The organism is Actinomycetota bacterium (assembly GCA_030017835.1).
Taxonomy (GTDB): domain Bacteria; phylum Actinomycetota; class Aquicultoria; order UBA3085; family Oleimmundimicrobiaceae; genus Yes70-04.
Map to the genome: position 1 here is coordinate 1 of JASEGU010000001.1, position 115,343 is coordinate 115,343.

Here is a 115,343-nt window from a genome sequence, read left to right on the forward strand (position 1 = left end):
AGAACTTTTAACTGTCGAGTACTATATAAAAGAAGGAGTAGAACGCACAAAAGGAAATGTTGATGCAGAGTTAGTTTTGTATGCGATGATTGAATATCCGAACTACGACAAAGCAATTATTGTCTCTGGTGATGGTGATTTCCATTGTTTGATTGAGTACTTAGAGAAGAAAGGAAAACTCTTGCATCTCCTTATTCCAAATCCTAAAAAGTATTCAGCTCTTTTGAGGAAATTTCACAAGTATTTTATTTACATTAATCAATTGGAGAAAAAATTGGGTAAAAAAAAGAGAGGGAGTAACCTTCGGACGGAACCTTAGGTGTGCCCTCTCATCGTGATGACAAAATAATAACATATTATTGACAAATTATTGACAAAATCTAACAAATTATCGACAAAATCTAAAAATATTTTGTAAATTCTTTTCAACGCTAAGGAGAGGTTTTGGATAGAGACTCAGCAAAAAGGTTGATTCAAAGCACTCTTGAAAGTTCTTTCAACAAGAAGCGTTTTGTCAGCCTAGTCAAAAACATTTTAAACAAATATGATGAGGCGCACTTGATTTACCGGGGCAACCTGATCTTCGATGATTTTACCGGCTCGATAAGCAGCTTGGAGCGGATCGGTAAATATAAGGGTCCAGACGACAAGCTTCTCGATATCCTCATCATCCGCCTTGGAAAAGAGACATCGCTTGAGCGGGCCAGGACTCGGCAGCGGAACTACGCGGCCAAGTACCTCAAAAGCCGGGGCGGCGTGCTCAAAGACGGCGCGCTGGTGGCTTTTGTGGCTCCCGATGGTAAAGACTGGCGCCTCTCTCTTATCAAGATGGAATATAAATTCAACGAAGAGCGCAAAGTCCAAGAGGAGTTCACCCCCGCTCGCCGCTATTCCTTCTTGGTTGGCGTACACGAGAACAGCCACACCGCCCAGAGCCGTCTTCTGCCTCTGCTTCTAAATGATGAAACCCAGCCCACCTTGGTAGACCTGGAAAATACCTGGGGCATCGAGAGGGTTACCAAGGAATTCTTCGAGAAATATCGAGATCTCTTCTACCTGCTCGATGAGAGCCTGGCGGCGATCTTGGCCGCCTCTCCAGTCATCGCCAAGGATTTTGAAGGCAAAGCTATCGACGGGGCCGATTTTGCCAAAAAACTCCTCGGCCAGATAGTCTTTCTCTATTTCTTGCAGAAGAAGGGCTGGTTCGGCGTAAAAAAAGATGAGCCTTGGGGCAGCGGCTCCAAAAGTTTCTTGCGCGAGCTCTTTGAAGGAAAGCACGGCAGCTACGACAATTTTTTCAATGATATTTTAGAGCCCCTCTTCTATGAGGCCCTGCGCCTCGAGCGCACGGATGATTATTACAGCCGCTTCGACTCACGCATCCCCTTTCTAAATGGCGGTCTCTTCGATCCGATAGGCGGCTACGATTGGGTTAATGACGATATCCTCTTGCCGAGCGAAATCTTTTCCAACGATAAGAGGACAAAAGAGGGCGATATCGGAACCGGCATCTTGGATATCTTCGACCGCTACAATTTCACCGTCAAAGAGGACGAACCGCTCGAAAAAGAGGTGGCTGTAGATCCCGAGATGCTTGGCAAGGTCTTTGAGAACCTTCTGGAGGTAAAAGACCGCAAATCGAAAGGTACCTACTATACCCCCCGCGAGATAGTCCACTACATGTGCGAAGAGAGCTTAGTCAATTACTTGGCGGGCGAGCTTGAGGGCGAGGTGAGCAAAGAAGAGATTGAGACGCTCATCAAATATGGCGAAACGGCTGTCGAGCATGACAGCCGGGTGGCAAGCGCGGGGCGCGAAACGAAAGCGTACGCTTTTAAGCTGCCGGAAACCATCCGCAATAATGCCGAGCTCATCGATGAAAAGCTGGCCTCAGCGCGCATCTGCGATCCGGCCGTCGGCTCGGGCGCCTTTATCGTGGGGATGATGAATGAGATTGTCAGGGCCAGAGGCGCTCTCAACGCTTACATTGCCCTGGGCGGCGGGCGTGCGCCTTATCACTTTAAACGCCATGCTATAGAGAACTCTCTTTACGGGGTGGATATCGACCAGGGGGCGGTAGAGATCGCCAAGCTTAGGCTGTGGCTCTCCCTTGTGGTCGATGAAGAGACGCGGGGGACGGTTGCGCCCCTGCCTAACTTGGATTACAAAATAACCCGCGGTAATTCTCTCCTTGGCGTTGAAAAGAATCTTTTCAATCATGCTCTATTTACTGAACTCGAAAGATTGAAACCTCTCTACTTCAACGAGACAGGTGCTGGTAAAAAGCAGGAATACACGAAAGAGATTGACGAGCTCATCAGTCAAATCACCGATGGCCATAAGGATTTCGATTTCGAGGTCTACTTCTCCGAAGTCTTTCACGAAAAAGGCGGCTTCGATGTCGCTATCGGCAATCCGCCGTATGTGCAGCTTCAGAAGCTTAAAGGCAATCCACTTCAGCAGGCTTACAAAAATGGGAGATACCAGGTCTATGACTCCAATGGCGATATCTACTGCCTCTTTTACGAGAAGGGGATGAACATCCTCAACGCGGGGGGCCACCTCTGCTATATCACCAGTAATAAGTGGATGCGGGCGGCTTACGGCGAGAAACTCAGAAGATATTTTCTTGAAGCTAACCCCAAAATCCTGATCGACCTTGGCCCGGCCGTCTTTGAGAGTGCCACGGTCGATACCAACATCCTCATCATCCAGAAAGTGCCTAATGAGCGGGGTCTTTTGGGAGTCACCCTGGGCCGGGCCGAAAATATTTCAGAATTCATCCGGGCCAACGGGGTTTTGCTGACCAATCTTGATAAGGGGGCCTGGTTTATCGGCTCAGTCGCCCAGCAGAGGCTAAAGGAGAAGATAGAGAGACTGGGCAGACCGCTCAAGGACTGGGATGTCAATATCAATTATGGTATTAAGACTGGACTGAACGAAGCCTTCATCATCGACACGGCCACCAAGGAGCGTCTCTGCAAGGAAGACCCAAAAAGCGCCGAAATCTTAAAACCGATCCTGCGCGGTCGTGATATCAAGAGGTATGGTTATGACTGGGCCGGATTGTGGATTATTGCAACATTTCCCGTCTTAAAGTTGGATATTGACGATTATCCCGCAATTAAAAAGTATTTATTGGATTTTGGAAAGGACCGCTTAAAGCAAGAAGGGAACAAGCTGCCAGATGGCTCGACCTCTCGCAAAAAAACCGGTAATAAATGGTTCGAAACGCAAGACCAGATTGCCTACTACCCCGAATTTGAGAAGGAGAAGGTGGTGTGGATTGAACTGGTGGATGATGGCAGGTTCTCTTACGTCGAGCCCAATATATTTGTTGAAGCTACAACTTTTTTGATGACCTTTACGAACCCGAAATATTTAGTAGGTATTTTAAATTCCAAAGCTATTAACTGGTTCTTTGATACCATTTGCGCCTCCTCAGGTGTTAGCACCAACAGATGGAAAAAGATCTATGTTGAGCTGCTTCCCATTCCGCCCATCACCCCATTTAACAAAGACTTGGTTGAGCAGATAGAAGCCCTCGTCAACCAAATCCTCGCTGCCAAAAAGAAAGACCCAAGTGCCGACACCTCCCACATTGAAAAGAAAATCGACCAGTTGGTTTACAAGCTCTACGACCTCACCCCAGAGGAAATAGCAATCGTGGAGGGGAAAAATGAATCCAAAAAATGAAGAAAAAACGGATGGCATTGACGAACCTTTAACGTGTTCACCTCCCACCACCACTCCAAACTAACTACTCCGAGCTTCCTTCCCTGTGCTAAAATTATCCCAAAAGCCAGTCCAAAGGAGCGAAAGCCTTGTCCACCGATGAGCGCATAAAGAGCGATTTTGTCGACGATCTCTTCGAAGCTATACTCCTTTTGAAGGATGTTGAAGAGTGCTACCGCTTCTTTGAAGATGTCTGCACGGTCGGGGAGATTAAGTCGATCGCTCAGAGATTTGCTGTTGCCAAGAAACTGGATAGTGGCGAGATCTACAGCGATATCGCAAAAGAGACGGGGGCCAGCACGGCCACCATCAGCCGGGTCAAGCGCTGTCTGAACTACGGGGCCGACGGCTACAAGTTACTCATCGAGAGATTAAATAAGAAGCGGGGCTAAGAATTTCGCTTCTTTCTAAGAATAAACGGCTGAGTGGCCGCCGGAGGAATACTTAATGCATGACTTTGTCCATCTACATACCCACTCTGAGTACTCTCTTCTTGACGGGGCCGCAAGGATCGTCGATCTGGTGGAGGGAGCAAAGAAGCTCGGCATGAAGGCCCTGGCCCTGACGGATCACGGCGTAATGTATGGGGCGATCGAATTCTACGAAAAGGCTTTGGAGGCCGGGATAAAGCCAATAATCGGCTGCGAACTCTACCTAGCCCCAAGGAGCAGGTTCGATAAGACCTTCAAGAAGGATGACAACTCCTACCATCTGGTCCTTTTGGCTGAGAACAATCAGGGCTATACCAACTTGATGAAGCTGGTCTCGGCTGGCTTTCTAGAAGGCTTCTATTACAAACCCAGAATAGATAAGGAGATACTCGCCGCCCACAAGGACGGCCTCATTGCCCTCTCTGCTTGCATTGGCGGCGAGATACCTCAACTCATACTGGAGGGTAGGACTGATGAGGCCAAGGTGGTCGCAAAGGAGCTTTACGAACTCTTTGGTGAGGGCAACTTCTTTCTTGAGATTCAGGACCAGGGACTTAAAGAGGAGAAGATTGTCAACGAAGGCCTCATCGAAATATCCAAAGAGCTCTCCGTCCCCTTAGTTGCCACCAACGATATCCATTACGTAAAGAAAGAGGACCACACCGCCCACGATGTTCTGCTCTGCATCCAGACCGGCTCCTGTCTGGACGATGAAGATCGCTTGAGATTCGAGAGTGAAGAGTTCTACATGAAGGATGCTCACGAGATGAAAAAGCTCTTCTCTCACGTGCCAGATGCTCTTGAGAATACGGTCAAGATTGCAGAGAGATGCAACGTAAAGTTGGATCTGGGCCAGATACTCCTTCCCGATTATGAGGTTCCGGACGGCTACACGCTCGAGACCTATCTTGAGGAGCTTGCGAGAGAGGGCGCCCTGGAGAGATACGGCGAGCCTTTGACCGAAGAGGTATCTGAGCGTCTTGCTCACGAGCTCGGCGTCATCAAAGAGATGGGTTTTGCTGGTTATTTTCTGGTTGTCTGGGACTTTGTGAAATTTGCCAAAGATAACGGGATAAAAGTCGGCCCGGGCCGCGGCTCGGCGGCCGGCAGTATCGTATCATACGTCCTTGGCATTACCGATATCGACCCCTTAAAACACGGGCTCCTCTTCGAGCGCTTCCTAAATCCCGAGCGGACAAGTATGCCCGACATCGACATCGACTTCTGCATCGACCGCCGCGGTGAGGTTATCGAATACGTCTCTAACAAGTACGGCAAAGAGAATGTAGCCCAGATAATCACCTTCGGTACTATGGCCGCCCGGGCCGCCATTCGCGACGCGGGTAGGGTCTTCGGCTACCCTTACGGTATGGTTGACCGGATAGCCAAGCTGATACCGGAGATTCCCGGTATCTCGATCGAAAAATCGATGGAGCTCTCGCCCGAACTTGCCGATGAGGTCAAGGTCAATGAGGATACGAGACGGATAATCGATACGGCCAAGGCCTTAGAGGGTCTGGCCAGGCAGGATTCGATCCACGCGGCTGGCGTCGTCATCTCCAAAGGACCGCTGACCGATCACACCCCAATCCAGAAGAAGGGGGACGCCGAGACGGTAACCGAATATCCGATGGGAGCCATCGGCAAGATCGGTCTTCTCAAGATGGATTTTCTGGGTCTTCGGACCCTAACCGTTATCGCAAACGCGCTCAAAATTATCAAGCGGACCAGAGGTTTGGATATCGATATCAATAAGATACCTCTGGATGATGAGGCGACCTACAAGATGCTCGAAAGGGGCGAATCGATCGGAGTCTTCCAGTTGGAGAGCAGCGGTATGCGGGCGCTCCTCAGGGATCTTAAGCCGACGCTCTTCGACGATATCGTAGGTATCCTTGCCCTCTATCGCCCAGGGCCGCTTGGCAGCGGTATGGTCAAGGACTTCGTCGACCGCAAGCACGGGCGCTCCAAGGTTACCTACCCCCATCCAATCGTGGCCGATATCCTCAAAGAGACCTACGGCATCATCGTCTATCAAGAGCAGGTCATGCGGATAGCCAACGTCATGGGCGGTTTTAGTCTGGCCGAGGCCGACATCATGCGTGGGGCGATGAGCAAGAAGAAGCCGGAGGTTCTAACCAGGCTTCGCGATAAATTCATCGGCGGGGCGGCCGCAAAGGAGATCGGCAGCAAGACGGCCGGCGAGGTCTTCGATCTCGTCCTTCATTTCGCCGGCTACGGCTTCAATAAATCTCATAGCACGGCTTACGCTGTCATCGCCTATCAGACTGCATATCTCAAGGCTAACTATCCGGTCGAGTTCATGGCGGCCCTTCTCTCCAGCGTTATGGGGACCAAAGATAAGGTCCCCTTCTATATAAACGAATGCCGCGGTCTTGGCATCGAGGTTCTACCGCCCGATGTCAACGAGAGTTTTTCCGATTTTACGGTGGTCGGCGGCTCGATAAGGTTTGGGCTAAGCGCAGTAAGGAACGTTGGTCAGGGACCGGTTGCGGCCATTGTGTCGGCCAGAAAAGAGGGCGGACCCTTCAAGTCTTTGCGGGACTTCTGTGAACGCGTCGATCTTGGGGTGATCAATAAGAAGTGTTTGGAGGGATTAATCAAAGGGGGAGCCTTCGATTTTACGGACGTCTCTAGGCGCGGCCTCATGGAGACGATGGAGTTTCTGGTCGAAGCCGGACATAAGAAACAGAAGGACCAAGAGACGGGTCAGTTCAGCCTCTTCGAGATGGAAGGAAACGAGATAGATACCGGCTGCGGCCCGGACGGCTCCGATATCGAAGAATATCCCAAGGAAGATCTCCTCGCGTTTGAGAAGGAGATGCTCGGGCTTTACGTCAGCGACCATCCTCTTTTGGGCGTCAAGGAACTTCTGGCAAATCAGGTCGATGCCACCCTGGTCGATCTGAATGAAGTCGACGATGGAAGCGTTCTCTGGGTCGGCGGCCTGATCGCCAAGATTAAGAGGATAAACACCAAAAAGGGCGAGATAATGCTCTTTGTTACGATTGAGGACTTAGATGGCGAAGTCGAAGTGATCGTCTTTCCCACCATCTATCAGAAATTTCGCGATCTCATAATCGAGGATAACGTCGTTCGCATCAAGGGCAGGGTTGATAAAAAAGAGGCCGGTGCCTTGAAGCTGATTGCTCTGGAACTCGAGACCCTGAAGTCGGAATTTATCGAGGGCGGCGACGCATCATCGGTCTTCATAAAAGTGGCCGCAGATAAGTTCACCAAAGGAGTCTTCGATAAACTAAAATCCATCCTGACCGCTCACAGTGGGGGTTCTTCACCCGTCTTTCTCCTCATCCAGGATGGGACCAAGACCACCAAAATGCGTCTTGGCAAGGATAACGGCGTTCATATTGGGGGCCGTTTTTTTGCTGAAGTCAAAGATCTTTTAGGTCCGCAGTCCGTCTTTGTCCGTCACGGCGAAAAGACCAATGGAGTTGGCGCAATCAAGAGTTGACGACAAGGGACGCCTCTGTTATCATTTCCATTTGTTAATAGTTTAATACTTTAATTAGCTAAAGAAAGAGGTCTTTTCATGGAGTCTACCAGGTCTTTCAGCTCAGTTCCGGCCGGGCTCAGAGACATATTACCGGCCGAAGCCGAAGAGAGAAGGGCCATCGAAGCCGAACTGCGGCAGGTCTTCGAGAGTTGGGGTTATCGCGAGATTATGACGCCCACCTTCGAGTATTTCGATAGCCTCGCAATAGAGGCTGGGAACACGATTCAAAGCGAGATCTTCAGGTTCTTTGATGTAGACGGCAGCCTCTTGGGGCTCAGGCCCGAGATGACGACGCCCATCGCAAGGGTCGTGTCCAAGAGAGGCGGTCCTCAAGGCTCGATCGACCGCCTCTACTATGCGGCGAGCGTATTTAGGCAGGAGCCTCCTCAAAGGGGCCAGCGGCGCGAGTTCTCTCAGGTCGGTCTGGAGCTAATCGGATCGACTGGGCCTGCGGCCGACGCCGAAGTAGTCCTGGTTTTAATCGAATCCCTACTAAAGAGCAAGCTGAAGGACTTCAAGATCGCCATCGGCAGGGTCGATTTCTTGACCGCATCACTTACCGGGCTTGGTGCTCAAAAAGAACTCATCCAGAGGGTTCAGAGCCTGCTCACCGACAAGGACTTGGTCGAAGCCAAGAGGGCCATCACGGCGAGCTCACTTCCTCAAGGGGCGAAGGATGATGTCTTGGGACTATTCTCACTAAAAGGAGATATCTCCGCCCTGAGCCGGGCCGAAAGATACGCTAAGGACGAGGCGTCCGTAAAGATTCTATCGGAACTCAAATCGTTGGCCGAGAAGATCTCCTTATATGGTCTAGAGGACTTCGTGGCCTTCGATTTTGGGATGGTCAAGGATTTTGATTACTATACCGGGATCGTCTTTGAAGCCTATTCGCCCAACTTGGGATTTCCCATCGGCTCTGGCGGCCGGTATGACAATTTGATAAGCGAGTTCTCATCAGCTCGTCCGGCTTGCGGTTTTGCTTTGGGACTGGAGAGACTACACATAGCCCTCTCGGAAGCCAAGCTTCTGAAGCGAAACGGTGAGGCGAGGGTTCTGGTGGTTCCCTTCAATGATGCCGAGGCTACCTTCCTCATCTCAAAGGAGTCGAGGGCCGCCGGTTTTAAGACAGAGATAGCTCCCTTGGGCAGAAGCCTGGATGATTGCAGGGAGCTTTTTGAGGGGACTAATTTCAAGTTCATCATATGGCCCGCCTCTTCTAATGGGGAGATCGAAATACTCGACATAAAAGAGGACAAGACCACCAAAGCGAAGCTTGGCGGAATAAAGGGGGTGCTGACTTGAGCTATCTAAAAGTGGTCCTCTCCAAAGGAGCCGTCTTCGATGATACTATTAATATTTTAGAGAAGGCTGGCTTTGAGGTTGCGCCACTTAGGGAGGAGACTCGCAAGCTCGAGATACTCAGCGAAAAGGACGGTATCGAATATATCCTTTCTCGCCCCTTCGACACCCCGACCTTTGTCGAGCAGGGTGCGGCCGATCTTGGAGTCGTTGGTAAGGATGTCCTCATGGAAATGGGGAAAAAGGTCTTTGAGCTCCTTGATTTGGGGTACGGACAATGCCGTTTCGTTAGGGCGGCCTTGGCTGGGACGGAGAGCGAAAGGGCTGAGAGTTATCGCTATCTTGGTCAAATCAGGGTGGCTACAAAATACGTTCGGGTCACCGAGGATTACTTCTCTGCAAGGGGCATCCAGGCCGAGATCATAAAACTACACGGTTCGGTGGAGCTCGCCCCTTTAACTGGGCTCGCCGATGAGATAATCGATCTCGCCTCGACCGGACGGACCTTGAAGGAGAATGATCTGGTTGTCATCGACGAGGTAGCAACCTCCTCAGCCAGGCTCATCGCCAACCAAGTCAGTTACCGCTCAAGTTACGAAAGGGCCCTGGATTTCTCAAACAGGCTCGAAGGGGTGCTGAGTAAATGATTGAGATTGAGGAGCTTGCTCCCGATATAAGCGAAGAAGAGATGGCGGTCACGCTTCCCAAGCGGTCTCTGGATGAGTCCAAAACCGAACTCGTTCAAAGGATCATAGATAAGGTTAGGTCGAAGGGTGACTCGGCTTTAAGGGGTTTTGCTGCTCAATTCGATGGGGCCGACCTAAAAGGGATCCCACTTGCCATTCAAGCCGAGGAGTTCAGAGAGGCCAGAGGCATGGCCGGCAAGGACTTTGTCCAAGCAATCAATCTTGCCAAGGAAAGAATTTGGCGATATCACGAAAAGCAGATTCAAGAGTCCTGGTTCGACAAGAGCGAGGCGGGGGTGCTTCTAGGCCAGAAGGTCTCTCCGATCGGCCGGGTTGGGATATACGTTCCTGGCGGAACGGCCGCCTATCCCTCTTCAGTTTTGATGAACGCGCTGCCGGCCCAGGTAGCCGGGGTTAATGAGATAGCCATGTGCGTTCCTTGCGATGAGAATGGCCGGGTCAATCCCTATACTTTGACCGCCGCAGCCGAGATTGGTGTTAAGGAAGTCTATAGGGTCGGCGGAGCCGGAGCCATAGCCGCACTAGCCTATGGGACCGAGAGCATCAAGCGAGTGGACAAGATAACCGGCCCCGGCAATATCTACGTGACCCTCGCCAAAAAACTTGTCTTTGGAGTTGTCGATATCGACATGCTGGCCGGTCCGAGCGAGATCGTCATAATCGCCGATGAGGGCTCAAACGCCAAATATATTGCAGCCGACATGCTCGGTCAGGCCGAACATGACCAAGATGCCATGGCCGTCCTCATAACCACCTCGAGGAAACTTGCCGAGGATGTCCTCGCCGAGCTTGAGCTTCAACTTGAAAGCCTTGCCAGAGGTGATGTCGCAAAAGAAGCTTTGAAGAGGTGGGCGAGGATATTTCTGGTCAAAAGACTTGATGAGGCTCTTCGAATGGCCAACCTGATAGCTCCGGAGCACTTAGAGATAATGACGGCCAAGCCGGAAGCACTTCTGGCCGATGTTAGAAATGCCGGAGCCGTATTCTTGGGAGAGTATACGCCGGAGGCTCTTGGCGATTATGCGGCCGGCAGCAATCACATACTGCCCACCATGGGTACGGCGGCTTTCTCTTCACCCCTTGGAGTCCATGACTTCGTCAAGCGGACCAGCGTATTATCATTTGATCAGAAGGAGTTCAAACGACTCGCCCCCGCCGTTGAGATCTTGGCCGAGGCGGAAGGCTTAAGCGCCCACTCAAAATCGATATCAGTTAGGATGATGGATGTTGAATGAGATCGTCTCTCCAAGAAATGAGCTCTCCGCTTTGAGGGCCTATACTCCCGCTACCGAGGAGGCGGCGGTAATCCTCTCAGCCAATGAGAGTCCATTCAACCTGCCAAAAGAACTGGTGGAGAAGATAAAGGCCGAGCTCGACGATTTCAGATTCAATCGCTATCCTGATCCCGGCGGTCGCAAGCTTATCGGTCAAATATCCCAGGCCTATGGCTTGGAGGTCGAAAGCGTGATTCTTGGCAACGGTTCCGATGAGCTCATCGAGTATCTTGCCATCGCCTATGGAGGACGGGGCCGCTCATCACTCACCTTCGATCCAACCTTCAGCATGTATGAAATAATATCGGTGGCAAACGGTCTCTTTATGAAAAACCTCAAGAGGACGGCCTCTTTCGATATCGATATCGGAGAAGCGCTGGATGAGATAGACAAGCTTGAGCCGACCCTGATATTCATCTGTAATCCCAATAATCCGACCGGAAATTTTATCGGCCTAGGTGACATAGAACGTATAGTCGAAAGGGCGAGCGGTCTTGTGGTGGTGGACGAGGCTTACGGCGAATTCTCCGACTATAGCGCAGCCTCTTTGATGAGAGGTTACAAAAACCTGGTGGTCCTAAGGACATTTTCCAAGGCCTTCTCCTTGGCTTCGCTTAGGATAGGCTATATGCTGGCCTCAAAAGAGGTGGCCGAAAATATCCAAAAGGTCAGACTTCCCTTCAATACCGACGCCTTCTCTCAACTTGTGGCAAGGATGGTCTTTGAGAACAGGGATCTCTTCAAGGATAGGATTGATGAGATAAAACGCTCAAGAGATGAGCTCTTTGTCGAGCTGAATAAGATCCCTTCGGTTAGACCCTTTCCCTCGAAAGCTAACTTCATCCTGTTTGAGGTGGAGGGGGCAGCCAAGGTTTACCGAGCTCTAGTAGAGCGGGGGATCCTGGTGCGCGATTTCGGATCCGATTCCCTCTTAAAGGACTTCTTAAGAGTGACCGTTGGAAGCTCGGCTGAAAATTGGGCTTTCTTGGAGGCGCTCTTTGAGGCGACTTCGGAGAACGCCTATGTTTGAAGGCTACGAGCAGCTGGCCGACGGCCTCTTCGCCACCCCTGCCGCTGCCGGGCTCATCGGAAGGCTCGACACCATCATCTTGGATATCGATGGCGTCATACTAAACGTTACGGCCTCATTTAGGCGGGCCATCTGTCTGACCACCCAGTTCTACTTCGAAGAGTACCTTAAGTGGCCGGCCGGTCCCACCCTGATAGAGCCCAAGGAGACGCAAGCCTTCAAGTTGGCTGGCGGTTTCAATAACGATTGGGAGTTGACATACGCTGTTATCCTATTCTATTTGGCGAGATCTCAAGTGACGGGCTCGAAGGATCTGGCCATCTTGCGAGGGGACGGCCGGCCACTCATCGACTTTACCAAAGAACTCAAGAGGCTGGGCGGCGGCCTTAAGACGGCGAATAGACTTATTGCAGGCACTTTTGCCGCTTCAGAAAGGATAAATGAGCTCTGGAATCGAAGTATTATCAAACAAATCTTTCAAGAGATATATGCTGGCACGGACCACTGTAAGGAGATATACGGCTTCGATCCGGCCTTCATCTTCGGAAAAGGCCTTTTAAACGAGGAAAAAGTTCTGATAGACAGGAGCCTGGTTGCTTCATTCTCACCCAAAGTTGGGGTGATAACGGGCAGGACCACGAAAGAGGCTGAGCTTGCACTAGAGAGGGCCGCCCTTTCGGAGTTGGTCAAAAAAGGTGGGGTCATCGCCGATGATGGAGGCAGAAGGAAGCCCGATCCCACTCTGATCGTGGAGCTTTCAGAATTTTTCGAGACGCAGCTCGGAGTCTATATTGGCGATACCTTAGACGATCTCTTGACGGTCAATAACTTCAAGGCTCTTGATAGGAGCGAGACCTTTCTGTCCTGCATAGTATCAAGTGACCCCAAAGAGGCTGCGTGGTTCACTCAGAAAGGGGTCGATATCTTGACCGATTCGGCCGACAGGCTACTATTAGAGGCGAAGGCTAGGGCAAAAAATAAAAGGGAGCGTGATTGATGAATCGTAAGGGGAGCATTTCCAGAAAGACCAAAGAGACCGATATCGAGATTAATTTGGTCCTAGACGGTGAGGGCAAGGGAGACATATCCACCAAGCTGCCCTTCTTTGACCATATGCTCGACCTCTTCACCAAGCATGGTCTCTTTGACATCAAACTTTTAGCCGAAGGAGACCTTGAGATCGACGCCCATCACACCGTCGAGGACGTCGGCATCTGTTTGGGCCAGGTATTTCGCAAAGCTTTGGGCGATAAAAGGGGTATCAGGAGGTATGGTCATTCGATTATTCCGATGGATGAGGCTCTTGTGATGGTGGTGGTCGATATAAGCGGAAGGCCTCATCTCTTCTTCGATGTAGACATCGAGGCCGAATTCATCGGAGACTTCGAGACCGGTCTGATACTCGAGTTCTTTCACGCCTTCGTCAATCACTTCGCCATAACGCTTCACATCAAGCTCCTTGAGGGCAAGAATGCTCACCACTGTATTGAGGCCATCTTCAAGGGGTTGGCCAGAGCGCTCGATAAGGCCACTCAGGTCGATAGCAGGCTTTCCGACGTTCCATCGACCAAGGGCGTTATTTAGGGGAGATAATATTTGATAGCGATTGTCGATTACGGAGCCGGAAACCTGCGTAGTGTCCAGAAGGGGTTTGAAAAGGTCGGGTTCTCAGCCTCAGTAACTTCAGACATCGAGAAGATAGCCGCATCAAGAGCCGTCGTCCTTCCCGGGGTTGGCGCCTTCAAAGATGCCGTAGAACTGCTCTCAAAGTCGGGTCTTGGCGATGCGGTCATCGAGTCAATAGATAAAGGCAAGCCATTCCTCGGAATTTGCCTCGGGCTACATCTCCTCTTCTCCCAGAGTGAAGAGCACGGCATAACCGAAGGTCTTGGCGTCATCGAAGGCAGGGTGGTAAGGTTTCCCAAAGGGCGCAAGATACCGCATATTGGCTGGAACCGGATAAAGAAGGTCAAGGAGTCAGCTATTTTATCTGATGTGCCAGACGGCTCTTACCTATATTTCGTCCACTCCTATCACGCCGTACCGAATGATAAGGAGGTCATCTCGACGACGACCGATTATGGAATAGAGTTTGTCTCGAGCATAGCCAAGGGCAATCTATATGCCACCCAGTTTCATCCGGAAAAGAGCAGCGAGCTCGGACTCGCCATACTTAGAAGATTTGGAGAGATTGCAACTTGATAATCTATCCAGCCATAGATTTAAAATCTGGCAAATGCGTCCGCCTTTGTCAGGGAAAGATGGACGAGGTTACCGTCTACTCTGACGATCCCAAAGAGGTAGCTAAGCGGTGGCAGAGGGAGGGGGCCGAGTACATCCACGTCGTCGACTTGGACGGAGCCGTTACGGGAGCGCCCAAAAATTTAAGCCTCCTTGGCGAGATAGTAATGGCCACCAAGGTTCCGGTCCAATTCGGAGGGGGACTTCGAAGTCTTGACGTAATCGATAAGGTCTTTGAGATGGGCGTCAGCCGGGCTGTGGTCGGCACAGCCCTGATAAAGGATGAGGCCATGCTCAAAGGGGCCTGCTCGATTTATCCGGGAAGGATTGCGGTCGGCCTTGATGTTCGCTTTGGATATGTGGCCGTAAGCGGATGGGAGGAAGAGACCAAAGTTCTTGCGGTGGATCTGATAGGAAGATTGGAGGAACTCGGGGTAGCAAGGATAATATATACCGATATAATGGTGGACGGCACCTTGAAAGGGCCAAATCTTGCCGCCATTGAGAGCGTTGCCAAATCGACTAATGTACCGATTATAGCCTCGGGTGGGGTAGCTAGCTTGCAAGATCTGGCCGATCTGGCCGGCTTGAGTCCACTTGGCGTGGAGGGAGCGATAGTTGGCAAAGCCCTCTATGCGGGAGCTTTCACGCTCAAAGAGGCCCTAGAGGCGGTCAAATAGATGCTGGCAAAGAGGATAATCCCCTGTCTGGATATAAAAGAGGGAAGGGTTGTTAAGGGAGTAAATTTTGTCAATCTAATCGATGCCGGCGACCCGGTTGAGCTTGCCGCCGCCTATGACCAAGCTGGGGCGGATGAACTCGTTTTTCTGGATATAACCGCCTCCCATGAAGACAGGGAAATCGTCATAGACGTGGCTAGGAGGACTTCTGAGAAGGTCTTTATGCCCTTTACCATCGGCGGCGGCATAGGATCGGCGGCCGATTTCAGAAAGATGCTAGAGAGCGGAGCGGACAAGGTGTCGATCAATACCGCCGCCGTCAAGAACCCCGCCCTGATAAGGGAGGCCGCGATGAGATTTGGCAGTCAGTGCGTGGTCGTGGCCATAGATGCCAGAAGAGTCGGATCAAATCGCTGGGAGGTTTTTACTCATGGAGGGCGTAATAAGACGGGAATGGACGCCGCCCTCTGGGCGAAGCGGGCCGAGAGGCTCGGGGCCGGCGAGATACTTCTTACCAGCATGGATAGAGACGGCACGAAGGACGGCTACGATGTCCCATTGACCAGGGCGATAACAGCTAATGTAAATATCCCGGTCATCGCCTCGGGAGGAGCGGGAAAACTGGAGGACTTCCTGGAGGTTATAGTGGAGGCCGATGCCGATGCAGTTCTGGCCGCCTCCCTATTTCACTTTGGCGAGTTATCTATCAAAGAAGTCAAATACTATCTTGATAAAAATGGGGTCTTTGTGCGAATATAGGTTATGTTAAGGCGGGTATGTGGGCAGGAAATAGGAATCTTCTGCCCATTGAATTAATTCGAGCGAGAGGAGGGAAGATTTTATGGGCTCAAAAGAAGCAGAGGTTATTGCCAGGGTAGCTTTTACGATACTGGGAGTAGGTTTTTTTATCGGCATCACCCTGACGATTCAGTATTTGATATCTCACTTCAGCGGATCGTCGCATCACTAATCTTGCCGTCCAACCTTTTAAGTTGGAGCAAAAATAAAAGGAGGTAAATTAGTTGGATAGCAGAGTAGGTACACTCGTTTCTTTCTTCGCCATCGCTCTTGCAGCAATTTTTGGGGCTCGCTACATCTTCATGGTGATGATGGAGAAGGGTGCCAAAAAGGATGCTCAAAAAGACGAAGCAACCAAGGAATAACTGATTAATGATCGATTTTGAATTGAAATTTGATGAGAGCGGCCTGATTCCGGCCATAGTTCAGGATGCTTCAACGGGCGAGGTCTTGATGCTCGCCCATATGGATAAAGAGGCATTTAAGAGAACGCTTGAGACGGGCCGCTCTTGGTTTTGGAGCCGCAGCCGAAACGAGTACTGGCAAAAGGGCGAGACCTCGGGAAACTTTCAATACGTAAAAGAGATCAGATATGATTGCGATCAAGACTCCCTTCTCTTACTCGTTGAACCGGTCGGCCCCGCTTGCCATACCGGCCAAAGGTCCTGCTTCTACCGTAAGGTTGAGGGGCTTAAAATCGAGGACTTAAGCCTCGATCTCAAAGGGAGAGACGGGGGCCTCTCAGGCGAGTTAGATGAGTTATATCGCATAATAGCCCAGAGGAAGAGATCTCCAAGTCCATCCTCCTATACGGCCAGTCTCTTTGCGGCGGGAGAGAAGAAGATCTTGGGAAAGATCGAGGAGGAAGCGGATGAGGTAATCGACGCCGCTTTGAATAAGGACGACTCTGAGGTCGTCTGGGAGGTGGCTGACCTCCTCTATCATCTCCTCGTCCTCTTGGCGGCAAGGGGCATCGAGCTTTCAAGAGTAAAAGAGGAGCTTTCAGGCAGAAAGAAATAGCCCGTCCATCTTTTGGTCTCGTTCGTCAAGCTCTTAAATTACTTCGATAATTTTAAGCAACCAACCGTAAATAATCAATCACTTGGAAACCATCGGCCCCACTAGAGGGGCATCATTCTTAGCATCTCGTTAAGCGGATTAAAAATTATCTTCTTTTTCCGAGGGCTTTTGGATTATGGAAGAGACCGGCTATAAGCTAAAATTGGCAAAAAGTGAAAGTGATTTTGAGGCGGCCAGGCGCCTCTTTCTGGAGTATGCCGACTACATTGGGATGGATCTCTCCTTTCAAAACTTCGACGACGAGCTTCGAGTGATTGCTGGCCACTACTCTAAGCACTTAGGAGGGATCATCCTTTTAATTGATGCAGCAAAAGACGATGCCGTAGGCTGCGTCGCCCTCAGAAGGTTTGAGGGTGGTGTGGCCGAACTCAAAAGAATGTACATCAAAGAGTCTTACCGTGGAAGGGGCCCTGGGGACCGGTTGATGGAGCGGGCGATTGCTCTTGCAAGAGAGTTCGGCTACCAAAAGATCCGCTTGGATAGTATCGAAGAGATGACAGAAGCCCTCTCTCTGTATAAGAAATTCGGCTTCAAAGAGATGGAAGCGTATCGGTACAATCCTTTGGCGGGGGCAGTATTTCTGGAATTAGATCTTTGAGTTTATAATGGTCGTAAAGATCTTCAGGTCAAGAGATTCGGATGTTGATTATGACTGAGACGCTAAAGCTGCTAAGTGAGGTATTCGAGGCCGTCCTTGGCTTTATGCCCAAACTCACGGTGGGCATATTCGTCCTTGTCATCTTCTGGCTTGCCGGTTCGATATTTTTGAGGATTTCGCATACTTTGAGCCACAAGGTCAACCTTCCCAAGGATATTAGGATTCTCATCGGGCAGGTTACAAAGGCGGCCTTCTTGCTCGCCGGGCTGCTGACGGCCCTGGCCTTTATGGGCATAAAGCTCTCATCTCTCATCACCGCTCTTGGCCTGACCGGCTTTGCTCTCGGGGTTGCCCTAAAGGACGTCTTGGCCAACCTCTTATCCGGTCTGGTCATCCTGCTTAATCGTCCCTTCAAGATAAAGGATCGCATTGGCATATTGGAATTTGAGGGCCGGGTGGTCGATATCAACTTGAGGTACACGGTAGTAGAGACTCAAGAGGGGCCTATATTCATTCCAAACCAGGTCATCTTTGCCAATCCCCTTCGTGTCCTGAATGATTGAGTCTATAGCGTTTAACGGGTCTTATCGTCCGCCCATCGAGAGCGGACATTTTAAGGAGCGACTCTTGAAAGTTACCCTGGCCCAATTAAATCCGGTAGTTGGAGACATTGAGGGCAATCTGGCAAAACTTAAGGAAGCTACGAAGGTGGCGGTTGCCGATGGCTCCAGCCTATTGATACTTCCTGAACTCTTTCTGACCGGCTATCCGCCAAAGGATCTTCTAGAGAAGGATTGGTTCATCAAAAGGTGCGAGAAGGGTATCGAAGAGGTCCTCAAGCTATCTTGCCAGAATCCCGGCCTCGGCACAATATTGGGAGTCCCCATTCGGACAGGAAGCGGGGCGGGAAGGGGGCTCTATAACGCCGCCCTTCTTTTTAAGGGCGGCAGGATCGTCTTTAGCCAGGCCAAGTCGCTGCTTCCAGCCTACGATGTCTTTGACGAAGCGAGATATTTCGATTCCGCAAAAGAGGTGTCTACGCACGACCTTGATGGCAAGAGGCTTGCCATCACCATCTGCGAGGACGGCTGGAGCAACCCTGACTCTTCGAAGAGGAGGCCCTACAACGAGGATCCGATTGGTTTTCAGGCAAGCGAGCTGAAAGCCGAGCTTCTCATAAACATCTCTGCCTCCCCCTTCGAAGTCGGCAAAGAAGCGGAGCGTTTTTCCATATTTCAAAGTCACTCCAAGGCCCATCATCTTCCCCTCGTCTTTGTAAATCAGATCGGCGGCAATGATGAGCTCATCTTCGACGGGGCAAGTTTTGCCCTCGACACGCGGGGCAATCCGATTGAAATCCTCCCATCTTTCACCGAGGCCGTAAAGACGATAGACTTGATCGAAAGCGGCGACATGAACAGGCGAAGCCCGTTGAGCCGCATGGAGGAGGTCCATCGGGCCATCATCCTCGGGGTGAGCGATTACTTCAGAAAGACCGGCTTTACCGGGGCCGTGATAGGTCTTTCCGGGGGAATAGATTCGGCCGTTACCTGCGCTCTGGCAGCCCAGGCGCTTGGAGCAAAAAACGTCATGGGCGTATCCATGCCGGGGCCATTCTCCTCAAAGGGTAGCTTGAGGGATGCAAAGGGGCTTGCCAAGAATCTCTCGATAGAATACAGGGTCATTCCAATAGACTCCATAAATTCGGCCTATCTGGAGTCGCTCAAACCAGAATTTGAGGGACTTGCGCCCAATGAGGCCGAAGAGAATATTCAGGCGAGAATCCGGGGAAACATCCTGATGGCTTTGTCTAACAAGTTCGGTCACTTGGTTCTTGCGACTGGCAACAAGAGCGAGATGGCCGTTGGTTATTCCACTCTATATGGTGACATGAGCGGTGGACTGGCCGTGATTGCGGATCTGCCCAAGACGGCCGTCTATGAATTGGCCGCCTATCTCAATCGAGAAGCTGAGATAATTCCCCCCTCCACCATCGAAAAGGTGCCTTCGGCCGAACTCAGGGCCGACCAGAGGGATCAGGATACTCTGCCGCCCTATGAGATCTTGGATGCGATTCTTGAGCTCTATGTGGACGAGGGGCTCTCGATCAGCCAGATTGTCGAAAAGGGGTTTGATTTTACCACGGTCGGCTGGGTCGCCCGGGCCGTAAATCTTGCGGAACATAAGAGGCGCCAAGCTCCTCCCGGCCTCAAGTTGACCAGCAAATCTTTTGGGAGCGGGCGCCGCATGCCCATAGCTGCCAAATATAACCCGAGCTGATGGCCAATTAGAACTTCTTTCTGGCGAGGTATTTAAAGGTATTCAAGGAAGCTATGCAGCCTTGACCCGCCGCAACGATTATCTGCTTCTCGGGAACATCGGTCACGTCGCCGGCCGCAAACATGCCCCCTAGGTCAAGATCTCTAATCTTTCCGGTCTCATCTTCAACCGAGAGTCCGGTGACGAATCTTTCACCAAATATCCTCTTGCTCTTGGTGGAATTGAGTATCTCGACGTTATCGGCTACTTCGAGCTTTGAGATCATCACTTCGTCACCGTTAAGCTTATCATTTACGTTTATGATATGGACGGAGCTTGCTATCTTGGCCAGGCTTAAGGCGGCGTCAAGGGTAGAATTGCCGCCGGGCCTTCAAGATAATCTTCGTCAGCAATCTCGTCCCGGTCAAAGGGGTCAAATTTTTGATTGCCGCCCTCAGTGAGCTGGCAAAGGAGCACGATGATATTTTTTTGATGATTTCTGTTTTCCATATTGCTAGAATTATAAAATGGAAGCAGGCAGGTATTGTTTAATAAAAGATGGAAAGGGCTTTAGCTTAGTCGAGCTGGTGATCGTGATCTCGATTTTAGGGTTTCTGCTCGCGGTGGCCATACCGGTTTGGAATAGTTTCGTATCGAGCAGCAACCACAAAGCAGCCATCAGACAGGTGGCAACCGATATTCGTGAAACGCAGAGTAAGGCGATGGCTGAGTTAAAATACTATGGGATAGAGTTTGATGAGGGCGGAAGCTCTTACTCAATTTACTCTCACGAAACCGCAAACAATGCCGCACTCTTTGTTGCCGCCAATCTCGAGCAAGAAGTTTCGCTAAGCGACCTTAACGGCGTCTCTTTCAGCAGCATAACCTTCAACAATAGCTATGGGCCCGATAGGGTGATTTATAAAAAAGACGGCTCAATATCGGGGGTTGCCGGCTCAGTTTATCTTACCAACGGCAGCAAATTCCAGCAACTGAGCGTGGTTACAACCGGCAAGTTAACGATCAAATAGCGCTCAGCGCTTACGGTTGGCACAAACTTTTGCCATCAGCGGAAAGGCATTAATTGGTCTTCGCCAAAAAAGATTGTAAATGCTATCAAAATACTCTCTAATTGCCTCGGGGCGACGCATACAAGAACCTATAGATGTTAGCGCCTCATTTCCAGGTATCAGCTTAAAGTAGGTCTTGCGTAAAGGCCGAACGCTGCTCTTCCTGGAACCGGTATCTGTCGGATGATAGCCAATCCTCGTATCCAAAATCAGTCAGATTCGTTAATTATATATATCTTTTTGTCGATTAACTTAAATAAGGCTGCGTGCTGGTTCACGAGTGATTTTTCCCACCTTAAGTGTTATAATTTAAAAATGAAAAAAAACGCATGGGCGCCAAAAAAAACCGAAAAGGGCTTTAGTTTAGTCGAATTCATGCTCGTCATAGTCATCTTGGGTTTGCTTGTGGCCGTGGCCGTGCCGGTATGGGATGCCTTCGTCTCCGGCAGCAATCTGAAGGCGGCCGTAAGGCAAGTTGCAACCGATATAAGGGACATTCAAGGCGAGGCCATGGCCGAGCTTAAATATTATGGGATAGTATTTGATGAGGGTCTAAATACGTATCATATATATTCCTCCACAGACAAGGCAACACTTTTTACCGCCGCAGCTCCTGTGGGTAAGACCCTATCAGATGGGGCAACCTTCTCAAGAAGTGGCGGAGATCCGGTTACGTTCCTTAATAATCGTCTGATATTCAACAAAGATGGTTCCGCCGATGTTGTAAATCCCGAAGAGAGCATATATCTCCAAAACGATAAGGGTAGAGAGCGTTTCATAACGGTTGCCGCAACGGGCAAGGCAACGGTCAATTGATTTGCAGGAGTCCTTAAATGATAAAAAGGGAAGACGGCATATCGATAGTTGAGATAATGATTGCGGCAATGATAATGGCCATAGCATTGCTCGCCATGATGTATATGTTTCAGTTCAGCATAACTCACACCTCAGACTCTGGAGGTAAAACGGTCGCCGTTCAATTGGCTGTAGAGAAGCTGGAAGAGATTAGGAATATGGGCTATTCAAGCATAGACGATGCGTATTACCAGGCCGATGGATCCGACCCAGGCTCAGAGCCCGACTTCAAAACTCCGGCCGAGACGGTAAGCGGTCTAAGCGGGGGCACCCGCCAGGTAAGGATCTGCTATCAAGAAAATAATCTCAACAGCTATACGACACCGATAAATGTTATCGATGATCCGCCAAGGAGACTACTGAAGGTGTGGGTCAGGGTTAGCTGGACGGCCAATACCGGGCCTCGCTATCACGAGGAGGCGACCTTGATATATGGCGGTTAACAGAGAGGCTCCCCGTAGCGAAAGGGGGTTTACCTTGGCAGAAGTGATGGTCTACTCATTTCTTCTCGTCCTTATTCTAGCCGGTCTTTATACGCTTCTTGGTGGGGCGCTAAGATCTTGGCAGGCTGAGGATGACCTGGTCGAGGTTCAGCAAAATGCTAGGCTGGCCGTGGATAGGGTAGTATCTGAGATAAGGGGCGCAAAAAGCGTGGTCGATGATGCAACCTATGATTCCACCCCAAACGCGATATATTTGTGGGTGGATGAAGACGTTGATGGAGTAGTGGACGGGGGGGAGACTAGACTTTTTAGCTATGATTCAGGGAACAAGCGCCTACGTTATGGCTTAGGAGGCAATTCTCAATTGGCCGACTACGTGGAACCGATTCCTCCGGCCACCGGCAGCATTTTTACTTACTATCAAGGCGCAACGTCCATTGCGGTTGATGAGGAGAGGGCCAATCGGATAGCGATCGAATTTAGGATCGTCAAGGGCGATTTTAGCAAGAATTACAAGTCAAGCGTGCAGCTTAGAAATAAAAATCTGTAATGGTTTCAAGGGGGCGCAATGAAAATGATGAGGCTTAGGAGAGAGAAGGGCATGGCCATGGTCACGGCCATCATGCTGGTTTTAGCCTTTGCGGTTTTGGGAGGGGCTGCCATCATTGCGACCACTGGCGACGTTAGGATGAGCAAGAACTTAGAGGACTCCAATCAGGCCCTGGCCATCGCCGAGGCCGGGGCGAATTATGCAACTGTCAATCTGAAGGCCAACTGGGATTTTTTCTCAATAGCAAATCCCGCGGACACTATAGATGACTCAAAAAACTTCCCCAATCCGGCCGATAGCAACGCCAAGTTCGAGCTCAGGGTAACGGCCCCCGCCACAAATACGAGGGTCATCAACTCGACGGGCATAGGAGGCGACGCCAAGCGGATCGTTGAGGTTAAATTGAGCAGAATCAACATGGGTTACGCTTTCAGCCAGGTTTTACTGGCTAATCTGAACATAGGCTTTCGGGGGACGCTTCCCAAAACGGTTATGACTACGACCGGCAAAGCGCGCCTAAATGATTTTAATATCGTAGGCAAAGAGATTGATACGGAGCTTCGGGTTACCTCGGCTACCACCGGCAGCCCTCTGCCCCAGGTAAGCTTCGCGGGCGGCCCTGTAACCTATGGCCCGGGGGAATTGGTTACCACAGACTGGACTGCGCCGTCCATCTTCTCAGAGAGCGAGTCGAATATTTTAATCCCCTTCTTGACGTGGGACAAAGAGAAGGGCGGCTGGGATTACTTCGTCAGCAAAGATTATAGCAACACCGACCCTTGGCGGTCGACTACCCCCACGCCGGCCGTCTACTTCTTTTATAGCGATCCAGCCGGAAAAGGCGATGATGGCAGCGAATGGGATAAATGGGATGTGGTGGGGGCCGCAAGTGTAGAATTTAAGGTAAAAGGGAACGTCGCTACCGCTTACCCCGATGGCATAGTTAATTATCAAGTGAACAAAGGGCCGAGTCAAACGCTTAATAAAGGAGGGCTACAGCTTCCCGAAAACGCGATCATCGTGGTCAGAACGGTAAATCCAGCAAGCTCCACCAGAGAGATCACCGGCTATGCCCAGGTCTCTGGAGATGGCGCCTTCAAACATACCCTCATTTCTGATGGCCGGATAGAGATTATCGATGACGGTGCTCCAAATAACCTCTTATTTGATCCCAGCCCCATCAGATTGGCCTTGGCCGCCCCCATCATCGAGGTCACCGCTAACAGCGCTAACACGAGCCGCTCCATCCGCTTTGGCGAGAGCGGCAAAGGGGTTCTCGTCTATGCAAGCAGTGAGTTCTCGGCCCTTCCCTCGGCCAATGGCGGCCGCATACAGATGGATCTCTACGGCTCGCTGCTCTCTTTCGGCTCTATCGGTTTGGGCCAAAACGCAGTCAGCGGCATCCCTTCGGGTAACAACGGTCTCCATCTCTTTAGTTTGGAAAGTGATGTCAGTTATGTTAACAATCTATATAGTATGTTTAACACAAGCGGCGACAAGATATTCCAGCTCTTCAAGGGGCCCAAAGGCACTGATGGAGATGATGATCAGCCTGGCTGGACAAGACGTTGGACGGATTATATAAAATTTGGGGAATTTTCAAATAATTTTAGCGCATACGAAGACATTGACTTCAGCGGCGATGTTATAGTCGTCAATTCTTGGAAGGATATCCGCTAATGAAATTACTTCAAAATGGCGATAAAAGTGGTTAATATACCCTCAAAATATTGACACTTGCTCCACTTTTGGGGTATTTTTATTCAAATTTATTAATTTTTGGATTAAATGTTAAAAACTCATAAAAAACCCGCCCAAGGTTTGTCACATTCAGTTCTGTCCTCTTGCAAAAAGGGATGGTGGTTTTAAGTTACGCCCCCTTTAAGTCGATTTCCCAAAAGAGATATTTGGCTTTAAAATTGATAATGTTTACAACGATAAGCTTGCTCTGTCATGATGGACTCTTTGGGCTTTGCTTAAGTATAAGCTTAAATTGGAGTAGTTAATTGGGCCTCTTTGGGATCAAAGCTTCAAAAAAACCGGTCGGTCTGGATATCGGAAGCAAACACATACGGGTGGTTGAGATGGGCCGCTCTCATGGCAGGCCCGCCATATCTCGCTATGGAATGATAGACATACCTCCCGGCGTGATGGTTGAGGGCGAAATAACCGACGTCAATGCCATGGCAGAACTTTTAAAAGAGCTCTGGAAGAAGGCCAAGATCTCTCAGAGCGAAGTCCACCTTGGGGTGGCCAATCAGAAGGTGATCGCAAGGCTCATCGAATTTCCGCTTATGACTCGAGATGAGCTTGAGGGGGCGATTGAGTTTCAGGCCCAAGAGTTTATTCCGATACCCTTGGAAGAGGCAGTCCTCGACTTCGAGATCTTAGGCGAGGTCACCACCGAAGAGGGCGAACGTAAAGTCGAGATTCTTCTGGTCGCGGCTCAAAAAGACATGGTCTACCGTCATGTGGAGGCTCTGGAGAAGGCCGGCTTAAAACCGATAGCCGTCGATTTATCCTCGCTCGCCATAGCCAGAGCAAATCTCTATGGCGGCCAGGCTTCCCCTGAGTCCGAAAGCCAGCCTCAGGCGATAACCGCATTCATAAACATAGAATCCGGTCTAACCAACATAGTCATAGCCGAAAATGATAAGGTCAGGTTCACTCGCGTCTCGGGACTTGCCGGTGACGATTTCTCTCAGAAGGTGGCCGACCTCTTAGTCATTCCGCTCTCTCAGGCGAAAAAACTCAAAGCAGAAATCGGTCTCTCACCCAATCCGGACGAGAAACTAGGTGACGTTTTGCCCGAATACGTCGATGATATGGATAGGGTCAAGTTGGTCAGAGAAATACTGATCCAAGAGGCGGAGAGGTTCGTCAATGAGATCAAGCGCTCCTTCAATTTCTATCTCACCCAGACCGGCGGCAAAGTGGTAAATAGGGTCGTTTTGACGGGCGGTGGCTCGGTCTTTAGAAATCTCGATTTATTCATGAGTCAGGCCCTCGGCATCACGACGGTGTTTGGCAAATTTTTAGATCGCTTTGCGGTTAGAGACCCCCGCTTAAAGCAGGATGTAGAGAAGGATGAACCCTCGCTGGCCGTAAGCATCGGCCTGGCTTTAAGGGAGTTTGAGTAATGGCCATCAACCTTTTGCTCAGAGATATCCAGGAAAAGAGGCGCAAAGAGAGACAGGTTGGCTCAATGATGCTTGGGGCGACCAGCTTGATTTTTGTTATGGTCGTAACCTATGTTGTCCTATATATGGTTATTCAGCGGGAAGAGGCCGACCTTGCCGGGTTAAACAGGGATCTCACCACGATAAATGAAGAGATAGTAACCTATAAGCAATTTGAGGAGAGAAAGACTGAATTTGACAATAGGAATTCCTTGGTCGAAGTCTCCATTGCCGGCGAACTGGCCTTAGATAAGATGCTAAATGAGGTCAGCATGATCATTCCTACCAACGTCTGGTTGACGTCATTAAATTTGGGCTATGAGGGTGGGTTTGAGGTATCCGGCTACACCTATGACTTTCCATCCGTCGCCCAATGGCTGATCATGAACGACAAGATGAAATTGCTCGAAGATATATGGCTAAATAACGCGGCCAAGACAGATTACGAAGGAAACGAGATGGTTCAGTTCTCCTCCAAGGCCCGCGTCCCGTTCTCTAAAGCGGAAGAATCCGCCAAGCAGAGTCCTCAGGGCGAAGGGGGTGGCAGTCAGTGAACCTTAAGATTTCACCAAGGGAGCAACTTATGCTAATTGCCGCTTCAGCCTTTCTCCTTCTCGTCTTGTTCGGCTTCTTTGTGGTCTATCCAAATGTCTCCAAGATAATCCAGCTAAACGGGGAACAGGATAACGTCTCAAGGGAGTTGAGTTCAGCCGAGGCGACCCTAACTCGCCTGAAAGCCCTTAAGCGGGACGCCTCCAAACTCGAAGCTGATCTGGCAAAACTTAAGATCAGGCTCCCTGATGAATCTGAGATACCGACTCTGATAATAGACGTCAACAAGATCGCCAAGGATGCAGGCATAGAGTTCATTCAGGTCGCCCAGAGTGAGTGGGTGGGGGGTGAGGGTTATACGGAGATACCGCTCAACATCACCATGGAGGGTCGCTACTTCGATATCATAGACTTCCTCTATCGTCTCCGTCATCACGCAAGGGAGATAGTGGTGATGAGCATAAACATTGCCGAGGGACCGGACGGGCTGCCTCAGGTATCGGCGACCATCGATGCCAAGACCTTCACGCTTAAGGCGCCGCTTAAAGAAGGGGCCGAACAGACTCAGCCCGGAGCAGGGGGAGTCTGACATTGGATGCGCTCAAAGCTTTTCTCAAAACCAGAGTTGGTCAACTCGCGGTCGCTATGGTCGTCCTCGGTCTGATGCTGGGGGCTTTACTTGTAGGTCCACAAATCATGGATATGTTAAATCCATCCTCCGATGTGCCCGATGTTACAAGGACCACCACCTCGACGGCTGATCAAGACGAGACCAAGACCGAAGAGACCCTGGTTGACGCAACCGATAAGTATGATATCTATGAGTCCAAAGATCCTTTTAAACCCCTGATCAAGGCGGCTACTCCCGGCGACGACGCCGACGGCACCGATGGAACCGGCGGAACTAGCTCGAATGCCTTGGTTGTTGAGAGCATAGTTTTGGAGAACGGAATCTACTACGCCAACATAACCTACGGGGGGACGTCCCATAAGGTCAAAGACGGCGACAGGGTGGGGACATCTCCCTATGAGGTCGTCTCGATAACGGCGGATAGGGTACTTCTTCTATACGGCGACGAAGCGACGCCAGCCACCCCCGGCGAAGAGATAATAAAGTAATGCCCCTTTGCAAAGAAAGGAACCCCAGGCGACCGTTAGTTTGGCGCCTTTTTCTTCATCTGAATTTGTGCTCTAACTATTTTGAGGTGGAAAGATGATAAAATTTTCAACCGCGGGCGAATCACACGGTCCGGCTCTTGTGACGATAGTCGAAGGGGTTCCGGCCGGCCTTTCAATCAAAATAGATTCTATAAACTTCGAGCTCAAGCGGAGAAAGCTAGGCTATGGCCGTGGCGGACGGATGGATATCGAGACCGATAAAGCGGTGATCCTTTCGGGCGTCCGCCACGCAAGGAGCCTGGGAAGTCCGATTGCCCTAATGATAGAGAATCTCGACCACAAGAACTGGTCGACCCTGATGGCGACCGACGAGGTTAGCAAGGAAGCAGAAAGGATCACCGCGGCCCGGCCGGGCCACGCGGATCTTGCCGGCATGATGAAGATGGGTCTCTTTGACGTGCGCGACGTCTTGGAGAGGGCGAGTGCGCGCGAGACGGCGGCCAGGGTTGCGGCCGGCGCCATCTTCAAGCTAATACTGAAGGAGCTTGGCATCGAAGTATTGAGCCACGTTGTTAGCATAGGCAGAGTCGAGTCTAAGCCTGAAAGGCTTCCTGTGCCGAAGGATTTGGAAGCGATAGACGCCTCTCCCGTCCGCTCCTTCTCGCCCAAAGACGAGAAGGCCATGATTGAGGAGATTGAGCGCGCCAAAGATGCGGGCCACTCCGTTGGCGGTATTTTCGAGGTCTTAGCCTATGGGGCGCCGCCTGGTCTTGGCGGCTATCAATCTTTTACCGAACGCCTGGACGCAAGACTGGCCTCGGCCGTCATGTCGATTCCGGCCATAAAGGGAGTCGAATTTGGACGAGGCTTTGAGTTGGCTCATCTGCCCGGAGATGAAGCCCACGATGAGATATTCCACGATAAAGTGAGGGGCTTCTTCAGGAAGACCAACTTTGCTGGCGGTCTGGAGGGCGGCATGACCAATGGGGAGACGCTTATCTTGCGGGCGGCCATGAAGCCGATACCGACCCTTGTCAAACCGCTTAAGACGGTGGACATAGTAAGCAAGGAAGAGAAAGAGGCGCTTAAAGAGCGCTCGGACGTCTGCGCCGTTGCCGCCGCCGCCGTGGTAGCCGAATCTATGGTTGCCTTTGAAATCGCGCGGGCCGCTTTGGAAAAGTTCGGCGGCGATTCTCTGTCCGATCTTAAGGTCAACTACCGCTCTTACCTTAAGAGGATTGGAAGCATCTAAAACGACTAGCCCGTTATCTATATGCGCATTTTAAAGGGGCCACAAAATTGAAGAATATCATCCTGATCGGTTTCATGGGCTCTGGTAAGAGCACGGTCGGAAAGCTGCTGGCAAAAGACCTTAAAGCCCGGTTTATCGACCTAGATGAAGAGATAGAAAAACGTGAAAGAAGGAGCATAAAGAGCATTTTTATGAGCGATGGCGAGGAGGCCTTCAGAAAGCTTGAGGCAGAGATGGTGGGAGAGGCCTCGGCTCTTAAGGGACGCGTGATAGCTTGCGGCGGCGGCGTTGTCATCGACAAAAATAATGTCGAGCGCCTCAAAGGGAGCGGCGTCTTGATCTATCTCAAGGCCGATCTTGATACCTTGATCGAAAGGGCCACCAGGACCTCTCACCGTCCCCTGCTTGAGGGTGACGACCCCAAGGAGAAGGCGCGCTCTCTTCTTGAAACTAGAGAACCCCTTTATGAGGCGGCCGCGGACAGGGTTATCAATACTTCCGGCCTCAGCCTGGATGAAGTCGTTTTAAGTATCAAGGAAGTCATATGAGCGAACAGAGACGGGTAAGGGTCAATCTGAGATCGAAAAGCTATGACATATTGATTGGCTCCGGAACGCTTGAAGAGATCGGTCGTCATTTGCCCTTATTAACCTCGTCGAAAAGGGCCTTTCTAATTAGCAATCCGACGGTTTTTGAAATATACGGCCCGCGGGTCTTGGGCAATTTAAAGGCCGCTGGCTTTGAGGTCATATCGCTAAATGTCGAAGAGGGCGAGGAGACGAAGTCTCTCGAATCGGCCGCTTATCTCTACGGCGAATTGGTCGAGAACCTCGCCAACCGCAGGGACCCGGTCATAGCGCTTGGCGGCGGCGTCATCGGGGATCTGGCTGGCTTTGTGGCCGCGACGTTCATGCGGGGCATGCCCTTCATCCAGGTACCCACCACCCTCTTATCCCAGGTCGATAGCAGCGTAGGCGGCAAGACGGCCGTCAACTTGCCCGAGGCCAAAAATATGGTTGGCGTCTTCTACCAGCCAAAACTCGTCCTGATCGATACGGATACCCTAAAAAGTCTGGACCCAAGGGAGCTCAAAGCTGGTTTTGCCGAGGTCATCAAGTGCGGTTTCTTGATTGGAAACGATTTTTTATCTTTTCTGGAAGATGAGATGGATCGGATCTTTGCCCTTGACGAAGTTGCGGTCTCTAAGGTGATCGAGACCTGCTGCAATTTTAAGGCAAGAGTCGTCGAAGAGGATGAGGAGGATTTTGGCAAAAGAGCCATCCTAAACTACGGTCACACCATCGGACACGCTCTGGAATCGCTCTTCGGTTTTGCCAAATATAGACACGGCGAAGCGATAGCGGTCGGGATGGTTTGCGCGGCCAAAATATCGCACAGGTTGGGACTTCTGGATGAAGAGTCGCTTGAACGCCACATAAGGATAATCTCGAAAGCCAGTCTCGAATATGAGCTTCCCAAGATATCGGCCGATCAGCTAATTCGTCAGATTATGTTGGATAAAAAGGGCGAGAGGGCAGAGGTCAACTTCATTTTGCTGGAAAAGGCGGGCAAGCCGATCATTAAGAGACTGAAGATCGCTGAAGCGGTAGCTCTTTTGGAAATTTAGCGGCTATCATATTTTTGGATTGTTCAAATTCCACCAACTGTTATAAAATCTTGAATTAAGCTTTACAAATCAATCTCGGGCAAACAGGGAAACAAGATGAAGAAGATAATTGTCATAAACGGGCCGAATTTGAATCTTCTGGGCCAGCGCGAAGTTGAGACTTACGGGCGGATGAATCTTAAAGAGCTCTCGGCTCAGCTCGCAGAGATCGCTAAAAACCATGGCTCTATGATCGACTTTTTCCAATCCAACCATGAAGGCGAGATAGTCGATAAGATTCAGAGCTCAAAGGGAGAGTATGATCTCGCAATAATCAATCCGGCCGCTTTTACCCATTACAGCATCGCCATCCGCGACGCCATAGCCTCAATCGATCTTCCAGTCATCGAAGTCCACCTCTCAAATATCTATGCCCGAGAGGAGTTCCGGGAAAAATCGGTCATCGCTCCCGTCTGCGTGGGGCAGATATCCGGCCTTGGGCCATTCAGCTACGTGGCCGCTCTTCTGGCCGCTATTGATATGCTCAAAAGCTAATTGTGGGGGTAACTTAAGATAGATTTGCGTCTGTCCCGAATAGAAAAGACTCTAGCAGAGAAACAGCTCGACATCTTCCTCATCACTAAACCTGAAAACATCTTCTATTTAACCGGCTTCTTTGGTTCAAGTGGAATCTTCTTAATTGGCGGCAAGGGCGCCCATCTTTTGGTAGATTTTCGCTATCTTGAAGATGCAAAGGAGAAGATAGGCGACCGTCCAATCGAGATCAACCTGGTCAAAGATGGCTATATAGACTCCCTTGCGCATCTGATCTCTAATGGCAAGAGGCTCGGCTATGAGGCGGATCATCTGACCGTTGCGAAATATAGGGGGTTGAAAGAGAGGCTCTCACAAGCTGAACTCGTTTCGACTCAAGGAGTAATAGAGGGTTTTCGTCAAGTTAAAGACGAGAGCGAGATAGAGAAGATCACTGAAGCAGCCGCCATAACCGACCTCGTATTTCAAGATATCATAGGTCAAATCGGGCCGGGCGCAACCGAAAGAGGGGTGGCGGCCACAATTGAGCAACTGATAAGAGCCCGCGGCGGCGAGAGGGCCGCCTTCGATGTAATCGTGGCGAGTGGACCCAACTCTGCCCGGCCCCATGCTGCGGTTACCTCAAGGAGGCTTGCCCGCGGCGACTTTGTAAAATTGGATTTTGGAGCCGCCATCGGCGGTTATTGTTCCGACATGACAAGGATGGTCCATCTGGGGCCAGCCTCGAATGAGGAGAGGGATATCTATGAACTCGCCCGCCGGGCCCAAGAGACGGCCTTAAGCTCAATAAGGGCGAAGATGAGCGAGAGGGAGGCCGACGCCACCTCTCGCGGTATCATAATTGCGGCCGGCTTTGGTGATAATTTTGCACACGGCCTCGGCCATGGCGTCGGCCTCGAGATACATGAAAGGCCCACGCTCTCTCCAAAGGGGGATAAAACCCTAGAAGAGGGGATGGTCTTTACGATAGAGCCGGCAATCTACTTTGAGGGGAGATTTGGAGTGCGCATAGAGGATACCGTACTTCTTGAAGGCGGCGGCATTAAGCCTTTAAATAAGGTGCCCAAAGAGCTGATCGAGATTTAAATAGCCCGCAAAATTCTATCGATTTAAACATGAGCAAAGGAGCCAGGTGATTACCACAAATCAATTCAAGACCGGAATGACCATCGACATCGACGGAACCCTATACGGGATAGTCAATTTTCAACACGTAAAGCCGGGCAAGGGCGGCGCCTTTGTCCGGACCAAGCTCAAGAACATAATGACTGGAGCGGTCATCGATAAGACCTTTCGAGCCGGCGAAAAGGTCGAGCAGGCCCACTTGGAGGGCAAGCGTATGCAGTTTCTATACAACGATGATGATACCTATCACTTCATGGATAGCGAGACTTACGATCAATTCACTCTCTCCAAGGAGGAGATGGGTGATGCGACTCTCTATCTCAAAGAGAACATGGAGGCCCACATAACCATGTTCGAGGGGAAACCGATCGGCATAGAGCCTCCAATTTTCGTCGAGCTTGAGGTGGTAGAGACCGAACCCGGCATAAAGGGGGATACCGTAAGCGGTGGGACCAAGTCGGCCACTTTGGAGACCGGGGTCGTCGTTCAGGTTCCTCTCTTCATAAGCGTCGGCGATGTCGTCAAGGTGGACACGCGGACAGCAGCCTATATAACCAGGGTGTAATCGGCTTTCGAAAACGGCATCGATAAAGTATAATTTATCCTCGACGAATTCAGAGAAGGGACCAGATGAGAGAGAAACCTATCGCCATAACCGATACCACCATCAGGGATGCGCATCAGTCACTCTGGGCCACCAGGATGAAGACAGAGGATATGGTGCCCATCCTCGAGAGGATGGATAAGGTCGGCTATCACTCTCTGGAGGCTTGGGGAGGAGCGACCTTTGATGCTCCTTTGCGCTTTCTGGACGAGAACCCCTGGGAGCGACTTCGCACCATCAAGAAGCATGTCAGAAATACCCCGCTTCAGATGTTGCTTAGAGGTCAGAACCTGGTCGGATACCGTCACTATTCTGACGACATAGTCCGCCGATTCGTTCATGTTGCTGCGAAGAACGGGATGAATATCTTTAGGAATTTCGATGCCCTAAACGATACCAGGAATCATCAGGTGGCCTGCGAAGCGATCAAAGAGGTCGGCGGCCACGTTCAGGCCGCCGTCTGTTATACCATTAGCCCCGTTCACACCCTTGAACATTACGTCGAGACAGCGGTAAAGCTGGCCGAGATGGGAGCCGACTCCATATGCATCAAAGATATGGCGGCACTTCTGTCACCCTACCGCACCTATAATTTGGTCAAAAGGTTCAAGGCCGAGCTCGATATCCCAATCCAACTTCATTGCCACTACATCGGCGGTATGGCTCCGATGAATTATTTGAAGGCCATCGAGGCAGGCGTCGATGGCATCGATACCGCAAGTGCTCCTTTAGCCTTTGGAAACTCTCAGCCGGCCGTCGAGATGATGGTCGCCTCTCTCAAAGATACGGCTTACGACTCTGGGCTAGACCTGGAAAAACTCTACGAGATCGCTGAGTACTGGGAGGATGTTCGCGAGAAGAAGGGCTTTCAGAGGGGGGTAACCTCCCTTACCCACATGAGGGTCTTTTCTCACCAAGTTCCGGGTGGCATGATATCGAACCTGGTAAGCCAACTTGCCGAGCAGAAATCGTCCGACCGTCTGCCCGAAGTCTTAGAAGAGATACCCAAGGTCAGAGCCGAAGTCGGTTATCCGCCGCTCGTCACTCCGCTTAGCCAGATAGTCGGCACTCAAGCCGTCATCAACGTCCTTAGCGGCAAGCGTTGGGGGATAATACCGGATGAGATGAAGGCATATGTGCGGGGTCATTACGGAAAGCCACCAGGGCCGATGTCGCCTGAGATAGAGGACTTGATACTGAAAGGGGAGGAGCGGCTGATCGAAAGGCCCGGCACCCTCATAAGGGAGACCTTTACTCAATATGAAAAGGAGCTTGGAGATCTCGCCCGGAGCGAAGAGGACGTCTTGATGTACGCCCTATTTCCTAAGATTGCCCGGGATTATCTGGAGAGACACAGAGAAGGCGTCGAAAAGACGGTCTTTCTAACCAGCAGACAAATTCAAGCCGTTAAGGGGGATGAAGCTATGGACATAGATCAGATAAAGGAACTCATAAAAATATTTGAGGATAGCGAAGTTGGAGAGCTATCGATCGAAGAGGGCGATACCAAGATTAACCTAAAAAAGAAGGCATCGAGTGGAAGCTTGACAGAGATCGCGTCACCTCACGAGGCTCAAGAGCGGCCAACCCAGAAAACCGCTGAGCAGATCCCAACGAGAAAAGACTACCCCGACGGCTGGAAAGAGATAAAGTCTCCGATGGTGGGAATGTTTTACCTAGCTCCCTCGCCTGATGCCGATCCTTTCGTCAAGGTCGGGGACGAGGTTAGCAAGGGTCAGACCCTCTGCATCCTTGAGGCCATGAAGCTTATGAATGAGATAACCATAGAAGAGGATGGGATCATCAGGGAAATCTTGATCGAAAACGCAAAGCCCGTCGAATATGGTCAACCGATCTTTCTCTATGAGCTGGTCTGATATGGATCACGAAGGGATAAACCTTGTTCAATAAGATACTCATAGCCAATCGCGGCGAGATCGCCCTAAGGATAATAAGGGCCTGCAAGGAGCTGGGGATAGCGACGGTTGCCGTCTACTCTGAGGCCGATAAGGAATCTCTCCACGTAAAGATGGCCGACGAAGCCGTCTGCATCGGACCAGCTCAGAGTGGACTCAGCTACCTAAATATTCCAAGCATCATAAGTGCGGCCGAACTGACCGGAGCTGAAGCGGTTCACCCCGGATACGGATTTTTGGCGGAAAACTCTTACTTTGCCGAAGTTCTTGGCTCATGCGATTTGACCTTCATCGGTCCCACCCCTAACGCCATCGAGCTGATGGGGCACAAGTCTGCGGCCAAAGATAAGGTGAAGGAGATAGGCGTCCCGACGATTCCCGGATCGGACGGCAAGATAGACGATCACAAGGAGGCATTGAAATTTGCCAAAAAGACCGGCTATCCCGTCATCATCAAGGCTTCGGCCGGCGGCGGGGGCAGGGGAATGCGGGCGGTTCAGAATGAGGCCGAGCTCATCGATCAGATCAAGATGGCTGAAACCGAGGCCAAAGCGGCCTTTGGTGACTCCGAAGTCTATATAGAAAAGTACCTAGAGGAGCCGCGTCACATCGAGTTTCAAATACTGGCAGACAAGTTTGGAAACGTCATACACCTTGGCGAGCGGGACTGTTCCATACAGCGCCGTCATCAGAAGCTGATCGAGGAGGCCCCTTCAGTGGCTCTCAGCACAAAGCTCCGCAAGGAGATGGGAGAGGCGGCCATAAAGATCGCCAAGGCCGTCGGCTATGAGAACGCGGGAACGGTAGAATTTCTCCTTGACAAGCATGGAGACTTTTACTTCATGGAGATGAATACGCGCGTCCAGGTAGAACATCCGGTGACCGAGGCTGTGACAGGAATCGATATCGTAAAAGAACAGATCAGGATCGCGGCCGGCGAAAAATTGAAACATACCCAGGGTGAGGTCAAGATAATCGGTCATGCCATCGAATTTCGGATAAATGCCGAAGATCCGACCAAGAACTTCATGCCTCAAGCCGGTGATGTCAAACTTTACAACCCGCCGGGCGGCCCGGGCGTTCGCGTTGATAGCCATCTCTATTCCGGCTATCGGGTTCCTCCCTACTACGATTCACTCATCGCCAAATTGATAGTCTGGGGAGAGACCAGAGACGAGGCCATAATCCGCTCAAAGAGGGTCTTGGAGGAGTTCATAGTGGTCGGCATCGAGACGATCGTACCCTTTCACCTAAAGGTCATAGATAACGCCTTTTTCAAGAAGGGTGAGATATACACCAATTTTGTCGCCCGAAGGATAATGGAGGATTGAAAAGAGGAGAAAGTGGAAAGGGCCCTTAAATCAATGTTTAAGATAGATATAAAAGAGGTCAACATCTTTATCTGTGGCGCAAACCTTCTCAAATGAACGGATGCCGATCCGATGCTTGAGCGAAGAAAGGCAAGGAGGATGGCTCTTGAAATTCTTTATGAAAAAGACATCCTCGGAGATACGATTGACGATATAATAAGGGTAAGAAACGCCTCGAACCGAGGAGCGCCCCTTTCCGATTTTGCTCTCACCCTGCTCCATGGCTTCGAAAGGAACCACGAGAAGATAGACGAGCTCATAGCCGAATATGCCGACAATTGGTCGATAGACAGGATGCCGATAGTCGACAGGAATATAATCAGAATAGGCGTCTATGAAATGCTATTTGAGGAGGCCATTCCGATAAGGGTCTCGATAAACGAGGCTGTTGAGCTGGCCAAGATATTCGGCTCTGAAGATTCGAGCAAGTTCGTCAATGGAATCTTGGGCCGGATCGCCAGGGAGATGGGCGAAGAAGAGACGGTAGCTACGGAGGAGTAAGTTGGCCGCAAAAGAGGATGGATTCGACCAATTGATGGATAGATTGAAAGAGATAGTTGAGAAGGTGCAGGACGTCTCGCTCGGCCTTGAAGGATCGCTCAATCTCCTGGAGGAGGGCATAGACATCGCCAACAGGTGCACCGAAAGGGTCGACAGGATAGTGGGCGAAGAAGGCATCGGTCTTAAAGAAGACGTCGCCAAGCCCCATTTATAAATTTCGCCTCCAATCCTACGGAGACTGATCCGTTATGAGAAAGATATTGAATAAGATAGAATCGCCTAAAGACCTAAAATCCCTATCACATCAGGAGTTAAAGGAGATTGCTGCCGAGATTAGGGACGAGATGATCAGAGTCGTTTCCGTAAACGGCGGTCACCTCGCCCCAAGTCTTGGCGTCGTCGAATTGACCATCGGGATTCATCTGGCTCTTGAGTCGCCAAAAGACAGCATAATTTTCGACGTCGGCCATCAAGCATATGTCCACAAGATCCTGACCGGTCGTCTCAAAAAGTTCTCTACCTTAAGGAGACACGGGGGCTTGAGCGGATTTCCAAAGAGAGCCGAATCGGAGCATGACATCTTCGATACGGGCCACGCCAGCAATTCGATAAGCGTCGCTCTCGGAATAGCCGAGGCTAAAAGGATGAAAGGGGAAGCTGGAACGACGCTTGCCGTAATCGGTGATGGCTCACTTACGGGAGGCATGGCTTATGAGGGACTAAATCAGGCCGGTCATCTAAAGACCCCCATGATCGTAATATTGAACGACAACGGCATGTCGATAGCGAGAAACGTCGGCGCCTTTTCCTCTTATCTTGCCCGGATCAGGTTCGATCCGACCCTTTACAAGATACGGGAAGAGATGGAGCACAAAGTTATAAAAATGATTAAAACTATCCCCGGTGTCGGGAGCAAGATATCTTCGATAGCTGAGGGCTTGAAAGAGAGTCTGAAACATATCCTGGTTCCGGGCATGATCTTCGAAGAACTCGGTTGGAAATATATCGGTCCCATAGATGGACACGATGCCGAGTTAGTGGCCTCGACCATCAGGATTGCCAAGGAGATAGGGGCCCCCGTCGTCATCCATTGTTTAACTAAGAAGGGCAAGGGCTACCCCTTCGCTGAGAATCATCCGGAGCGCTTTCATGGGACAGGTCCCTTTGAGATAGATACCGGTGAGGTTATAAAGTCGGCAAAGAAGACCTACACCGAGGTATTCGGTGAGGCCCTCTTAGAGATAGCAGAGAGCGATGAGAGGCTGGTTGCGATAACGGCGGCCATGCCGGCTGGGACCGGTCTTGACGTCTTTGCCAAGAGATTCCCTGCTCGCTTCTATGACGTCGGTATAGCCGAGCAGCACGCCGTAACCTTCGCATCCGGCCTTGCCCTCGAAGGTTATCTGCCGGTTGTCGCCATCTATTCGACATTTTTGCAGAGGTCTTTCGATCAGATAATCCAAGATGTAGCCCTGCAAAACCTGCACGTCATCTTCGCCATCGATAGGGCCGGCCTCGTCGGAGAGGATGGCCCGACCCATCACGGAGTTTTCGACCTCTCCTACTTAAGGCAGATTCCCAATATGACCATAATGTCTCCCAAGGATGAATTCGAGCTCAAAGATATGATCCACTTCTCGACCGAGCTTTCGGGTGCGGTTGCCATCAGGTATCCTAGGGGTTCTTCCAGCGGGGTTAAGATAAAAAGCGCGTCGAGCAAGCTAAGGCTGGGCAAGGCTGAGGTTTTACGGACCGGCTCAGGCGTTGCCATAATTGCGGTCGGCCGGATGGTTCAGCCCTCTCTTGCGGCGGCCAAGCTGCTTGCGGCCGCGGGCATCGATGCCAGTGTTGTAAATGCCAGATTCGTCAAACCTTTAGACGAGGAGCTATACGCTAGGCTCGCCAAGGAACACGATCTCATAGTCACGGTCGAGGAGAACTCGATCGTAGGCGGGTTTGGAAGCGGCGTTCTGGAATTTTTTAGCGAAAGATCTATCGAGACGCCTTTTTTGAAGATAGCTCTGCCCGATGAATTCGTAGAACACGGGGCAGTATCGATACTCCACGCCGTAGTCGGTCTTGACTGCAATGGGGTGACCGAGAGGATAAGCGAAAAGTGCGAGGCAATGGGGATTGGCGCAAAGAGTAAGGCTCGACAATTTACTCGTAAAACAGGCCAGATTTAAGAGTCGTGAGTCGGCCAAGGAGGCCATAATATCCGGCCGGATTTTTGTGGATGGCTTTCCATGTGATAAACCGGCAAGGCTAGTCTCTTTAGATAGCGATATTTCGATCATCGATGACAAGCCTGAGTCCTTTGTCTCTAGGGGAGGAACAAAGCTCAAAGAGGCCTTGGATAGGTTCGATATCGATCCAACCGGCAAGGTAGCTCTGGACGCCGGTATCTCGACGGGTGGGTTTACCGATTGCCTCCTTAAGGAGGGGGCGAGGTTGGTAATTGGGGTGGATGTTGGTTACGGCCAGCTGGATTGGGCCTTAAGGAACGATCCCAGACTTCAGCTCTTTGAGCGGACCAACATAAAGGATTTGAGCCCAGATCTTCTTGTCGAATCAGCCGACATCGTGCTGGCCGACCTCTCTTTCATTTCGATAACCAAGGTCTTTAAGAGCTTAAAAAGTCTGGCTAAAGAGGACGCAGACTTCATCATTCTAATCAAACCCCAGTTTGAAGTGGGTAAAAAGGACGTTGGCAAGGGGGGGATAATAAGGGATCCGCTCCTTCATGAGAGGGTCTTAAAGGACCTGCACAGGTTCTTCGCATTTGAGGGGGCAAGGGTTCTTGAGATAATCGGGTCCCCCATAAAAGGGAGCAAGGGCAACAAGGAATTCTTCTTCCACATATCCTTCAAGAGAGAAGGGCCCGCCCCCTTAGAGCTTGACCAGAAGATAGACGAGTTGGTTTTCGATGAGTAAAAGGGCCGCCCAAGACGGAGCGTAGAAAGGGAAGAGATGAAGGTTGCTCTGGTTGTTCATACCAAAAAACCCAACGTGAAAGAGATCGTCAAGGATCTCGCAGACTGGCTTAAAGAGCGAAACATCGATCTCAACATGATAGAAGAGGACGCCCTTGCTCTCGGTTTTGAAGGGTTCGGTCTACCGGCTGAAGAGTTGACCAGGGGCGCAAGTCTTTTGATCTCTCTGGGTGGCGACGGAACCATCCTAAGAGCGGTCAGATACATAACCCAAGATGAACTTCTTATCCTCGGGGTGAACCTCGGCAAACTCGGATTTTTAACCGAAATCAGGGCCGAAGAACTCTTTTTTGCGCTCGGCCGTTATTTGGCCAAAGACTATCACGATGACAAGCGGGCAATGCTTAGGGTGAGAGCCAGATCCGGCAAGAAACTTATCCTCGAGCAGGACGTCCTAAATGAAGTCGTCGTCGGCCGCGGCGCCCAGCAGCGCCTGGTCGAGTTCTCCGTTCTCATTAACGATAAAGTGTTTACCGATTACGCGGCCGACTCGGTCATCTTCTCTACCCCGACGGGCTCGACGGCCTACTCCCTTTCGGCGGGAGGCCCCTTGGCCTCCCCCAAAGTAAGCTCGATTCTGATGACCCCGGTCTGTCCCCACTCCTTCTTCAACAGGAGCCTTCTCTTGAGCGGGGAAGATGGGATCAAGGTGGTGTTTACCAAGGAGAGCCAAGACTTCTCCCTGGCCCTGGACGGGATAGTCGCCCAGCTTGGCGAAAGCATAAACGTGGTCGAGATCGAGACATCGAGCCGTCTCGTCAATCTAATGAGGCTGACGGGCAGAGACTTCTATGCGAACCTAAAAGATAACTTGAATAATTGGACTAAGATCGGTGATTGACCGATGTTAAGAGAGCTCCATATAAAGAATCTAATCTTAATCGACGAGCTCTATATCGAGTTCGACCGCGGTTTAAATGTCTTAACCGGCGAGACCGGGGCGGGCAAGACGGCGCTTATCGAGGCGGTAAACCTTCTTTTGGGAGAGCGAAGCGATACCGGCATGATTCGTTCCGGCACCGATGAAGCCAAGGTTGAAGGCCTATTTACCATTCCGCCATCCCGTCTTTTAGAGCTGGAAGATTTAAGGGAGTACCTTGGAGACAGCGCCGAATATGTGATAGTTCGCAAGATTTCCAAAGAGGGAAAGAGCAAGTGTTACATCAACGGAAATATGGTCACTCTTTCGACGATTAAAGATCTCGGAAACCTCCTGATCGACCTGCATGGTCAACACGACCACCAGTCCCTTCTCAAAACCGCAAATCATCTAAATTTTCTCGATCGATATGGCGGAAGCGATCTTCTGGAATTAAAGAGCAAGTATCAAGCGAAGCACTTAAGCTTGAAGCGAGACACGGGCCTCTTAAATAGACTTAGCGACTCCAAGGGCGAGAGGGAAAAAGAGAAAGACCTTCTTAAGTTTCAGATCGATGAGATAGAGAATGCCGCCTTGACTCTGGGTGAAGAGGAGGCCCTCGTCCAAGAGGCTGAAGTGTTGAGCAGTTCTGAAAGGATAATGGAGGCCCTCCTATCGACCAAGGACTCGATCTCGTCCGACTTGGATAACTCCGTTATGGATAGTTTAAAGAGATCTGAGGTGCTCCTCTCCAAGGTAGCTGACTTAGAGCCCCGTCTTTTCGCAGCTCATCAACGGCTAGAGGGAATCTCGGTTGAGCTAGAGGATTTGGCCGGCGAGCTCAGAAGGCTCGCAGAAGATTTCGCCTATAATCCAGAGCGGTTAAAAGAGGTTCAAGACCGCTTGGCCGCCATATCGTTTCTCAAGAAGAAGTATGGCCAGAGTGTGGGCGAGATACTCTACTTTTTGGAGCGGGCCAAGCAAGAGCTCTCCCTCATAGATGACTCAGGCGAGCGGATCAAAGATCTCTTTGAGTCGGTCGAGGCATCCAAGGTCGAGCTCTACTCGTTGGGCGTTGAGCTCTCAAAGAGACGCCTCAAGGCGGCCAGCCTCTTTGAGGCCGAAGTCATAACCCACCTCAAAGATTTAAATATGGTTAAGATCGACTTTAAGGTAGACATTGAGACGCTGGGACGAGAGGACTTGCTCCAATCGAGCACGGGTATCGATAGGATCGAGTTTTTGATCTCACCCAACCAGGGTGAGGCCCTAAGGCCCCTTGCTAAGATCGCTTCCGGCGGCGAGATATCCAGGGTGATGCTGGCCTTGAAGATCGCCCTTGCCAAGGTGGATGAGATAGAGACCCTGATCTTCGATGAGATAGACAGCGGCGTTGGGGCCGTAACGGCCGGATATGTGGGCGAGAAATTGAGCCTCCTTTCAGATACCCACCAGATAATTTGCGTGACCCATCTTCCTCAAATAGCGGCCTATGGCGAACTTCATTACCGCGTCTTCAAGGAGGAAGAAAGCGGGGCCACCAAGACCCATATAGACAAGCTATCTTTTGATGATAGAATTGATGAGATTGCAAGGATGCTTGGAGGAAAAGGAAGCCCGACAGAGCTCTCCAAGGAGCATGCCAAAGAACTCCTCAAACTAGCCATAGGCTAATTGCTCCCTGATTTCTAGGTAAACTGGTCTTTATAGCTCTTTTATGTTTTTAAATATCCTTCGAGGGTAGGTTCAGTGGTGCAAACGGGTAGGGCGATGATGGATCGCCGGACAAAAAGATTGGTCAAGCGGCTCAAAGCGAGCGATATCGCCGTGATTGATCACATAGATCTGGATAAGGTTACGGCCGAGGCGCTTTTGGAGACCGGAGTCAAGACGGTCATCAACGCCTCAGCCTCCATATCGGGCAAGTACCCCAACCTCGGCCCCTTCCTCCTGGCTTCCCAAGAGGTGAACATCATCGATAATGTAGGTGAAGAGATATTTGAGCTCGCGCTCGAGGGGGAAGAGATCAGGGTGGAGGGAGAGAGGGTTATCCTTGCCTCAGGTCGCACCTTGGAGGGGGAAGTCCTCGATAAGCCGGCAATCGAAGAGAAGATGGAGGCGGCTCGGGAGAATATCAGCCACGAGATCGATAAATTTGCCACAAACACATTAGATTACATGAAGCGCGAAAAGGGTCTTCTCCACGGGGGAGAAGAGATGCCGGATAGCCGCATCGATTTCAAGGACAGACACGTACTCATCGTGGTCAGAGGATATGATTATAAGGCCGATCTTATAGCCTTGCGATCCTACATCAGGGAAGTTCGCCCGATACTTATCGGGGTCGATGGCGGAGCGGATGCCCTGATACAGGAGGGCTATAAACCTGATATAATCATGGGAGATATGGATAGCGTGGCCGATCAGACGCTTGAAGCGGGGGCTGAATTAATCGTACACGCCTATCGGGACGGGAGCGCACCCGGCCTTAAGCGTCTTGAGAGGATGGGGCTTTCGGCTAAAACCTTTGCTTATGCGGGCACCAGCGAGGATATAGCCATGCTCTTTGCCTTCGAGAAGGGGGCCGAGCTCATAGTTGCCGTCGGAACCCATCTCAATCTGGTCGAATTCTTGGATAAAGGCAGGGCCGGAATGGCCAGCACATTTTTGGTCCGCTTAAAGGTCGGTGAGAGGCTGATAGATGCCAAGGGAGTTAGCAGGCTATACAGGAGCCAAGTAAAACCGCTCCACTTGATGGTTCTGGTCGCCTCGGCTTTGACAACCGCCGTTGTTATCATCACCTTTTCGACCAGCATCAGGAGCCTTTTTAGGCTGATCGTGCTGAAACTTCGAATAGTATTTGGTTATTAGGGGGCTTTAAGGGTGCTCGATTTCAAATATCATATCTCCTCTTTGATCGCGGTCTTTTTGGCTCTGGCTGTGGGGATACTGTTGGGTTTGGTGATCGTGGACAAGGGGATAATTGCCAAACAGCAACAGACCTTGATTGATAGCGTCCAGACCGACATCAAACAGGTTCAAGAGGAAAACCAGGCAATTAAACTGGACTTCGAGGACTCGGTTAAGGTAGAGAGGGCTCTGCTCCCCCTGGCCGTGGAGGGCCGCCTTTCCGGGCGAAATCTCGTCTTCATATCGAGCAAAAAATACCCGGACGGATTGATCGACACCTTAAAGAAGGCAGCCACATTAGCCGGGGCCAGGGGGAGCTTCCTCACCGTTCAACCGGATCTTGGTCTCTCCACTAAGAGCAATTTTGCCGCCTTGTCGGCCATCTTGGGCGAAGGCTTATCTGCCGAAGAGCTCAAGATGATAGTGACCCAGCGTCTGGCCGGCGAGCTCTCTTCCGTCACCGATCGCGCCCTCTTCAATAAATTGACCTCCCTAAAGATCATAAGGAGCGATTCCAAGGTCTTTTTGCCTGGAAGCGACTTCATATTCGTCGGTAGCGATATGGAAGATTTCAATCCCAAAGCCTTCGATTTGCCCTTGATAGAAGAGCTGAAACTTCGCACCGAACGGGTAGTTGCCGTCGAGACTGAAGATATCAAGAACTCCTCCATTCCTCTCTATCAGGAGTCGTCCATCTCCACCGTGGATAATATCGATGAGGTCTCCGGCCTCATCTCTCTGACCTATTCTTTGAGCGGATCTCCCGGACACTATGGATCGAAGGAGACGAGCGAGCGTCTGCTTCCCAAAGAGATGACGGATTGATGGTGAATAAGGGTAGGGTGATAGCCCTCATTCCCACCTTTAACGAGGCGGAGCGGATCTCTGCGACCGTCAAGGCCGCCAAAAGGATCGCCGCTCTCGATGATGTCTATGTTGTAGATGATGCCTCCAGCGATGAAACGGTTAGTTTAGCCAAAGAGAGCGGGGCAGAGGTCTTCATAAACGAGCGAAATCTGGGGAAGGGGGCCTCTTTGAATGGGGCCATCGCAAGACTAGATTTCGATGTAATCCTTCTTCTCGACGGCGATTTGGGAGAATCGGCCATCGAAGGCGAGAAACTCCTTGCCCCCATCCTAGCAGGTGAGGCCGACATGGCGATAGCCGATTTCCCAAAGGCAAAAAGAAAAGGGGGATTTGGCCTGGTCAAGGGTGTGGCCAGATGGGGGATAGAGAAACTAGCCGGCCAGCCTTTTGACGAGCCGCTATCCGGCCAGAGAGCCATAAAAAGGGAGGTCCTGGTCGCCGTCGGCCCATTTGAAGGGGGCTTTGGGGTCGAGACGGCTCTGACTATAGACGCCTTGAAAAAGGGATTTAAGGTTATAGAGGTCAAAACAGGGATGTCACACGCTGAGACCGGGCGAGATATCAAAGGGTTCATTCACAGGGGTCGCCAGCTTATGGATGTGATAAGGGTCATAATCAAACGCTTGGGGTAATCTAATGCAAGATTTCATATTATCTTTTTTTATCGCTCTCATCACCGCCGCCGCCCTTAGCACCCTCGTCCTTTCGGTCCTCTCAAAAACCCCTTACGCAAGAGAGAATTATAGAGGCGTAAAAGTCATTGCCGGAAGCGGTCTCATCATCCCGATCAATATTCTAATTCACCTCCTCTTGGTTCAGATCATCGCAAGACCGGACTTAGCGTCCTCTCCCATCTCAATCCAGATGGTAATCTTCATGCTAATATCCCTAGCCATCCTTGGAGCAATAGACGATCTTAAGGGCGACAGGAGCACGGGAGGCTTTAAGGGCCATTTCGGGCGCCTACTGAAGGGCGAGCTTACGACGGGCTCGATTAAGGCGCTCGGCGGTGGTCTTGTGGCGATAATTGCGGCCTATCCCTCATCCAGCAATCTCTTCGAACTGATAATCAAGGCCCTTGCCATCGCCCTATTCATAAATCTCTTCAATCTTTTGGATTTGCGGCCTGGACGGGCGCTCAAAGTTTTCATAATATTAGGGGTAGCGATAGCCTTAATGATTCCTTGGCGAGAGTCGCTCTCGATCTGGGGAGCCGTGATGGCAACAGGTTTAGTTCTGCTCCACGTCGACCTTTCCGAGCGGGGCATGCTAGGAGACGTTGGATCAAATCTTTTGGGCGGTCTGACAGGTTACTTCATAGTAACAAGGGCAAGTTTTTCGATAAATTTGATCCTTCTCACCCTTCTTGTGTTCATAAATCTTTACTCGGAAAAGAGGTCAATCTCCGAGTTGATTGAGCGAGTATCCTTCTTGCGCTGGCTGGACGAATTGGGCAGAAGGGTTTAAGTGGCCTCGGAGAGTAAACTGGAGGGCTTTTAATTGGCAAAATATATCTTTGTGACCGGTGGAGTCGTCTCCTCGCTCGGCAAGGGGATTACGGCCGCCTCATTGGGCCGCCTCTTAAAGAGCAGAGGATTTAAGGTGACGGTCCAAAAGCTCGATCCCTATCTCAACGTCGATCCGGGGACGATGAGTCCCTATCAGCACGGCGAGGTATTCGTGACGGATGATGGGACAGAGACCGACTTGGACCTCGGCCATTACGAACGCTTCATAGATGAAAACTTAAATAGCGATTGTAACGTCACGGCCGGGTCGATCTACTCCTCCATAATCGCCAAGGAGAGGCGGGGCGATTACCTGGGCGGGACGGTTCAGGTCGTTCCCCACGTTACAAACGAAATAAAGGGGCGAATACTCCGTCTGGGCAAGTCGAATGCCAAGGACGTCGTCATAACCGAGATAGGTGGAACGGTCGGCGACATCGAGGGCCTTCCCTTTTTGGAGGCGATCCGCCAGTTCAAGAAGGATATCGGCAAGGATAACGTCCTCTACATTCACGTCACCCTGATACCGTATCTGAACGCCTCCTCCGAGCTCAAGACCAAACCCACTCAGCACAGCGTCAAGGAGCTAAGGAGCATAGGAATCCAGCCCAACATCATCGTCTGCCGCTCCGAAAGACCGATAAACGAGGATATAAAGAGGAAAATAGCTCTCTTTTGCGACATCGAACCGAACGCGGTCATCTCGGCCGTAGATGTCGATACCATATACGAGGTGCCGCTCACCCTCCATCGCGAGGGGCTCGACCAGATCGTGGTCGATCACTTGAAGCTAGGCAGCCAAAAACCCGACCTCAAAGAGTGGGAGTCCCTGGTCAGACGGATCAACAATCTCTCCAAAAAGGTAGTGATAGCCCTGGTCGGCAAGTACGTTCAGCTTCCTGATGCCTACTTGAGCGTGGTCGAGGCCCTAAATCACGCCGGTTTTCATCACGAGGTTGAGGTCGAGATACGCTGGGTCGATGCCGAGACGCTTGGACCCAAAAAGATAGATGATGAACTTGCCGGAGCCGATGGTATTCTGGTGCCCGGTGGTTTTGGAGTGAGGGGGATCGAGGGGAAGATAGATGCGGTCAGGTTTGCTCGCGAAAATCGCGTCCCATTTTTGGGCATCTGTCTTGGAATGCAGTGCGCGGTTGCCGAGTTCGCCCGCAATGTTGTCGGTCTTGCCGGAGCCAACAGTTCGGAGTTTGATGAGACGACGCGTTATCCCGTTATAGATCTTATGCTCGACCAGAAAAGCGTCGATGATAAGGGTGGAACGATGCGACTTGGCCAATATCCATGCAAGATTGCCAAGAAAAGCAAGACTTTCGATGCGTATGGCGAAAATATAATACATGAGAGACATAGGCATAGATATGAACTGAACAATGATTACAGGGAGGTCTTTTTGGAAAAAGGTCTGCTTCTTACGGGGCTCTCTCCCGATGGTAATCTGGTCGAGATGATAGAGCTACCGGATCACCCCTGGTTCATAGCCTCCCAGTTCCATCCGGAATTTAGATCCAGACCAACAAAGCCTCACCCGCTTTTTAGAGATTTCATCGGAGCGGCCAAAGAGAAAAGTGAGACTAAAAAGATAAAGGGGAGACGATGATCGAGGCAGATAGGGTCACCAGGACATTTACCGACCTGGTCAAGATCAAGAGCGAAAGCTTCAAAGAGAAGGAAGTTGCAAAATATATAATCAATAAGCTGGCAGCCAAAGGGGTAAACGTTCGCACCGATGCCATCCAGGACAAGGTGGGAAGCGACACCGGAAACGTCGTCTTTAGGGTCTTTGGCAAGAAGGAGTTGCCAAACATTCTTCTCATGGCCCACATGGACACAATTTCGCATAAGGGCAACGTCACCCCAGTCATAAGTGCGGGTGGAATCATCACAAGCGGTGGAGAGACGATCCTTGGGGCCGACAATAAAGCGGGCATAGCTGCCATAATCGAGATGGTTGAGGCGATCCACTTTAAGGATTTTGAACACGGAGATATCGTCGGGATATTTACCGTCGCCGAAGAGGTCGGCAGCATAGGCACCAAGTCCCTCGATTTTGCCAGTCTAAATGTGGATTATGCCTTCGTTTTGGATGGCGAAGGCGAGGTGGGCAGCATCATAACCAAGAGCCCAACCCAGAAGATGGTCAAGGCCAAGTTTTTGGGCAAGTCAGCTCACTCGGGCATCAACCCCGAGGATGGGATCGACGCCATCAGGGCGGCAGCCAGGGCGATCTCATTTATGAAGCTCGGCCGGGTAGACGAGGAGACTACGGCAAATATCGGGGTGATCCGCGGAGGGAGCTCCTTCAACGTCATCGCCGACGAGGTTATCCTTGAGGGTGAGATCAGAGGCTTTTCTGAAGGGAGAATTGCCATGCAGATAAAGGACATGACGGCCATCTGTAACGATTGGGCCGATCGGGTTGGAGCCGATGTTGAGCTCGACATCAAGACCGGTTTTCAGGGCTACGACCTATCCGATGATGAGCCGATAGTCAGAATGGCTATGGAATCTATACGATCCATCGGTCTCGAGCCAAGGCTCGTCTCTAGCGGCGGCGGCAGCGACGCCAATATTCTGAGTGAGAAGGGTATAAAGACCATCAACTTGGCGACCGGCATGAAAAGCCCCCACTCGGTCGATGAGAGCATAGAAATCGACGACTTGGCCAACCTATCAAGAGTTATCTTAGAAATAGTCAAGAGAAGCTCCCAAATCGGTGTATAATGCGCTTTAGATCCGCCAAAGTAGTCGAAGTGGTTGAGAAGAACTCTGCCATCTCGAACCTAATAGTCGAATTGGAAGGCCGTAAATTTACGGCCGTAAATTTCAACGACTTAACGGGTCCGTCCGCTCCCGGTGATGAGGTGGTCGTGAATACCTCAGCCATCGATTTAAAACTTGGCAGCGGCGGGGCCCACTTCGTCCTCTGGAACCTCAAAAGAAGGGACTTTGAGACCGCAAACCTGGGCCACATCATCAAGATGAGATACACGCCGCTTCAGGTCCCAATTCTTTCAGTCGAGGAGCAGGAGAGCCCCCACCACGAAGAGATGAGTAATACCGAGCTATTTGGGATGCCCTGCATAATCGGAAGTCTCCACAGTCAACTTGCTCCCGTAGTTTTAACGATCAAGGCGGTGGCGCCCAAGGTGAAGGTAGCTTACGTCATGACGGATGGAGGAGCTCTACCCCTAGCCTTAAGTGACACTGTCACGCATCTCAAAATGTCCGGCCTGTTAGATAGCAGTATAACCGTCGGCCAAGCCTTCGGCGGAGATCTGGAGGCCATCAATATCTATAGCGGTCTCATTGCCTCAAAGTATGTCGCAAAAGCCGATATCGCGGTAATAATGATGGGTCCTGGCATCGTTGGGACCAATACTCCGCTCGGATTTTCCGGGATCGAACAGGGGCAGATAATAAACGCGGTCCATTCTCTGGGCGGCTATCCGATAGCCATCCCGAGGATTAGTTTCAAGGATAAGAGGGAGAGGCACTTTGGTCTCAGTCATCACTTCGTCACCTCCCTCACCAAGGTAGCTCTTGCCAAAAGCTCCATAATCCTTTCCGATATGCCCAAGGCTGAGATGGACTTGGTCAAAAAGAGGTTGGATTCAAGCGGACTCTCAGCAAAACACGCAGTCGAAATCGTCTTAAATGAGATTACTTTGAGTGCGATAAAAGAGAGCGGAATTAAACTTACCACCATGGGCAGGACTCCAGACGAGGAGCCAGTCTTCTTCAAGACGGCCGGAAGCTCTGGCCTTTACGCCTTAAGACTCTTGGGAGTCGAGTTTTGATGGAAGAGAGCCCCTATCTCACTGTCCAGTCGGACCTCAAATTTAAGGGCAAGATATTTCAGCTAAAAGTGGAGCAGGTGCAAGGCCCAGGGGGCGAAAGATTCGAGCGTGAAGTGGTTGAGCACTCTCAAGCGGTCGCCATAGTGGCCCTTGACACAGAAGGGCGGCTGCTTCTGGTGAAGCAGTATAGGCACGCAGCCAAAAAGGAGCTCTGGGAGATTCCGGCCGGCTTGATGGAAGAGGGGGAGGAGCCGCTAGAGGCCGCCAAGAGGGAGCTTTTCGAGGAGACGGGTTTTGAGGCCAGAAAATTTGACCATCTCTTAAGCTTCTATTTTACTCCGGGCAACAGTACCGAGCAGCTTCACCTCTTTCTGGCCGACGACCTCTCTCAGAGGACCGATTTTATCGACCACGACGAGATAATCGACTTCTCCAGATTCTCCCCAGCCGAGGCCGCCTCGATGATGGAGCAAGGCGAGATAATAGACTCCAAGACGATAATTGGCCTTTTGTTGCTAGAGCGTCATCTTAAAGGGTGAAGAGATGCAGGATATCTTAAAGGAGTACCTAAACTATCAGGCGGTGGAGAAGGGTCTCTCTAACAACTCCATCTTGGCTTACCGCCGGGATCTCTTGCGCTACATAGATTTCTTGAAGAGTGACAGGGGCTCATCGCCCGAGGCGGCCACCCGTCAAGATATCCTTGATTATCTGGAGTCATTAAAATCGAGCGGACTTGCCGCAAGCAGCATAGCCCGGAGCGTGGCCGCCATAAAATCCTTTCACAAATTTCTAGTCAGAGAGTCGATAACCGAAAATTTTCCAACCGTGAGCCTTAAGCTTCCCAAAATTGCAAAACGACTTCCCAAGGCCCTCTCCGTCTCAGATGTCTTGCGCCTTCTAGATGAACCCAAGGGCTCTTCCCCCCCTAAGCTCAGGGACAAGGCCATCCTCGAGGTCTTTTACGCAACTGGGGTAAGGGTGAGCGAACTCGTCTCGATCAAGATAGAGGATATCGATTTCGAATCCGGCTATATCCGCGTCTTCGGCAAGGGTTCTAAGGAGCGGGTGGTTCCGATAGGCTCTTACGGTCTGGCCGCAGTCGATAATTATCTTAAGAACGGCCGGGCCAAACTAGCCAAGGGAGATAGGCAGGGTTTTCTCTTCTTGAATCAACGAGGCCGGCCCTTAACTCGCCAGGGGTGCTGGAAGATACTTAAGGCCTACTCCAAAGCGGCTGGCATAAAGGAGATAAGCCCCCACGCTCTTCGTCACTCCTTCGCCACAAATCTTCTCCAGGCCGGGGCCGACCTTAGGTCCGTTCAGGAGATGCTCGGTCACGCTGACATCTCTACCACCCAGATCTACACCCACGTCTCCAGAGAGCACCTAAGAGAGGTCTACATGATGAATCATCCCAGGGCTAAGAAGAGGTGAAATAAGGCCATGCCAACCGGTAACGATAAGCGCCTATTTGATCGCTCCATCGTGATCATTCTCGATGGCCTTGGGGTGGGCGAGCTTGATGATGCCAAAGATTACGGAGATGCCGGGAGCAACACTTTAGCAAATACGGCCAAAGCTGTGGGAGGATTTAGCCTGCCAAATCTTGAGAGGCTAGGGCTTGGAAGGATAATCGATATCGAAGGAGTTTTGGCGGTTTTGACGCCCGAAGGATCATTCGGTAAGATGGCTGAGATCTCGGCGGGTAAGGATAGCACGAGCGGTCATCTGGAGATGATGGGCCTCCCCATAGAGAAGCCCTTTCCGGTCTATCCTAAAGGTTTCCCGAGCGAGATAATCTCGAGTTTTGAGGAGAGGATAGGAAGAAGAGTCCTGTGCAACCGGCCAGCCTCAGGAACAGAGGTGATAAAGGAGTTCGGCGAGGAGCACTTGAAGACCAAGCGACCGATAGTCTACACCTCTGCCGATAGCGTATTTCAGATCGCCGCCCATAAGGATGTCTGCCCGGTGGAAGAACTATACGAAATGTGCCGCAAGGCAAGAGACCTTTTAAGGGGCAAAGATGAGGTATGCAGGGTGATAGCCCGTCCCTTTGCGGGCGAGATCGGCGGATTCTACCGTACCCCAGAGAGGCGCGATTTCTCCCTGGAGCCTTTCGGCAAGACCGCCCTCGACTATGCAGTCGCTTCGGGCCTTAGCGTCTTTGGGGTGGGCAAGATTTCCGAGATATTCATGGGCCGGGGGATAAGCGAGTCGATCCATGCCGATTCGAATATGGACGGGATCGATAAGATCCTGAGTCTAATAGAGCGAGGCGAGAGGGGGATAATCCTTGCCAACCTAGTCGATTTCGATATGCTCTGGGGTCACAGGAATGATCCCTTGGGTTTTGCAAAAGGTCTGGAGGCGGTCGACGCAAGGATTCCTGAGATCATGTCTTGCCTTAAGGAGAATGACGCCCTCTTTTTTTCGGCCGATCACGGCTGCGACCCGACCACAGAGAGCACCGATCATTCAAGGGAGCACGTTCCCTTGCTGGCATGCGGCGAGCGGATCGAGGCCGGGATAGATATCGGGATCAGGAAGAGCTTTGCCGATTTGGGTAAGACCATTTCAGAGCTCCTAGACTTTGAGGCGGATATCTTGGGAGAGAGCTTTGCTTCTCTCATCGCGCCCTCGCTCAAAGGGGTGATAGAGGCGTGATAGCCTACGAAGTGATCGCCAAGAAGAGGGATGGCGAAAGCCTCACAAAATCAGAAATAGCCCTGATGATCGAGAGCTTTCTTTGCGGAAGTTTAGCCGATTATCAGATGGCGGCCTTTCTGATGGCCTGCTACATCCGAGGCCTTAGCGACGAGGAGACCTTCTATTTGACAGAGGCGATGGTCTCTTCCGGCAAAAGGGTCGATCTCTCAAGCGTAAGCGGCTTTAAGGTGGATAAGCACAGCACCGGTGGGGTGGGCGACAAGACCACTTTGGTCGTCTGCCCGCTTGTGGCGAGCCTTGGGACGATAGTTTCCAAATTTTCAGGCCGCGGGCTTGGCCATACCGGAGGGACTATTGATAAGCTTGAATCGGTGCCGGGCTTCTCCACAAAACTCTCGATCGAAGACCTAATTGAGCAGCTTAAGCGGATAGGGATCGCAATAGCTTCGGCAAGTGAAGAGATCAACCCGGCTGACAAGAGGCTTTACGCCTTGCGCGATGTGACAGCCACCGTATCGTCCACGCCGCTCATCGCCTCAAGCATAATGAGCAAGAAGATAGCGGCCGGCTCCGAACGGCTGGTTCTGGACGTCAAAGTCGGCCCTGGAGCCTTTCTAACCGATATCGATGAGGCCAAAAAGCTCTCCCGTCTGATGCTGGATATCGCAAAGAGGGCCAAGATGCGGGCGGTCGCCGTGATCAGCCGAATGGATGAACCCTTGGGCAAGGCCGCCGGAAACTCGCTTGAGGTCATAGAGGCAACAGAGACCCTCAAGGGCCGCGGGCCGAGCGATCTTGTTGAACTCTCTAAAGTTTTGGCGGCAAGGATGCTGAGCCTTGGTGGCCTTTTGACCATATCTCAAGCCGAAGAGGCTGCAAACCTGGCTCTGGCCAGCGGGGCGGCCTTAAATAAATTTGTCGAGCTTCTGGCCGCCCAGGGCGGGGACGAAAGGGCGGCTCACGATTACGGCCTCCTTCCAAGAGCAAAAGAGATAAGGGGGGTCTCGCTAAAAGAGAGCGGTTATGTGACCTCGATCGATGCCAAAGCCATCGGTCTAACCCTGGTTGAGATCGGCGCCGGGCGCAAACGGGCCGAGAGTGAAATAGACCATTCGGTCGGCGTCATCCTCGGAAAGAAGGTGGGCGACCGCGTCGATATCGGCGAAGAGATAGCCGAGGTGCACGCCTCAAACCCAGCCGATGCTGAAATGGCCAGGGCCCACATTGCCAAAGCTTACAGGGTCGGCAAAAAAAAGCCCCTTGCAAAAGGCATCATAATCGATATCCTTGAATAGTCGATCCGATCTTGGCTGGATAAAAACCTGCGGAGAATGGAAAGAGATGAGAAGTTTTCTTAGAATCTGGCGCGCCTTTTCAGCTCTGGTCGCAATCTCGCTAATCATACTCATCCTCATCAAGTTCATTCCTCCCCTTTTTGACCTGGCCTTAAGCGGAAAGGTTTTCACAGCTCTTCTCGGTCTCTTGGTCTTTGTCGTAATGCCCGGCATAATATCCCTTTCTATCTACTTCATCTTGATGATACCCGTCGCCTATCTATTCGGTAGATACGATAATAGATCGAAGGGGGACTTGGATGAGACCCTCCCCAAATAATGGGTTCCCTACATAAACCCGCAAATCTATGCTAGCATTGATTTAATTATCATCTACTCTTTGAGGTGAACATGACAAAAAGACTGCCGCTTCTTATACCAATCATCTTCATCGGGATAAGCCTGCTAGGCACGGCCTCCGGAATTTATACCGATTTTCTCTGGTTCTCTGAGCTCGGTTACAAGTCCGTCTTCTTCAAGGCTCTGGCCACAAAATCATCCGTCTTCTTGATTTCATTTCTGGTTGCCTATCTCTTTTTATATTTAAACTTAAGCATTGCCCAAAGGTTTGCCCCAAAGTATCAGGTTGAAGGGGATAACCAGATAGTCATAATCAACCCCCCCTTAAAGCGGCTTTCGGGACCAATAACCATCTTTACCGCGGCCCTCTTCTCCTTCTTCATGGCAATCATCGCCCAAGAATTTTGGCTCGATATCCTGCGCTACAATAACGCCACCCCCTTTGGAAAGATCGACCCCATATTTCAAAAGGATATCGCCTTCTATGTATTTTCCCTGCCCCTATATCAGTTGGTCCACGGCTGGCTTACGGCCCTTATCATGGCCGGCCTCATCGCAACCATTCTTTCCTACTTTTTGAGCCGCGGTCTGGTCATCGGCAAAAAGAACTTCTATAAACTCTCATTTGAGGCCAAGGGACACCTGCTCGTTTTGGCCGGCCTCTTTTTTCTTGCCCTCTCTTTGGGTTATCTCCTTCAGAGCTACGGACTCCTCTATTCGGGTCGTGGGGTAGCCTTTGGGGTCGCCTATACGGACATCTATGCCGAGCTTCCGATGCTCCGCTTGAAGATGCTTGCCTCGAGCCTGGTGGCCGTCTTCATCTTCCTAAATATTTGGCGAGCGGGCTTTCGTCCCCTTTTGGTCGGTCTCGCAGTCCTTCTCTTTACCATCGTAATCGGCGGAATATACCCAGCTCTCATCCAGCGGCTGGTGGTCTCCCCCAATGAGATGGCCAGAGAAGAAGGGTATATAGCCTATAATATCGAAAATACCAGGGCGGCCTACGGGATAGACAAGGTCGTCGAGACCGAGATGTCGGCAGAGGACGGACTTTCAGCCGACGATCTCATCGCCAATGAGGCGACCATCAGAAACATCCGCCTCTGGGACTGGCGACCCCTCAAGACGACCTTTAAACAGATTCAAGAGATAAGACCCTATTATGTCTTCAACGATGTCGATATAGACCGTTACAAATTCAACGCAAGTTTTGAACAAGTGGCCCTCTCGGCCCGCGAGCTCTCGATCGACAACCTGCCAAGTTCGGCCAAGACCTGGGTAAACGAGCACCTAGTCTATACCCACGGCTATGGTTTTTGTCTAAATCCGGTCAACAAGGTGACCAGCGACGGCCTGCCCGATTTTTACGTCAAGGATATTCCGCCCAAGAGCAACGTCAATCTCTCCATCGAGAGGCCCGAGATCTACTACGGTGAGATCAATAACGCCTACTCGATCATCAAAGTAAACGAGCCGACCAGAGAGCTCGATTACCCCAAGGGCGATGTCAACGAGTACACCGTATATGAAGGCGGCGGCGGCATAGAGTTATCCTTTTTAAGGAAGATAGCCTTTTCGATCAGGTTCGGCACCATAAAGCCCCTCATCAGCAGCGCTATCAGGGAGGATAGCCGGATTATCTTTGATCGGACGATAGAGTCGAGGGCCTCCAACTTGGCCCCCTTCCTCTCTTTCGATGGCGATCCCTATCTGGTAGTCGAAGGCGGCCGTCTATATTGGATGCTCGATGGCTATACTACGACTTCGATGTATCCCTATTCGACTCCGACAGACGGCTTCAATTACATAAGGAACTCGGTCAAGGTCGTCATGGATGCTTACGACGGTGACATCACCTTCTTCGTATTCGATGAGACAGATCCCCTCATCAACTCCTATAGGAAGATATTTCCAGACCTCTTCAAGGATGCCAGCGAGATGAAAGAGGGCTTAAAGGCGCACATAAGATACCCTGTCGATCTAATGAAGGTTCAGGCCCGGATCTACTCGACTTATCACATGGCCGATCCCCAGGTATTCTATAGCAAGGAGGACACTTGGGCGCTTCCGGGCGAGATCTATGGCGACGAAGAGATAGAGATGGAGCCCTACTACATCATCATGAAGCTCATGGGCGAGGAGAGCGAGGAGTTTCTGCTGATGCTACCCTTTACGCCTTCGGGCAAGAACAATATGATAGGTTGGATGGCCGTCCGATGCGACGGAGATAATTATGGTCAGATGATAGTCTACAAATTTCCAAAGGATAAACTGATCTTCGGTCCGATGCAGATAGAGGCGCGCGTCAACCAGGACCCCACAATCTCGCGGGAGCTCACCCTCTGGGGGCAGCGGGGATCCAGCGTGATAAGGGGCAACCTTCTAGTGATACCGATCGAGAAATCCGTCCTCTACGTCGAGCCCCTCTATTTGAAGGCCGAACAGAGCGAGCTTCCCGAGCTTAAACGTGTCATCGTCGGTTACGGAAATCGCGTAGTCATGGAGGAGACCCTCGAGGCGGCATTGACCAGGGTATTTGGCACAGGCGATGGGGGTGAGCCCCCGCCCGAGGCGCCCATACCGACTGCCGGTGAGACTACCATAGAAGAGCTTATAAAGAGGGCAAACGAACATTTCAGCCGGGCCGAAGCCTATCAGAAGGACGGCAATTGGGGTGCATACGGCGAGGAGATCGCAAGACTCAAAGAGGTCTTGGCCGAGCTCGATGGGCGCATAAATCCCTAAATTATCGCCCATCAATTTGATTCGATCATTTAAAGGAGGGCCTATGGAAGAGGTCGGCAAGGTTACTCATTATTTTGCCCACATCCAGGTGGCGGTGGTCGACATATTGAGCGGTGAGCTCAAGGTGGGCGACAGGATCAAGATCAGCGGTCATACCACAGATTTTGAGCAGACGCTGGGGTCGATGGAGGTCGAACGGAAGAAGGTCGAAAGAGCCGCCGTTGGCGACTTGGTGGCGATCAAAGTTGAGAGCCAAGTTCGAGAGAACGACCTCCTATTCAAGCTGACCTGATGATCTCTTTCTTGAAACCCAAATTCATTCAAGAGCCCATTTAAGGAAAGGCCATGGACGCAATAGTAAGCCACACCAATATGGACTTTGACTCCTTAGCGGCCATGGTAGCGGCTCAAAAAATATATCCCGATGCGAAAATACTGCTCCCCAAGACCTCTTCAGCCAACGTAAGGCGCTTCTTAACCCTCCACAGCGACATGATCGATCATATCGAGCTCGAAGAGATCGAAGGCGAAACGGTGGGAAGGATAATCCTGGTTGACACCAGGGCTATGGATAGGATCGGTGAAGCGGCAAGGCTGTTCAAAGAGGGCAAGAGCGATCTTATTATCTATGACCATCATCCAAAATCCGACGATGATGTAGATTTCGGGGATGACCGCTCCAAAGAGGCCGGATCGACGACCACCATTCTGGTGTCGCTCATCAAGGATATGGGGATTCCGATAACCCCCTTTGAGGCCACCCTCTTTGCCCTCGGCATTCACGAGGATACCGGCTCTCTCACCCATCCTACCTCGACGCCTAAAGATGCCATGGCTATCGCCCACTTAATGGAAGAGGGGGCCGACCCCGGCGTCATAAACCACTTTTTGAAGTCCGCCTTGACTGACGAGCAGCACGACTTGCTCACAAAGCTCCTTGGGCTGGCAAAAAAACAGACCTTTTTGGGACTTGGACTCATCATCATAAAAGTGACCATCGATGAGTATATCGAGGATGCCTCGGTCGTCGTCAGAAAGATTGCCGAGCTTGAGGATGCCGATCTCATCTTCCTCATGATGGGCGTGGGCGAAAAGAACTACGTGATCGCAAGGAGCAGGCTTGATGAGATCGATGTCGGGCGTGTGATGCAGAGGCTTGGGGGCGGGGGCCATGCGAACGTGGGCTCGGCGGTGGTCAAGGATATGGGCGCAAAGGAGATAGAAGAGATTATCTTGAGCGAAGTCTCATCTCAGGCAAAGGGCGCTCTCACCGCAGGCGATATAATGTCAAAACCTGTCGTTACCATCGGACTCGAGCGGTCCATAAAAGAGGCGGGAGCCCTCATGGCCCGCTACGGTTTTGACGGACTCCCCGTCGTAGATGGCGAATCCTACGCCGGGATGATCCTTAGAAGGGACGTAGATAAGGCCGTTCACCACGGGCTCTCTCACGCTCCGGTCAAGGGGTTTCTCTCCTCTTTTAGGGGGAGTGTGGACCCAAAGACCCTGGCGAGCGAGGTTGAAAGGATGATGACCAGATCTACCGGGAAGATCCCCGTCCTTGATAAGGGGCAAATCGTCGGAATAATCACCCGGAGCAACATAATCTCGTCTTTGAGAAGCGGGAGGTTTTCTGCACTTGAGGGCGATGAGCTTGATGGAAGGATGAGCAGAGAGAGGATAATCGAATCGATCGCCGGCATCCTCTCCGAAAGCACCATCCTCCTCATAAAAGAGATCGGAAAGATGGCCGACTCAAATGGACACGGCTGCTATCTCGTCGGCGGCTTCGTCCGCGATCTCTTCTTAAAGAGGGAGAATCTCGATATCGACATCGTGGTCGAAGGTGACGCACTCTCCTTCTCCGAGGCGGTGGCCAAAAAGCTTGGCGGCCGGGTAAAATTGCACAAAAAATTTAGGACCGCGATATTCATCACCAAAGCGGGTCAGAGGATAGACTTCGCTTCTGCCCGCTTTGAGCACTACGATTACCCGGCCGCCCTGCCCAGGGTGGAGCCCTCATCGATAATCTACGACCTCTCTCGCAGGGATTTCACCATCAATTCGATGGCGATTAAGATAAACGAGAAGGATTTTGGCGAGCTGCTCGATCCGTTTGGGGGGATTCACGATCTAAAGGAGGGGCGGCTCAAGGTGCTCCACGCCTTAAGTTTCATCGAGGATCCAACCCGAATTTTTAGGGCCGCCCGTTTTGAACGCAGATTCGATCTTAGAATGGATGAGGCAGCCGAGCTTCTGGCCAAAAAAGCAGCCGAGCTTGGCGTGATAGAGAGGCTCAGTTCGGCGAGGCTGACCTATGAACTGATCCAGGTCCTGTCCGAACCTGACCCCTACATCCTGATCGCTCGCCTTTTCGAGCTCAAGGCGCTCAAGGCTATACATCCGAGGATAAAAGTCGGCTCCGGCCCAAGGGGGCTCTTTTCAAGAATTCAAAGATCGCTCGAGATACTCAAAACGGCCATGGATCCAAAGGCCAAAAGATGGCTCCCCTATATGATGACCCTCCTCTATGGACTTACCCAGGAAGAGATCGACCACTTTCTCTTAAAAATGGATTTCTCCAGAGCTGATAAGGAGAGCATATCCAGAGCCATCTTAAGCGGGCAAGATATCATAAAGGAGTTATCTGCAAAGAGCATCAAAGATAGCGAGATCTATTTGACCCTAGAGAGGTTTGGGATTGAGGCGCTGATATTTCTACATGCCTTGAGCGAAAATCGCCAGGCAAAAGAGAGGATCCTCCGCTTCCAGATGGAGCTCAAATCGGTAAAGCCGAACCTTTCAGGCAAGGATCTCATCGAGCTAGGATTTGAGGAGTCTCCGTTGTATAATCTGGTCCTTAGACGGCTTCTTCTGCTTCGTCTCGACTCCAAGTTGCTGGGTAGAAAGAGCGAGATAGAATTCGCAAAGAAATTTTTCGAAAGTGAGGGGGTTTGAGCTTGCAGTTTGTCTTGAACATCTTGATATATATGCTGGTCATTATCCCATCACTCACTCTTCACGAGTATATGCATGGGCGGGTGGCCTATGCCCTGGGAGATGATACCGCTCGCAATTTGGGTCGTTTGACCTTAAATCCCATCTCGCATATCGATCCCTTGGGAACGATAGCGGTCCCCCTCATGCTGAGTTTGGCCGGCGCCCCCGTGATAGGTTGGGCAAAGCCGGTTCCGGTCAATCCCTACCGATTTGAAGATCCAAGGCGGGCCATGATGCTAACCGGGGCCGCCGGCCCACTGACCAACCTGATCATCGCCTTTTTTGCCGGGCTTCTCATCAGAAGCGGCCTATTTGCCCTTGGCAGCGTCGCCTTCGATTACTTTTTCATCCTCTGCTACATCAATATCGTGCTTGCCATGTTTAACTCGGTCCCGGTTCCACCCCTGGACGGCTCCAGGGTAATATCGGGCCTTTTGCCAAGGGAGATGGCCGCAAAATATAATCATCTTCAAGATTACGGGATGGCCATAATATTCCTCCTGATATTCGTCTTTGGGGCGCTTTTCTGGGAGGTACTTAGCGTCTTCATAAATTTCTTTCTACGCCTTTTTACCTGGGGCTTATTCTGATGAGTCATAAGGAGAGATCAATTTGAGAAAGAGGGTCTTGAGCGGGAACCGTCCGACCGGCAAGCTTCACATCGGCCATTATCACGGGGCACTTAAGAGCTGGATAAAGTTGCAGGACGAATATGACTGCTTCTTCTTCGTTGCCGATTGGCATGCGCTTACCACCAAGTATGATGAGACGGAAAATTTAAATGAAGATACCATCGACATGGTGATCGACTGGCTCGCCATGGGTTTAGATCCCAAGAAATGTACCATCTATCGGCAGTCCGATCTGCCTCAAGTAGCCGAGCTTGCCCTCTATCTTTCGATGATAACCCCCATCTCCTGGCTGGAGAGGTGTCCGACTTACAAGGAGATGATTCAGGAGATATCGAAGAAGGATATCGCAACCCATGGCTTTCTGGGCTACCCCGTTCTTCAGACCGCAGACATCGTGATCTGTCACGGCGAGATAGTTCCGGTTGGCGAGGATCAGCTGCCACACTTAGAACTCGCAAGGGAGATAGTCAGGCGCTATAACCATATTTATGGGGAGTGCTTCACCGAGCCGAAGGCACTTCTGACCGAGGCTAAACGGGTCCTTGGTACCGATGGTCGCAAGATGAGCAAGAGTTACGGAAACGATATCAAGCTCAGCGACCCTCCAGATCTCATTAAATCAAAGATTATGGAGATGATAACCGATCCGGCCAGGATCAGGCGGGACGACCCGGGCCATCCCGAAGTCTGTCTCGTTTTTAACCTCCACAGGGTCTATAGCCCGGATATCTCGGATATCGAAGAGAAATGTATAGCCGGCAAGAGGGGTTGCGTTGAGTGTAAATCCATGCTGGCCGAGCGGGTCGCGGACTCGCTCGGCCCGTTTAGGGAGAGGAGAGGCGAGATAGAGAAGGATCCCTCTCTGATCCTGAGCGTCTTAAAGGATGGGGCCGAGAAGGCCGCCCCCATCGCTAAAAAGATCCTAAGCGAGGTTAGAAGGGGCATAAATATAGAATGAGGCCTCCTTTCATCATCTGGCTACCTGGAGAATGAAATAGTATGACTTATGAGATTAAGATAGATGTCTTCGAGGGTCCCTTCGATCTTTTGTTGAATCTAATTCTCAAGCATGAAGTAGACATCTACGACGTTCCGATAGCCACCATAACCGAGGAGTATCTCTCCTACATCGAAAGGCTCCAAGCGGTCGATCTGGAGTCGGCTAGCGGATTTCTTCTGGTCGCTTCGACCCTCCTTGAGCTGAAATCGGCAACCCTTCTGCCCAAGCGGATCGAAGAGGAGTCAGGCGATGATGATGAGCTCTCGCCCGAAGATGTCAAAGAGAACCTGATAGCCAGGCTCATCAAGTATAAGAAGTTCAAAAACGCCTCCTTGAGTCTTGCGGCCCGCTATGAACTCGAGAGCAGGTACTACAAGAGGGAAGCGGGCTTAGAGGAGAGATTTTTGCGTCTCATACCAGATCTTATGGAGGGGGTGACCGCCGAGGATCTGGCCGGTGCCATCGCCAAAATCCTGGCCAAAAAGAACGCTTTTGCCATAGACACCACGCATATAATCGCACAACCCATCAGTTTGGATGAGATCACTCAGGCCATCAGAAAAAAGTTCGCCCTTAAAAGGGAATGGACTTTTCACGAGCTGACGAGCGGCTGCGAAAGCCGGCCAGAGATAGTCGCCTATTTTCTGGCCATCTTAGATCTCTTCAAGGAGGATATCATCGAGGTGACTCAGGCGATAAATTTCGGCGAGATAGGCTTGATCCTTCGGTCCGATAAAAGCCCAGAAAGCATAGAGGCTGCATATGGTCGATAATCTACAGGGAATAATCGAGGCTCTCCTATTCGTTGCCGAAGAGCCGCTCTCCTTAAAGAAGCTCGTCAAGGTGACCGGATTCTCTGCGGCTCAAATAGAGAAGGTCATCGAAGAGATTCAAGCTTCTCTTAGTGACCAAGAGAGCGGAATACAACTCAGGAGACTTGCCGGCGGCTATCGGCTCTACACCCATCCCGGTTATGCCGAATACGTCGAAAACCTGGTCCTTTCGGCCGACTATCGCAAACTCAGCCAAGCTTCACTTGAGACCCTTGCTATAATCGCCTACCGTCAGCCCATTACCAGACTCAACATAAACGCCATTCGGGGGGTCAACTCCTCGGGAGCCATCGCCTCCCTCATCGAGAGGAGCCTGGTCATCGAGGTCGGTCGCGAGCGCGGCCCCGGCCAGCCAATCCTGTATGGCACAACCAAGCTATTCTTGGAAAACTTCGGCTTAAACTCCCTTCAAGATCTTCCACCCATAATCGATTTTGTTCCGGATGAGGCCGTCGTCGATCAGCTTCAACTGAAACTTAACGACCGAAAGTCTGGATGAGAAGGAGAATTAATCAATTTGACCAAGAAGGTTGAACAGGCAAGGCTCCAGAAGGTTCTGGCTGAAGCGGGCCTTGGCTCCAGGAGAAAGTGCGAGGAGTTGATAGCCTCCGGACGGGTCAAGGTGAATGGGGCGGTCGTGAGTGAGCTTGGCTCAAGGGTCGATCCCTTAAAAGATGAGGTCGAGGTGGATGGGGTACGGATAGGGAGCCCCCCGAAGGTCTATTTCGCCATGAACAAACCGAGGGGCTATCTCACCACCATGAGCGATCCCTTTGGGCGGCCGACCGTAAAGGACCTCTTAAGCGGCGACTTCCGCCTGTTTCCGGTCGGCCGCCTCGATCAAGATAGCGAGGGTCTTCTCATATTGACCAACGATGGCGAGCTGGCCAATCGGCTTATGCATCCGAGTTTCAAAGTGCTAAAGATCTATGAAGTCGAGGTCCTCGGCTTCCCAAGTGAAACCGACTTAAATTCCTTAAGGGAGGGCATCGAATTAGATGGGCGCCTTACCGCTTTGGCCACGGTGGAAGAACTCGCCGTTACAGAAGAGGGGGCACTTTATCGCGTAGGACTGCGCGAGGGGAGAAAGCGCCAACTAAGAAGGATGTTCGACTCCATCGGTCACGGCGTCATCTCGCTTAAGCGGACGGACTACGGGCCGCTATCGCTTCGGGCAATAAAGCCGAAGGGGGTGCGGCCCTTAAGCGAGCTCGAGGTGGACGCCCTAAAGAGGGCCGTAAAACTATCGGAATGAGCCGGTTACATTAATTTGACTTTAAATCGCCCTTTAAGTATAATTCTTAAAAATTCATAGCGATTAGGCTATAAGGGAAGGCCGTGAAATTCGGCCACGGGCCCGCCACTGTAACCGCCAAGTTAGCTGCAAGCCGATGGCTTCGGTTATATCCACTGTCAATTTTGATGGGAAGGAGCAGCAAGCGTCGAAGCGGAAGTCAGGATACCTGCCTAATGTTGACGCACCTTCGTGGAACAAGGCCGATCTTATCGATCTTCCCCAACGAAGTTTGGGGATTTTTTGTTTCTAACCACTGACAAGGAGAGTTGAAATTATTATGCGGAATTCAAAACTTATTTTTACGATGCTTTCCCTGATTATGGCGGCTAATCTATTGGGTTGCGCCGCTCTCAAAAAAGAGCCTTCTAAAGAGGGGGCCAGCCCGGCGGTCTCGATGACCGATGATCTCTCCAGGCAGGTCTCATTGAGCGGCGAGGTTAAGAGGATAATCTCGCTTGCTCCCAGCAACACCGAGATTCTTTTCTCTCTAGGCCTGGGCGATAAGGTGATTGCGGTGACGGACTTCTGCGACTACCCCAAAGAGGCTCTTGGCAAGGATAAGATAGGCGGCTTTTCGGAGCCGAACGTCGAAAAGATAATCGAACTTGAGCCGGATCTCATCCTTGCAACGGGCATGCACGAAAAATATATCGAGCAATTTGATGAGCTTGGGCTGACGACCTTTGTCTTGGATCCAAAGAGAATCAGCGATATTTTGGCCGCCATCGAGAGGGTTGGAAAGCTTACGGCCAAAGAGGAGCGGGCGAAGGAGTTGGTCTCGGGGATGAGGGAGAAGCTTGCTGAGATCGATGAGAAGCTCTCCTCGCTTAAGGATGAGGAGAGGCCGCTCACCTACTACGAAATCTGGAACGATCCAATAATGACGGTCGGCTCAAACAGCCTGATCGGCGAGGCAGTCACAAAGGCCGGAGCAAAGAGCATCGGAGATGGACTGGCCGGAGAGTATCCAAAGATCAGCCTGGAGGTTTTGGTCGAGAAGGATCCCAAGATAATCATAGCCCCCAAGGGGAGCATGGGTGATCCCAAATCCATCTCAGAGCGGAAAGGCTGGGAGAATATATCGGCCGTAAAGGAAGGAAGGGTCTTCGTCGTCGATGAGGATGTGCTGGTCAGGTTCGGCCCCAGGATCGTCGATGGCATCTATGAAATGGCCAAATTGATCCATCCTGACCGCTTTTAAGGCCGCTTTGGATATCCACATGGTGGGAATAAAATTGTGAAACAAAAGAGAGGGGGGCGAAGCGCTCTTCTTGCATTATTGATCTTAATCTTGCTTGCAACCTGCGCAGTTGCCGCTTCGATTGGAGCCGTAAGGATTCCCCTTGGCGAGCTGATCGGGCTGCTTAAAGGATTGATATCACCCCAAGCGACCCTCAAAACTCCTTATGGAACAGATTACGCTACCATCTTTTTTAAGATAAGGCTGGTCAGGATCTCTTTAGCTGTGTTGGTCGGTGCCTCACTCTCGGTTTCGGGCGTCGTCTATCAAGGGATATTTAAAAATCCGATGGCCGATCCCTATATAATCGGGGTCTCCTCGGGAGCGGCCCTTGGGGCGACGATAGCGGCCTTGCTCGTAAGGAGCGGGTCGATATTTGGCTTTTCGATCATGGCCTCCTTTGCCTTCATCTTTGCGACCCTTGCCGTTTTTGTGATCTATAAGATGGCCGAACGGTCAGGCAGGATTCCGGTCGAAACGCTCCTTCTGGCCGGAATAGCCCTCGGCGCCCTCTTTCATGCCTTGACCTCTTTTATCATGGTCATCGGAAGCCGCGATCTCCACCTCATCATCTACTGGCTGATGGGAGGATTCTCATCAAAGGGATGGGACCATGTCCTTGTACTCTTGCCATTCATCCTTGTTGGCTTGCCCTTCATATACTTTAACTCTCGTGAACTCAACCTCCTCCTCCTCGGCGAAGAGAGGGCCGGTCAGCTTGGCATCGAGGTTGAGAGGGTTAAACGTGGTCTCATAATCGCCTCCTCTCTGCTGACCGCGGCGGCCGTCTCGGTCGGCGGAATAATCGGTTTTGTGGGTCTCATCGTACCCCACAGCGTCAGACTGTTAACCGGACCCGACCATAAGATTTTAATTCCGGCCTCAGCCCTTGTCGGCGCCATCTTCTTGGTCCTTTCGGACCTCTTGGCCCGGGTGGTCATAGCTCCGACCGAGATGCCGCTCGGAATAATCACCGCCCTCTTCGGGGCGCCATTCTTCGTCTATCTCTTGAGAAAAAGAAGGGGGGTTATCATCTGATGTGCGCTCCCGCTCTCCTTGTCGAGAACTTAAGCTTCGGATATCAGCCAAAAGATGATTTGGTCTTGGCCCTCGATCTTCGGATCGACCCGGGCGAATTCGTCGGACTCATCGGACCGAACGGCTCAGGCAAGACCACTCTTATTGGGCTGCTCTCACGCTCGCTCGCTCCCAAGGGACTGATCGAGGTGAATGGCGATGATACGGGGGCTTTGACCGCAAAGGAGATGGCAAGACGGATTGCAGTGGTTCCTCAAAGCCTCGACATCTCCTTCTCCTTTAACGTGCGGGAGTTGGTGGCCATGGGAAGGACTCCTCATCTTAAGAGGTTCGAAGGGGAGAGGCCGGCTGACCGCTTGGCCATAGAGAAGGCCATGAAGGCGACCCGAATCGGCGATCTTGCTAATCGCAAGGTCAAAGAGCTCTCGGGCGGCGAGATCCAGAGGGTGATAATCGCTCAAGCCCTGGCTCAGGAGGCGGGAATCCTTCTTCTTGATGAACCCACGGCTCATCTCGATATCGGCTATCAACTCGAGATAATGGAGCTCATAAGTGAGCTGAGCGAGGGCGGGATAACCGTCCTTGCCGTCATCCACGACCTCAATCTGGCTGCCGCCTATTTTAAGAGGCTCGTCTTTTTGAGGGATGGCCGGGTGATCGCCGATGGCCCCACCGAAGAGGTCTTTAACTCTGCCAACATCCAGCAAACCTTTTCCACCCCAAATGTCGTTCACAAGAACCCGATGACGGGCCGCCTCTTTACCACTCTAAGCGGCGCCTTGGGGCCAGAGGGCGCTCAAAAAAGGGGGAGGATTCATATAATTTCAGGAAGTGGCAGCGGGGCCGCCATCATGAAAGAGTTGAGCCATCAAGGCTACAACCTCTCGGCCGGTGTCTTGAATGTATTAGATAGCGATGAGGAGGCGGCAAGGAGCTTAGGAATCATCACGGCTCTGGAGGCTCCCTTCTCCTCTATTTCGAAGGAGGCCTTTGTGGTCAACAAGGAGCTCGTCGATGAGAGCAAGGTCGTGATCATCTCAAACGTCTGCGTAGGAAAGGGCAACTTCAAAAATCTCATCTTCTTACAACTTGCCTTAAGGGCGGGCAAGAGAGTGATCATAGTCGAGGAGACGCCCATCGAAGAGAGGGATTTCGTTGGCGGCCGCTTTAAGGATCTGACGGGCGAGCTGATAAGAGAGGGCGCCGTAAGGGTTGGAGGTAGGGCCGAGCTTATGGAGGTTCTAAAATCTTGGGGGGAATTCGTTTGAGCAGACTCACGCTCATCTTGGGCGGAGCCCGCTCTGGAAAGAGCGACTTTGCGGAAGAATTGGCCAAAAGCGGCGGGCGGGTTGCCTTCATCGCGACCGCCAAACCGCTGGATTTAGAGATGGAAGAGAGGATCGAGAAACATCGCCGCTCTCGCCCCAAAAACTGGGCGACCTTTGAAGTGGATGTGGATCTCTCAGCCTGCTTGAAAGGCGCGGAATGCGACGTGGCAATCTTGGATTGCTTGACCATCTTCGTGGCAAACTGCATGGAGGCGGCCAAGGCGGCCGCCCTCGATCCGGAAAGCTTCACCATAGAGGGGCTCAAAGAGGGACTTAAAGCGGCCAGAGAGTCAGGGGCGGAGTTCATCGTGGTCAGCAACGAGGTCGGATCCGGGATCGTTCCCGAAAACGAACTTGCCAGAAATTATCGCGATATCCTTGGAAAGGCAAATCAACTCCTTGCAGGAAGGGCCGATTCGGTCTATCTGATGGTGGCCGGCATACCGGTCAAAATAAAGGATTAGGGGGAGAGAGGTTTGAGCGCAAAGACGCTGATGATTCAGGGGACCGGCTCAGATGTCGGAAAGAGCGTAGTCGTTGCGGGACTCTGCCGCATCTTCTCCGATATGGGGATGGATGTTGCGCCTTTTAAGGCACAAAATATGGCTCTAAACTCATTTGTGACGCTGGACGGCAAAGAGATGGGCAGAGCCCAGGCCGTACAAGCGCGGGCCGCCCGCCTCGAGCCATCCGTTGACTTCAATCCGATTCTTTTGAAACCGACTAGAGAGGCCGCCTCGCAAGTAATCGTCCACGGGCGGCCCGTCGCCAACCTGACCGCAAGGGAGTACCACGAGGGCTTTAAGGGTGCGGCCAAAAAGGCGATAGACGCCTCGCTCACCCGTCTTCTGGCTGAGCGCGAACTTATCATAATCGAAGGTGCGGGCAGCCCGGCCGAGGTCAACTTGAAGGATATGGATATAGTCAATATGGCGGTCGCCAAAGCGGCAAAGGCTCCCGTGATCCTAATCGGAGATATAGATAAGGGCGGGGTGCTGGCCTCGCTCGTCGGAACCCTCTCCCTTCTCGAAGAGGATGAGAAAAAGATCGTCTCGGGTCTGATCATAAACAAGTTCCGGGGAGATTTAGGTCTCCTTGGTCCCGTGCTCGACTTCTTGACCGAACGGACGAAAAAGCCGGTTTTGGGGGTCCTGCCTTTTATGAACGACATCGCCATCGAGGAGGAGGATTCAATCCCAAAACGGGACCATGAAACGGGCGACTTCGATATCGATGTGGCCATAATCAGGCTTCCCAGGATATCAAACTTTACCGATTTCGATCCGTTGAGGCTGGAAGAGGGCGTAAGGCTCAGGTATGTGAGCAGGTTAACCGATCTTTGCGATCCCGACGTCCTGATCATTCCGGGCAGCAAGAATACCCTTAGCGACCTTAATTGGCTTTACAAAAGCGGTTTTGCAGAGGCGGCCATAGGTCTTAGAGCTAGAGGCAGGTTGATAGTCGGCATTTGCGGAGGTCTTCAAATGCTTGGAGAGAAGATATCCGACATGGAGGGGATTGACGGTCTTGCGGGCAGCTCAAAAGGTCTCGGACTCCTTCCGATTTCAACCTCCTTTCATGGAGAGAAGGTGACCGAAAGGGTTCGCGCCCGCCTTAATGGTAGTCACAAGCTCTTTTATGGTCTAGAAGATCACGAATTTGAAGCCTATGAGATTCATCATGGCCGAACTGATTTTGGAGAGACTGACCCCTTGTTTGGGATCGAGTCTTCCACGGGGACAAGCAGGGACGGCATGGTTAGCGAAGACGCTGTGGTCTTTGGGACTTATCTCCATGGAATATTTGAAGATGACTTAATTCGGGCGGCCTTTTTGGACGGGATAAGAGCGAAAAAGGGCCTTGCCAAGAGGGGATCATCGTTCAACTTCATAAGCTCTTTTGAAGCGGGCCTAAATGACTGGGCAGAGGTCTTGCGCAAAAACTTGGACATGGTGATGCTCGAAGGGATAGTCAAAAAGGGGAGTTCAAATTGATAGCCTACGCGATGCTTGCCGCCTTTTTTATCGATTATTTGATTGCCGACCCCCCGCATCCCCTTCACCCGGTCAGACTGATTGGGCTCTTCATCTTGAAGGCAGAGAACGTTTTGAGCAAGACTTTTAAAGGTAGAACGGAGTATTTCGCAGGTCTCATTTTGGCGGCCGGCACGATTCTTATCTCCTTCATCGCGGCTCGCTACCTCATCATTTTTGCCGGAAAGGTCTCAAATCATCTCTCCTTTTTACTTGCGATATTTCTCATATATTCGACCATAAGCCCCAAAGAGATGGTCAAACAAGCCAAACGGGTCCGATTAGAACTCAGAGAGGGAAGTCTTCAGGGCGCAAGAGAGAGCCTTTCTGGGCTGGTTGGTCGAGACACCGATTGTCTTGATGAAGGGGCTGTGATACGGGCCGCCATCGAGACAGTCTCAGAGAATATCACCGATGGCAGCGTGGCTCCTCTCTTCTACGCGGCGCTTGGCGGTCCCCCCCTTGCCATGGCTTACCGGGCCGTAAATACCCTAGATTCGATGGTCGGCTACAAGAACGAAAGATATGCCAAGCTAGGTTTCTTCTCAGCCAAACTGGATGATTTGGCGAGCTATATACCGGCCAGGATAGCTGGGCTACTGGTAACGTTTGCCGCCCTTATCATGGGCAAGGATTGGCGGCGCTCTCTTATCACGACGATAAGGGAGTCCAAAAAACATTCGAGTCCAAACGCTGGCATCGGCGAGGCGGCGATGGCCGGGATCCTCGGGATCGAACTTGGGGGGCCGAGTAGCTACGGGCAAAAGCTCGTCGAGAGGGCCAGGCTCGGCCAAAACAAGACCAGTTTAAGCTCGTCTATGATAGGCGAGGCCGCTATGGTTCACTATTTGGTGGCGGCCCTATCTCTCGGACTCTTCGTTCTCTTGAGGATGGTCATCGAACCCTTGGGAGGCCATCTGTGAGCGGGCTGGTATCGGCCATTAACTTCTTGTCCATCATCTCCATCCCGTCCAAGAGGGGACGGAGCGAAGCTGAATTGAAGGGGGCGGCTCGGTTCTTCCCCTTAGTCGGCCTCCTTTTTGGGCTTATTTTAGCCCTTTTAGACATCGGTTTACGGATGGTCTTACCGCTCATGGCCGCATCGATTCTGCTGATTGCCGCCTCGACCATCTTAAGCGGTGCGATTCACTTAGACGGGTTGGCAGACACCTTGGACGGCATCCTGGGCGGCGGGGGGGATAGGGTCAGGAGCCTTCAAATAATGAGAGACAGCAGCCTGGGGACATTTGGGGCGGCTTCGCTATCCTTGGACCTCATACTCAAATTTGTTCTCATAGCCTCACTTCATGGCCGACTTCGATTTCTGGCTTTGCTCTTATTTCCCTTGGTAGCGAGGGGAGCGCTCGTCTTTTCGATGGTCCTTTTCCCCTGCGCCAGGGGCGATGGCAAGGCCAAAAGTTTTGACTCTTTCAAAGATATCAAAAGCCTATCGATTCCGATCATCCTCTTGCTTTCCTCAATCTTCTTCTGCCCGCTGTCTGTTTTGGCCACACTCGTCACTCTTTTGTTATCCTTTCTGATTTCATATCTATTAAACAAAAGGCTCGGCGGGCTGACCGGAGACACCTATGGCGCCGTGGTCGAACTTTCTGAGATATCGTTTCTTCTCATCTTCCTGATTGGAGCTCGCCCATGAAGATGATGATTCACGGCGGCGAGCCGAAGCGAACGTTTGAAAGACTTGGGCTCACTCCAAGAGAGGTGATAGATTTCAGCGTAAACATCAACCCCTTTGGGCCGCCAAAAGGCGTCCTTAATTACTTAAGGTCCATTGATGAGCAAGATATAAGGGATTATCCAGATCCGGAAAGCTCCAGGCTAAAGGGGATACTATCTCAAAAACTCGGCCTTGGCCTGGGTAATTTAGCCCTAATGAGCGGCTCCTTGGAAGCGATACATCTGGTTGCAAGCCGCCTGGTCGATTCTCGCGGCGCCCTCATCATCTCACCGAATTTTTCCGAATACGAAGCCTCGCTGAAGGCATACGATATCCCGGTCGCAAAGCTTAGCCTTAGCGAAGATGACGGCTTCGATCTCACAAACAAGACTTCAAATTTGAAAATCAATGATTTTGGGGCCATCTTTTTATCCAACCCGAACAATCCGACTGGAAGGCTATACGATAAAAAGGAGCTTATAGCCATGATACAAAGGGCTAAAGGCTCCAAAACTCTGATCGTTTCCGATGAGTCCTTCATGGACTTCGTCATCGAAAAGCAGAGCGAGTCTTTGGCATATCGTGTAAATGAGTTTGATAATCTAATCGTCCTCTCCTCCTTGACCAAGTTCTATTCCTTGGCCGGCTTAAGGATCGGCTGCGCCATCGCATCGGACGGTCTCATCGAGATGATAAGGCAAGCCTCGCCCCGTTGGAACTTGAATCATCCGGCCCAGAAGGCGGCCGAAATCGCCATCTTGGACTCAGCTTTTGAGGATTTCAGCCTGAAAGAGAATCAAAGACTTCGGGCCGATCTGTATCAGAGGTTGTCTGCGATCGGCGGAATCAAAGCCTTCTTATCAAGCGCAAACTTCATTCTCATAAAGGTGGATTCGAGGGAGATCTTGGGATCGGATTTCTTCGCAGAGCTTTTGAAGTGCGGCTATCATCTTAGGGACTGCTCATCTTTCGAGGGTCTTGGAGGCGACTTCTTTAGGATCGCGGTCAGAAAAGAGGAGGAGAACTTGGCCCTCTTGGCCGAAATGAGAAAGATAATTTCAACGACATAAAAAGGAGAAAAACATGCTTAAACTCGACGATATGACGGGCGGTTTTGCGGATTTAGACGAGGATGCGAGAAAGCGGGCAGCAGCTCGTCTTGACAATCTGACCAAGCCCAAAGGGAGTCTGGGCGCCCTTGAAGAGATGGTCAAATGCCTGGCCGCAATATACGGGACCGATGAGCTCAAGATCGGCAAGAAGACGATCTTCGTCATGGCGGGAGACCACGGCGTGGCAGAAGAGGGGGTGAGCGCCTTTCCCAGCGAGGTCACCCCTCAGATGGTCTTAAATTTTTTGGGCGGGGGGGCTGCCATAAATGTTCTTGCCCGCCACGTCGGGGCGGACGTCAAGGTGGTCGATATCGGGGTTGCCGGCGAGCTCGAAACCGGCGGTCTGATATCCCGCAAAGTAAAGCCAGGTACTGACAATATGACAAAAGGGCCAGCCATGACAAAAGAGGAGGCGCTCGAGGCGATCAAGGTGGGAATGGAACTTGCTATGGCTGAAGTAGAGGCCGGCGCAAAGCTCCTTGGCACGGGCGACATGGGTATCGGTAATACCACCTCAAGCAGTGCCATCGCTGCCGTTTTGACCGGCTCTTCTCTCGACGAGGCGATCGGGCGAGGCACGGGCATCGGCGACGGGGCCCTGAAGGTGAAGAGGGATGCGATCAGGCGGGCCATAGAGCTCAATCGCCCAGATCCCACAGATCCGCTCGATGTCCTCTCAAAGGTCGGCGGCCTTGAGATTGCGGGGATAACCGGCCTGATTTTAGGCTCGGCCAAGGCAAAAGTTCCTGTCGTCATCGACGGCTTCATCTCATCGGCCGCCGCCCTGGTGGCGGCCAAGATCTCAAAGAAATCGACCGGTTACATGATAGCCTCTCACCAGTCGGTCGAGCCCGGCCATCTTAAGGTCCTAAGCGAACTCGGCCTAAAACCCGTCTTGATGATGGATATGCGCCTCGGAGAGGGGACCGGAGCAGCTCTTGCCATGGGGCTGATAGACGGCGCCATAAAGATATATAATGAGATGGCAACATTCGACGGAGCGGGAGTCTCAAAGGAGCTTTAGGAGTGAAGATGACCAGGTTGTATCTCGTTCGTCACGGCGAGACCGAGTGGAACGCGCAAGGCAAATATTTGGGAGTCACAGACATCCCTTTGACCTTAAGGGGCCGCTCTCAGGCGCTCGCCCTTGGAAGGTATCTCGAGGATAAAGGGGTCAGTGCGGCATATTCGAGCGAACTAAAGAGGGCCAAAGAGACACTTAAGATTGCCACTTCGGCTCTGAATATTAACCCCTCGGTCCTTAATGGTTTGAATGAAATTAATTTCGGCCGCTGGGAGGGCATGACGTACGAAGAGATAGAGAGATCTTACGGTGACCTCCTCTCGAACTGGCTCTTGGATGTCTCAAGATACGAGATCCCCGATGGCGAGAGGTGGCATGATTTTAAATCGCGGGTTAGCGAGAGTTTCGATAGGATAATCGAAGAGAACCAGGAAAGAGAGGTCTTGGTCGTAACTCACGGCGGCGTGATCAAGACCATAATTGGTTCTATCTTGGGCATGGAGCCGGTCGGTTTTTGGAAACTTCGCCAAGATAAGGGAGCTCTCAATATCTTAGAGGTTCACAGAAAAGAGGCAATGGTGACTCTTTTGAATGACACCTGTTATCAGAATCACATTTAGATTTCCACCAATTTAAGCAGGCAATTTATTGAGCAAAGGTCCCCATTATGTTAAACTCCATTCATCTTTTTAGCTCTCAATATTAACGCCTTGAGGTGCGCATTGAAGGATATCTTTAGAAAAGAACTTGAAGCATTGAGGCCTTACAGCCCAGGAAAACCGATTGCTGACGTCAAAAGGGAGCTTGGCTTGAGCGAAGTCATAAAGCTCGCCTCCAACGAATCACCAACCCCGCCGCTCCAGGCGGCAGTTGAGGCGATAGCTTCGGCCTCCCTCGGCATAAACCGCTATCCGGACGGGGCTTGCTTGGATTTAAAGTCGGCGCTTTCGAGGCACCTTGAGGTTGAAGAATCGACGATAATCGTGGGCAATGGCTCAAATGAGCTCATTCGCCTTCTTGCCCAGGCCGTTTTGAACTCTGGCGATGAGGTGGTGATGGCAAGTCCCTCTTTCGTCGTCTATCCCACCGTATCTTTAATGATGAATGCCCACCCGGTCGAAGTCTCCTTAACGGGTCACCGCCACGATCTTGCGGCCATGCGCTCGGCCATCACCGAAAAGACCAAGATGGTCTTCATCTGTAACCCCAATAATCCAACCGGCACTATAGTGAGCCGGAGCGAGGTCGAAGAGTTCTTAAACGGTACTCCAGATCACGTCATGGTCGTCTTCGACGAGGCCTACTTCGAGTACGTGGATGATCCGGATTTTGCGAGCGGCCTTAAATATTTCTCGCCAAGCGGCGGAGTCGTGGTCCTTCGAACCTTCTCGAAGATCTTTGGCCTGGCTGGTCTTAGGATTGGCTATGGTGTCGCTCCCAAAGAGGTTGTGACCTATCTCGACAAGATCCGAGAGCCCTTCAACGTAAATAGCTTGGCTCAAGTTGGGGCGCTTGCAAGCCTAAGGGAGAAAGAAGAGGTTGCAACTAGAAAAACCGACAACCTGGCCGGTCTTAAATTTCTCTCCAAAGCCTTAAGCGAAATGGGCTTCGAGGCGGTCCCGTCATCTGCCAACTTTCTATTGGTCGATGTAAAAGAGGACTCCAAAGAGGTCTTTGGCCGGCTTCTAAAAAAGGGAGTCATCGTGAGATCTGGCGAGATATTCGGAGAGGCATATACCAACTTCATAAGGGTTACGGTCGGAAGTCCCGAGGAGAACAAGAAGTTCATCCTAGCCTTAAAAGAGGTTACTGGCCGGTAGATTTAAATTTTTGAAATTTGAAAAGGTGGTGGTATAGATGATTGTCATAATGAAGGATAGTGCTAGCAACCAGGAGATAGATCACGTAATCGAAAAACTGGATGAGCTCAAGCTCGAGGTCCACATCTCAAGGGGTAAATTTAGGACCATCATTGGAATAATCGGCGAAGAGGAGATGGTCTCCGCCATTCCCTTAGAGGCTTTCCCAGGCGTCGAGAGGGTGGTTCCGGTTCTCAAACCCTATCGCCTGGTTAGTCGCGAGTTCAGCTCGGATGATACCGTTATCGAGGTGAATGGCTCTTTGATCGGAGGTGGAAATTTTGCCGTCATAGCTGGTCCTTGCTCCATTGAGTCTGAGGAGCAGGCCATAGAGACAGCGAGATCGGTCAAGGCTGCCGGGGCGACCATGTATAGGGGCGGAGCTTTCAAGCCGAGGACATCGCCGTATAGTTTCCAAGGACTCGGTCTCGAGGGCTTGAAGATACTGGCCGAGGCCAGGAAAGAGACGGGGCTTCCGATAGTTACCGAGGTTATGGATACCAGAGACGTCGACGCCGTGACCACCTATTCCGACATCTTGCAGATAGGAGCGAGGAATATGCAGAACTTCCAGCTCTTAACTGAGGTCGGCAAGCAGCACAAGCCCGTGGTCTTAAAGCGAGGCTTCAGCAACACCATCGAAGAATTCCTGATGGCGGCCGAATATGTCGCCAAAGGAGGCAATCAAGAGATAATCCTCTGTGAACGGGGGATACGAACCTTTGAGCCCTATACCAGAAATACTCTAGACATCAGCGCCATTCCGCTCCTAAAGGGTTTGAGCCATCTTCCGGTCATAGTCGATCCGAGTCATGCGACAGGGCGCCGGGATCTGGTCGGGCCTCTCTCGCTGGCTTCAATCGCCGCCGGAGCCGATGGCCTGATGATTGAGGTTCATCAGGATCCCGAATCAGCCCTCTGCGATGGGCCACAATCTCTTAACCCTCAAGAGTTTACCGAGCTCATGAAGGAGATAAGTTCTCTGGTTAAAAATTTTTCCAAACGGATCGGAGCATGATAAGTGAAAGCCGTTTTTGAAAAGGTTGCCATCGTTGGGCTGGGGCTCATGGGTGGCTCATTAGGCCTGGCAATAAAGGCCCTTAAAGGTCCCCCGAAAGTGGTCGGAATAGCCCGAAGAAGTGGCGTTATCGCCGAGGCCTTAAAAATGGGCGCAATAGACGCGGGGACAACCGATGTTGCCGAGGGTGTTAAAGGGGCCGATTTGATTTTTTTGGCCCTTCCGGTCGGGGCGATGGCCGAGAAGGTCAAAGAGATGATCCCTCACCTGAAAGAGGGGGCGATCATCACCGATGTCGGCAGCACGAAAGAGTCGGTCACCCAGAGCATCCAAGAGATTCTGCCAAAATCATATCATTTCATAGGAGGTCATCCTATGTGCGGATCGGAGAAGGACGGAATTTCGGCCGCAAGCGAGAGCCTTTTCAAGAACGCTTATTACATATTGACCCCGACGAAGGAGACTTCGGCCCCGGCCTTCAAACGCCTTCACTCACTTTTAACCGCAATAAGCGCAAAAGTCATCGCCATCGAACCGAAAAAACATGATCATTTGGTTGCCGCCATAAGTCACCTGCCTCATCTTCTCTCGGCTGCTCTGGTTAATCTGGCCAAAAAGGGAGAGGAGAAGGAGGAGAGTCTGCTCCTTCTGGCCGCCGGCGGCTTCAGGGATACAACCAGGATAGCTGCGGGAAACCCCGATATGTGGGTCGATATCTGCTTAGAGAACGACAAGGCCATCTTGAGTCAGATTGAGGGGTTCGAAAGGGAACTTGGCAAGTTTGCCTCCGCCATAAGGGCAAAGGATAAGGAGGCTCTAAGGAAGGCTCTCCATGAAGCCCAGGTCGCAAGGAAGAATCTACCCATTGTCACCTTGAAGGATATTAGGGCGCTAAAAGAGCTTACCATCTCGGTTACAGATCGCCCGGGCGCCATCAGCGACATAACCGTCTCCATCGGAAACATCGGCATAAACATAGAAGACATCACCCTCGTCCATCTTTCCGAAGAGAGCGGGCTGGTAAAGCTGGTTGTGGCGGACGAAGATTCCGCCAAGAGGGCGGCCAAGGTTCTTAAGAAGAAGGGCTATGTTGTCCAGATAAGCGGTCTCTACGAGAGGGAGGAGCGTTGAGTCACCTCTTTCAAAAGGACGATAAGATCTTCGTGACAAAAGCGCCCAGCTTTTCTGGCAGGGTAAGGGTGCCGGGCGATAAATCGATCTCCCATAGGGCGCTCATGCTTGGAGCTATCGCTGAGGGCAGAACTGAGATCGAGGGCTTTCTTTCGTCAAATGATTGCTTGAGCACCATGAGCTGCCTTAAAGAGCTTGGGGTGGAGTTCAATAATATCTCAAAAACCGCTCTTGTGATTGAGGGCCGTGGCCGAAAGTCACTTAAGGAGCCAAAAGACGTGCTTTTTGCCGGAAACTCGGGCACGACCATGCGGATGCTCCCCGGCATCCTAGCCGGACAAAATTTCTTCTCCGTTTTGACAGGCGACTCCTCCATAAGAGAGAGGCCGATGGGCCGGATAATCTCTCCTCTTAAGGAGATGGGAGCCTCCTTATTTGCGAGAGATGACGGCAATAAACCACCGGTTGCTATCATCGGCTCTACCCTATCCGGGATCGACTATGAGATGCCCGTCGCAAGCGCGCAGGTTAAGAGCTGCATCCTTCTGGCCGGGCTTTTCGCTAAGGGTAAGACCAGAGTTATCGAGAAGGTTCCATCGCGCGACCACAGCGAAAGGATGCTCGCTTTCTTTGACGCGGACATATCGTCAAATAACGGCATCATTGAGATAAGCGCGGAAAAAGAGCTTTTAGCAGCCAAGGTGGAAATACCGGGCGACATCTCCTCAGCCGCTTTTTTACTGGCCGCCGCCCTGATGATCGAGGATTCCGACCTTAGGATCGATTCGGTCGGAGTCAATCCGACCAGATGCGGGTTCTTGGAGGCTCTTGCGATGATGGGCGCAAGCGTCATCCAAGGAGATCAAAAGGTAATCTCAAACGAACCGAGAGCCAATCTTTCGACAGGCTTTGCACCTCTCCAAGCGATCGAGATTGACGCTGAGATGATTCCAAGGATAGTCGATGAGCTGCCGATATTTGCCGTTTTGTCAACTCAGGCAAAGGGGACGACCATCGTAAGAGGCGCAGGCGAGCTCAGGGTGAAGGAGAGCGATCGGATAACCGCGATAACCTCCGAGCTCAAAAGCCTCGGCGCTGACATTAAAGAACTTGCCGATGGGTTTGAAGTCAAGGGCCCGTCTAAACTTAAGGGGACAAAGGTCGATTCATATGGCGACCATCGGATGGCCATGGCCCTGACCGTCGCCGGGCTCATAGCAGAAGGAGAGACCGTAATCGACGGAGCCGCCTCGGTTGACATCTCCTTTCCCGGCTTCATAGAGACGATAAATTCTCTCGTTAAAGGGGAGTGATTTCTCCATGATAATCGCAATCGATGGGCCGGCCGCCTCAGGAAAGAGCACGATAGCCAAGAGAGTAGCCTTAAATCTCGGATTAGATTACCTAGATACCGGAGCCATGTACCGGGCGGTCACCTTCAAAGCCCTGGATAAGTCGCTAAACACCGAAGACGCCGTATTGATGGGAAGGCTGGCCAGAGATTTAAGCCTTGAGTTCAAGAACAAGACTCAAGGTGACAATATTTGCATAGAGGTCTTTTTAGACGGTCAGGATATCAGCGAGGAGATACGTTCGCCAAGAGTGACGGCGAGCGTCTCAGCCGTCGCCAAAATACCAGAGGTCAGAATGGCTATGGTCGAACTCCAGCGGAGACTGGCAGGCGAGAAAGACACGGTGGCCGAAGGGCGGGATGTCGGCACCCAGGTCTTTCCAAAGGCCGAAAAGAAATTCTTTTTGGTGGCTTCCGCCAGGGAGAGGGCCACAAGAAGGTGTAAAGAGTTCGAAGAGAAGGGCTATCAGGTTGACATCGACTCTTTAGAGAGAGATATCGCATCCAGGGATGCGATCGACAGCGCCAGGGAGAATAGTCCTTTAAGGAGGGCCGATGACGCCATCTTGATCGATACCACGAGAAAAAGCATCGAAGACGTCGTGACTGAGATACTTGAGCACATCGGCCGGAAGGTTTAATTCTTTGACCGAGAGAAAGAGTATCATTTACAAAATATTTTTATTCGTTTGCAGGGTTCTTTTGAGGCTTACGCTAGGACTTGAAGTCTTGGGGAATGAGAATGTGCCATCTCAAGGCCCGGTTATATTCGTTGCCAATCACGTTACCGCCATCGACCCCTTCGTGGTCGCGGTCGCCCTATCCAAAAGAAAACTGAGCAGCATCGCCAAAGAAGAACTTTTCCGATCGCCAATTTTGGCCGCCTTCTTGACAAGGATCGGCGTCTTTCCGGTAAGCCGGGGCAAATATGATAGGAAGATCTTAAAGAGGTCGCTCGAAATTCTCTTAGGCGGAGGCGCATTGGCCCTCTTTCCCGAGGGGACCAGATATAGACTGGGCGAAGGAGAACTCGGTCCCTTGCAAGACGGGGCCGCGTTGATCTCTATAATGAGCGCCGCTCCCATAATACCGCTTGCCATCACGGGGACCGACAAGGCCATTCTGCAAGGAGCAAAATTCATTTGCCCGGCCAAGGTAAGGGTCAAGATAGGCCGGGTGGTTACAAGAAGCGATGACAGGAAGGAATATACCGCAAACATACGAAAAGCCCTCATCCACCTCCTTAATCAGGCTGCCCATGAAGATTGAGATCGCCGCCGAGGCCGGTTACTGCTATGGAGTCGAGCGCTCACTAAAACTTGCCAAAAAAGCCCTCGAGGTTTCTAAGCGGCCGATATATACCTATGGCCCAATAATCCACAATCGAAAGGTCGTGGAATCGCTTAAAGAGAAGGGGATTGAGCAGATAGAATCCTTGGATGGCATCACCTCGGGAACCCTTATCATAAGATCGCATGGCGTCGCTCCTAAAATAAAAGAGGAGGCCGAGGCAAAAGGATTGACCGTGATGGACGCCACCTGCCCGTTCGTCAAAAAGGCTCAAAAATGTAGCAAAAAGCTGACTAAAGAGGGATATGACCTGGTTATTATCGGTGAAAAGGATCACCCGGAAGTTATCGGAATTCTAGCCCATGCTGAGACAAAAGCCAAGGTCGTTGACGATCCGGGCCAGATTAGAAACCTAAAGCTCAAGGATAGGGCGGGGGTTGTGGTTCAGACCACCCAACCTCTCGATCTCGTCAAAAAGATTGTGGGCGAACTCTTGAGCGTCGCAAGAGAGATAAAGATCTGCAATACCATCTGCGATGCCACCGCAAAGAGGCAAGTTGCAGCCGCCGATCTGGCTCGCCGGGTGGATTTGATGCTGATAGTGGGTGGCAAGGAGAGCGCAAATACCACCAGGCTCGCCGAGATTTGCATGGCGATAAATCCCAAAAGTTACCATATCGAGATGGCCAACGACCTTAGCCTCTCCTGGTTTGCCGGCATCGAAACCGTCGGCATCACGGCGGGCGCCTCGGCGCCAAATTGGATTATCGAAGAAGTGGTCGAGGTGCTCTCCGGCCTCGATTCAATGTGCAGCCTTTGATACGAGACCTAGTTTAATAGATTGAGGCTCCCATGACAGCCAAGATAGTCTCAGTAGCAGAAAGCAGTCCGGCCAAAGCTGCCGGAATAAGAGAGGGCGATATCCTTCTAGATATCAACGGAGTGGTCCTAAGCGACATCTTGGATTATCAGATCCACTCTGACAGCGTGCTCCCCTCTCTTTTAGTCGATAGGGATGGGCGCAAACTTCAATTTAAGATCAAAAAGGGACCGGGTGAAAACCTCGGGCTTACCTTCGAGTCATCCGTCTTCGACTCCTTGATGACCTGTAACAATCGCTGCGTCTTCTGCTTCATCGACCAGCTTCCCAAAGGGGTCAGAAAGAACCTACTCCTTAAAGACGACGATTTCCGGCACTCCTTTATCTACGGCAACTTCATAACCCTGACCAATCTTGCAGGTGCCGATATCGAGCGGGTAATCGCCCAGCGCCTAAGCCCTCTTTACGTCTCCATCCATTCCTTAAATCCCCTCGTTAGGCAGAATCTCATCAGGCCCAAAGGTGAGGATATGGCCGTAGATTTTTTAAGAAGGCTTAGCGACGCTGGCATCGAACTACACATCCAGATTGTCCTCTGCCCCGGCATAAACGATGGCAAAGAACTAAGAAATACGGTGGATGGCCTCATCTTTGGCTTTCCCTCCGTCGCTTCGGTGGGGGTGGTTCCCGTCGGCCTGACCGGTCACAGAAGAGGTCTTTATCCCTTAAGGCCAATCGGCAGAATTGAGGCAGAAGAATTGATCAATGAATATGGGCCCTATCAGGAAGAATGCTTGAAAGAGATGGGATCGGCCAAGGTATTTTTAGCCGATGAGTTCTATATTATAACTGGCAAAAAGCTTCCAGATATCGATCATTATGAGGATTTTCCCCAGCTTGAGAACGGGGTTGGCCTGACAAGACTCTTTTTAGACTCAGCCAGAGACCGCTTAAGTGAGCTTGAGGGCTGGCCAGGGAAGGCTCGGGCCATGATTTTAACGGGAGAGCTTGCGGCGGGCATCGTAAAGGAGCTTGGCAAGGATCTTAATGGATATGGTATCGATCTTGAGGTTTGGCCAATAAAAAATAATTTTTTTGGAGGCGGCGTCAGCGTAACCGGCCTCTTGACCGGCTGGGATATAATTAAAGCTTTGAAGGATTCCAAAGAGGCCGGCCCTTTCCTGCTTCCGGGCATAGTATTAAACGGCGAGGGAAGGCTTTTAGACGATCTGACCATCGATGAAGTGGCCGATAGGGCGAAGAAGAGAATCTTTCTCGTTTCATCCACCGGCGATGGTTTCATTTCGGATCTTTTAAAACTCTGTGAGGATGGTGAGCTTGGCGATAGTTGCAGTATTGGGTAGGCCAAACGTCGGCAAATCAACCCTGGTAAACAGGATGGCCATTAGCAAACGAGCCATCGTAGATGAGGAGATCGGAGTCACCAGGGACAGGAACTATATAGCCACCGATTGGGCCGGGTGCGAGTTCACACTGGTCGATACGGGGGGGCTCATCTTCGGCGATGATGAGGCCCTGGCCTCATCCGTCAAAGAACAGGCCCTGGTTGCCGCCGATGAGGCCGACGCGATAGTCTTTCTGGTCGACTCGAAAGTGGGTCCTTTGGTCGATGATTATGAAATAGCCAAGATACTCAAAAGATCTGGCAAGCCTCTTTTTCTGGTGGTCAACAAGATAGACGACGTAGAGAAGGCCTACGAAACGGCCGACTTCAATGCCTTGGGACTGGGCGAGCCGTACGCCGCCTCGGCCCTGCACGGTCTTGGCATCGGCGATATTCTCGATGAACTGGTGAAGGTTCTTCCCGAGGAGGCCCCAGCGGCACCTGGCGAGACCTCTCTGGTAAACATCGCCATAGTTGGCCGGCCAAACGTCGGCAAATCATCCATCTTCAATCGGTTGATCGGCAGCGAAAGGGTGATAGTAAGCGAGATATCCGGAACGACCAGGGACGCCATCGACACCTTGGTCGAAAGGGATGGTAGGGCCTACCGCTTCATAGACACGGCCGGTCTTAGAAAAAAAAGCCGGATAGAGGGGGTCGAGTATTACGGCATGGTCAGGGCGCTTAGGGCTCTGGGTGGTGCCGATATTGCCCTTTTGGTCATCGATGCGGCCGAAGGCGTAACCGAACAGGATCAGAAGATTGCGGACATGGCGGAGCGCCGGGGCCTTGGAATAATAGTCGTCCTAAATAAATGGGACCTTGTAGAGCCCGATCAGATGGAAGCCATCTACAAGAATCTCTCCAAACGCCTAAGATTCATAGAATACTCGCCCGTTGTCAAGGTCTCTGCCCTGAAGAATAAGGGATTTAAAAAGGTCTTTTCTACGATTGATGAGGTGGCGAGTGAGTTCAAAAAGGAGATATCGACCTCCAAGCTGAATGCACTCGTCCAAAAGGTCAAAGCCAAAGGACATACTGCTCAAAAAGGGGGCAAGAGGCTAAATCTCCTCTATGCGACCCAAGTCAGGACGGCTCCGCCGATATTTCTCTTCTTTGTCAACGATGCGAAACTGGTTGATATATACTTTAAAAGGTATCTGGTAGGCATGATGCGTGAGGCATTCGGTTTTCTGGGCGTGCCCGTGATCATCCGCTTCACCGGCAAGGAGAAGAGGAGTTGAAAATGAATTTAAAAAGAGGGGAGAGGCGCCGGTCTTGATATATTTTAAGGCCCTATCTTCGATCATTATAGGCTATCTCTTGGGCTCCATCTCCTTCGCCACCTTGATTGCAAAGGTAATTTTCAAGCGCGATTTGAGCCAGGAGGGAAGCGGCAACTTGGGAGCGACCAACGCCCTTCGCGTCCTTGGAACGGGACCGGGTCTTCTTGTTCTCTTCGGCGACGTCTTTAAGGGTTTTTTGGCAATAGCCATAGCCAGCCACCTATTTAGGGGAGCGCCGACCGCCTTTACGGCCATTTTTAATAGAGATACAACAATTCCTTTCTCATCTTTCGATTCAGTGGTCATTATTTTCGTCGCCCTTGCTGCCATAATCGGTCACGCCTATCCTCTCTTCTTCAACTTTAAGGGAGGCAAGGGGGTTGCGGTCAGCCTTGGCGTTTTCTTGGGGGTCATGCCTAAGGTCGGCTTGATCCTCTTTTTTATTTGGCTCATCGTCATGGTCTCAAGCGGCTACGTATCGCTCGGCTCAATAATTGCCGCCGCCGCCTTCCCCTTTTTGACCTTGTATTTCCATCAAAGTAATTTGGCTTATCTCATCTTTAGCCTACTCGTATCATTTATGGTAATTTATAGGCATAAAAGCAACATTGAGCGTCTTTTGAGCGGCAAGGAGAATAGAATTGGCAAAAAAGGTCGCAATTAAGCCGGCAGATCTAAATATTGCGGTCATCGGGGCCGGAAGCTGGGGCACGGCCATAGCTACCCTTCTGGCCGAGAAGGGGTTTGAAGTTGTCCTTTGGGCAAGGGACGCTGTTTTGGTTGAGGATATGAAGAGGCTCAAAAGAAATCCCCGCTACTTGACCGACCTCGATCTTCCAGAGACTTTGAGTTTCTCATCCGATCTCAAAGAAGCATTGCCTGGTGCGGGTCTTGTCGTGATGGCGGTGCCTTCCCACGGCATGCGTAAAGCGGCACGCTCAGCCAGAGAGCACCTTACAGGCAAGACAATAGTCAGCTTGGCCAAGGGGATAGAGGCGGAGACCTATCTTAGGATGAGCGAAGTCATAGCAAGCGAGCTTGGCCCGGGCTCCGAAAAGGATATCGCCGTGATATCTGGGCCCAATCATGCCGAAGAAGTGAGCCGGCGGGTGCCCAGCGCGACGGTCGCTGCGGCCAATGACAAGGAAGTCGCCAAGCGGGTTCAAGAGATATTTATGACGCCGTATTTTCGTGTCTACACCAATCCAGATATCATCGGCGTGGAGATGGCGGCGGCCTCCAAGAACGTAATAGCCTTAGCGACTGGCATGTCGGACGGGCTAGGCTACGGCGATAATACCAGGGCCGCCCTTATGACCCGCGGCCTTGCCGAGATGACCCGCCTTGGCATAATCAAGGGGGCCGAGGCCTCTACTTTCTCTGGTCTGGCCGGCCTTGGTGACCTCATCGCCACCTGCACCAGCCTTCACAGCCGCAACCGAGCCACAGGCGAAAAAATAGCCAAAGGCATGACTCTTAGCGAGATAGCTAAGGAGACCTCAATGGTGGCCGAAGGGGTTACGGCCGCCAAAAACCTTCATGACCTAGCCGTCAAGGCCGGGCTCGACATGCCCATAACCGAAGCGGTCTTTCGCGTCTTGTACCAAGGGAAAAAGCCCAAGGACTGCGTGGGCGACCTGATGGCCCGGGGAGCCAAAGATGAGGCTGCGGCTCTGGGCCAGAGAATAAAACCTTGTTAAGAAGTCCTAAAATGCTATAATCTTTTTGCTATTTTTTAAAAAGCTTTTTAAGTGTCGGGGCGTGGCGCAGCTTGGTAGCGCACCAGGCTGGGGGTCTGGTGGTCGCTGGTTCGAATCCAGTCGCCCCGACCATTTTTTGTCTTCTGCCGCCACATGATGATTGCAAGTTCAAAGCGATATAAACCTCCAAACGAGACTCACCTTTCGCTATCGGATGGAATTTGCTATTTGATAGCTGCTTTTATCCCTTTTGTCTTTCTAAAAAATTATCATACTTGCTACTAAGAGAGCCTTAGATTGGTTATAATGTTATACAGATCAACCAGACTTACTGGCAGGTGGTAGAGATGATAGAACGGATATATATCGATCCCGAGACTTGTGGTGGAAGGCCCTGCATCAAAGGGACCAGGATTCCCGTCTATGTAATATTAGACCTGCTTGCAGCCAATTTTTCACCAAGTGGTATCGTCAAGGCATATCCCGATTTAACCGTCGAAGATATTAAGGCCGCCGTTGAATATGCCGCTTTTATCACCAAAGAGAGATCGATTAGACTTAGGGTCGGCTAGGAGATGGATCTTTTAGTTGATATGAACCTCTCCCCCGTAACCGTCAATTACTTGAACAGCATCGGTCACAACGCCGTTCATGCACGCGATTTAGGGCTCAAGAGGGCGAAAGATAAAGAGTTGCTAAAGGTTGCTGCTAGTCTGGGCAGGGTGGTAATAACCCAAGACCTCGACTTTGGAGAACTTATCTTTTTCTCGGATGAGAGCCCACGGCAGGCGCGATAATAATTCGCATAGCAGGCGCTACGCCCAAGAGAGTTAATCTCTATCTTGAAAAAGCCTTGGCCCTCATAAGAATAGAAGAGATTGAAAACAATGTGGCGATAGTAGAAGAGGATAAGATAAGGATTCACGAGAAAGGATAGTTTTAAGTATAGCAACCAGTTGCCAGGGCTATTTTTTAAATCATCAATCCTTCAGGCTTTTCTGCCAATTACCTCAGCTTCGCGTTAGCGGTGCTGACCCACACGTCCGATTGACTTACACTTACGGGTTTACTAATAACTGGTTTTGCCTTATAATAAAAATATTATTATAACGTGACCTTATTTAAACTTAATCAAAATTTGCGGGCGCAATGACCCGAAAGGAAAAATTGAGCAGAATGAACCATCCAAGGAAAATGTTAATAGCTGGCGTCGCAACAATATTATGCATTGCAAGCTTTGCGCCTTTCTTTTTTATACCCCATGCCATCTCGGCCAGCGGCGGCCATACGGTAACCTTCAATGTTGTCGCCCCGCCGGATGAAGGTGGCGGAGGCGGCGTTCTCCCATACACCGAGAAGGTGGAGCGCGTCTTTGGGCCGGACCGCTACCGCACCGCCGCCACCGTCAGCCAAAAAGGCTGGCCGAAGGGGTCAACCTATGTAATCGTTTCGACCGGCGAAAATTTTCCTGACGGCCTAGCCGGTAGCGCCCTGGCCGGCGCTTATGGCTGTCCTATCCTCTTGACCGAGACTGGCGCCTTAAACTCCTATGCCAAGGGTGAGATAAATCGCTTGAAGGCAACCGGATGCTTCATCTTGGGTGAAACAGGCGCCGTCAGTGACAGCGTGAGGGCTCAAATAATAGCTCAGACCGGCGCCGATAATATTACCAGGCTGGGAGGGATAGATCGCTACGAGACGGCCGAGATTATTGCAGGGGCTGTCAAGGCTAAAACTTCAAGGGTGGGTAAGGTCATCATCGCAAGCGGCGAAGACTTCCCGGATGCTCTGGCCGTCTCTCCGCTTGCAGGTTACAAGGGGTTTCCCATCCTGCTGGTGAAGAAAGATAGCGTTCCGGCCTCCACGCAGAGCGCCATAAAGAGTCTCGGGGCAACCTCTGCCATCGTGGTTGGCGGAAACGGGGTTGTAAGCGATGCGGCCTTCTCTTCCTTAGTAATCGGATCGCCTGGTTATGGGATAGCGGGCCGGATAGTGAGCCAGGCTACTAAAGAGAGGCTTGAAGATATGAAAACCGCCGCCTTGAGACTCTTGGGAATAACCACTGCCAAGCCCTCATCAAACATGGCCGCTGCGGCTTTCACTTCGGCCACAAGGCTGGCCGGAGCGGATAGATATGAGACGGCCGTAGCCGTAGCCGAGCATTCCAAATCGATCTACGGACTCTCTTATAACACCACCTTAGCCGCTACCGGAGTACTCTTTCCCGATGCTTTGACCGGCGGGGCTTATGGGGCGCAGGTAGGCTCGGTCATGATCCTGGTCCATCCGGCCGATTTAACCGCTTCAAAACCGACCAAGGACTTTCTAGCCGCAAACAGGGGAGCCATAAGCAAGGTTGTAATCTTGGGCGGGCCGGGAGCGGTCTCGGAGGCCGTTTTGGGTCAGATAGATGCTCTCATTTAGTCAAATCGGTTTTCGGTCCTTATAAGCCATTTTCTTCTGAAAGTGCGGCCCGAAAAATAAAGGCGCCAAAATTTTAACGGCCAAGAAGACGCGCCAATGCCTAAAAAACGTGGCTGAGCCTTGGTTTTTATTTTTTACTGCTTTTGCCGGCTAGCGAAAATAGTCGATAGACGCATATTGACAAACGCTAGGTTAAGGTTTTATAATGAAAATCACAAAGAAGTGGTCACACAAAAGGCGGCCATTTTTAGTAACAAAAACATTAGGGGCAATATCTAAAAAGGCGAGGAGGTGGACTAAACGAACAAGAAGAACACATTGAAGAGGAAGATGGTGGCCATGGCCAGCGTAGCGGCCTATCTTTTGGGTTCCACCACACTTGGATTTACCCCTGCAGCGGTGGCGGCAATCAAGACGGGAGATCATACGGTTACCTTTAATTATAAGGTGGCTATGGATCTGACACTTTCGACTGCAACTGTAAACTTCGGTGACGTATACGCTTACGATGGAGAATTGGTTGATAAATCTGGCGGGACAATCAATGTCAAGACCAACAAGAAATGGGGTCTCACAGTTGAGTCTTTGGGAAGAGACGGCGTTGAGGGCGGAGATGATGATAGTAAATTTGCAACGGCCGGTGCGGAGAGGATAGATGTAAACAAATTGAACGTAACCTCGGCAGGGGGTTTTGTATTCAAACACGATATGACTGGAGCTCCGGTCCCTGTTTTGGAAAACCAGCTCAGAACGACGACCGGTGGAAGAGTAGCTAATTTAACATATACCCTCACTCTTGATGGAAATGAAGATTTGGCTGATGGCTATCGGACTGTGATACGCTACACCGCGTTTAATAGCTAAACATTTAAGTTTATGTAAAAAAACCCACCTTGAGGTGGGTTTTTTTATTAATATTCATCTAGGTAGCAATATGTCTTTAAATATCATATAATATTTAGAGTTGGCCGATAACACCTTTTGGGGTGAGTTTATGCATAGAAGATTGTTAACTGTCCTTATTTCGATTTTATTATTTGTCACTTTAGCCCATCCGTCTCTTGCTCAAGAGATAAACATCGGGGTAACTCCCTCAAAGCTTGATTTCGAAATAAGGGCGGGCGACAGTTACACCACAAAAATAAGAGTATCGAATAATTCGGACTTAACTTCCCATGTCATCGCCTATGCGGGCGACTACTCAGTATCGCAGACCAACGTCTATAAATTCTTCGACGCTGGAGAGATGGAGGCATCCAACGCCAAGTGGATAACCATCACCCCAAATGACTTCCATATCCCGCCCGGCGGGGTCCAGGAGGTCACCTTGACCCTGAAGGCCCCAATGGGTATCCTCTACGGCACCCATCACAGCGCCGTCTTCTTTGAGACCAAATTGGATCCGATACAAGGCGAGAAGGGCATGGTTGGTCAGGTGGCCAGGATTGGCACAGCCGTTGTCTCGGCCGTGGGCGATCCGGCTCTGCCTTTTTCCGACGTCTTGACTCGCAACGGCAACGTGGTCAGTCTAAAGCTCAAGAGCCGTTTCAAACCCTTCATCGAGGGGCTAAAATTTAAGGGCTTCACCTTCAAGGGGCTAGGCTTAAATTGGGAGGCCCTGGTGAAACCCGAGGTAACCGTCAAGGCCGTCTTTGAGGCGACCGGCAATACCCATCTCAACGTGGGCAGCGAGGGCACTTTTAAGAGCGCCTGGTTTGGCGAGCCAGAAATTGACACCATCCAGCCGATGACCATCCTTCCCAAGGGCAAGCGCGAGTTCGACTACCTCTGGGATAAGGCTCCCGCCTTCGGTCCGGCCAGTTTTCACGGCCCCTTCATCTATCCGACCAGCCAGACCGATTTTGCCGAGCTTGAGGTGGAGAGGTCTTTTTGGATAATCCCCTGGACGCTGATAATTCTTACCACTTCGCTTATCGCCCTGATAATTTGGATTTTCACCTCGGTAAAGCGGCGATTAAACGATCGCTTCGGCCGCTGAGGCGGCCAGTGGGGCAACCAAAAGCTCATAAGTTTAACAGGGTGGATAGATGGGGATTATAGGGGGTTAAATGTTAATCTTAAAAAGAGATTTTACAAAGCGAATGATCGTTCTGACCACTCTGTTTGGGATGCTCTTTACGATGCTCACCCCCGGCCCAGCTTTTGCGGCAATCTCTTTTGGTTCAACCGCGACAAATCAGAGCGGCCCTAATCCGGTTCTTATTCTTACCATCAGCAGACCGGGCTCAACGGCGTCCGGAGATCTGCTACTAGCCGGCATCGCCGTGAACGAAGCCGAAACCTCAACGATCACGCCGCCCTCTGGTTGGACTTTTATTCAAAGGATAGACAATGCCAGCGATGTTGGCCTTGCCACTTATTATAAGGTTGCGGGCGCAAGCGAGCCGATATCTTACGACTTCGGCGTCGATAAAGCTGGTAGCGCTATCCGGGCTTCTGGCGGTATCACCGCTTATAGTGGGGTTAATACCGTTAGTCCCATAGATGTCATAGGGTCTAATAGCGGGGATAGCTCAATTGCCGTGGCTCCCTCCGTAACCACCACGGCTGCTGGCGATATGGTCGTTGCCCTCTTTGGCGTAGGCGATAAACCAGAGTTTAGCACGCCGGCGGGCATGACTGAGCGCTATGATATTTTTAATTTGAGCACCAGCGGTCCCAATACCGCGCTTGATGATGTGTTGCAAGCGGCCATCGGCGCTAGCGGTACAAAGACCGCCGATATGACTTTTGAGGGACCGCCCCTTTCAGCAAAATGGGTTGCACAGACCATCGCCCTAAAGGCCAGCATGGTCTCCCAAAACTCCACCACCACCGCGCCGGCCACCGCTGTGGCCGGCGTGACAACCATCGCCGTCTCCATGCCTTATTCAGGTGACGACAACGCCAACAATACCTACACGGTAGATTATAAATTATCAGCGGATGTCGAATGGACGAACTGGGTGACAAATGCGTCCCACACTGCCTCGCCCTACGAGGCCACCATAACCGGGCTCTTCTCTTCGAGCAGCTATGATGTCAGAGCCACCTATAATGACTCGGACGGTGTTACCGGAACCAACCCCCAAATGATAACGAATATCGTTACAACTACGGCTGATCCGGCAAACTATGTGGCGCCCGCCGGCACCGATAGGGTTGTCGTTGTAGCGGCAAGTGCAGAAATTGGAACCGCTATTAACAACGTCCAAATCGGGGGAGTGGCTGCCACCACAATTTCACTTGTCCAAAATAATAATGCTCAAATATATACCGGCTATCGGGTGATAGGCAGCTCGGCAACCTCTCAAAATATGGCCGTTACTGCGAATGTGGCAACCACGATCTTTGTAAAGACCTATCAAAACATAAATCAGAACACCGGCAATGGTCCCAACAATACGATAAACAGCATCGCAACGGGCACCGCTTCTAACGGTACGACGACCACCAACACCAACGTCTTCAACGCGCCTTCGGGAGCGGTAACGAATCTAGAGGGCGGCCAGGTTGTCTATGCCATAAACATGAACCTGGGCAGCGCGGACGGACAGGTAGATCTTGCTACCTCGACGGCTTGGGCATTTAACGAGCTCTTTGATAGATATGACAACGATGGTGGCAACAGGACGGGGGTGGGTGAAGCTACCACCAAAAATGCAGGCTCTTCCCTGGTAAGAGTCACCGCAACAACCAACCATAACCGGTCAGCCCTTATCGCGTTTTCGCTCAATCCCATAAGTAAGTTCTCAATTAGCCCTGACAATTCCGGTAGCGGCACCGGAGAGACCCCGGTCACCTATACCCACACCATAACCAACTACGGCCCCGTTCCGCTTTCAACCTTGCAAGGCTGGTCTCAACGATATGCTTCAACCAGTTATCCCAGCGGTTCCATAGGCAATTATCCGATATCGGCAGGTTCTAATCGCCTACTGGTGGTGGCCATTTCATCGACTCGGACCTCGCCAGGCGGCCAAACAGTAAGCAACGTAACCTATGGAGGCCAGTCCCTTACCCTTGCGGCCGGCGATGGCGCCTCGACCGGCACCTGGAATCACACTTACCTATATTATTTGAATGAAGCGGGCATACAGGCTGCGACAAGCGCCAGCTTAAACATCACCATTGCCGGCGGGACATCACACTATAATTGGGTCTATGCTTCAGTTTTTTCAGGCGTGGATCAAACAACGCCACTTACAGACGCAAGAAATTTTAATAGCGGTTCCACCGCCAACAGAGTGGTTGGACCCTTTAATCCGCCGCTTGCGATAAATGCTGGCGATCAAGCGGCGGAAATCATCAATCTGGCTAGGTCTAACCCTGGTGGTGCTGTGAGGAATATTTCCACCTGGGCTACTGGTTGGGGGACTAATGGCGGCTCAATCGAAGCTGATATTTTTTATGATACAAAAAACATCAACCCGCATACTTATATAACCAATAGGGCGGCGGTCCCTTCCAATATTATCGATGGCTCTGAGCATACGGCAAGCGGCGCCGCCTGGGATTCGATGACGGCCATTAGCATTAAGCCCAGTTATCAAAATAGGATTAACCTCTCGAAGTCCGATAGCTTGGCGGCTCAGGGCTGGACGTCAGAGATTTGGAATTCAAGCGAAACGACGCAAATATCTTCGGTAACCCTCGCCCCCTATTCGAGCGTAGACATCAAGGTAAAGGTGTATATTCCCGCAGGCGCGCCAAGCGGCGCTGTCAATACCACCACCATCACCGGCACCTCAACCCATAACGGCTTTACAGAATCAGCCACCGATACCACAACGGCCAACGCCTCATCGGCCATGATGATAATAGAGGTCTTCAATCCGGAGGCCGCTACGTACGATGCAATTGCGCCTTTCATCATGAGTTTCGGCGATGTTCTGGCCAACCAGAATTACTATATCGGCCAAGGTGCTTATACTATTGATACCCACGCCGTCAAACTAGAGGCCAGGGTCTTCGGCAACAGGTACTCCATCTCCACGATAGCTGACGGCGACTTCATAGCCGATATCGATAAGGGCGAGGTTATCTCGGCTACCAGGCTACAGTATGGTATTGATGCCGATCCCTTAACCCCACCCGAGCCCACGAACTGGACCAGTTTTTCATCAACCGTTGAGGCGATAATCTTTGAAGATCAAACGCCTGGTATAAGAAACCATTATTTGGACTATCGCCTCTGGATAGATTGGGACACCGACCCGCCATCTAGCTTGCCATATTCCACAACCATAATTTATACCCTTACGGCCCTGCCTCTATGATCACCAAGATGAAGATCTGGCTCAAAATATCAATACTGTTTATGGTGGCCTCATTCTTGATTACATCTTTTGCTCTTGCTCGGGAGGAATCAGGCGTGACCGTAAAGCCGACCGAGGTCAATCTCTCCGCACCGCCTGGCTCGGCCATTTCGGGTGAACTGCTTTTGATTGGAGGGGAAAAGGAACGTAATCTGAGCATGACCGTGCAGGATATCGTCATCGATGATGGCAGCGTAACCTATAAAAGATTGGATGAGGACGATCCAAGCTCTGTGGCCACCTGGATAGAGCTGGACAAAACGGCCATAAAGATAAAACCCGGTCAATCCAAGAGGCTCAGCTACCAGATGGAGGTGCCTTACGGCAGCAAGGCCGGCGATCATAAGGTCGTCGTCTTCATCTCAGATGACACGGCCGCTAAAGGCTCTCAAGGTCTTAATATAGTGGGGCGGGTTGGTGTCACCTTCAATATCAACGTGCTGCCTCTAGTCAAGGATGAAGTCTCTAAGCTTGATGTGGTCGGCGAATGGTATGGGTGCCCAAAATTCATCATTGTGCTGAAGAACCAGGGCAGCGTAGAAAGCAGTCCATCGGGCAGGCTAACCATCATTAAGGAGGGCGGGAGGGCGGCCGCCGTAAATGAAGCATTTCGAAGCCAAGCCATAGCCCCAGGCGAAGAGGCGAGCGTGACCATCGGCGACGTCAAAGGGCTTTCCGGTAGATATATAATCAAAGTCAGCCTTGATACTCTGTCGGCAGATACCGCCGAGACGCATTTTTTTGCGCCAAGCCGCTTAATCATCATCTTGATGATTGCCTCAACCCTCGGTTTACTGGTCTCGCTTTACCTTTTAGCTCGTCTTTTAGCCAAGAGATGATCGCTCAAGCCCTGGCTTTAAGCCTTAAATTTTAGATTAATCCGGTTTCCTCATGTTGCCATATCTCTCCCATTTGATTATAGTTGGCTCTGGGAGCGGCCAGAAATTTTTAAATTTATAAAGAAAGTGAAAAGGAGTGCAAGTTGACCAAGAATTCAAACTCTGAGAGTGAAATCAAAAAATTAAAAGACCAGTTAGAAATGGACGAATTAGAGCTCAAGATAGTTGAAGCTGAGCGGAAGATCGCAGAGAGCAGGAAAGAGATATTTGAGTCAAAATTGCCCAAGATAGCCGGGGCGCCGTCAAAAGACCGAGTTTCAGTCGAAGACAAATACCGCCTCGAATCTCGCATCTTAAGTTACAAGGCGATTGCCGAGATAGCCTCTCAAATTGCTCTTGAGGTTGGCAGAATCGGCAGCGAGCGGGTGATGATCTATTCTGAAAGCCATCTGGAGATGGTCACCTCCTATAGGTCCTTCTTAACTCAAATAAATCTCTTGATAGGAGAGTACGAGACGGCTTTGAGGGTTGAAGATGAGGCCATCGCTAAAATTATGGGCAGGAAGCATGATGGTCACATCGATGTGAAGGAGTACGCGCATAAGGCTGCTGAAGAAGAAGCAGCCGATTCACGTCTTCTTACCTCGATGGCGGCCAAAGCGGTCATCTCAACGGTTGCTCCGATAGCCATGAAGTCCTTCATGGATATAGCGAGTCTCTTCAAAAACGATACCGGCATAACTTTTAGCGAATTTAACCTGGTGGAAGAGGCATTGGTGGCCGAGGTCGCAAATCATCTTAAATACGATGGGGTAGAGGTGGTCTATCCGAGCGTCATATCCAGGCCGCCCGAACTGATTCTAACGGCTCTTTTCGATCTTCGCACCTTAAAAGATAGGGCCATAGAGAGGCTTAACGAGCTTAAAGGAAAAGACTCAAACAAGGGTCTGGCCGAACGCCTCAAGGTCTTAAATGCCTATCACGATAGAATAATCTCCATTCTTAATGACAAGAAGGACGAAGATAGTCAGACCGTCTTCGAGGGGCTGATGAAGGCGGAGGGGATATCTTTCGAGTTAGACAAGGAGGGCACCGATATGCTGGCCTTAAAACCGGTTTATGTCGGTGGGAACAGCAGGTTAAAAAGGAGCGTTCTTAAGAGTAGCGCCTCTCATATGGGCGGAGCCATCATCACGTACATCCTTTCCAGTCCGGATGGCATCGTTAGATCGTCGAAGACTCTATACAACTACACCGGCTACAAGAGGTTCAGAAATCCCAAAAAGCGCGGCGTTGAACTCAATAATTTTGAAGTTCAATCCGATAAGAAGAAAGGCCTAAAGCTCAACATGGGCAAGGATGATGATTTCATATAGGTCTTAACATCTTCAAGTTTTTAGAATTTCGCCGTCACATAGGCGAGGTTCACGTTCGGGGTTGAATTAAAAAATGGAAGAATTTGATCACAACGGTTTCAAAGTCAAGGCAATCAAGAGGCACAACTTCGGCATCATAAACGAGGAAGACAGAGCCCCGTTTTTTAGCTTCTTTTTTGTGATTTTAGCGGCTGGCTCCGATTGTAGAATAACCTACCAATAATCTACACCCAAAATTGATCACACCCATCCATAGCATGAGCTTAAATTGAAGATTGGTCCAATTTCATTTTCCACAGGTCACAAGGCATGTTAAAATTGAATCAATTCGCAAGGAGGCCTTATGATTAAAACGCTCATCCATCGTCAGGGTGAAAGCTTAGAAGTCGATGCCAGCGGACTTAAGGGCATTCTAACCGATAATGATGCAGTAGGCTGGGTAGATCTCTCTTCTCCAACCAAGGAGGAACTCGGCCTCCTAGTGGACTACTTCGGCTTTCACCCCCTGGCCATGGAGGACGCCGAGGCCGAATTTAATCTGCCAAAGATCGATACCTACAGCGACCATCTCTTTATAGTTTGGCACAGTCCCCTTGCGGACCAAAGCAGCCAAGAACCCTCATTTAGCGAGGTGGATATCTTCGTTACCTCCAACTTGGTGGTTACCATCCATTACGTCGAGATAAAGAGCCTCTCAAAACTATACGAAAGGGCCAAAGAGTCCAAAAACCTAATGGGCAAAGGGCCAGGTTTCATCCTGCACGCCGTCATAGATCACATGGTAGATGAATACTACCTTTTGATCGACAAGATAAGCGATGACATCGATCTCTTGGAGGACGAGATATTCGGCGCCCCAAGCCAGGACCAGCTTAAAAGGCTCTTTGGTTACAGGCGCAAGCTTCTGGCCATAAGAAAGATAGTTGCGCCACAGAGAGAGGTCATCTCCCTTCTAATCAGGCACGAAAAGTTGATCGGCCAAGACGTCTACCTCTATTTTCAGGATATTTATGACCACTTGGTCAGGATCTTGGATTTCGTCGATACCTCGAGGGAGGTCATATCGGGGGCCATGGAGATATATCTGAGTCAAGTCTCAAACAAGATGAACGAGGTCATGAAGCGCCTGACGATAGTCGCGACCATTTTTATGCCGCTCACCTTGATAACGAGTCTTTACGGGATGAATTTTAGAAATATGCCCGAGCTGAATTGGCGCTATGGCTACTTCATCGTCCTTGCCTTCATGACGATCTTTTCTGTGGTGACCTTCATTGTCTTCAAAAGGAAGCGCTGGTGGTAGCCTTGAGTATCCCGAACCTTGTCACCTTGACCAGGCTCATATTGGTGCCAGCCATTATAACAGCAGCCTTATCAGGCAAGATTCACCTTGCAGCCCTCCTCTTTGTTTTCGCTGCGGCAACCGATTGGATCGACGGATATCTGGCAAGACGCCTGATCAAAATATCAGATCTCGGCAGGCTTCTCGATCCCTTGGTCGATCGAATACTTATAGTATCGGTTTTGGCGATATTTATTATTAAGGATTTGCTTCCTTTGTCGATAGTATTAGTGGTGATCTTACGCGATATACTCGTTCTTTTGGGCTCTTGGTTCTTGAAGGCCAAAGGAAGAGAGATTGAGGTCACATTCTTGGGCAAACTCTCAACGGCCCTCATAATGATTTCGGTGCCGCTGGTCCTGACCGGACATGCCATTGGAGCCTGGACGTTCTATATAGCGGCGCTCTTTTCGGTCATCTCTTTTTTGGATTATCTACTCAAAATTTCGGCTCTCAGTAAATCATGAAGGAGGTCATATGAAAGCTGTACTCATGGCGGGGGGAGAGGGGACCCGCCTGCGCCCGCTCACCAGCAATCTGCCTAAACCGATGGTCCAAGTAGCCAACAAACCGATAATGGAGCACATCATAGAGCATCTTGCCAAACACAAGATAACCGATATCGTGGCCACTCTCCAATATCTTCCCCAGGTCATCAAGAGCTATTTCGCCGAAGGAGAAGAGCTGGGCATAGATTTAAGCTACGCGATAGAGGAGTTTCCCCTAGGTACGGCCGGAAGCGTAAAGAATACAGCCGCCTATCTGAACGAGACCTTCGTTGTCATCAGCGGCGACGCTCTGACTGATATAGACTTAAATAAGGCTATCGAATTTCATAAGAAGAGGAAGGCGATGGCGACCATCACCCTAAAGAGGGTGGATAATCCCTTAGAGTTTGGCATCGTCATCACCGAAAAGGATGGACGCATCGTAAGATTTTTGGAGAAGCCATCCTGGGGCGAGGTCTTCAGCGACACCATAAATACCGGTATATACATCTTGGAGCCCTCTATTTTCGAGCACATCCCTTCAGACTGCCCCTACGATTTTTCCAAGGAGCTCTTTCCCGATCTTCTGGCTAAAGGTTTTCCCTTATACGGCTATGTGGCCGATGGCTACTGGTGCGACATTGGTGACATTGGTCAGTACATTCAGGCTCAACGAGATATTTTGGATGGCAAGGTCAAGGTGAATATCCCCGGCATAAAGACCAGGTCCGGCATCTGGGTGGGTGAAGGCGCCTCAATAGATCCAAATTCCAAAATAGAGGGGCCGGCCATCATCGGTCACGACTCCAAGGTTGAGGCGGGGGCTTCGGTCGGAAAATATAGCGTGATAGGGAACAATGCCATCATCAGAGGGCATGCCAGAATCGACAGAGCACTCGTCGGGGAGAATACCTATATCGAGAACAATGTCTCATTAAGAGGCTGCATAGTCGGCAAGAACTGCGACATCAGAGGATCGGCCCGCTTGGAAGAGGGAGCGGTTCTTGGAGATGATTGTTTGGTAGGCGAGAGGGCGGTCATCAACAATAACGTAAAGGTCTATCCCTTCAAGGTAATCGACGGCGGTTCCACCGTCACAAGGAGCGTCATTTGGGAGTCGAAGGGCACCAGGACGCTCTTTGGCAAAAAGGGCGTAGCAGGGATAATAAATATCGATATCACGCCGGATATGGCCGCAAGGCTCGCCATGGCTTACGGAAGCACGCTGGATAAGGGGTCCCAAGTTGCCGTCAGCCGCGATTCCAGCCGGCCATCGCGCATGATAAAGAGGGCGATAGTTGCGGGCCTAAGTTCGGCCGCCGTTCACTGCCGTGATCTTAGGACCGCCCCAACTCCGATAAACCGCTTCACCGTACGCTCTGGTCGTCTCGACGGCGGCATCCATATTCAGGTTTCGCCACTCGAGCCGCAGGTGGTGGAGATAAACTTCTTTGACACCAATGGCGTTGATATATCCGAGAGTGAGCAGCGCAAGATAGAGCGCATCTACTACCGGGAGGATTTTAGGAGATCCTTCCACAATGAGGTCGGCGAGACGATCTTTCCCACCTTAACCTATGAATATTATGGTCAATCCATCTTAAAGAAGCTCGATAAGAAGCTGATAAAGAAGAGGAGACACCGGGTCGTCTTGGATTATTTCTATGGTAATGCCTCCTTGGTCTGTCCCCAACTCATCGGAAAGCTTGGTTGTGAGGTGATATCGCTCAACGCTTTCACCGATGAGGACAGGACGAGCGTCAGCGTAAGCGATTTTGAAGCCTTCATAATGCAGCTCGGCCAGACCGTAAAGAGCTTCAACGCCGACTTTGGAGCTCTCATCGACTCGACGTGCGAGAGGCTGATCGTCGTCGATGATAAAGGCAAAAGGATCGGTTACGACTATCTTCTCCTCATCTTGGTCGATCTGATGTGCCGCTTTGGTCAGAAAGGCAAGATAGCGGTGCCGGTTACTGTCTCTACGGCTGTTGAGAAGATTGCTGAAAAGTACGGCCGCACGGTCCTTAGGACTAGGCTGAACCCGACAGATCTGATGACCACGGCCCTCAAGAAGGATGTCGTCTTTGCCGGCGCTCAAGGCGGAAGGTTCATTTTTAGCAGGATGAATCCGTTCTATGATGCGATTCAGACTCTAGTCATGCTCATAGAATTCCTCTCCAAGGCAAACGAGCCGATATCTAAGATAGAAGCCGGTCTGCCCGCCTATCATCTGGCCCAGAGGGACCTATTCTGCGCTTGGGAGAATAAGGGCTTGGTTATGAGAAAGCTTTTAGAGGAGTCGGCCAAGAAAGAGGTCGATTTGACCGATGGAATTAAGATCTTTGATGAGACGGGCTGGACGCTCTTGATCCCTGATTCAGTCGAGCCGCTCTGCCGCATATTCTCGGAAGGGGCGAGCAAGAGAGATGCTGAAGTAAAGATAGATAAGTATGCCGGCATGATAGAGGAATTCTTTCCAAAATAAGGGGAGATTAGTGAGTAAAACCATTAAGTTTGGCACAGACGGTTGGAGAGCCGTCATGTGCGATGAGTTCACCTTCGAAAACGTGAGGCTAGTCGTTTGGGCCATTGCCAATTACTTGAAGGGCGAGGGCCGAGGCGAAAGGGGCATCGTTATCGGTTACGACAGGCGCTTTCTCTCCGAGGAATTCGCCTCGGTGGCTGCATCCGTCCTCATGGGTAACTCGATACCCGTCAAGGTTATGGGCGAGCCCGCTCCGACGCCCATGGTGGCCCATGCAATAACACTCCTTAAGGCAGATGGAGCCCTGATGTTTACGGCAAGTCACAACCCGGCCAAATATAACGGGATAAAGTTCATTCCCGATTATGCCGGTCCGGCCAGCCCAGAAATTACTAAATCCATCGAGGAAGAGCTGGACAAGGTCGCCTTGAGCGGGGAGGTCTTTCTAAAAGAAGAGAAGGGGCCAGAGCTCTATTCGACCATCGATACGACCACCCAATACATCGAACACATAGCCGGTCTCATCGATCTTAAGACCATCAAGAAGAGCGGACTGAGATTGGCCTTCGATCCCATGTTCGGAGCCGGAGCAGGTCCAATGAAGCGCCTCCTTGAGATGACTGGCTCAAAGCTCACCTCAATCCACGAAGAGAGAGATCCCCTATTCGGCTTAAGGCTTCCCGAACCATCAGCTGAAAACCTTCAAGAACTGATATCTCTGGTTAAGGATAACGGCCTGGATGTGGGACTGGCTTTAGACGGCGACGGCGACCGCTATGGGATAATCGCCGATGATGCCTCATTCATCTCAGCAAACCAGGTTCTATCCATCTTAACCCTTCACCTTCTTCGTTATCGCCACATGAGGGGGCGGATAGTCAGGACCGTTGCGACCACCCACCTTATTGATGAGATGGCCAAGAGAGAGGGGGCAGAGGTCACAGAGACCCCGGTCGGTTTCAAATATATCGCCGCCGAGATGCTTAAAGGCGATGTGCTCATCGGCGGCGAGGAGAGTGGGGGCTTAAGCATTCAAGGCCACATCCCCGAAAAGGACGGCCTTCTGGCTTGCCTCTTGATTCTCGAGCTCTTGGCAAAGAGGGGTAAGCCGCTCTCCAAGATCATAGAAGAGGTCCACGATGAATTTGGAGTCTTCAATAATGCTCGGCTCGATCTTTGTATGGACAGGGGCGAGATCCACTCCATACTCGAAGAGCTCAAATCGAGTCCGACAAAGGAATTTGCGGGCCAAAAAGTAGAAAAAGTCATACTCTTGGACGGCATAAAACTCATCATGGAAGATGGGTCTTGGGTTCTCCTTAGGGCGTCCGGGACTGAGCCACTGGTTAGAATCTATATTGAAAGCAGGTTTATAGATTCGTATAATAAGTTAAGAGGCGCAGCTGCTAAGATATTCAAAGCCTGATGCGGTTTAAAATTTGCTAAATATCTTTTCTTGCGCTAATATTTTTTAAAAAAGTGGTCTTTGGAATTGAAAATAAACATAAGAGAAGAAAAAGCGAAACTCTCATTAATAGTAGGCTTCTTTCTACTAGGCCTTCTCATCTCGACCTCCTTCTATTCCCAAGAAGCTTTCAAAAGAGGCCTTCCCGATTATCGTAAGCAGACTCTATTGGACTCCATAAAGGAGCTGGAAAAGGAGAAAGAGGTCTTCAAGGCCAATATTATAAATCTCAGAGATAAGGTAGAGACCTATGAGAGAGAGGCTGCGGCCACAGGGGGAAGTCTGGCCACTTTCAGCAAGGAGAGCGAAGACCTAAAGGAGGCGGCCGGTCTGACCCTTGTGAGCGGCAGTGGTCTTGAAATAACTCTGGCCGATAGCCCGAGTTTTCCCGAGTATGAGAATCCCAATAATTACATCATCCATGATTATGACCTTAGGACAGCAGTTAACGCTCTTTTGAAGGGGAATCCCAAAGGAATTGCCATCAATGACGAGAGATTGGTCGCCACAAGTTCCATCCGCTGCGCCGGCAGTACCATAATGGTAAACTCCACTCGAATCTCCACTCCCTACACCATCTTTGCGGTAGGCGACCCACAAAGGCTCAAGGAATCACTTGAGCTAGATCTCGCTTTCAGCCAGCTATCAAAGGACTATGCAGAGTCATTCGGACTCTTGGTTAATGTAAAGAGGCGGGCTAAGATCACCTTGCCCGCCTATAAAGGCCGCCTTTTATTGGAACATGCCAAAACGAAGGGTGAGAGCTGATGCTGCCATTTTTCGGTCTTTTAGTCGGTATATTTTTGGGTCTTACTCTAAAGATCGCGGTCCCGGCCGCCTACATAAAGTATCTTGGGGTGGCCACTTTGGCGGCTCTAGACAGCGCATTTGGCGGTATAAAAGCTAGTCTCCACAATGAGTTCAACGACAAATTGTTCATATCCGGCTTTTTTACAAATACGATCCTTGCTGCCTTCATCGTCTATTTGGGCGATCGGATGGGGATCGAGCCCCTCTACTACGCGGCCATAGTCGCCTTTGGGGTGCGCCTGTTTCAGAACCTTGCGGTCATCAGACGCAAAATCTTTAAGAATTGGGAGTGAAGATGAGGGGCATCTTCAAGTTAAGCGGTCCCAAGGATCTAATCCAATTCAGAAGGATGACGGTCATTGCAACCATAGTCGCGCTGATAACCGGCTTCTTGCTGGCAACGCAGCTAAGAGTGCAGCAGAATGTGGCCGAAAATCTCTCGTCGGAGTCGAAGCAGAATCTTGGTGAGATCATACGCGATCTTGATTTTGAGGTCAGAGCCCTCGCCAAAGAGGAGAGAGATCTTGAGCTAAGGCTTCTCAAGTACGAAGACTCCAGGGCGGACAATAACGTGATACTTGAAGAAGCCGCAGCCAATCTTAAGAGCTTGAAGAAATTTGTCGGCTCAGTGGATGTTTATGGGAGCGGCATTGAGATTGACATCGAGGATAAACTTTCCGTTCTCAACTCCTATGATCTTGCCGAGCTGGTGAACGAGATCAAATCGGGCAGTTCTGAGGCGATTGCCATAAACGATATCAGAATAGTCGCCAGCACGGCTTTTGCCGATGATTTGGATGGAGGAATATTGATAGGCGGCAAGATGACTTCGGCCCCATTTCATGTTGAAGCAATCGGCGACCAGGAGACCCTGCTCCAGGTTGTTGGAATGCTCGGGGGAATAAAGTATACTTTCAATTCATATGAGGGAGTAACTTTTGAGGCCCACAAGCGGGCCGAGATTGCCATCCCCTCAATAAAAGGATAATTGAAAGGAAGAGCTGTAGCCTTAGATGGAGATAAGAAATTTTTTTAAGACCGAAGGAAAGGCAACAATCTATGCGGCTCTGGTCTGTGCGCTTCTAATCACCCTGCCGATAGCAGCGGATGCCGCCGCCACAAACGGAAAGATTCGTCACGGAGTCAAAATAGGCGGCATCTCCGTTGGGCTGCTTGATGAAGAAGAGGCTAGGCAAAAGATAGAGGGGAGCCTAGAGAGCCTCCAGAAAAAACCGATCATCATCAAGGGAGAGAAAGGGGTCTGGCAGGTGACGCCAGATGAGATCGAGGCCATGCCTGATCTCGATGAGTCCATAGAGGAGGCCCTGGCATATGGACGAAAGGGCGGCCTCATAGCGGTCATAAAGGATCGCTTTTTAGCTTGGGTCAGACCTTATAACGTTGCTTTGAAACCATCTTATGATGAGGACAGGCTGAATGCCTTCATCAACTCGATAGAAAATGAGGTAAATATAGAACCGGTAAATGCTACGATCACCCTGGACGGTTCCGATATCGATATCTCCAAAAGTGCGCTCGGCATAGTCGTCGATGAGAATAGATTTAAAACAATGCTTTTAGACATGGTCTACCTGAGCGGTAAAAGAGAGATGCTCCTTCCCAAGATCGATTCAAAACCCTTCGTGACCGAGGCCGAACTTTTTACGGTTAAAGAAGACTTTCTTAGGATATTAAAGGACCCCCTCACCTTGAGATTTGAGGATCAGAAACTCACCTTAAGGGGCGATTCGCTTAAGGACGTCCTGATATTTAAGGAGTTTGTCGACGAGGCCAAGGGTAAGGGCGGATATTCGATCAAGCTTGGAGTGGACGAGGATAAGCTCCGCGATATTCTCGATGCGAAGTTCGTTTATGAGGGCGAAAAACCGAAGGATGCCACCTTTCAGATCGACGGCACGAAAGTTACCGTCATGCCGGGATCCATGGGCATTGGAATAGACTATCTGGCCTGCATCGGTGATATCGAGGAGTCTTTTAGGGGTCTGCCCCCAAGAGAGATCATGCTCGAAATAGGTGAGATTGAGCCCAAGCTTACAAGCGGGGAAGCTAAAAAGATGGCCATCGAAGAGATGGTGTCAAAATTCACCACCAATTACCCGGCAAATAACCCACCCAGAATAAGCAATATCCATCTGTTGGCTGATGCCCTGGATGGCACCATTGTCGCTCCTGGCGAGGTATTCTCCTTCAATGAAACCATTGGCCCAAGGACGGCTGCCAAGGGCTACAAAGAAGCTCCGACGATTGTCGGCGGCAAACTGGTCCCCACAATCGGTGGCGGGGTATGTCAGGTTGGAACGACCATCTGTAACACGGCATTTTTTGCCGGCTATCCGATTGTGGAACGAATAAACCATAGCTTTTATATAAGCAAGTATCCGATTGGAAGGGATGCCACGGTATCCTACGGAGACAAGGATTTTAAGTTCAAGAACGACACCGAAGCCCACGTGCTCATAAAGACATCCTACACAGCGACTTCGATAACGGTCGCCTTCTTCAGCACCGATTATGATACCCAGGTCTCCTATACCACTACGCCCAGGAGCAATCCCAGAACATATGGCGAAGATGTAACCGAGGACCCGAACTTGCCCGCGGGTCAGAGGGTAGTTGAGGAGGCTGGAATAAGCGGCTTTGACGTGACTGTCTACAGGACTGTCATGAGGGGTGGCAAGACAATCTTAGAGGATAAGTTCTTTAGCCGCTATAGTCCCAAGAATGCTGTAGTGAGGGTGGGCACCAAGGGGGTCACTCCAGATACTTCCGCTCAACAGACAGTCGATCCGGCGGAAAATCTTTAAAGGGGGATGGTTTATGATTTGGAACCCAGACTTAGAATGTATGCCAAGAGAAGAAATCAAATCCATCCAACTGGATAGGTTAAAAGTGACTTTAAAGAGAGTAGATTCAAGTGTTGAATTTTACAGAAATTCCTTCAAGGATAGCGGCGTAAACATCGATGATGTTAAGAGCTTAAGCAATCTCTCAAGCCTCCCCTTTACCACAAAAGATGACTTAAGAAGAGACTATCCCTTCAGGCTATTTGCGGCCCCGATGCGAGATATCGTAAGAATACATTCATCATCGGGCACGACCGGACAGGCCACAGTGGTCGGATATACCAATAGAGAGCGTCCTAATGGATATCGAGGGGACTGAGCCGCATTACCAGATACTCATAAAACGCGAGAACAACCTAGATATCATCGTCGCTTAAGTCGAGGTTTCAGACGAACTATTCTCCGATGAGGTCAAACAACTCGAAGCCTTAGAGAGGCGGACACAAGAGGCAATGGAGAGCGCTCTAAGCGTCTCAGTCATCGTCAAGCTGGTTGAGCCAAAGACCATCGAGCGGAGCGAGGGCAAGGCCAAAAGGGTAGTCGACCTAGGAAAGATTTGATCGATAAAAGGGGGTCAGAAATGAAGGCTAAACAGATTTCGGTCTTCTTGGAGAACAAGTGGGGGCGTCTGGCTGAGGCGACAAAGATATTGGGTGAAAGCGGCATAAACATAAGGGCTCTCTCAGTTGCGGATACCGCGGATTATGGGGTCTTAAGGATGATAGTCAATGAACCAGATAGGGCTCATGACGTCCTAAAATCGAAGGGGTTTACCGTTACTGAGACCGACGTAATAGCGATCGAGGTTTCGGATGAACCGGGTGGCCTTGCAAGGGTTCTTGAGGTCTTGAAGGTCGGCAATATCAATGTGGAATATATTTATTGTTTTCTCGAGAAGAAGTCCGAGTCAGCAATCTTGATACTCAGAGTTGAGGACGCCGAAAAGGCAGCTAAGTTCCTGAAAGAGGCGGCCGTCTCGCTGATCAAACCCGAAGACCTATACAATATGTAAGGTTGTTTTATCATTTCCACAAATAAGTTTATGAAGGTTAATTCCCGCTTATGATCACAGAAAAGATTCAGCGCTTGCGGCTTGCGCGCCGTTTAACGAGGCGAGATAAAAAGCTCAAAGAGGCTAGGGCAGCGAGATCAAAACGGATTAAATGGCCCTGCGACCTTTTCGTCATCATTCTAACTCTCGCTCTTCTCATCCCAAGCTTGGTTTTTGCCTCGCCGCCGCCGATTATAACTGCTTCATCGGCCATATTGATTGATGCCAAGACCGGCCGAACGCTCTGGGAAAAGAACTCTATGGTCCAGCGTCCGGTTGCAAGCACCACCAAGATGATGACTGCGATCCTGGCCATAGAGAATAGCAACCTTGAAGATATCGCTATCACCAGCCCTCAAGCGGCCGCAGCCGGAGAGGCCGAGATATATCTCGAACCCGGAGAGATGATCACGGTAAGAAACCTCCTTTTGGGGACGCTGCTCAAATCGGGAAATGATTCGGCAGTAGCTCTGGCCGAGCATACCTCCGGCAGCGTCAAGGATTTCGTGGCCCAGATGAATGAAAAGGCCGTTGAGATAGGGGCCAAAGATACCGTCTTTAGGAATCCAACAGGCCTCGAAGAGGCTGGCCATAAATCGACGGCCTACGATCTTGGCCTAATTGCAAGATACGCCCTTCAGAATGAAACCTTTGCTCAGATGGTCGCGACCAAATCCTGCACCATCCCCTGGCCTAGCAATACGTTTCCAAGATCGCTCACGAACCATAATAAGCTTCTGCTTAAGTACGAGTATGTAACCGGGGTCAAGACGGGGTATACCAAAGAGGCCGGTCATTGCCTCGTCTCCTCGGCCGTCAAGGGCGATAAAAAGTTGATAGCCGTGGTCTTAAACTCGATAGGCAGCGAAGAGTGCTACCTCGATTCCGAAGTGGTACTCAATTATGGTTTTGCTAATTTCGATCCAAAGACGGTCTTAACCGTGGGTGAAGAGTTTGAGGCCATATCTATCTGGGGCAGGCCTCTAAGCAGCTTAACGATGAGGCCTGCCAAAGAGGTTGTCATGCTGATGGCCGAGGGTGAGAGGTTGACCTTCAAGAAATCGATAGTACTTAGCTATCCAAACAGGGGCATCAAGCGGGGAGAGAAGGTTGGCGAATTGATACTTGGAAATGAAGATGACGATTTGACTTCAGTGGACCTAGTGGCTACGAGCGATGTAGACAAGGGTTTTTTCTGGATTCTATGGGATGCCGCCACCGCCCTTTTTGCCAAGACATCCTCTCTTTTGCAGCAAATTATTAGATAAGGCACCCAAATTGTTATATACTAACTGATTAAAGGAGGCTTACGTGACTGACGAAGCTGACCTCAAAGATAATAAACTGATCAACCTCACGAGCAAGAGCTCCGAAGAACTGAGGGCCATTTTAGATGCCCTCTGCAAGGAGGAGGAGGAGCTCTCCTTGAAGCGCAGGATTTTGCATGGTCGAATAGATCTTATCCGGGCGGAGCTTACCGAAAGGGTTAAGGCAAAGGGAGAATCTTCGCTCAAACTTGATATCGATAAGATTAACAAGATCTTGGCCGAGGGCCTCTAAAATCTCTTGTTTTTCAAGTCCTACAAAGGTGGTTTATATGGCGTGCAATAGATGCGGGTATGGCGGGATGATCAAGGGCGATATCTGTCCCAAATGTGGTCGGGATGCACGGGGGACTGCTCTTTCGGGCGAGACGAGTTATCTTTCACCGGTGGAGCTCGAAAGCATTAAAATGGCTGAGGAACAGGGCGGAGAGACTGAGGGTCCAGCTCTGATTGTAGAAAAGGGGCCGACCATCGGGATGGTATTTCCCCTCGATAAAGAGGAGACGTCGATAGGAAGACATCTCGGTAGCGACATCTTTTTAGATGACATAACGGTGTCGAGAAAGCATGCCCAAATATCCAAAAAGAGCGATGGATTCATACTGCGTGATATGGGCAGCTTAAACGGGACTTACGTCAACGAAGACCTGGTCGAAGAGACCTTTTTAAATGGCGGGGACGAGATTCAAATCGGCAGGTTCAAATTGGTCTTTAAGGCATAGATGGTCATCTACCCAGAAGGTGTGAAAATTGATGCTTGGATCGACGGATAGGGATTACGCAACCATAGGAGAGGTGGTTGAGGAGTTAAAGCGCGAATTTCCCGCACTTTCGATCAGCAAGATAAGATACCTTGAAGAAGAGGGGTTAATTAATCCCAAGAGGACGAGCGGTGGTTATAGGAAATTCAGCACGAAAGATGTCGAAAGAATAAGAACCATTTTGCGCTTACAAAAAGAGAAATTCCTTCCCTTAAGCGTCATCAAGTCTCAACTTAAAGTCTTTTTGAAAACTGAAAATTACCCCAGAACTCATCCAAAGGTCGAGAAGGCTTTCGATACTGAGATGAGCCTGAAAAAAGCGGCCAAGTCTTTGAATATATCTGATCCTGAGATCGAAACCCTTAAAGATTATAAGATAATCCAGCCGGTCGAGACCGAGGAGGGCAATGTCTTGGGCTCCATCGATCTCTCCATAATGAAGCTGGTAAAAAAATTGGAAAACTACGGCATGGAGCCGCGCCATATAAGGTTTCTGGAGAACACGATCGAGAGGGAGCTCTCCTTCTACCAACAGATATTCCCCTCCTCTATGATGCAAAAGGGAGATAAGGGAAGGAAGAGGGCCCTTGGCGACTTCTCAAACTTCATTACGATGACCCAGGATTTAAAGGACCTTCTTCTCAAGAAATCGATCAAGTCGAACTATGGGGCCGATCTCTTAAGAAATGAGGAGGACGGGAGAGGATCGGTCGATCTTTAGCGAGGCAAATAGCTCCATCGGGCAAAGAGGGCGGTTGCAAATTGGGTTTTTCACAAGCTGAAGAGATAAACTTCTCTCACCCCAGTGAGAAGGTGTGCGCAAAAATACTCGACTTCTATAAGATCAATTGGCTTTATGAACCGAAGACATTTCCCATCGAGTGGGATAAGAAGAGAAACGTCATAAAGAGCTTTACCCCAGACTTCTATCTCCCAGACCTCAACCTCTTTATTGAGCTTACGACCATGAACCAGAGGCTCGTTACAAAGAAGAACTACAAGGTAAAAAGGCTGAAAGATATCTATCCTGAGATAAATATCAAGATCTTCTACCAAAAAGATTTCAAGAACCTAATGGCCAAATACGGACTTCCGACAGATCACGGCATGAGATAGGAGATATCAGGAATCGGTCAGCCTCAAGGAGAAGCTTATGCGGGATCATGAGGGCGATATTGAAGAGATACTCATCACCAAAGATGAGCTGAAGAAGAGAATAAAGTCGATCGCAAATGAGATAGAGACGGATTATTCCGATCGCACTCCGCTTCTTGTCAGCGTACTTAAGGGGGGCGTCGTCTTTCTGACCGAACTGATGATGGAGATCAAGGCACCGCTAAACCTAGACTTCTTGGCGATATCTAGCTATGGGGCCTCCACACAGGAGACGGGGGCCGTAAAGCTCATAAAGGATCTCGACGAGAGCATAGAGGATAGGGACATAATTTTGGTAGAGGACATAATAGATACCGGACTCACCTTGAATTACCTAATCTCAAGTCTTAAGGCCAGAAAGCCCGCCAGTCTCAAGGTCTGCACCTTGCTCGACAAATCGGTCAGAAGGATAGTCGATATACCCATCGACTATAAGGGCTTTGATGTAGGCGATCTCTTTCTCGTCGGCTTTGGGCTCGACTATCGTCAGAGATATCGCAATCTTCCATACGTCGGGGTGCTAAAGAAAGAGGTATATTTCGGGTAGGTCCCTTAGAGCTTGGTTATCTCTCCGCGGGTAGCAAATCCCATATTATTTGCAAGATCGCCGATTCTTTCATAATGATTGACCATATCTAGAAAGAGGATTCCCGCTTGCGAAAGGCAGACCCCTTGCTTGAGCCTTTCATGGTGGCATCGGCGGGCTCTTCTGGCTATCTCATCGATCTGATCTTCAATGTTCTGATACTCTTTAGCCATGGCCGCATCATCGGTCTCGAATGCGATGACGATATTTTCAAACATCCTCTTTACATCGGAGTAGAGTTGCCTGATCTCATTATTGGCATCCTTTGAGAAGGGTATCCTCTCATCATTCTTCTCATCGGCTATCTGCATTATGTCTTCGGCGTGGTCAGCGGCTCTTTCAATATCGTTTACCACATGCATAAGGATGGTCAATCTTCTCGACTGCTCCGGGCTCATCGAACTCTGCGATATCTTGGTCAAGTATTTGGTGATCTCGCTGGCGAGGTTGTCGACGGCCTCTTCTCGCTGCTCCACCTGTCTCCTTATCTTCTTGTTGGGTTCAAACAAGATCTGTGAGGCAAAATCGAGCATCTCTATGGTTAGGCGGGCCATTCTGGCCAATTCCTTGGAAGCTTGACCCAAAGCGACAGACGGGGTGCTCATAAGGTGCTGATCCAAGTAGATTGGCCCTCTCTCCACCACCACATCCTCTCCTGGGACAAGGACGGTTACTATCTTGGTGAAGGCGGCGACAAGGGGAAGCCCTATCATGGTACAGATAATATTTAACGACGTCTGTGCATTTGCTATCTGTCTTGCTATATTATTCGAGGTCAAGATGGCTGCCTTTATGAAGAGGGGGAGTATTGATAAGAACAAGACGGTTCCAAAGACGTTGAACAAAAGGTGGGCCACGGCGGCCCTTCGGGCAGCAAGTGAAGTACCGATGCTTGCGATCATGGCCGTGATGCAGGTGCCGATCTCAGCGCCTAGGACGATCGGTATGGCGGAGTTGATGTTTAGGATGCCCGAAGCGGCTGATGCGATAACCAGACCCATTGTCGCGCTGCTGCTCTGTATCACGGCCGTGAAAAGCATGCCGGCCATAACGCCAAGCAGCGGTCTGCTTCCGAAGCGATTGACTATATCTAGTAGAGTCTGGCTCTGTCTTAAAGGTACAACAGATTCCTTCATTAGGGAGAGACCAAAAAATAAGAGGCCAAATCCTAAAATGGACTGGCCTAAAAACTTATATATCTTCCTCTTGGCAAAGAAGGTGAGAGCAAAACCGACGCCGATAGCCGGAAGAGCATATTTATCGATTTGGAAGGCGATCATCTGGGCGGTTATAGTGGTTCCGATATTGGCGCCCATTATGACGCCGATTGCCTGAGTCAAGTTCAAGAGTCCTGCATTTACGAAGCCGACCAGCATAACCGTGGTCGCGCTGCTGCTCTGGATTATGGCGGTCACCAAGGCTCCAACCATCGCTCCGATCCAGGTCTTTTTGGTCAATATCTCGAGGATCTTTCTCATTCTGTCGCCGGCTATCTTCTGCAGGCCATCCCCCATAACCTGCATGCCATAGATGAATAAGCCTAATCCTCCTAAAAGGTTCATAGTTATACTTGTTGTCACGAGGTCTCCTAATTTCTCATCAATAACGGGTGAATTATAGCACAAAGAAAGGTTTTGAAGACGAATTTGACGTATAGATAGGGGGAGAGATAAAGTTGCGAAAGGACGCTGCATATACTAATATCTCTTTGATCGACAATTTTGGGGGAGATCAAGATTCGTTTCAAGAGATCCATCACACTCTTAACGGTCGCGATATTAACCGTTCCAATCCTAAGCCAACCAGTTCTTGCCGAACCGGCCGTAAGCCGGGGCAAGAGCGCATCCTCTCTACAATCTGAACTCAATAAGATAGTTGCCGACTTTGATAAGGCCTATGACGAGTACGAAGAGACAGCCATCGCCGAAGCCAATATCACAAAGAGGCTAAAGGTGATCGAGGCCGATCTCACCAAGCGCGATAAAGAGTTGACGGCAAGGCTCATCGCCATGTATAAGCAGGAGGAACTGACCTACTTCGACGTTGTCTTGGAGTCTGCCGATTTCAATGACTTCATATCCAGAGCCTACATCCTGGAGCGCATAAGCGCAAAAGATGCCAGAATGATCACCGAATCTAGAGCCCTGCGCCGCGAACTTAAAGCCAAGAAGGAAGAGCTTAGTGTCAAGAAGGCAAAAGAGGAAGCGCTTCTGCTCAAGCTCAAAAAGAAGCGGGGAGAACTGGCGGAGAAGTTCAACTTGTCCAAAAAGATATTCACAAGTCCTAAGCCCACCATCAGTAACAAGGTTATCAAGGGCGTCAAAATGAGTTGTTTTCCGGTGGCCAAGATGTATTCCTACCGCGACACCTGGGGTGCTCCAAGGAGGGGCCACCGTCATCGGGGAACCGACGTCTTTGCTCCCAGGGGCCAGCCTCTTTATGCGGTGGCAAGTGGAACGGTTAGGGCGACCAGCAGCCGAAATGGCGGGAAGACGATCTATCTGACGAGCGATAATGGCGATCTATTCTATTATATGCACCTCAATGCCTACGCGGTCACATCGGGCCACGTGACGGGCGGCCAAGTCATCGGAACGGTCGGAAGCACAGGAAATGCCAAAGGAGGAACCCCTCACCTTCACTTCGAGGTCCATCCCAAAGGCGGCGGGCCGGTAAATCCCTACCCATATTTAAGAACGCTCGGATAGCGCAGTTGACCGAGCGCTAGTTAGGACATATCATTTAAACAACCAAATATGATTTTCCGGGGAGCTTAAATGCTGAGAGTTCTTCGCCCCCTAGGCGCAAGATGACCCGTTGAACCTGTCTGGATAATGCCGGCGTAGGGAGGAGGTATTTCAAGATTTGTCCGCAGGCATGCGGACATTTTTTTTCAAGATGGATCCTTCATTCTATGTAGTTACGCAAAATATGAATTCTTCCACTTTGAGCCAGGTTGAGCTGGTTCGCTCGGCTTTAAATGGCGGGGCAACGGTCATCCAGCTCAGAGAGAAGAAGGCTTCAAATGATGTCATTTTGAAGACCGCAAGAGAGCTCAAAACCCTGACCGACGAATTCGATGTCCCTCTGATAATCAACGATCAGGTGGATACGGCCATTGCAATAGACGCAGATGGTGTTCATGTGGGAGACGAAGACATGCCGGTTATAAGGGCAAGACGGCTTCTTGGGGATAAAAAGATAATTGGAGCCTCCTGCATCGACTTAAGAACAGCCCTCTTGGCCGAGGAGGCGGGGGCCGACTATATTGGCCTCGGCCCAATCTATCAGACCGATACCAAGAAGTGTAGGATTGCGCCCTTAGGCCCAGCTACCCTATATGAGATAAAAAAAAGGATAAGGATACCGATTGTTGCCATTGGAGGAATAAATGAAGGCAACCTCAAAGAGGTTCTTCTGGCCGGAGCGGATGGCGTTGCGATGATATCGTTGATTGCCGGAGCACCCGATATCGATGAGGCGATCGCAAGAATTAATAAGCTAATCAAAGAGACCAAGGGGGTCAAAGAGAAGTGAGTTTGAATGAAGTTCATATAACTAAGGCGATTTTGCAGGAGTTTTTGGAGTTATTCATAGACTCGACCGAGGTCGATGTGGCTCTTGTGGGAGGCGGGCCTGCCAATCTGGTTGCAGCTACCTACTTGGCAAAAAAAGGTGTTAAAACGGTGATTTTTGAGAAGAAACTATCTCTGGGAGGCGGAATCTGGGGTGGCGGCATGATGTTTCCAAGGATAGTCGTGCAAGAGGAGGCCAGGCGGATTCTGGAGGACTTTCAGATTAAACACATTGAGAGGGGCACGGGCTACTACCTTGCCGACGCCATCGAGACGGTCGGAAAGATGATAAGCGCAGCCTGTGATGCTGGGGTTAAGATTTTCAACCTTATGAGCGTCGAGGACGTGATGATAAGAGAAGAAGACGAGGTAGTCGGCCTGGTTTTAAATTGGACGGCAGTCAATATGGCAAACCTGCATGTAGACCCCATGGCTATAGCCGCCAAAGTGGTCGTAGACGGAACGGGACACGATGCCGAAGTTTGCCGGATCGTCGAAAAAAAGATCTCCGGCAAAAGGCTTAAAGTACACGGCGAAAAACCGATGTGGGCGGATGTGGGGGAGAGGATCCTTCTCGATACCACCAAAGAGGTATATCCTGGGCTCATAGTTTCTGGAATGGCAGCCAATGCGGTGGCAGGAGGCCACAGGATGGGGCCGATCTTCGGCGGCATGATGCTCTCTGGTGAAAAGGCCGCTCAAATTGCCCTTGAAAAGCTGGGAGTGGAGCATTAATGACAATAATTTCACAGGTCAAAGCGGGCAATATCCCTGGCGAGGTGGCTCAAGTTGCCAAGGATGAGGGAGTTGAGCTTGACCTTTTACTCAAAAGGCTCGCCCAGGGCCGGGTGGTTATACCGAGGAATAAGGATCGAGGCCACATTAAGCCGATCGGCATCGGTGAGGGGTTAAAGACCAAAGTTAATGCCAATATAGGTACGTCCAAAGGATATCCCTCCCTCGAGGAAGAGCTTAAAAAGCTTGAAACCGTGATCGAAGCCAAGTCGGATACGGTCATGGATCTTAGCACCGGAGGCGATATAAACCAGATTCGAAGGGAGATCTTAAAGAGATCAACCATCCCTCTTGGCACGGTCCCCATCTACCAGGCGGCTGTATCAGCCATGGATAAGTTTGAGACGGTTGTGGCCATGGATAAAGACCATATGTTTGAGGTCCTAAGGGAGCAGGCCAAAGATGGAGTCGACTTCTTTACCATCCATGCCGGTTTGAACCTTTCGGCCCTAGAGAGCCTGGATAAGGACAAGAGGCTGATGGACGTGGTCAGCCGCGGCGGGGTCTTTACGATCGGCTGGATGCTTCATAACGAGAAAGAGAACCCTTTCTACGAGGAGTTCGATGAGGTTTTGGCCATTGCCAAAGAATACGATGTCACCTTGAGCTTGGGAGACGGGCTCCGGCCGGGCTGCATAGATGACGCGACGGACCGGCCCCAAATCCAAGAGCTCTTGACCCTCGGCGAGCTCGTCGACAGAGCCAGGGAGGCCGAGGTGCAAGTCATGGTGGAGGGGCCAGGTCACGTTCCTTTAGACCAGATCGCTCTAAACATACAGCTTCAAAAGGAGGTCTGCAAGGGAGCACCGTTTTATGTTCTCGGTCCTCTGGTCACCGATATTGCTCCCGGCTATGACCATATAACCTCGGCGATAGGCGGGGCCTACGCCGCATTTTTGGGAGCGGACTATCTCTGTTACGTTACTCCCCGCGAGCATCTCGGGCTACCGACGGTCGAAGATGTTGAAGAGGGCGTGATAGCCTCCAGGATCGCAGCTCACGCAGCAGATCTGGCCAAAGGGCAACCCGGAGCTAGAGAGTGGGATAGAGAGATGGCAAAGGCGAGGAAGGCCCTCGATTGGAGGGCAGAGATCGATATCTCGATAAATCCGAAAAAGACTGCCAAATTTTATGATGAGAGAAATCAAGAGCAGGAGGGAACCTGCACAATGTGCGGAGATTTCTGTGCCATAAAGCTCGTTGAATCGTATTTTGAATGAGTTGGACAGGGAGGGGGAAGCGCCATGTTGATCGGTGATATTGGAGAACTCGGATTTCTAGAGCGGATTTCATCAAGATTCTCGAAAGACTCTGATGACGTCATAATCTCTTTTGGAGATGACGCGGCTGTCATCGAACCCAAAAAGGATAAATATATCGCCATGACGACCGACATGCTCATCGAGGGCGTTCACTTCGATCTCTCCTTCATGTCTCCCTTCGATCTTGGACGCAAAGCCATCTTGGTCAATGTCAGCGACATCGCAGCCATGGCCGGGAATCCAGCATACGCCCTTGTTTCATTGGGTTTAACCAAGGGTTGCGACCTTGAATTCTTAAATCAGCTTTACGATGGTCTCTTTACGGCGGCCAAAGAATACGATCTCAAAATTTTGGGCGGAGATACGGTGAGCTCGCCAGGTGCTATCACGATCAACGTCACTCTTATCGGCACGGTTGAGCCCGCCCTCTTGACGCGGAGAAGCGGGGCTAAAGTTGGCGATGCGATTCTGGTGACCGGAACTTTGGGTAATTCCGCGGCCGGCCTTTTCGCCTTAAAGAATAGACTTGATTCTCCCAAGGAGATGATCCTAAGACACATTAAGCCTACCCCCAGGGTCAAAGAGGCGACTGTGGCCGCATCGGTCGGGATCAACGCCCTTGAGGACATCAGCGATGGGCTGGCCAGCGAGATAAACCACATCTCAAAAGAGAGTGGCGTTGGGGCCATTCTCTTTGAAGACCTCCTTCCCATAAGCGAAAACTTGAAAAGGTTCTCAAAGGAAAATAATCAGAATGTCATTGACTTTGCCCTATATGGCGGGGAGGATTATGAGCTGGTCTTTACGGCTTCTTCAGACCTTGCTGATGAGATCATCGAGGACATCAAGGCGAAGACCAAGACAGATGTGAACGTAATCGGCGAAATCGTCGAATCGGCCGAAGGCGTAAACTTGATCACAGTTAAGGGCGAGAAATTTCCCATCAAATTCGGCTACGACCACTTTAAGAAGTAGT

113 protein-coding genes, 1 tRNA gene, 1 pseudogene and 2 riboswitches are annotated in these 115,343 nt (G+C 50.8%); of the genes and pseudogenes, 113 read left to right on the forward strand and 2 right to left on the reverse strand.

Annotated elements, in window-relative coordinates; genetic code table 11:
* The 19 genes from QMD53_00005 to QMD53_00095 all read left to right on the forward strand — a co-directional run.
* A partial coding sequence (locus tag QMD53_00005; protein ID MDI6799061.1) for an NYN domain-containing protein occupies positions 1 to 319 on the forward strand: 319 nt, incomplete at its 5' end.
* A gap of 125 nt (positions 320 to 444) precedes the next feature.
* Positions 445 to 3,696, forward strand: coding sequence for a TaqI-like C-terminal specificity domain-containing protein (locus tag QMD53_00010; GenBank protein ID MDI6799062.1), 3,252 nt, complete (start codon positions 445 to 447; stop codon positions 3,694 to 3,696).
* Between the two features lie 128 nt (positions 3,697 to 3,824).
* On the forward strand, positions 3,825 to 4,127 hold the full coding sequence (locus tag QMD53_00015) for a YerC/YecD family TrpR-related protein (protein MDI6799063.1): 303 nt from the start codon (positions 3,825 to 3,827) through the stop codon (positions 4,125 to 4,127).
* A gap of 55 nt (positions 4,128 to 4,182) precedes the next feature.
* The gene (locus tag QMD53_00020; protein ID MDI6799064.1) at positions 4,183 to 7,659 is read left to right on the forward strand and encodes a DNA polymerase III subunit alpha; all 3,477 of its coding nucleotides are present in this window, start codon (positions 4,183 to 4,185) and stop codon (positions 7,657 to 7,659) included.
* A 78-nt stretch (positions 7,660 to 7,737) separates the two neighbouring features.
* A complete protein-coding gene (hisZ, locus tag QMD53_00025) occupies positions 7,738 to 9,006 on the forward strand; it encodes an ATP phosphoribosyltransferase regulatory subunit (GenBank protein ID MDI6799065.1) in 1,269 nt (422 codons plus the stop codon).
* Positions 9,003 to 9,650: an ATP phosphoribosyltransferase gene (hisG, locus tag QMD53_00030; protein ID MDI6799066.1), complete on the forward strand. Its 648-nt coding sequence runs from the start codon at positions 9,003 to 9,005 to the stop codon at positions 9,648 to 9,650. The genes hisZ and hisG overlap by 4 nt, the downstream gene beginning before the upstream one ends.
* Positions 9,647 to 10,945, forward strand: a complete 1,299-nt coding sequence (gene hisD, locus QMD53_00035) for a histidinol dehydrogenase (protein MDI6799067.1) — start codon at positions 9,647 to 9,649, stop codon at positions 10,943 to 10,945. Before hisG ends, hisD begins: the two co-directional genes overlap by 4 nt.
* Complete coding sequence (gene hisC, locus QMD53_00040) at positions 10,935 to 12,014, forward strand: histidinol-phosphate transaminase (protein MDI6799068.1); 1,080 nt, start codon at positions 10,935 to 10,937, stop codon at positions 12,012 to 12,014. Before hisD ends, hisC (QMD53_00040) begins: the two co-directional genes overlap by 11 nt.
* Entirely contained in the window at positions 12,007 to 13,011 is a 1,005-nt protein-coding gene (locus QMD53_00045) for a hypothetical protein (protein ID MDI6799069.1), read from the forward strand. The genes hisC (QMD53_00040) and QMD53_00045 overlap by 8 nt, the downstream gene beginning before the upstream one ends.
* Positions 13,011 to 13,598, forward strand: coding sequence for an imidazoleglycerol-phosphate dehydratase HisB (gene hisB / locus QMD53_00050; protein ID MDI6799070.1), 588 nt, complete (start codon positions 13,011 to 13,013; stop codon positions 13,596 to 13,598). The genes QMD53_00045 and hisB overlap by 1 nt, the downstream gene beginning before the upstream one ends.
* Positions 13,599 to 13,610: 12 nt before the next feature.
* Complete coding sequence (gene hisH, locus QMD53_00055) at positions 13,611 to 14,216, forward strand: imidazole glycerol phosphate synthase subunit HisH (GenBank protein MDI6799071.1); 606 nt, start codon at positions 13,611 to 13,613, stop codon at positions 14,214 to 14,216.
* Positions 14,213 to 14,935 (forward strand): 1-(5-phosphoribosyl)-5-[(5-phosphoribosylamino)methylideneamino]imidazole-4-carboxamide isomerase, encoded by a 723-nt coding sequence (gene hisA / locus QMD53_00060; GenBank protein ID MDI6799072.1) that lies wholly within the window; start codon positions 14,213 to 14,215, stop codon positions 14,933 to 14,935. Before hisH ends, hisA begins: the two co-directional genes overlap by 4 nt.
* Entirely contained in the window at positions 14,936 to 15,694 is a 759-nt protein-coding gene (hisF, locus tag QMD53_00065; GenBank protein ID MDI6799073.1) for an imidazole glycerol phosphate synthase subunit HisF, read from the forward strand.
* 82 nt (positions 15,695 to 15,776) lie between these two features.
* On the forward strand, positions 15,777 to 15,905 hold the full coding sequence (locus QMD53_00070) for a hypothetical protein (protein ID MDI6799074.1): 129 nt from the start codon (positions 15,777 to 15,779) through the stop codon (positions 15,903 to 15,905).
* A gap of 52 nt (positions 15,906 to 15,957) precedes the next feature.
* Positions 15,958 to 16,098 carry a hypothetical protein gene (locus tag QMD53_00075; protein MDI6799075.1) on the forward strand — a complete coding sequence of 47 codons (141 nt, stop codon included), beginning with the start codon at positions 15,958 to 15,960 and terminating at the stop codon, positions 16,096 to 16,098.
* A 7-nt stretch (positions 16,099 to 16,105) separates the two neighbouring features.
* The gene (gene hisIE / locus QMD53_00080) at positions 16,106 to 16,753 is read left to right on the forward strand and encodes a bifunctional phosphoribosyl-AMP cyclohydrolase/phosphoribosyl-ATP diphosphatase HisIE (protein MDI6799076.1); all 648 of its coding nucleotides are present in this window, start codon (positions 16,106 to 16,108) and stop codon (positions 16,751 to 16,753) included.
* Positions 16,754 to 16,928: 175 nt separating this feature from the next.
* On the forward strand, positions 16,929 to 17,411 hold the full coding sequence (locus QMD53_00085) for a GNAT family N-acetyltransferase (GenBank protein ID MDI6799077.1): 483 nt from the start codon (positions 16,929 to 16,931) through the stop codon (positions 17,409 to 17,411).
* Between the two features lie 50 nt (positions 17,412 to 17,461).
* On the forward strand, positions 17,462 to 17,974 hold the full coding sequence (locus tag QMD53_00090; protein ID MDI6799078.1) for a mechanosensitive ion channel: 513 nt from the start codon (positions 17,462 to 17,464) through the stop codon (positions 17,972 to 17,974).
* Positions 17,975 to 18,038: 64 nt separating this feature from the next.
* Positions 18,039 to 19,691 (forward strand): NAD+ synthase, encoded by a 1,653-nt coding sequence (locus tag QMD53_00095; protein MDI6799079.1) that lies wholly within the window; start codon positions 18,039 to 18,041, stop codon positions 19,689 to 19,691.
* Between the two features lie 7 nt (positions 19,692 to 19,698).
* Here QMD53_00095 and QMD53_00100 read toward each other — a convergent pair whose 3' ends face one another.
* Positions 19,699 to 19,956: a hypothetical protein gene (locus QMD53_00100; GenBank protein ID MDI6799080.1), complete on the reverse strand. Its 258-nt coding sequence runs from the start codon at positions 19,954 to 19,956 to the stop codon at positions 19,699 to 19,701.
* Between the two features lie 241 nt (positions 19,957 to 20,197).
* On the opposite strand from QMD53_00100, the gene QMD53_00105 reads away from it, so the two are divergent.
* The 89 genes and pseudogenes from QMD53_00105 (at position 20,198) to hpt (ending at position 108,696) form a co-directional block, all read left to right on the forward strand.
* Positions 20,198 to 20,701 carry a prepilin-type N-terminal cleavage/methylation domain-containing protein gene (locus tag QMD53_00105; protein MDI6799081.1) on the forward strand — a complete coding sequence of 168 codons (504 nt, stop codon included), beginning with the start codon at positions 20,198 to 20,200 and terminating at the stop codon, positions 20,699 to 20,701.
* Between the two features lie 354 nt (positions 20,702 to 21,055).
* Entirely contained in the window at positions 21,056 to 21,556 is a 501-nt protein-coding gene (locus QMD53_00110) for a type II secretion system protein (GenBank protein ID MDI6799082.1), read from the forward strand.
* Positions 21,557 to 21,573: 17 nt separating this feature from the next.
* Positions 21,574 to 22,038 carry a hypothetical protein gene (locus QMD53_00115; protein ID MDI6799083.1) on the forward strand — a complete coding sequence of 155 codons (465 nt, stop codon included), beginning with the start codon at positions 21,574 to 21,576 and terminating at the stop codon, positions 22,036 to 22,038.
* Positions 22,028 to 22,588, forward strand: coding sequence for a prepilin-type N-terminal cleavage/methylation domain-containing protein (locus QMD53_00120; GenBank protein ID MDI6799084.1), 561 nt, complete (start codon positions 22,028 to 22,030; stop codon positions 22,586 to 22,588). Before QMD53_00115 ends, QMD53_00120 begins: the two co-directional genes overlap by 11 nt.
* A gap of 18 nt (positions 22,589 to 22,606) precedes the next feature.
* The gene (locus QMD53_00125) at positions 22,607 to 24,268 is read left to right on the forward strand and encodes a pilus assembly PilX N-terminal domain-containing protein (GenBank protein ID MDI6799085.1); all 1,662 of its coding nucleotides are present in this window, start codon (positions 22,607 to 22,609) and stop codon (positions 24,266 to 24,268) included.
* 326 nt (positions 24,269 to 24,594) lie between these two features.
* A complete protein-coding gene (gene pilM / locus QMD53_00130; protein MDI6799086.1) occupies positions 24,595 to 25,728 on the forward strand; it encodes a type IV pilus assembly protein PilM in 1,134 nt (377 codons plus the stop codon).
* On the forward strand, positions 25,728 to 26,321 hold the full coding sequence (locus QMD53_00135) for a PilN domain-containing protein (protein ID MDI6799087.1): 594 nt from the start codon (positions 25,728 to 25,730) through the stop codon (positions 26,319 to 26,321). The genes pilM and QMD53_00135 overlap by 1 nt, the downstream gene beginning before the upstream one ends.
* Positions 26,318 to 26,908 carry a type 4a pilus biogenesis protein PilO gene (gene pilO, locus QMD53_00140; protein MDI6799088.1) on the forward strand — a complete coding sequence of 197 codons (591 nt, stop codon included), beginning with the start codon at positions 26,318 to 26,320 and terminating at the stop codon, positions 26,906 to 26,908. Before QMD53_00135 ends, pilO begins: the two co-directional genes overlap by 4 nt.
* Positions 26,909 to 26,910: 2 nt before the next feature.
* Entirely contained in the window at positions 26,911 to 27,438 is a 528-nt protein-coding gene (locus tag QMD53_00145) for a hypothetical protein (GenBank protein ID MDI6799089.1), read from the forward strand.
* A 94-nt stretch (positions 27,439 to 27,532) separates the two neighbouring features.
* Positions 27,533 to 28,690 (forward strand): chorismate synthase, encoded by a 1,158-nt coding sequence (gene aroC / locus QMD53_00150; protein ID MDI6799090.1) that lies wholly within the window; start codon positions 27,533 to 27,535, stop codon positions 28,688 to 28,690.
* 47 nt (positions 28,691 to 28,737) lie between these two features.
* Positions 28,738 to 29,238, forward strand: coding sequence for a shikimate kinase (locus QMD53_00155; GenBank protein ID MDI6799091.1), 501 nt, complete (start codon positions 28,738 to 28,740; stop codon positions 29,236 to 29,238).
* Positions 29,235 to 30,317 carry a 3-dehydroquinate synthase gene (aroB, locus tag QMD53_00160; GenBank protein ID MDI6799092.1) on the forward strand — a complete coding sequence of 361 codons (1,083 nt, stop codon included), beginning with the start codon at positions 29,235 to 29,237 and terminating at the stop codon, positions 30,315 to 30,317. Before QMD53_00155 ends, aroB begins: the two co-directional genes overlap by 4 nt.
* 96 nt (positions 30,318 to 30,413) lie before the next feature.
* Positions 30,414 to 30,851: a type II 3-dehydroquinate dehydratase gene (gene aroQ / locus QMD53_00165; GenBank protein MDI6799093.1), complete on the forward strand. Its 438-nt coding sequence runs from the start codon at positions 30,414 to 30,416 to the stop codon at positions 30,849 to 30,851.
* A 24-nt stretch (positions 30,852 to 30,875) separates the two neighbouring features.
* Positions 30,876 to 31,937, forward strand: a complete 1,062-nt coding sequence (locus tag QMD53_00170) for a Xaa-Pro peptidase family protein (GenBank protein ID MDI6799094.1) — start codon at positions 30,876 to 30,878, stop codon at positions 31,935 to 31,937.
* 46 nt (positions 31,938 to 31,983) lie between these two features.
* Positions 31,984 to 32,541: an elongation factor P gene (gene efp, locus QMD53_00175; GenBank protein ID MDI6799095.1), complete on the forward strand. Its 558-nt coding sequence runs from the start codon at positions 31,984 to 31,986 to the stop codon at positions 32,539 to 32,541.
* 65 nt (positions 32,542 to 32,606) lie between these two features.
* Positions 32,607 to 34,457, forward strand: coding sequence for an acetyl-CoA carboxylase biotin carboxyl carrier protein (gene accB / locus QMD53_00180; protein MDI6799096.1), 1,851 nt, complete (start codon positions 32,607 to 32,609; stop codon positions 34,455 to 34,457).
* Between the two features lie 23 nt (positions 34,458 to 34,480).
* Positions 34,481 to 35,827: an acetyl-CoA carboxylase biotin carboxylase subunit gene (accC, locus tag QMD53_00185; GenBank protein MDI6799097.1), complete on the forward strand. Its 1,347-nt coding sequence runs from the start codon at positions 34,481 to 34,483 to the stop codon at positions 35,825 to 35,827.
* Between the two features lie 111 nt (positions 35,828 to 35,938).
* Positions 35,939 to 36,367: a transcription antitermination factor NusB gene (nusB, locus tag QMD53_00190; protein MDI6799098.1), complete on the forward strand. Its 429-nt coding sequence runs from the start codon at positions 35,939 to 35,941 to the stop codon at positions 36,365 to 36,367.
* A gap of 1 nt (position 36,368) precedes the next feature.
* Positions 36,369 to 36,581 carry an exodeoxyribonuclease VII small subunit gene (xseB, locus tag QMD53_00195; GenBank protein MDI6799099.1) on the forward strand — a complete coding sequence of 71 codons (213 nt, stop codon included), beginning with the start codon at positions 36,369 to 36,371 and terminating at the stop codon, positions 36,579 to 36,581.
* 34 nt (positions 36,582 to 36,615) lie between these two features.
* Positions 36,616 to 38,553, forward strand: coding sequence for a 1-deoxy-D-xylulose-5-phosphate synthase (dxs, locus tag QMD53_00200; protein ID MDI6799100.1), 1,938 nt, complete (start codon positions 36,616 to 36,618; stop codon positions 38,551 to 38,553).
* Positions 38,501 to 39,301 (forward strand): TlyA family RNA methyltransferase, encoded by an 801-nt coding sequence (locus QMD53_00205; protein ID MDI6799101.1) that lies wholly within the window; start codon positions 38,501 to 38,503, stop codon positions 39,299 to 39,301. Before dxs ends, QMD53_00205 begins: the two co-directional genes overlap by 53 nt.
* 36 nt (positions 39,302 to 39,337) lie before the next feature.
* A complete protein-coding gene (locus QMD53_00210) occupies positions 39,338 to 40,201 on the forward strand; it encodes an NAD(+)/NADH kinase (protein MDI6799102.1) in 864 nt (287 codons plus the stop codon).
* A 3-nt stretch (positions 40,202 to 40,204) separates the two neighbouring features.
* Positions 40,205 to 41,893 carry a DNA repair protein RecN gene (gene recN, locus QMD53_00215; protein ID MDI6799103.1) on the forward strand — a complete coding sequence of 563 codons (1,689 nt, stop codon included), beginning with the start codon at positions 40,205 to 40,207 and terminating at the stop codon, positions 41,891 to 41,893.
* A gap of 75 nt (positions 41,894 to 41,968) precedes the next feature.
* Entirely contained in the window at positions 41,969 to 43,090 is a 1,122-nt protein-coding gene (gene steA, locus QMD53_00220) for a putative cytokinetic ring protein SteA (protein ID MDI6799104.1), read from the forward strand.
* Between the two features lie 12 nt (positions 43,091 to 43,102).
* Positions 43,103 to 43,954, forward strand: coding sequence for a copper transporter (locus tag QMD53_00225; protein ID MDI6799105.1), 852 nt, complete (start codon positions 43,103 to 43,105; stop codon positions 43,952 to 43,954).
* On the forward strand, positions 43,954 to 44,628 hold the full coding sequence (locus tag QMD53_00230; GenBank protein ID MDI6799106.1) for a glycosyltransferase family 2 protein: 675 nt from the start codon (positions 43,954 to 43,956) through the stop codon (positions 44,626 to 44,628). Before QMD53_00225 ends, QMD53_00230 begins: the two co-directional genes overlap by 1 nt.
* Positions 44,629 to 44,632: 4 nt before the next feature.
* A complete protein-coding gene (locus QMD53_00235; protein MDI6799107.1) occupies positions 44,633 to 45,463 on the forward strand; it encodes a hypothetical protein in 831 nt (276 codons plus the stop codon).
* A gap of 33 nt (positions 45,464 to 45,496) precedes the next feature.
* A complete protein-coding gene (locus QMD53_00240; GenBank protein ID MDI6799108.1) occupies positions 45,497 to 47,122 on the forward strand; it encodes a CTP synthase in 1,626 nt (541 codons plus the stop codon).
* Positions 47,119 to 48,246, forward strand: a complete 1,128-nt coding sequence (locus tag QMD53_00245) for a M20/M25/M40 family metallo-hydrolase (protein ID MDI6799109.1) — start codon at positions 47,119 to 47,121, stop codon at positions 48,244 to 48,246. The genes QMD53_00240 and QMD53_00245 overlap by 4 nt, the downstream gene beginning before the upstream one ends.
* A complete protein-coding gene (locus QMD53_00250) occupies positions 48,246 to 49,322 on the forward strand; it encodes a DUF3866 family protein (GenBank protein ID MDI6799110.1) in 1,077 nt (358 codons plus the stop codon). Before QMD53_00245 ends, QMD53_00250 begins: the two co-directional genes overlap by 1 nt.
* Positions 49,322 to 49,861 carry an NUDIX hydrolase gene (locus QMD53_00255; GenBank protein ID MDI6799111.1) on the forward strand — a complete coding sequence of 180 codons (540 nt, stop codon included), beginning with the start codon at positions 49,322 to 49,324 and terminating at the stop codon, positions 49,859 to 49,861. Before QMD53_00250 ends, QMD53_00255 begins: the two co-directional genes overlap by 1 nt.
* Positions 49,862 to 49,865: 4 nt before the next feature.
* Positions 49,866 to 50,759: a site-specific tyrosine recombinase XerD gene (xerD, locus tag QMD53_00260; GenBank protein ID MDI6799112.1), complete on the forward strand. Its 894-nt coding sequence runs from the start codon at positions 49,866 to 49,868 to the stop codon at positions 50,757 to 50,759.
* 9 nt (positions 50,760 to 50,768) lie between these two features.
* Positions 50,769 to 51,989 carry a phosphopentomutase gene (locus QMD53_00265; protein ID MDI6799113.1) on the forward strand — a complete coding sequence of 407 codons (1,221 nt, stop codon included), beginning with the start codon at positions 50,769 to 50,771 and terminating at the stop codon, positions 51,987 to 51,989.
* A complete protein-coding gene (locus QMD53_00270) occupies positions 51,986 to 53,287 on the forward strand; it encodes a thymidine phosphorylase (protein MDI6799114.1) in 1,302 nt (433 codons plus the stop codon). Before QMD53_00265 ends, QMD53_00270 begins: the two co-directional genes overlap by 4 nt.
* A gap of 46 nt (positions 53,288 to 53,333) precedes the next feature.
* Positions 53,334 to 53,606 (forward strand): hypothetical protein, encoded by a 273-nt coding sequence (locus QMD53_00275; GenBank protein MDI6799115.1) that lies wholly within the window; start codon positions 53,334 to 53,336, stop codon positions 53,604 to 53,606.
* A 71-nt stretch (positions 53,607 to 53,677) separates the two neighbouring features.
* The gene (locus QMD53_00280) at positions 53,678 to 56,371 is read left to right on the forward strand and encodes a UPF0182 family protein (protein ID MDI6799116.1); all 2,694 of its coding nucleotides are present in this window, start codon (positions 53,678 to 53,680) and stop codon (positions 56,369 to 56,371) included.
* Between the two features lie 43 nt (positions 56,372 to 56,414).
* On the forward strand, positions 56,415 to 56,663 hold the full coding sequence (locus tag QMD53_00285; GenBank protein ID MDI6799117.1) for an EF-Tu/IF-2/RF-3 family GTPase: 249 nt from the start codon (positions 56,415 to 56,417) through the stop codon (positions 56,661 to 56,663).
* A gap of 53 nt (positions 56,664 to 56,716) precedes the next feature.
* Positions 56,717 to 59,329 (forward strand): CBS domain-containing protein, encoded by a 2,613-nt coding sequence (locus QMD53_00290; GenBank protein MDI6799118.1) that lies wholly within the window; start codon positions 56,717 to 56,719, stop codon positions 59,327 to 59,329.
* A gap of 2 nt (positions 59,330 to 59,331) precedes the next feature.
* Positions 59,332 to 59,961 carry a site-2 protease family protein gene (locus QMD53_00295; GenBank protein ID MDI6799119.1) on the forward strand — a complete coding sequence of 210 codons (630 nt, stop codon included), beginning with the start codon at positions 59,332 to 59,334 and terminating at the stop codon, positions 59,959 to 59,961.
* 22 nt (positions 59,962 to 59,983) lie between these two features.
* Entirely contained in the window at positions 59,984 to 60,961 is a 978-nt protein-coding gene (gene trpS / locus QMD53_00300) for a tryptophan--tRNA ligase (protein MDI6799120.1), read from the forward strand.
* A 41-nt stretch (positions 60,962 to 61,002) separates the two neighbouring features.
* The gene (locus QMD53_00305; GenBank protein ID MDI6799121.1) at positions 61,003 to 61,776 is read left to right on the forward strand and encodes a segregation/condensation protein A; all 774 of its coding nucleotides are present in this window, start codon (positions 61,003 to 61,005) and stop codon (positions 61,774 to 61,776) included.
* Positions 61,766 to 62,335: an SMC-Scp complex subunit ScpB gene (gene scpB, locus QMD53_00310; GenBank protein MDI6799122.1), complete on the forward strand. Its 570-nt coding sequence runs from the start codon at positions 61,766 to 61,768 to the stop codon at positions 62,333 to 62,335. Before QMD53_00305 ends, scpB begins: the two co-directional genes overlap by 11 nt.
* A gap of 18 nt (positions 62,336 to 62,353) precedes the next feature.
* Positions 62,354 to 63,091: a pseudouridine synthase gene (locus tag QMD53_00315; protein MDI6799123.1), complete on the forward strand. Its 738-nt coding sequence runs from the start codon at positions 62,354 to 62,356 to the stop codon at positions 63,089 to 63,091.
* An 18-nt stretch (positions 63,092 to 63,109) separates the two neighbouring features.
* Positions 63,110 to 63,322: riboswitch (cobalamin riboswitch) on the forward strand.
* 130 nt (positions 63,323 to 63,452) lie between these two features.
* The gene (locus QMD53_00320) at positions 63,453 to 64,334 is read left to right on the forward strand and encodes a cobalamin-binding protein (protein MDI6799124.1); all 882 of its coding nucleotides are present in this window, start codon (positions 63,453 to 63,455) and stop codon (positions 64,332 to 64,334) included.
* A 90-nt stretch (positions 64,335 to 64,424) separates the two neighbouring features.
* Complete coding sequence (locus QMD53_00325; protein ID MDI6799125.1) at positions 64,425 to 65,411, forward strand: iron chelate uptake ABC transporter family permease subunit; 987 nt, start codon at positions 64,425 to 64,427, stop codon at positions 65,409 to 65,411.
* Positions 65,411 to 66,679 carry an ABC transporter ATP-binding protein gene (locus QMD53_00330; protein ID MDI6799126.1) on the forward strand — a complete coding sequence of 423 codons (1,269 nt, stop codon included), beginning with the start codon at positions 65,411 to 65,413 and terminating at the stop codon, positions 66,677 to 66,679. The genes QMD53_00325 and QMD53_00330 overlap by 1 nt, the downstream gene beginning before the upstream one ends.
* Positions 66,676 to 67,203 (forward strand): bifunctional adenosylcobinamide kinase/adenosylcobinamide-phosphate guanylyltransferase, encoded by a 528-nt coding sequence (gene cobU, locus QMD53_00335; GenBank protein MDI6799127.1) that lies wholly within the window; start codon positions 66,676 to 66,678, stop codon positions 67,201 to 67,203. The genes QMD53_00330 and cobU overlap by 4 nt, the downstream gene beginning before the upstream one ends.
* A gap of 12 nt (positions 67,204 to 67,215) precedes the next feature.
* Complete coding sequence (locus QMD53_00340; GenBank protein ID MDI6799128.1) at positions 67,216 to 68,733, forward strand: cobyric acid synthase; 1,518 nt, start codon at positions 67,216 to 67,218, stop codon at positions 68,731 to 68,733.
* Positions 68,730 to 69,695 (forward strand): adenosylcobinamide-phosphate synthase CbiB, encoded by a 966-nt coding sequence (cbiB, locus tag QMD53_00345; GenBank protein ID MDI6799129.1) that lies wholly within the window; start codon positions 68,730 to 68,732, stop codon positions 69,693 to 69,695. The genes QMD53_00340 and cbiB overlap by 4 nt, the downstream gene beginning before the upstream one ends.
* Positions 69,692 to 70,429: an adenosylcobinamide-GDP ribazoletransferase gene (gene cobS / locus QMD53_00350; protein MDI6799130.1), complete on the forward strand. Its 738-nt coding sequence runs from the start codon at positions 69,692 to 69,694 to the stop codon at positions 70,427 to 70,429. Before cbiB ends, cobS begins: the two co-directional genes overlap by 4 nt.
* The gene (locus tag QMD53_00355; protein MDI6799131.1) at positions 70,426 to 71,520 is read left to right on the forward strand and encodes a pyridoxal phosphate-dependent class II aminotransferase; all 1,095 of its coding nucleotides are present in this window, start codon (positions 70,426 to 70,428) and stop codon (positions 71,518 to 71,520) included. The genes cobS and QMD53_00355 overlap by 4 nt, the downstream gene beginning before the upstream one ends.
* A 13-nt stretch (positions 71,521 to 71,533) precedes the next feature.
* Positions 71,534 to 72,586 carry a nicotinate-nucleotide--dimethylbenzimidazole phosphoribosyltransferase gene (cobT, locus tag QMD53_00360; GenBank protein ID MDI6799132.1) on the forward strand — a complete coding sequence of 351 codons (1,053 nt, stop codon included), beginning with the start codon at positions 71,534 to 71,536 and terminating at the stop codon, positions 72,584 to 72,586.
* Between the two features lie 8 nt (positions 72,587 to 72,594).
* Positions 72,595 to 73,206: an alpha-ribazole phosphatase gene (cobC, locus tag QMD53_00365; protein MDI6799133.1), complete on the forward strand. Its 612-nt coding sequence runs from the start codon at positions 72,595 to 72,597 to the stop codon at positions 73,204 to 73,206.
* A gap of 102 nt (positions 73,207 to 73,308) precedes the next feature.
* Positions 73,309 to 74,406, forward strand: a complete 1,098-nt coding sequence (gene hisC, locus QMD53_00370) for a histidinol-phosphate transaminase (GenBank protein ID MDI6799134.1) — start codon at positions 73,309 to 73,311, stop codon at positions 74,404 to 74,406.
* 37 nt (positions 74,407 to 74,443) lie between these two features.
* The gene (aroF, locus tag QMD53_00375; protein ID MDI6799135.1) at positions 74,444 to 75,463 is read left to right on the forward strand and encodes a 3-deoxy-7-phosphoheptulonate synthase; all 1,020 of its coding nucleotides are present in this window, start codon (positions 74,444 to 74,446) and stop codon (positions 75,461 to 75,463) included.
* 3 nt (positions 75,464 to 75,466) lie between these two features.
* On the forward strand, positions 75,467 to 76,594 hold the full coding sequence (locus tag QMD53_00380) for a prephenate dehydrogenase (GenBank protein MDI6799136.1): 1,128 nt from the start codon (positions 75,467 to 75,469) through the stop codon (positions 76,592 to 76,594).
* A complete protein-coding gene (aroA, locus tag QMD53_00385) occupies positions 76,591 to 77,907 on the forward strand; it encodes a 3-phosphoshikimate 1-carboxyvinyltransferase (GenBank protein MDI6799137.1) in 1,317 nt (438 codons plus the stop codon). Before QMD53_00380 ends, aroA begins: the two co-directional genes overlap by 4 nt.
* Before the next feature lie 7 nt (positions 77,908 to 77,914).
* Complete coding sequence (gene cmk / locus QMD53_00390; GenBank protein ID MDI6799138.1) at positions 77,915 to 78,586, forward strand: (d)CMP kinase; 672 nt, start codon at positions 77,915 to 77,917, stop codon at positions 78,584 to 78,586.
* Positions 78,587 to 78,674: 88 nt separating this feature from the next.
* Positions 78,675 to 79,214 (forward strand): lysophospholipid acyltransferase family protein, encoded by a 540-nt coding sequence (locus QMD53_00395; protein ID MDI6799139.1) that lies wholly within the window; start codon positions 78,675 to 78,677, stop codon positions 79,212 to 79,214.
* Positions 79,204 to 80,055, forward strand: a complete 852-nt coding sequence (locus tag QMD53_00400; GenBank protein MDI6799140.1) for a 4-hydroxy-3-methylbut-2-enyl diphosphate reductase — start codon at positions 79,204 to 79,206, stop codon at positions 80,053 to 80,055. Before QMD53_00395 ends, QMD53_00400 begins: the two co-directional genes overlap by 11 nt.
* 32 nt (positions 80,056 to 80,087) lie before the next feature.
* Positions 80,088 to 81,419 (forward strand): DUF512 domain-containing protein, encoded by a 1,332-nt coding sequence (locus QMD53_00405; protein ID MDI6799141.1) that lies wholly within the window; start codon positions 80,088 to 80,090, stop codon positions 81,417 to 81,419.
* Positions 81,385 to 82,704, forward strand: coding sequence for a ribosome biogenesis GTPase Der (gene der, locus QMD53_00410; GenBank protein ID MDI6799142.1), 1,320 nt, complete (start codon positions 81,385 to 81,387; stop codon positions 82,702 to 82,704). Before QMD53_00405 ends, der begins: the two co-directional genes overlap by 35 nt.
* Positions 82,705 to 82,738: 34 nt before the next feature.
* Positions 82,739 to 83,410: a glycerol-3-phosphate 1-O-acyltransferase PlsY gene (gene plsY / locus QMD53_00415; protein MDI6799143.1), complete on the forward strand. Its 672-nt coding sequence runs from the start codon at positions 82,739 to 82,741 to the stop codon at positions 83,408 to 83,410.
* Entirely contained in the window at positions 83,388 to 84,446 is a 1,059-nt protein-coding gene (locus QMD53_00420) for an NAD(P)H-dependent glycerol-3-phosphate dehydrogenase (GenBank protein ID MDI6799144.1), read from the forward strand. The genes plsY and QMD53_00420 overlap by 23 nt, the downstream gene beginning before the upstream one ends.
* 55 nt (positions 84,447 to 84,501) lie before the next feature.
* Positions 84,502 to 84,578, forward strand: a tRNA-Pro gene (locus QMD53_00425).
* 215 nt (positions 84,579 to 84,793) lie between these two features.
* A complete protein-coding gene (locus tag QMD53_00430) occupies positions 84,794 to 85,018 on the forward strand; it encodes a DUF433 domain-containing protein (protein MDI6799145.1) in 225 nt (74 codons plus the stop codon).
* Positions 85,019 to 85,021: 3 nt separating this feature from the next.
* The gene (locus QMD53_00435) at positions 85,022 to 85,243 is read left to right on the forward strand and encodes a DUF5615 family PIN-like protein (protein MDI6799146.1); all 222 of its coding nucleotides are present in this window, start codon (positions 85,022 to 85,024) and stop codon (positions 85,241 to 85,243) included.
* Between the two features lie 397 nt (positions 85,244 to 85,640).
* Complete coding sequence (locus QMD53_00440) at positions 85,641 to 86,870, forward strand: cell wall-binding repeat-containing protein (GenBank protein ID MDI6799147.1); 1,230 nt, start codon at positions 85,641 to 85,643, stop codon at positions 86,868 to 86,870.
* A 318-nt stretch (positions 86,871 to 87,188) separates the two neighbouring features.
* Entirely contained in the window at positions 87,189 to 87,734 is a 546-nt protein-coding gene (locus tag QMD53_00445; protein MDI6799148.1) for a hypothetical protein, read from the forward strand.
* A 130-nt stretch (positions 87,735 to 87,864) separates the two neighbouring features.
* Positions 87,865 to 88,869, forward strand: coding sequence for a hypothetical protein (locus QMD53_00450; protein ID MDI6799149.1), 1,005 nt, complete (start codon positions 87,865 to 87,867; stop codon positions 88,867 to 88,869).
* A gap of 70 nt (positions 88,870 to 88,939) precedes the next feature.
* Entirely contained in the window at positions 88,940 to 92,149 is a 3,210-nt protein-coding gene (locus QMD53_00455) for a hypothetical protein (GenBank protein ID MDI6799150.1), read from the forward strand.
* A gap of 95 nt (positions 92,150 to 92,244) precedes the next feature.
* A complete protein-coding gene (locus QMD53_00460; protein ID MDI6799151.1) occupies positions 92,245 to 93,027 on the forward strand; it encodes a hypothetical protein in 783 nt (260 codons plus the stop codon).
* Between the two features lie 143 nt (positions 93,028 to 93,170).
* Positions 93,171 to 94,403, forward strand: coding sequence for a hypothetical protein (locus QMD53_00465; protein MDI6799152.1), 1,233 nt, complete (start codon positions 93,171 to 93,173; stop codon positions 94,401 to 94,403).
* Positions 94,404 to 94,746: 343 nt separating this feature from the next.
* On the forward strand, positions 94,747 to 95,706 hold the full coding sequence (corA, locus tag QMD53_00470) for a magnesium/cobalt transporter CorA (protein ID MDI6799153.1): 960 nt from the start codon (positions 94,747 to 94,749) through the stop codon (positions 95,704 to 95,706).
* A gap of 2 nt (positions 95,707 to 95,708) precedes the next feature.
* Positions 95,709 to 96,212, forward strand: coding sequence for a CDP-diacylglycerol--glycerol-3-phosphate 3-phosphatidyltransferase (gene pgsA / locus QMD53_00475; protein MDI6799154.1), 504 nt, complete (start codon positions 95,709 to 95,711; stop codon positions 96,210 to 96,212).
* Positions 96,213 to 96,222: 10 nt separating this feature from the next.
* Complete coding sequence (locus tag QMD53_00480) at positions 96,223 to 98,718, forward strand: mannose-1-phosphate guanyltransferase (protein MDI6799155.1); 2,496 nt, start codon at positions 96,223 to 96,225, stop codon at positions 98,716 to 98,718.
* Positions 98,719 to 98,728: 10 nt separating this feature from the next.
* Positions 98,729 to 100,144, forward strand: coding sequence for a phosphoglucomutase/phosphomannomutase family protein (locus QMD53_00485; protein ID MDI6799156.1), 1,416 nt, complete (start codon positions 98,729 to 98,731; stop codon positions 100,142 to 100,144).
* Positions 100,145 to 100,210: 66 nt separating this feature from the next.
* On the forward strand, positions 100,211 to 100,951 hold the full coding sequence (locus QMD53_00490) for a DUF881 domain-containing protein (protein ID MDI6799157.1): 741 nt from the start codon (positions 100,211 to 100,213) through the stop codon (positions 100,949 to 100,951).
* Positions 100,948 to 101,286, forward strand: a complete 339-nt coding sequence (locus tag QMD53_00495) for a small basic family protein (protein MDI6799158.1) — start codon at positions 100,948 to 100,950, stop codon at positions 101,284 to 101,286. Before QMD53_00490 ends, QMD53_00495 begins: the two co-directional genes overlap by 4 nt.
* A 2-nt stretch (positions 101,287 to 101,288) precedes the next feature.
* Positions 101,289 to 101,981: a DUF881 domain-containing protein gene (locus QMD53_00500; protein ID MDI6799159.1), complete on the forward strand. Its 693-nt coding sequence runs from the start codon at positions 101,289 to 101,291 to the stop codon at positions 101,979 to 101,981.
* A 25-nt stretch (positions 101,982 to 102,006) separates the two neighbouring features.
* A complete protein-coding gene (locus tag QMD53_00505) occupies positions 102,007 to 103,818 on the forward strand; it encodes a VanW family protein (GenBank protein ID MDI6799160.1) in 1,812 nt (603 codons plus the stop codon).
* A 13-nt stretch (positions 103,819 to 103,831) separates the two neighbouring features.
* Positions 103,832 to 104,417 (forward strand): annotated as a pseudogene (locus QMD53_00510) (hypothetical protein).
* A 20-nt stretch (positions 104,418 to 104,437) separates the two neighbouring features.
* Positions 104,438 to 104,869: an ACT domain-containing protein gene (locus tag QMD53_00515; GenBank protein ID MDI6799161.1), complete on the forward strand. Its 432-nt coding sequence runs from the start codon at positions 104,438 to 104,440 to the stop codon at positions 104,867 to 104,869.
* A 50-nt stretch (positions 104,870 to 104,919) separates the two neighbouring features.
* Positions 104,920 to 106,176, forward strand: a complete 1,257-nt coding sequence (locus QMD53_00520; GenBank protein MDI6799162.1) for a D-alanyl-D-alanine carboxypeptidase family protein — start codon at positions 104,920 to 104,922, stop codon at positions 106,174 to 106,176.
* A 43-nt stretch (positions 106,177 to 106,219) separates the two neighbouring features.
* Positions 106,220 to 106,468, forward strand: a complete 249-nt coding sequence (locus QMD53_00525; GenBank protein MDI6799163.1) for a hypothetical protein — start codon at positions 106,220 to 106,222, stop codon at positions 106,466 to 106,468.
* Positions 106,469 to 106,505: 37 nt separating this feature from the next.
* Positions 106,506 to 106,955: an FHA domain-containing protein gene (locus QMD53_00530; protein ID MDI6799164.1), complete on the forward strand. Its 450-nt coding sequence runs from the start codon at positions 106,506 to 106,508 to the stop codon at positions 106,953 to 106,955.
* Between the two features lie 31 nt (positions 106,956 to 106,986).
* Positions 106,987 to 107,715 (forward strand): MerR family transcriptional regulator, encoded by a 729-nt coding sequence (locus QMD53_00535; protein ID MDI6799165.1) that lies wholly within the window; start codon positions 106,987 to 106,989, stop codon positions 107,713 to 107,715.
* A 41-nt stretch (positions 107,716 to 107,756) separates the two neighbouring features.
* Positions 107,757 to 108,110, forward strand: a complete 354-nt coding sequence (locus tag QMD53_00540) for a hypothetical protein (GenBank protein ID MDI6799166.1) — start codon at positions 107,757 to 107,759, stop codon at positions 108,108 to 108,110.
* Between the two features lie 37 nt (positions 108,111 to 108,147).
* The gene (hpt, locus tag QMD53_00545; protein ID MDI6799167.1) at positions 108,148 to 108,696 is read left to right on the forward strand and encodes a hypoxanthine phosphoribosyltransferase; all 549 of its coding nucleotides are present in this window, start codon (positions 108,148 to 108,150) and stop codon (positions 108,694 to 108,696) included.
* Between the two features lie 5 nt (positions 108,697 to 108,701).
* Here hpt and QMD53_00550 read toward each other — a convergent pair whose 3' ends face one another.
* Positions 108,702 to 110,315, reverse strand: a complete 1,614-nt coding sequence (locus QMD53_00550) for a Na/Pi cotransporter family protein (protein ID MDI6799168.1) — start codon at positions 110,313 to 110,315, stop codon at positions 108,702 to 108,704.
* Between the two features lie 141 nt (positions 110,316 to 110,456).
* Here QMD53_00550 and QMD53_00555 point away from each other — a divergent pair, with 141 nt between their 5' ends.
* From QMD53_00555 to thiL, 5 genes are all read left to right on the forward strand, one after another.
* A complete protein-coding gene (locus QMD53_00555) occupies positions 110,457 to 111,443 on the forward strand; it encodes a peptidoglycan DD-metalloendopeptidase family protein (protein ID MDI6799169.1) in 987 nt (328 codons plus the stop codon).
* Positions 111,444 to 111,490: 47 nt separating this feature from the next.
* Positions 111,491 to 111,601, forward strand: a riboswitch (TPP riboswitch).
* Positions 111,601 to 112,272 carry a thiamine phosphate synthase gene (gene thiE / locus QMD53_00560; GenBank protein ID MDI6799170.1) on the forward strand — a complete coding sequence of 224 codons (672 nt, stop codon included), beginning with the start codon at positions 111,601 to 111,603 and terminating at the stop codon, positions 112,270 to 112,272. Its footprint overlaps the riboswitch before it by 1 nt.
* The gene (locus QMD53_00565; protein ID MDI6799171.1) at positions 112,269 to 113,045 is read left to right on the forward strand and encodes a sulfide-dependent adenosine diphosphate thiazole synthase; all 777 of its coding nucleotides are present in this window, start codon (positions 112,269 to 112,271) and stop codon (positions 113,043 to 113,045) included. The genes thiE and QMD53_00565 overlap by 4 nt, the downstream gene beginning before the upstream one ends.
* The gene (thiC, locus tag QMD53_00570) at positions 113,045 to 114,325 is read left to right on the forward strand and encodes a phosphomethylpyrimidine synthase ThiC (GenBank protein ID MDI6799172.1); all 1,281 of its coding nucleotides are present in this window, start codon (positions 113,045 to 113,047) and stop codon (positions 114,323 to 114,325) included. Before QMD53_00565 ends, thiC begins: the two co-directional genes overlap by 1 nt.
* A gap of 24 nt (positions 114,326 to 114,349) precedes the next feature.
* Positions 114,350 to 115,342, forward strand: a complete 993-nt coding sequence (thiL, locus tag QMD53_00575; protein ID MDI6799173.1) for a thiamine-phosphate kinase — start codon at positions 114,350 to 114,352, stop codon at positions 115,340 to 115,342.
* The last annotated feature ends 1 nt before the right edge of the window (position 115,343 follow it).

Bases quoted from the DNA above. Each gene is read 5' to 3' on its own strand.
- cmk (MDI6799138.1), top strand. From the start codon at position 77,915: ATGATAATCGCAATCGATGGGCCGGCCGCCTCAGGAAAGAGCACGATA.
- QMD53_00520 (MDI6799162.1), top strand. From the start codon at position 104,920: ATGATCACAGAAAAGATTCAGCGCTTGCGGCTTGCGCGCCGTTTAACG.
- QMD53_00480 (MDI6799155.1), top strand. From the start codon at position 96,223: ATGAAAGCTGTACTCATGGCGGGGGGAGAGGGGACCCGCCTGCGCCCG.
- QMD53_00435 (MDI6799146.1), top strand. From the start codon at position 85,022: ATGGATCTTTTAGTTGATATGAACCTCTCCCCCGTAACCGTCAATTAC.
- hisD (MDI6799067.1), top strand. From the start codon at position 9,647: ATGATTGAGATTGAGGAGCTTGCTCCCGATATAAGCGAAGAAGAGATG.
- QMD53_00405 (MDI6799141.1), top strand. From the start codon at position 80,088: ATGACAGCCAAGATAGTCTCAGTAGCAGAAAGCAGTCCGGCCAAAGCT.
- QMD53_00245 (MDI6799109.1), top strand. From the start codon at position 47,119: ATGATCGAGGCAGATAGGGTCACCAGGACATTTACCGACCTGGTCAAG.
- QMD53_00085 (MDI6799077.1), top strand. From the start codon at position 16,929: ATGGAAGAGACCGGCTATAAGCTAAAATTGGCAAAAAGTGAAAGTGAT.
- QMD53_00275 (MDI6799115.1), top strand. From the start codon at position 53,334: ATGAGAAGTTTTCTTAGAATCTGGCGCGCCTTTTCAGCTCTGGTCGCA.
- QMD53_00090 (MDI6799078.1), top strand. From the start codon at position 17,462: ATGACTGAGACGCTAAAGCTGCTAAGTGAGGTATTCGAGGCCGTCCTT.
- QMD53_00135 (MDI6799087.1), top strand. From the start codon at position 25,728: ATGGCCATCAACCTTTTGCTCAGAGATATCCAGGAAAAGAGGCGCAAA.
- QMD53_00330 (MDI6799126.1), top strand. From the start codon at position 65,411: ATGTGCGCTCCCGCTCTCCTTGTCGAGAACTTAAGCTTCGGATATCAG.
- QMD53_00530 (MDI6799164.1), top strand. From the start codon at position 106,506: ATGGCGTGCAATAGATGCGGGTATGGCGGGATGATCAAGGGCGATATC.
- QMD53_00355 (MDI6799131.1), top strand. From the start codon at position 70,426: ATGAAGATGATGATTCACGGCGGCGAGCCGAAGCGAACGTTTGAAAGA.
- thiL (MDI6799173.1), top strand. From the start codon at position 114,350: ATGTTGATCGGTGATATTGGAGAACTCGGATTTCTAGAGCGGATTTCA.
- QMD53_00430 (MDI6799145.1), top strand. From the start codon at position 84,794: ATGATAGAACGGATATATATCGATCCCGAGACTTGTGGTGGAAGGCCC.
- recN (MDI6799103.1), top strand. From the start codon at position 40,205: ATGTTAAGAGAGCTCCATATAAAGAATCTAATCTTAATCGACGAGCTC.
- QMD53_00505 (MDI6799160.1), top strand. From the start codon at position 102,007: ATGGAGATAAGAAATTTTTTTAAGACCGAAGGAAAGGCAACAATCTAT.
- aroQ (MDI6799093.1), top strand. From the start codon at position 30,414: ATGAAGAAGATAATTGTCATAAACGGGCCGAATTTGAATCTTCTGGGC.
- hpt (MDI6799167.1), top strand. From the start codon at position 108,148: ATGCGGGATCATGAGGGCGATATTGAAGAGATACTCATCACCAAAGAT.
- aroC (MDI6799090.1), top strand. From the start codon at position 27,533: ATGATAAAATTTTCAACCGCGGGCGAATCACACGGTCCGGCTCTTGTG.
- aroF (MDI6799135.1), top strand. From the start codon at position 74,444: ATGATTGTCATAATGAAGGATAGTGCTAGCAACCAGGAGATAGATCAC.
- QMD53_00105 (MDI6799081.1), top strand. From the start codon at position 20,198: ATGGAAGCAGGCAGGTATTGTTTAATAAAAGATGGAAAGGGCTTTAGC.
- hisB (MDI6799070.1), top strand. From the start codon at position 13,011: ATGAATCGTAAGGGGAGCATTTCCAGAAAGACCAAAGAGACCGATATC.
- QMD53_00320 (MDI6799124.1), top strand. From the start codon at position 63,453: ATGGCGGCTAATCTATTGGGTTGCGCCGCTCTCAAAAAAGAGCCTTCT.
- corA (MDI6799153.1), top strand. From the start codon at position 94,747: ATGATTAAAACGCTCATCCATCGTCAGGGTGAAAGCTTAGAAGTCGAT.
- cobC (MDI6799133.1), top strand. From the start codon at position 72,595: ATGACCAGGTTGTATCTCGTTCGTCACGGCGAGACCGAGTGGAACGCG.
- hisZ (MDI6799065.1), top strand. From the start codon at position 7,738: ATGGAGTCTACCAGGTCTTTCAGCTCAGTTCCGGCCGGGCTCAGAGAC.
- QMD53_00440 (MDI6799147.1), top strand. From the start codon at position 85,641: ATGTTAATAGCTGGCGTCGCAACAATATTATGCATTGCAAGCTTTGCG.
- QMD53_00210 (MDI6799102.1), top strand. From the start codon at position 39,338: ATGAAGGTTGCTCTGGTTGTTCATACCAAAAAACCCAACGTGAAAGAG.
- nusB (MDI6799098.1), top strand. From the start codon at position 35,939: ATGCTTGAGCGAAGAAAGGCAAGGAGGATGGCTCTTGAAATTCTTTAT.
- QMD53_00400 (MDI6799140.1), top strand. From the start codon at position 79,204: ATGAAGATTGAGATCGCCGCCGAGGCCGGTTACTGCTATGGAGTCGAG.
- hisIE (MDI6799076.1), top strand. From the start codon at position 16,106: ATGATCGATTTTGAATTGAAATTTGATGAGAGCGGCCTGATTCCGGCC.
- QMD53_00070 (MDI6799074.1), top strand. From the start codon at position 15,777: ATGGGCTCAAAAGAAGCAGAGGTTATTGCCAGGGTAGCTTTTACGATA.
- hisF (MDI6799073.1), top strand. From the start codon at position 14,936: ATGCTGGCAAAGAGGATAATCCCCTGTCTGGATATAAAAGAGGGAAGG.
- QMD53_00120 (MDI6799084.1), top strand. From the start codon at position 22,028: ATGGCGGTTAACAGAGAGGCTCCCCGTAGCGAAAGGGGGTTTACCTTG.
- QMD53_00280 (MDI6799116.1), top strand. From the start codon at position 53,678: ATGACAAAAAGACTGCCGCTTCTTATACCAATCATCTTCATCGGGATA.
- cobT (MDI6799132.1), top strand. From the start codon at position 71,534: ATGCTTAAACTCGACGATATGACGGGCGGTTTTGCGGATTTAGACGAG.
- xerD (MDI6799112.1), top strand. From the start codon at position 49,866: ATGCAGGATATCTTAAAGGAGTACCTAAACTATCAGGCGGTGGAGAAG.
- dxs (MDI6799100.1), top strand. From the start codon at position 36,616: ATGAGAAAGATATTGAATAAGATAGAATCGCCTAAAGACCTAAAATCC.
- QMD53_00500 (MDI6799159.1), top strand. From the start codon at position 101,289: ATGAGGGGCATCTTCAAGTTAAGCGGTCCCAAGGATCTAATCCAATTC.
- QMD53_00045 (MDI6799069.1), top strand. From the start codon at position 12,007: ATGTTTGAAGGCTACGAGCAGCTGGCCGACGGCCTCTTCGCCACCCCT.
- QMD53_00100 (MDI6799080.1), bottom strand. From the start codon at position 19,956: ATGATCTCAAAGCTCGAAGTAGCCGATAACGTCGAGATACTCAATTCC.
- der (MDI6799142.1), top strand. From the start codon at position 81,385: ATGGTGAGCTTGGCGATAGTTGCAGTATTGGGTAGGCCAAACGTCGGC.
- QMD53_00250 (MDI6799110.1), top strand. From the start codon at position 48,246: ATGCGCTTTAGATCCGCCAAAGTAGTCGAAGTGGTTGAGAAGAACTCT.
- thiC (MDI6799172.1), top strand. From the start codon at position 113,045: ATGACAATAATTTCACAGGTCAAAGCGGGCAATATCCCTGGCGAGGTG.
- QMD53_00290 (MDI6799118.1), top strand. From the start codon at position 56,717: ATGGACGCAATAGTAAGCCACACCAATATGGACTTTGACTCCTTAGCG.
- accB (MDI6799096.1), top strand. From the start codon at position 32,607: ATGAGAGAGAAACCTATCGCCATAACCGATACCACCATCAGGGATGCG.
- QMD53_00115 (MDI6799083.1), top strand. From the start codon at position 21,574: ATGATAAAAAGGGAAGACGGCATATCGATAGTTGAGATAATGATTGCG.
- QMD53_00230 (MDI6799106.1), top strand. From the start codon at position 43,954: ATGGTGAATAAGGGTAGGGTGATAGCCCTCATTCCCACCTTTAACGAG.
- QMD53_00515 (MDI6799161.1), top strand. From the start codon at position 104,438: ATGAAGGCTAAACAGATTTCGGTCTTCTTGGAGAACAAGTGGGGGCGT.
- QMD53_00255 (MDI6799111.1), top strand. From the start codon at position 49,322: ATGGAAGAGAGCCCCTATCTCACTGTCCAGTCGGACCTCAAATTTAAG.
- QMD53_00285 (MDI6799117.1), top strand. From the start codon at position 56,415: ATGGAAGAGGTCGGCAAGGTTACTCATTATTTTGCCCACATCCAGGTG.
- QMD53_00110 (MDI6799082.1), top strand. From the start codon at position 21,056: ATGAAAAAAAACGCATGGGCGCCAAAAAAAACCGAAAAGGGCTTTAGT.
- QMD53_00125 (MDI6799085.1), top strand. From the start codon at position 22,607: ATGAAAATGATGAGGCTTAGGAGAGAGAAGGGCATGGCCATGGTCACG.
- QMD53_00235 (MDI6799107.1), top strand. From the start codon at position 44,633: ATGCAAGATTTCATATTATCTTTTTTTATCGCTCTCATCACCGCCGCC.
- QMD53_00450 (MDI6799149.1), top strand. From the start codon at position 87,865: ATGCATAGAAGATTGTTAACTGTCCTTATTTCGATTTTATTATTTGTC.
- scpB (MDI6799122.1), top strand. From the start codon at position 61,766: ATGGTCGATAATCTACAGGGAATAATCGAGGCTCTCCTATTCGTTGCC.
- aroB (MDI6799092.1), top strand. From the start codon at position 29,235: ATGAGCGAACAGAGACGGGTAAGGGTCAATCTGAGATCGAAAAGCTAT.
- QMD53_00305 (MDI6799121.1), top strand. From the start codon at position 61,003: ATGACTTATGAGATTAAGATAGATGTCTTCGAGGGTCCCTTCGATCTT.
- QMD53_00455 (MDI6799150.1), top strand. From the start codon at position 88,940: ATGTTAATCTTAAAAAGAGATTTTACAAAGCGAATGATCGTTCTGACC.
- QMD53_00020 (MDI6799064.1), top strand. From the start codon at position 4,183: ATGCATGACTTTGTCCATCTACATACCCACTCTGAGTACTCTCTTCTT.
- QMD53_00265 (MDI6799113.1), top strand. From the start codon at position 50,769: ATGCCAACCGGTAACGATAAGCGCCTATTTGATCGCTCCATCGTGATC.
- hisC (MDI6799068.1), top strand. From the start codon at position 10,935: ATGTTGAATGAGATCGTCTCTCCAAGAAATGAGCTCTCCGCTTTGAGG.
- QMD53_00535 (MDI6799165.1), top strand. From the start codon at position 106,987: ATGCTTGGATCGACGGATAGGGATTACGCAACCATAGGAGAGGTGGTT.